This window comes from Aquimarina gracilis (genome assembly GCF_035285365.1).
Classification (GTDB): Bacteria; Bacteroidota; Bacteroidia; order Flavobacteriales; family Flavobacteriaceae; genus Aquimarina; species Aquimarina gracilis.
Window position 1 is genome coordinate 1 of the sequence record NZ_JAYKLX010000002.1, and the last position, 115,343, is coordinate 115,343.

Genomic DNA, 115,343 nt, shown 5'->3' on the forward strand with positions numbered 1-115,343 from the left:
AACATAAACCCCGTTTTGCGGGTGCAAACATACACACCTTTTTCTAATCCACAACACTTTTTCTAAACTATTTTTTATCCTTTTTACAAACCCCTGATTATACATTGGTTACAAATAAAAAAAGGATAGTGATTGAAATGACATCCTTATATCGCTTCAACATATGGCGATATAAGATATAATGAAAAGCACGGTCGGGACACTTTATTGCCCCGAATCCCCAATAAATCAAAGCAAACAACTTATATATGAGAATTAAAGCATTAAATATATACTATATTATTGTATGGATTTTATTATCGTATTATCTTTGCAGCTTTAATTTATAAAAAGATGATCAAGATTACGTTACCCGATGGGTCGGTTAGAGAATACAATAGTGGTATTACTGCTATGGATGTTGCCAAAGATATTAGTGAAGGTTTTGCGAGAAATGTGATTTCTGCAAAGTTTAACAATACAATTATCGAAACAGCTACCGAATTGACCACGGATGGTAATCTTGTTTTATATACATGGAGAGATGAAGAAGGTAAGACAGCTTTTAGACATTCTAGCTCTCACGTTTTAGCACAGGCTTTGGAACAGCTTTATCCGGGGGTTAAATTATCTATTGGACCGGCTATTGAAAATGGCTTCTATTATGATGTAGATCTTGGAGATCAAACCATTTCTGAAAAAGATTTCAAAAAAATCGAAGACAAAATGCTCGAAATTGCTAGAGGAAAACATGATTTCAAGATGAAACCTGTTTCAAAAGCAGATGCCTTAGCGAAATATAAAGAAGAAGGAAACGAATACAAAGTAGAGCTGATTGAAAATCTTGAGGACGGTACTATAACTTTCTGCGATCATGATACTTTTACTGATTTATGTCGCGGAGGACACATTCCTAATACCGGTATTATTAAAGCTGTAAAAATAATGAGTGTAGCCGGAGCTTATTGGCGCGGAGATGAAAATAACAAACAGCTTACTCGGGTTTATGGAACTTCTTTTCCAAAACAAAAAGAATTAAAAGAATATTTAGAGCTTCTTGAAGAAGCAAAAAAGCGGGACCATCGTAAATTAGGAAAAGAGCTTGGGCTTTTTACATTTTCGCAACGCGTGGGTCAAGGATTACCTTTATGGCTTCCAAAAGGAGCTGCATTACGTGAACGTTTGGAACAATTTCTTAAAAAAGCTCAGAAAAAAGCCGGTTATGAGATGGTTGTTTCTCCTCACATAGGACAAAAAGAGCTATATGTCACTTCGGGTCACTATGCAAAATATGGAGAAGACAGTTTTCAACCTATTAATACACCTGCAGAGGGTGAAGAATTTTTGTTAAAACCGATGAACTGTCCGCACCATTGTGAGATTTACAATAGTCAACCTTGGTCGTATAGAGATCTACCAATACGTTATGCTGAGTTTGGAACTGTTTATAGATATGAACAAAGCGGAGAATTACATGGACTGACTCGTGTAAGAGGATTTACACAAGATGACGCTCATATTTTTTGTACTCCTGATCAATTAGATGAAGAATTCAAAAAAGTAATTGATCTTGTTTTATATGTTTTTGGATCTTTAGGTTTTGAAAATTTTACGGCACAAGTATCACTGCGTGACCCTGAAAATCCTGATAAATATATTGGTGAAGATGAAAATTGGAAAAAAGCTGAGAGTGCCATTTTGAATGCCACCAAAGAAAAAGGACTGAATTATGTGGTAGAAACTGGAGAAGCTGCTTTTTATGGACCTAAGCTTGACTTCATGGTCAAAGATGCTTTGGGAAGAAGCTGGCAATTGGGAACGATACAAGTAGACTACAATCTACCTGAACGTTTTGATCTCACTTATAAAGGAAGTGATAATGAACTGCATCGTCCGGTAATGATACACAGAGCACCTTTTGGAAGTATGGAAAGATTTATTGCCATCTTATTAGAACATACCGGAGGAAACTTCCCACTATGGCTAATGCCAGAGCAAGCTATTGTACTCTCTATCAGTGAGAAATATGAAAAATACGCTGAAAAAGTTTTAAATTTGTTAGAAAATAACGAAATTCGCGCCCTTGCGGATCATAGAAACGAAACGATAGGTAAAAAGATAAGAGAAGCAGAAATGAATAAATTTCCTTATATTATCATCGTAGGGGAACAAGAAGAAAAAGACAATACTATTTCTGTTCGTAAACATGGTGGAGAAGATTTGGGAGCAATACCTATTGAAGAATTTTCAAAGATCATCAAGGAAGAAATTACTAAAACTCTTAAGCCGTTTAACGGATAACATAATATAGAAAATTAAGTTTAATTTAAATTTTTAAGTCATAGCAATAAGAAGAAGAAGGTCTCAAAAGCCAGCACGAATAATTAAAGAAGATGCTCACAGAATCAACCAAAAAATTAGAGTTGATGAAGTGCGTCTTGTAGGTGACAACGTTGAAGTAGGAGTTTATCCTACTCGAAAAGCGTTAGAAATTGCTGAAGAACAAGGATTAGACCTTGTTGAAATTTCACCTAAAGCAGTACCTCCTGTTTGTAAAGTAATGGATTATAAAAAATTCCTTTACGAACAGAAAAAAAGAGACAAAGCTTTAAAAGCAAAAGCTACTAAAGTTGTTATCAAAGAAATTAGATTCGGGCCCAACACCGATGAGCATGATTATGAATTTAAGAAAAAACATGCGATTAAATTCTTGAGCGAAGGAGCTAAATTGAAAGCTTATGTTTTCTTTAAAGGGCGTTCTATTATATACAAAGATCAAGGACAAATCTTACTTTTAAGATTGGCACAAGAATTAGAAGAATACGGTAAAGTAGAACAAATGCCAAAGCTTGAAGGAAAGAGAATGATTATGTTTATTGCTCCTAAAAAATAAAAACAAACTTTCTTTATACCAGAAAGTGTAACGATAATAAGTGAGATTATAAAAACAAGGATACAATGCCTAAAATGAAAACAAAATCCAGTGCCAAAAAGCGTTTTAAGCTTACCGGAACTGGTAAAATCAAAAGAAAGCACGCTTTTAAGAGTCACATTTTGACAAAAAAATCTAAAAAGCGTAAGCTGGCTTTGACGCACGCAACATTAGTGCACAAAAGCGATGAAAATAGTATCAAAGAACAATTACGCCTTAAGTAATCATTTTTTTTGATATAGGTTAAAATTATTATAAACCCAGGAGTTAGGCTTATAAAGAGTCAATTATCGACCGCCTACTACTAAAAAATTTAAAATTATGCCAAGATCAGTAAATTCTGTTGCAAAAAGAGCTAGAAGAAAAAAGGTTCTTAAGCAAGCAAAAGGTTACTTTGGACGTCGTAAAAACGTTTGGACAGTAGCAAAAAATGCGGTTGATAAAGCGATGCAATATTCGTATAGAGACCGTAGAAACAAGAAGAGAACTTTCCGTGCTTTATGGATCACTCGTATCAATGCAGGTGCTCGTTTACACGGTATGTCTTATTCTCAATTCATGGGAAAAGTTAAAGCTAATAATATCGAATTAAACCGTAAGGTTCTTGCAGATTTAGCTATGAACAACCCAGAAGCTTTTAAAGCTATTGTAGAAAAAGTAAAGTAATCTTTTAATAAAACAATACAATCTCACTTATATAAAAATCCCGCTTATAAAAGCGGGATTTTTTTTATTACAAATCATCAAAATTTACACTTTATCGATAAAAAGAGTTTTTAATCTATAAAAAACATGGAAAAATATTATTTTTTAGTTACCTTGTAAAAAACCCCCAAAATATGAGAAAACACTACACTTTACTTACTTTAGTTTTGTTATTAATAAGTCAAGTATCATTTGCTCAAGATCACAGTAACCATTCTGATAATACTTTGGGTGCCGACCAAGTTTTTGGTCTTTTAGAAATGCCTTTTCTAGCGATCGCCCTTATTTTTAGCTTTTTGACAGCCAAACGCCTCAAGGGTGGAAAATTTGGATCTGGCATGACCCTTCTAGCCTGGGGATTTGTTGTCATGGCGCTTGGTCACCTTCACATGCAAATTGCGCATATTTTTGATTATAATATTTTTAAAAAATTATTTGGGGATACATTGGGCAATTACGTATGGTTTGTTGCTTTAATTCTTACATGGGGCTTATCTGCATTAGGCTTTTACAAAATTTATAAAGCCAGTAAAATATAGCACTAGATAGATGATATTTCAATGGTTTAAAAGAATATTACATCTAAAAAAAGCCGCCGCCCCAGAGAATCACGGAAAACAAGAAATTGTTGACCTCATTGATTTTTTGTGGAAACAAATAAAAATGCCCTCTAATAACAACTCTTTGCAAACAAAAGTTAAAGCATTTAGAGAGTTGTCTGCAGCAAAAAAAATAGCTTCGCTACCTCAAATTTATCTATCTATAGAACAACACATTATAGAACAAGAAAAAGGAGATCGACAGGCTATAGCATCGATTAGACACACTATTTTCAATGAATTTGATTCCCTCTTAAAACATAAGAGTTTCAAATTAATTTTTGCCCCTTTAAAGGAACAAGAATTAACGTTGTGTAAAGTATTCCTTTCTGAAGTATTAGAAAAATCATCGGAGCTCGTTGGCAAGTTCAATGAACCCAGAATAATACAAATAAAAAAACACCTTGAGACAGACTATGATTTCCTAACCATAGACCTAATACGGGAAAGAAAAAAACTTCTAGAGTTTTCTAATGAAATTTTTCTAAAAATAAAGAATACTTTAGGTATAAATGCTATCACAAATATTTACCTGGTAATCTATAAAAAGCATTTTGAATCTTATCACTTATTAGATTCCTTTACAGCAATACTTAATGTAATTCCGGAAGAAATACTTGCCAAAGATCTTATAAACTTTCCTAGTAAGCAGCAAATGCTAAAAATGTTACAAAAGCAACTTTTAAGTCTAGAAGAGATCAATGAAAGATTGACCGAAGAAATTATAGAAAGAACAAAGGTTGAAGAAGAACTAAAATATAGCGAACATCTTAATACCACCATATTAGAAACAGCAATGGATGGTGTTATATTGGTCAATAGCCAAGGCATTGTCTTAAATTGGAATAAACAGGCAGAAAATATATTAGAACTAAAAAGAGAAGAAACCATAGGGAAGAGTATTTATTCTCTGGTTCCATATAAATTAAGACAGGAACTGCAACGAAGCTTTAACAACTATATTCAAACTGGAAGTGATGAATTAATTAATAAACGTGTAGAGACTTCGGTAAATAGAAAAAATGGAACAGTAGTCTATGTAGAACTCACCATTATTGCCATTGAGACTAAAGATGACTACCTATTCAATGCCTTCTTCAGAGATATTACTAATAAAAAAATAATTGATAACGAAATTAGGGAAGCAAAAGTATTAGCAGAAAAATCTGCTAAAGCGAAATCGGTATTCTTATCAAACATGAGTCATGAAATTAGAACCCCTCTTAACGTTATTCTTGGACTTACCGGTATTCTGCAAAAAAGTGATTTTACCAACCTACAAGTAGACAAAAAAAACCTTGATGGAATTCAGTTCTCTGCCGAGAATCTGCTAGTGCTCATTAATGACATTCTTGATTTTTCTAAAATCGAAGCTGGTAAACTTTCCTTACATAATACAGATTTTAACCTTCAAGAATTGATAATAAATATCTCTAGAGGTTTTAAAATCAAGGCCGACGAAAAAGGATTGGATTATAAAATGATTATCGATCCATTACTTCCCAAATTTATTATTGGAGACCAACTTAGATTAAATCAAATTCTAATCAACCTTCTTGGTAACGCTATAAAATTTACTCACAAGGGAGAAATTACAATTCATATAAAGCCCGAGAAACTGGAAGAACAACATATCACTATTAACTTCTCTGTTCAGGATACAGGAGTTGGCATTCCAAAAGATAAGCTAAATACTATTTTTGAAAGTTTCTACCAAGTCCATAAACCAGGGAAAAATAAGATTGAAGGAACGGGTCTTGGGCTTTCAATTTCTAAACAACTTATAGAATTACAGGGAGGAGAACTTAATGCACAAAGTGAACCAGGAAAGGGTTCTACCTTTGAGTTTTCTATTAAATATCACAAAAGCAACTTCATCTCTACAAACCTTATCAACGAAGGCAAAACGACATCCAAAAACACTCACAATCTTTCTGGGATGAAAGTACTTGTCGTAGAGGACAACAAAATGAATCAATTTTTTATTAAACAATTATTATCGAATTGGGAAATTGATACTGATGTTGCCGAAAATGGAAAAATCGCTCTTAAGAAAATAGAGAACTCAATGTATGATTTAATACTTATGGATATGCATATGCCAGTAATGGATGGACCAGAAACTGCAGCAATAATACGACAATCCAATAATCCTTACATAAGCCAAATACCAATAGTTGCATGTTCTGCAGATGTGTTTCCTGAATCAAAGAAAAAAGCGACCAAATCTGGAATGAACTTTTATCTTACAAAACCATTGAGTGAAAAGGCTTTAGAAGAAATTCTATTCAGTTTAAAACCAAATAACAATCAAAAGGATATAGATTTTAATAAAGTATCAGAAAATGTAAAAAATGCAATACCTCCTTCAAAAAGAATATGTGATTTGTCTTTTTTGAAGGAAACTTTTGATAATGATCGTGAAGTCATTAAAAGCGTTTTACAAATATTTACAGAAGACACCCCTATAGATTATGAAAAACTAAAACTATGTATAAAAAATCAAGAGTTTTTGACTACAAAAGAAACAGCTCATAAATTGAAATCCAGTTTTAAAACTATAGGTCTGAACAATGAAGCTTCGATTTTACAAGAAATTGAAAATGCTTCAAGAGATGAAATAGATTTTACACAAATTGAAAAACTATTTCAGAAATTAGAACAATCCTTTCCAAAAATCTTGATAGAAGTAGCCCAACATATTAGAGATCTAAATTCTTAAAATACCATAAAAAACAAATTATTTCCTCCCTTCGATTCTTATATTTGCTTTTATGCAAAATCAAATAAAAAGCTTACAAAATCCAAAAATCAAGTTCCTAAACCAGCTTAAAGATAAATCTCGCGTTCGTAAAAAAGAAAAATCCTTTGTTATAGAGGGGCAACGAGAGATTGGGCTGGCTATAAAAGGAGGATATAGCATTACTCAACTATATTATTGCCCGTCTATTATTTCTTTTGAACAAGTAACTGAACTTATTAAGCTTATTTCACAAGACATTGAGTATTTTGAAATTACTCAGGAGATTTATCAAAAATTGGCTTACAGAACAACAACAGAAGGCATAATAGCCATTGCTATTTCAAAGGATCTCAGTATTGAAAATTTCAACTTGGCTACAAAAAACCCATTAATTCTTGTAGCCGAAGCTCCTGAAAAACCTGGTAATATAGGTGCACTTTTGCGCACTGCAGATGCCGCCCAATTGGATGCAGTTTTTATAGCAAATCCCAAAACCGACATTTATAATCCTAATATTATTAGATCAAGTGTTGGATGTTTATTTACCAATAATGTCGCTATAGGGTCTTCTATAGATATTATTAAATTCCTGCAACTACATAAAATCAATATTTATGGAGCAGCTTTACAGGCTTCAGTAAATTATCATACTCAAAATTATAATAAACCCACTGCAATTGTCGTTGGCACCGAAGCAACAGGCTTAAGTAAAGATTTCCTTGACAACACTACTCAAAACATAAAAATCCCCATGAGTGGCGTTATAGACTCGATGAATGTTTCGGTAGCAGCAGGTATTTTAATTTTTGAAGCCAAACGCCAACGTAACTTTATTGGTTAAAAGATTGATTATTTGCACAATTTATAAATGAAAAATTATTACCTTACCGCTTCCCGCAAATCTAAGAACCTTAAAATACTACTAATCGCTATAAACTAATGACCCCAAATTCCCTATTTTATTTATTAATTGCTATTATAATTATTGTTTTTATAATAGACTCCCTATTAGACATTCTTAATGCAATGCATTATGATGATGCTATCCCAGAAGAATTATCCGATGTATATCCAGAAGAGGAATACCGAAAATCTATAGCCTATAAAAAGGCTAACTATAAATTTAAACTGGTTTCTTCAAGCATTTCATTATGTATTATGCTTCTGTTTTTCTTTTTTGATGGGTTTGCAGTGATCGATGGTGTGGCAAGGAGTTTTTCGGATAATTCAATTGTAGTTGGCTTACTATTTTTTGGAATTATAATGATCGGAAGCGATATTTTATCTACTCCTACTGCGTACTATAGAATTTTTGTAATCGAAGAAAAGTTTGGTTTCAACAAAATGTCAAAAAAGACATTTTTCATCGACAAAATAAAAAGTATTATCATGATGATTATTGTAGGTGGTGGACTTTTGGCTCTCATTCTTTGGTTTTATGAATTAACCGGAAAGTCTTTTTGGATATATGCACTTGGATTGGTTACAGTATTCACTGTAGCGATGAATATGTTTTATGCCAAATTGATTGTTCCTGTTTTTAATAAACAAACCCCACTAGAGCCTGGTGAACTAAGAGACACCATAGAAGCGTATTCAAAAAAAGTTGGATTTCAATTAAAAGATATTTTTGTCATCGATGGTTCTAAACGAAGTACTAAAGCCAACGCGTACTTTTCTGGCTTAGGTAGTGAAAAAAGAATCACACTATATGACACTTTAATAAAAGATCTTAATAATGAAGAAATTGTTGCTGTACTTGCTCATGAAGTAGGACATTATAAAAAAAGACACGTAATTGTAAATCTAATTTTATCTGTTGCCCTTACAGGGCTTACACTTTGGTTTTTATCTCTTTTTATAGCAAATCCTTTGTTATCGGCGGCGCTTAATGTTGAAATTCCTTCTTTTCATATTGGACTCATAACTTTTGGAATACTTTACAGTCCAATTTCTGAAATAACTGGATTGATTATGAATATTGTTTCGAGGACTTTCGAATATCAGGCAGATAACTATGCAAAGAACACTTATAACCGTGAAGCTTTGATAAGTAGTCTAAAAAAGCTATCTAAAAACAATTTCAGCAACCTAACACCACACCCTGCTATGGTTTTTATACACTACTCTCACCCTACTTTGCTACAAAGAATAAAAAACCTTAAGGAGTAAAATCCATCATACAAGTACTTGGTGGTTCCAATTCTTAATTGTACTTTTAATATTAATTGTATAAAATTATGTGGCTTATTGTCAGCTTTCATTAAGGGCATAATTTTTGACACAATATCTTTTAAACGGGGAACATAAATACACACAAATTATAAATAGGGCTTTCATAGAAAACTTTATGTTATGACAGAAGCTGCTATCGAAGAAGAAAATAAACAGATTGCAAAGCAATACAAAGAATTGCTTCGCATTAGTTATAGAAATCTTTCTAAAGAAGACAAAGCACTTATACGTCAGGCTTTTGATGTTGCTGTAGATGCTCACAAAGACCAACGACGTAAAAGTGGTGAAGCTTATATTTTTCATCCTATTGCTGTTGCCAAAATTGTTGCAAGTGAGATCGGACTAGATGCCACGTCTATTGCTGCAGCACTACTTCACGATGTAGTTGAAGATACAGAATATACCCTGGTAGATATTGAGCAAATGTTTGGAGAGACCGTAGCACGCATAGTCGATGGTCTTACAAAAATTTCTTCGCTAAAAAAGGATAAAGACATATCCTTACAAGCCGAAAATTTCAGAAAAATGTTACTCACGCTTAATGATGATGTACGTGTAATCATTATTAAGATAGCCGATCGTTTGCACAATATGCAAACCATGGATGCTATGCGTCCCGACAAGCAGGTAAAAATTGCTTCAGAGACTTTATACATCTATGCCCCACTGGCTCACAGAATCGGATTATATAATATTAAAACAGAACTTGAAGACCTTGGATTAAAATATACCGAACCAGAGGTATATAAGGATATTCTGGAAAAAATAAAAGAAAGTAAAGAAGAGCAAGATGCTTATATCAAAAGGTTTTCAGATAAAATAAGAGAAGGGCTAGACAAAGAAGGATTAAATTATGAAATAAAAGGAAGACCTAAATCTATATTTTCTATACGTCGCAAAATGGTAAAACAAAATGTATCATTTGACGAAGTATATGACAAATTTGCCATTAGAATTATCTACAAATCTGATTTTGAAAATGAAAAATTTATAGCCTGGAAAATATATACTGTTGTTACTGATTATTATCGCCCTAACCCAATAAGACTAAGAGATTGGATATCTCAACCCAAATCAACTGGTTATGAAGCATTACACATAACGGTTATTGGTCCGGATAGCAGATGGGTCGAGGTACAAATTCGCAGTGAACGAATGCATGAAATAGCCGAAAAAGGATATGCAGCGCATTATAAATATAAAAATACCGAAGAAAAGCAAGATCAGGGATTAGATGGTTGGTTAAACAGATTACAAGAAGCTCTTGAAAACTCTGAAGCCAATGCAGTTGATTTTGTTGAAGAGTTTAAGCTAAATCTTTATGCCAAAGAAATATTTGTTTTTACTCCGGAAGGAGATTTGAAATCGCTTCCGAAAGGTGCTACCGCTCTTGATTTTGGTTTTAGTGTTCATACCGAGATAGGTCTTAAAACACGCGGAACCAGGGTAAATGGCAAACTAGTTCCTTTGAGTCATGAGCTCAAAAGTGGTGACCAGGTAGAAATAATCACCTCTACCAAATCAAAACCTTCATCGAGTTGGTTGGATTATGCAACTACTGCCAGAGCACGATCAAGAATTAAATCGGCACTCAGAGATGAGAAAAAACAAATTGCAGAAGAAGGAAAAGTTATTCTAAAACGAAAACTACGCTCGCAAAAAATTACCATGAGCGAAAAAGTGGTTAACGAACTTGTTTTATACTTTAAATTAAAAACAAGTCTAGATCTTTTTTATCGTGTAGGTATTGGCACAATAGACAATCAAAAGATCAAAGAGTTTGCCACAACACGTAGCAATGTCTTTATGAATTTTATAAAAAATAGAATTCGTAGAGGTAATATCAAAGATGTAAATAAAGAAGAGATCACATCAAAATATGATCTGCTGGTTTTTGGTAAAGAATCAGAAAAACTTGAATACAAATTATCAAATTGTTGTAACCCAATACCAGGAGATGATGTTTTTGGTTTTATCACAGTAAATGAAGGAATCAAAGTTCACAAAAACGATTGCCCAAATGCTTTACAGTTACAAAGTAATTATGCCTACAGGATCATACCAGCAAAATGGATAGATTCAAGCCAAGAAGAATTTAAAGCGGTAATTAGACTTAATGGTATCGATAATATTGGAGTCGTAAATGAAGTAACGCAAATCATTTCCAACAATATGCACCTTGCTATCTATAATATGAATTTTGACACCAATGATGGCGTGTTTACAGGAAAAATTACAGTAGGTGTAAAAAATAAAAATACCCTAAAAACGGTAATGAAAAATCTTTCGAAAATAAGTGGTATAGATAAAGTAGTTAGAGAATAAAAAATAATGTAACTTTGCGTTTTTAAACGTATGAGTACTAAAGCAACTTCAGAAAACGATCAAACTATAGTCAAGAATGTGTTTACCAGTTTCTTAGAAGAAAATGGGCATAGAAAAACACCCGAACGATACGCTATACTTCAAGAAATTTATGAAAGTGATGAACATTTTGATATAGAATCACTCTATATCAAAATGAAAAATAAAAATTATCGTGTTAGCCGTGCCACTTTATATAATACTATTGAACTTCTATTAGAATGTAAATTGGTACGTAAACATCAGTTTGGGCAAAATCAAGCTCAATACGAAAAATCCTATTTTGATAGACAACATGACCACCTTATTCTTACTGATACAGGTGATGTGCTAGAGTTTTGTGACCCTAGAATTCAATCAATAAAAAAGACAATAGAAGAAATTTTTGATGTAGATATTACAAACCACTCGTTGTATTTCTACGGAACTAAAAAGAAATCAACTAATCAAGACAAATAATGGCTGTAAACTTATTACTTGGTCTTCAATGGGGGGACGAAGGTAAAGGAAAAATTGTAGACGTTCTTACAAAAGATTATAATATAATTGCTAGATTCCAAGGTGGACCAAATGCAGGACACACATTAGAATTTGACGGAATAAAGCATGTACTCCATACCATCCCTAGTGGTATTTTTCATGACAAAGCCATTAATCTGGTAGGAAATGGAGTAGTTATCGACCCTGTAATCTTCAAAAAAGAATTAGATAACCTCAATAAGTTTAATCTGGATTATAAATCAAAATTACTGATTTCTAGAAAAGCACACCTTATCTTACCAACTCATAGGATTCTAGATGCCGCTTCTGAGGCATCTAAAGGAAAAGCAAAGATCGGTTCTACTTTGAAAGGAATTGGTCCTACATACATGGACAAAACAGGTAGAAATGGTATTCGCGTTGGAGATCTTGAGCTTAGTGACTGGAAAGAACGCTATCGTGCCTTGGCAAATAAACATGAGGCTATGATCGATTTTTATGATGCCAAAATTGAGTATGACTTAAAGGAACTCGAAAATGAATTCTTTAAAGCTGTTGAAACTCTAAAAACCCTAACTTTTATTGATAGTGAAGAATATCTTCACCAAGCGCAAAAAGAAGGAAAGACTATTCTAGCTGAAGGAGCTCAAGGCTCACTGTTGGATATAGATTTTGGAACCTATCCATTTGTAACCTCATCAAACACAACTGCGGCGGGTGCTTGTACAGGGCTTGGCATTGCCCCTAATAAAATAAAAGATGTTTTTGGAATTTTTAAGGCGTATACCACAAGAGTTGGTAGTGGCCCTTTTCCAACTGAGCTATTTGATAAAGATGGAGAAACAATGGCAAAAGTTGGCCATGAATTTGGTGCTACCACTGGACGTCCAAGACGATGTGGCTGGCTTGACCTTGTCGCTCTAAAATATGCCGTACATGTAAATGGTGTAACAAAACTAATGATGATGAAAGGTGATGTTTTAAGTGGATTTGAAAAACTTAAAGTATGTACCGCCTACAAATACAAGGGAGAAACAATAACTCACTTACCCTATAATATTGAGCCAGAAAATGTGACCCCAATATATACAGAAATGAAAGGTTGGTCCGAGGATTTGACAAAAATGACTGATGCTTCAGAGCTTCCAAAAGAACTGAACGATTATATTGACTTTCTGGAAAAAGAGCTGGAAACACCAATTACGATCGTTTCAGTAGGTCCTGATAGGAAACAAACGATCCATAGATAAAACAAAATTCGATAACAAAAAAGCTACCTAAAACGGTAGCTTTTTTGTTTTATTGCTAATTCGATACTATAATACTACTATTTTCAGTAGATTTTGTTTCTATAATTCTTTCTAATTTTCTTATGATATTAGGTTTACGACCATGATAATCTTTAAACGATATCAATTGTCTAAAACCATAAATATCATCATCACCCTTTCCTCCTTCTCGATTGCTTGCAAAATATCCTATTTTATTTTCTTCATTAATAATAAAAGTAAAGTCATCCTCAGGGCTATTAATTGGTTCTCCCAAATTGTAAATTTCAGTTTCTCCACCTTCATCTGGCATGGCCACAAAAATATCAAGGCCTCCAAATCCTAAATGACCATCACTCGCAAAAAACAACTTCCCCTTGTCACTGACGTAAGGAAAAGTTTCTCTCCCATCGGTATTAATTTGATTTCCTAAATTTTGAGGAGTTCCAAAACTTCCATCCTTATAAATTCTCACAAAATATAAATCGGATTTACCTAAGCTTCCAGGCATATCACTTGCAAAATACAAATAACGGCCATCTGGTGACAATGTTGGATGAGCTACAGAATACTCATCACTACAAAAAGGCAATTCTTTAATATTTACCCATTTTTCTTCTTTATATTTTGCTTGGTAAATCTTCAATAAGACACTTCCTTCAGTATTGGTTTTAGACTTTTTATTAGAATAGTTGTTTCTAGTGAAGTATACCGTTTTTCCGTCTGCAGTAAAAACTGGAGAAGACTCATGAAACTTTGAATTAATTTTTCCTTTTAATTTCTTTATCCTCTGTTTATCTGCTTCTTTTGAAGCTGTATACAAATCCAGAAAAGGTTGATTACTAAAGGCATCAAAAGATTTGGAAACTCGATTTACGTCTCGTGAAGATGAAAACACCAATTTTTCCTGACAAAAACTAGGTGCATAATCAGAATATTTCGAATTGATATTTAAAATATTTAGAACAAAATTTTCTGACTTCTTTTCTTTTGATGTAAGAGAATCCAGCAATATACTGTACTCGCTGTTCACATTTAAAGTCCCAGAATAATTATTGTAATGATTTCCCTGCACACTCATGTTTTCTGCTTCGACATCTGCAAAAGCATAATCAATAAATGCTACATCTAATCTTTCTAACTGCTTTGATTGAGAAAATACTGTACCCCAAATAAAGAAAAAAAACAGTCCCCAAAGGTTTTTTTTCAAAAACATGTATTATTATTTTGATGATTGTGTTACAACTCTATATTTCTTTTAAATACATATAATATCCCCTTAATAGAGCCAATAGAAATGGATCTAAAACATATGTTTAAATAAAAAAGAAAAGAATTATCAATACCATCCCCATAGTATTGATTTAAGTTTTGTTGTTAACGTATTGCAATTTACTGATACTTAAAGACATAAAATGTTAAAAAATAAAAAAAATTATCACCACTATATTCATACCTAAGAAAAGATAGTTTATAAGACGTCTAGACTGTAATAAATAAGCCTTGCAACGTTAAATCTTTATCAGCGTATTTATTGTTAAAAGTCAGTAATTTTTATTTTAAGCACACCTCTACAATCATTAGATACAATTTTCGTTATTTTGCATACAAATTTTAGATGTCTTGAAGAATACACTTTTCAATATAATTTTAGTTATCTCTCTTCTCTTACCCCTGGTAAGCATGGCTCAAGAAGGAAAACAGATTAAAGTACAGTCTGATCGTACTATCAAAGATCAAAATAGATTTCCCGGGGCCACTATTCTCGCCAAAGTAGACAAGCAAGTGTATATGCAACACGAAGGTGTTGAAATTTGGTGTGACCAAGCCGTACATTATAGTGAAGACAAATTTGTAAAAGCGTTAGGAAATGTAATTATAAAACAGGGAGATACACTTACGATGACTAGTAAGTATGCAGAATATAATGGCAATACCAAATTTGCTTATGCTAGTGATGATGTATTTATGGAAACCCCTTCAAACACATTACGAACTGATACTTTGTTTTTTGACCGATTAAGACAGCAAGCCTACTACCGAAGCGGAGGAACTGTAAAAGACTCCTCAAATACATTAACAAGTAAAATTGGTCGTTATTTTATGGATAGAAAACAATATTCATTTAATACTGCTGTAAAAATTGTTAACCCAGAAAACACAGTAGATTCAGATCGACTAGACTATTATACAGAAAATGGCCATGCTTTTCTTTATGGTCCCTCTACTGTAAAAGGAAAAGAAAGCACGCTATATTGTGAAAGAGGGTTCTATGATACCAATGTCAAAACAGGTTATGCCATAAAAAATGCCAGAATAGACTATGACAATCGCACTGTTTTTGGAGATAGTATTTTTTATAATAGTGCTATTCAATTTGCATCGGCAACAAATAACATAAGGGTATTGGATACAGCAAATAATTCTGTAATAACCGGGCATTATGCAGAGGTCTTTAAAGACAAAGACTCTGTTTTTATTACCAAAAGAGCATTGGCCGCTACTCTACAGGAGAATGACTCGATATACATTCATAGTGATACACTTATGGTTACCGGAAAGCCTGAACATCGAATAATGCGTGGATTTTATGATGTAAGGATTTTTAAAAGTAATATGAGTGGTAAAAGTGATTCTATCAATGTAGATCAAACCACCGGATATACCAAAATGATTGGTAGACCTATTATCTGGTCGCAAAGAAATCAAATGACAGGGGATACCATAAAGATAATTTCTGACACAGAAACAGAAAAACTAGACTCACTTGTAGTCTATCAAAATGCTTTTCTTGCTCAAGAAGACACTTTGAAAGCGGGCTATAACCAAGTCAAAGGGCAAACCCTATATGGATTATTTAAAGATAATGAGATTTATCAGGTAGATATCGACAAAAACACAGAAACTATATTTTATCAACGCGAAAGTGAAGGAGAGCTAAAACTTATTGGAATAAACAAAGTGCTTTCTAGTTCGATTCGGCTTCTTTTAACTAATCAAGAAATAGATGATGTTTATTATTATCAAAATGTTGATGGCACTTTGTATAGGGAAATTGATTTACCCGAAAATGCCAGAGAATTATCAGGTTTCAATTGGAGAGGAGAAGAAAGAATAAACAGCAAAGCAGATCTCTTTAGAGGAGAAACCCCTCCTAAACTTATTAAAATTAAAGGAATCCCTCTACCAAAAGATGAAGCAGATTTCTTTGATGAAGAAACCTTAAAACGTATAGAAGACAACAAATCTGAAGGCTCTCGTATGCTAGAACAGGAGCTTAAAGATGCAGAACTCAAAGAGACTAATGAAGAACTTGATTCTATAGAAATCAAGAACACAATAAAAGAAGAGACAGATCCCAAAGATCAAAAGAATCAAAAAAAGACCTCTTCTATTGATCTCGATCTCACGCGTACCGCTCGACAAAGAGATAGTATAACGGTTACTACGCTTAAATATTCAAAAGAAAAAATAGACAGCACAAAAAGCTTGTCAGACAATTAACTGAAACATCAAGATAGTTTCTAAATATATCTATTAATCATTTTATAGTCTATACCGCAAATCTTGAAAAAGGATTTCTTTAAATATCAAGCACAAACAACTCCGCATCCATTGGCAATGGAAATTTCTCATGCTGAAGGTAGTTACATTTATGCGACTGATGGGAAAAGGCATCTTGATTTTGTAGCTGGGGTATCAGCTTGTAGTCTGGGGCATAGACATCCAAGAGTAGTAAATGCCATTAAAAAGCAGCTAGATCAATATATGCACGTCATGGTGTATGGAGAGTACATTCAACAACCTGCTGTAGAATTAACAAAACTTTTGGCTACTCATCTACCCCACCCTCTTGAAAAAACCTATTTAACAAATTCTGGCACCGAAGCTATTGAAGGCTCACTCAAATTAGCTAGAAGAATAACCGGAAGAAGCGAGATTATTGCAGCAAAATTGGCATATCATGGAAATACAATGGGTTCTATGAGTGTAATGGGGTTCGAAGAAAGAAAACAGGCTTTTAGGCCATTGATACCCGATATACATTTTGTATCCTTTAATGATGAAAATGATCTAGAAAAAATCACAGATAAAACAGCGGCAATAATTTTAGAAACTATACAAGGTGGTGCCGGATTTATTGAGCCAAAAAATGATTACCTGAAAAAAGTCCGAAAACGCTGCGATCAAGTAGGAGCGATATTGATTTTGGATGAAATTCAGCCCGGTTTTGGGAGAACTGGTAAATTATTTGGATTTCAAAATTATGATATTATTCCAGATATTATTGCCATGGGAAAAGGAATGGGTGGAGGCCTTCCTATTGGAGCTTTTACCGCATCTGCCAAAATGATGGATCAACTTCAGGATCATCCAAAATTAGGACATATAACCACCTTTGGTGGCAACCCTATAATAGCATCTGCCGCTTTGGCAACATTACAAGAACTTACCGAAAGTGACGTAATGGCAGCAACCCTAGAAAAAGAAAAATTATTAAGATCTCTCTTAATTCATCCATTAATTAAAGAAATAAGAGGTTTGGGTCTCATGCTAGCTATCATCACAGATTCTCCCGAAATTGCCAATCAAATCATTTTAAAATGTCAAGAAAAAGGGCTTATATTATTTTGGTTATTATTTGAGCCCAGAGCAGTAAGAATCACTCCTCCCCTTACTATAACCACCGAAGAAATTAAAGAAGGATGTGAAATTATTCTTGACACCTTGGACAAAATTCATTCCAACAAAACCATAACCTAACTAGGTTATTTAAGTAAAAAATCATATATTTAAGATATTATCCTTTCTTTTCACAAATCCAAAAACATAGTATCGCTTACACCAAAATCAAGACGCTATTCATTATTTATATAATGGTACATATTTTGTTAATTAGTTTGTTAAAAACAATTGATTCATGAAGTTCAAATGATTGATTTCATTTGTAATTTTAATACTGAGGAAATCAATAATGCAAAAATAAATGAAGTATTGGAGTATATATAGTTCTTTCTTGTTGGGGAAAACAGAAAGAGTGTCTGCATCACTTTTTGATTTATTGAGCATATTTAATCAACGTGTATGAAATTTAACCACGAAGAAGAAAATAATTTCTCAATTACTCGATACGAGTCTATGCTGAGATCTAATGATGTGAAATTTTTTGATTCAGATGAGTTTGAATCCATAATTCATCATTATTTGGAAAACGGTAAGATCGCAAAAGCGAAAAAAGCTATTTCTCTTGGACTTTCACAACACCCATCTTCTGTAAACCTTAAGCTATTACAAGTTGAAGTTTTAGTATTTGAAGATCGATTAGAAAAAGCAGATGATCTTTTGGCGCAATTACATGCGATAGAACCCGAAAATGAAGAAATCTATATCCAGAAAGCCAATATTCTTTCAAAACAGAATGATCACTTCAAAGCGATTGAGCTTTTAAGTATGGCCCTAGAATACACCAATGATGAGGCCGATGTATATTCCCTAATCGGAATGGAATATCTCTTTATGGATGATTTTGAAAATGCCAAAATCAACTTTATGCGCTGTCTCGAGACAGATGATCAAGATTACTCTGCTCTCTATAATATAATTTATTGTTTCGATTTCTTAGAGCAACATGAAGAGGCGATCGAATACCTTAACATGTTCCTGAATAAAAATCCATATTGCGAAGTTGCCTGGCATCAGGTAGGAAAACAATATTTTGATCTTAAAGAGTATGAAAAAGCATTAGCCGCTTTTGATTTTGCTATTATAAGTGATGAATATTTTATTGGAGCCTATCTTGAAAAAGGGAAAGTGCTGGAAAAATTAAAACGATACAATGAAGCAATCGAAAACTATAGAATCACATTAGAACTTGATGATCCTACTTCTTTTGCTTTACTTCGAATAGGAAAATGCTTTGAAAAATTAGGTAATGACGACCTTGCTATTCAGCACTATTCAAAAACCGTGCATGAAGATCCTTTATTGGATAAAGGTTGGATAGCTATCACCGATTTTTATATGCGCAAACGTAACTATCAAAAAGCTTTGTATTATACTAACAAGGCAATTAATATTGATGGTGAAAATGTGCTTTACTGGAAAAGATATGCCAAAATAAATAATAAACTTGCTTTTTTTGAAGAAGCAGAAAGGGGATATCGCAAAGCATTAGAACTAGGCAATTATGAGTTAGAGACATGGTTGAATCGTGCCGATATACTTCGATTTCTTGGCGAAACTGATGCAGCAATACAAAACCTTTATCAGGCTATCGAATTTTATCCTGAAAATGCCGAAGTACAATATCGACTAGCTGGTTTACATTACGAAAAGCAAGAATATGACAAAGGTGAACATCATATCAGAAAAGCGCTTGAATTGGATTATGAGTATCATATAGTACTTGAAGAACTATATGAAAAAGTGTTTAATTTAACCTTAGTTAAAGACATCATTTCGGAATACAAAGCATAACAAAAAAGACATTTTTTTTCTGTAATGTTTAATAACAAAAATGCATACATTTGTTTTGACTAAAAATTGTTAAAACAATTAAAGATGCGAAGAAGTCTTAAGGACTACCTACTTATTTCGTTGAAAGGACTTGCCATGGGAGCAGCAGATGTTGTTCCAGGAGTTTCTGGAGGAACCATAGCCTTTATATCGGGAATTTATGAAGAATTAATCGAAACCATCAATAAATTAGATTTAGGTTTCTTTTCAAAATGGAAAAAAGACGGTTTTTTAAGCTCATGGAAAGCATACAACCTACCATTTTTGTCCACACTCTTTTTGGGAATAGCCATAAGTATATTGTCTCTGGCAAAAGCCATAAAATGGTTACTTCATAATGAGCCACTACTATTATGGGCCTTCTTTTTTGGATTAGTATTAGCTAGTATATTTTATATAGGAAAGCAAATTACAGTCTGGAGACCTAAAGTATTTATAGGAGTTATCGTGGCAGCAGTACTTTCGTATTTTATAACTATTGCAGAACCTCTTGCTTCTCCTGATAGTAATTGGTACCTTTTGTTTTGTGGCTTTATTGCTATTATTGCGATGATACTTCCTGGTGTATCCGGTGCTTTTATCCTGCTAATTTTAGGAGCCTATCAAACATTTATTGATATTCTAAATCAGCTAAGAGAAGGACTAGTTAATATGAATTTTGAACTTCTATCACAAGCTTTTTTAAAAATATGTATTATTGGCATCGGAGCTATTACCGGGTTAAAACTATTTTCCAAGGCGCTAAACTGGATGTTTAAAAACCATAAAAACATGACTTTGGCTATTCTTACTGGGTTTATGATCGGGTCACTTAACAAATTATGGCCCTGGAAAGAAGTCATGTCCTGGAGAACAAATTCTGAAGGATTACAAGTTCCGTTCATCGAAAAAAGTATCTTACCTAATCATTTTGATGGAGATCCAAAGATTATTTGGGTACTACTTTTTATAACCGTAGGTTTTCTATTAATTCTACTCCTAGAAAGACTTGCAATAAAAAAAGCTAACTAACCTATGATGCAGCAAAGTACCCGAACGTTTACCGATAAGCTATTTTTGGTTATTAAGGGTCTTGCTATGGGTGCCGCAAATAAAGTACCTGGAGTTTCTGGAGGTGTAGTTGCATTTGTAGCGGGTTTTTATGAAGAATTCATATATTCTTTGCAGAAAGTAAATTTCAAAGCCTTTAAACTTTTTATTAACTTCAGATTCAAAAGTTTTTGGAGATATATCAACGGTAGGTTTCTTGGTCTACTCATTTTAGGAATGCTCATTAGCTATTTCAGCGTATCAAAAATCCTGGACTATCTCATTATTCATTATGAATTGTATGTATGGGCGGCATTTTTTGGAATGATCATAGGGTCTATATACTATATCGTCAAGGATTTTGACGACTGGAGCCGTAGAAATATATGTTTTATTATTATAAGCACCTTGGTAGGTATTAGTATAAGTCTTCTAGATCCAGCCAAAGAAAATGACCATCTATTATTTGTTTTTGTTTGTGGAATTATAGGTGTATCGGGCATGACATTACCGGGGTTATCGGGTTCTTTTATTTTAATACTAATGGGTAATTATGTTTTACTACTAGTAGACTCTGTCAACGCACTCTATGACACAATAGCTGATCTAATACGTTGGGATTTTTCTTTTACCGAAAATGCGCAAAGAATTCGACTACTACAAGTTCTTGTTGTTTTTAGTCTTGGATCTCTTACGGGCTTGGTAACTTTGTCACATTTTTTAGGCTATGTATTAAAACGGTACAAAACCGCAACATTTGCTTCAATTATTGGGTTTATAACAGGTTCTCTAGGCGTTGTTTGGCCCTGGAAACATAAAATATACAAAACCGATAGCCAAGGAAATACGCTTATCGATGCATTAGGAGATCCCATATTGGATAATTATGATCGTTATTTTCCCGATTTTACCCTGTTAGAGACTTATATTGGAATTTTATTTGTCTTGGTGGGTATTGGAATCGTTTTATGGCTAGAATGGTATGGCCAACAAACACTCAAATCTTCAAAATGAAAGACATCTACGGTTTACTAGGCAGAAACATCGGTTACTCTTTTTCTAAAGGTTATTTTACTGAAAAGTTTGAAAAAGAAAGCCTTAATTGTGAGTATAACAATTTTGACCTCATTGATATCTCAGAACTAAAAGAAATAATTGAAAATCCCAGTGTAAAAGGGTTAAATGTAACGATACCTTACAAAGAAGAGGTCGTTTCTTATCTGGATAAACTAGACCCTATAGCCAAAGAAATTGGAGCTGTTAATGTCATAAAATTTGAAAAAAACCAAAAACTTACAGGATACAATAGTGATTATTATGGCTTTACAGAATCCCTCACTCCTCTTCTTAATCCAAAGATTAAAAAAGCATTGATTTTAGGCACCGGCGGAGCTTCAAAAGCAATTGCATTTGCGCTAGATCGATTAGATATAAGTCACACTTTTGTTTCAAGAAATCCCGATTTCAATGAACTAAGCTATAAAGATCTTGATGAAGACATTATCAAATCGTACAAATTAATTGTGAATTGCACGCCTTTGGGAACACATCCTAATGTAGATGATTGTCCGGATATTCCTTACGAACATATTACCGAAAATCATGTATTATACGATTTGATTTATAATCCGGCTCAAACCTCTTTCATGAAAAAAGGTTTACAACAAGGTGCAAAAGCCTCTAACGGCCTGCAAATGTTAATTTTACAAGCCGAAAAATCCTGGGAAATCTGGAATAAGTAATGTTTATGCAGGTTTTGTCATAAAATTCCTACCTTATTACATATCTACAGACTCTTAAAACCCCTCAATAACTTTGAGGTTTTCTAATATGTTAGTATCTTAGTCATAGATTAAGCTCAGACAAACAAAAACGTTCACACAATGTCCACACGTGATAACCTGCCCAAGGCAGATGGAAATGAAGAAAATAAAATAGAAACGCTAGAAACAAATTCTGAAAATTCTATTCAACCAGATCAAGAATCTAATTCAGCAGATATAACCTCTGATCAGGAAGATATTACCCCATCTGAAACAGAAAATACAGTTTCAGAAACAAATGAAGGAGCTGAGCAAAAAAACACTTCAGAAGAATCCACTCCAATAGCATCCGAGGAAAACGAGGGTGAAACACCTCAAGAACAAGAAACTTCTAGCAAAGATTCAGAAGATGATGGTGTGCAAAATCAGATGGACGAAGCTGTAGCCGAACATAGTGAAGATGAGAGTACTCAAGAAAAGCATGATATTGAAAAAAAGGACTATCATGCAATGACCAAAGAAGAACTAATTAAAGAACTTCGTTATCTGGTCAAGAATGAAAAGGTACAGGCGATTAAAGAGCATGTTGAAGAAATAAGAAGTGAGTTTAATGAAAAATTTAATGAAGAAGTAGAACAAAAAAAGGAAGAGTTTTTGGCCGATGGAGGTGATATTATAGACTTCTATTACTCTACTCCTGTAAAAAAAGAATTCAATTCGGTTTATTTTGATTATAAAGAAAAACGTAACGCATACTATCAAAATCTTAAAAAGGATTTACAAGAAAACCTAAAAAGGAGATTAGATCTCATCGATGAGTTAAAGGGGTTATTAAATGTTGATGAAAATATAAACTCAACATATAATCATTTCAAAAGTATACAAGAAAGATGGCGTAATGCCGGTCCAATCCCAAGGGATAAATATAATACTGTATGGAATACATATCACCACCACACCGAGAATTTTTATGATTTCCTTCACTTAAACAGAGAATTTAGAGACCTAGATTTTAAACATAATCTAGAGCAAAAACTTAAGATTATTGAGCGGGCTACAGAACTTGCTCAGGAAACCGATGTTAACAGAGCCTTCAGAGAGTTGCAATTGCTACATAAAATGTGGAAAGAAGATTTGGGTCCGGTTGGTAAAGAATATAGAGAACCTATTTGGGAAAAATTTAGTGCACTCACTAAACAGATTCATGAAAATCGTCAAAAGTATTTCAAAGAACTCGATAAGGTTTATGAGGTAAATCTTGAGAAGAAAAGAGAAATTATTCAAAAGATTATTGAAGTAGGATCAGATCATCCAAATAATCACAGCGGATGGCAGCAAAAAATAAAAGAAATTGAAACCCTGCGCGAAGAATTCTTTAAAGCAGGTAAAGTTCCTTCTAATGTAAATGAACAAACCTGGAGTGAATTTAAAACTGCTGTTAGGGATTTTAATCGCAATAAAAATGCTTTCTATAAAGGATTGAAAAAAGAGCAATTTGAGAACCTGAATAAAAAGATGGAGCTAATCAAAATTGCTGAAGATAATAAGGATAGTGATGATTTTTCGGTGACTACGCCTTTAATGAAAAAAATCCAGGCAGATTGGAAAAAAATCGGTCACGTACCTCGTAAGGACAGTGATCGTATCTGGAAAAGATTTAAAGATGCCTGTAACTCTTATTTTGATCGTTTACATGCTGAAAGAAATGAAGCCAATAAAGAAGAATTAGTTTCTCTTGAGAAGAAACAGGCACATATAGAAGCGCTTAAAGATTTAGAATTATCGGGCGATCCCGAAGCTGATTTACAAACAATTAAAGAAAATATTTCTGTATGGAAGACTTTGGGTAGAGTTCCTTATAAAAAGAAAAACATAGAGTCTGAATACAATAAAATTCTTGATGAACTCTTTAAGCAACTTAATTTAAGTCGTAAAGAGACCGAACTCATCAAATACGAAAATAAACTAAGTACCTTATCTAATCAAACCGATGACAGAGCTCTTAAAAATGAGCAAAATTTCATTCGCAAGAAAATTGATGAAGTAAATGGTGAAATTCGTCAATTAGAAAATAATCTTCAGTTTTTCAAAAATGCCAAAGATGATAACCCTTTGGTAAAAGAGGTTCAAAAGAATATTCAAAAACATCGTGAAACATTAGAAGTTTGGAAAGCCAAGCTTGTTAAAATCAAACAACTTTAGAATATGCAATGTTCTCTTTGCGGTTCAGAAACTTATCTATTTTCTGAAGTAAAGGGAAGAAAATTCTTTAAATGTACAGAGTGTAGTGGCATTCTATTACATTCATCTCATTTTCTATCACCAGAACAGGAAAAAGAACGCTATTTACTACATCAAAATGACGTTAATGATTCTGGATATCAAAACTTTGTTTCTCCAATTGTTAAAGCTATTTTTAATCGATACGATTCTAGTCACATTGGCCTTGATTTTGGTTCAGGTAGTGGCCCTGTTATCACCTCTTTATTAACGAATAAGGAATATAACATTCGCACTTATGACCCTTACTTTGCTCCTAATAATAAAGCTTTAAACAGTCGATACGACTATGTTATTTGTTGTGAAGTTATGGAGCATTTTTACATCCCTTCAAAAGAATTTGAACTTCTATTCTCTCTCTTAAAACCCAATGGAACTTTATATTGCAAAACAAATCTGTATTATAACACCATTGATTTTGATTCCTGGTGGTATAAAAATGATCCTACACATGTATTCTTTTATTCTCCAGATTCCCTGCACTGGATTAAAAATAGGCTTGGTTTTGAATCTCTAACAATAGAAAAGGATTTAATTACTTTTCGCAAATAAAGCAGTAGTATTTTTAAACTCAATTTTAATAAAAAATAATATTTACAAAAATAAAAACCATAGAATTAATATAATTCTATGGTTTTTTGATCAGGATAATATTTCGATAACCTACTCCCAAAATGTACTACTCTGATCTTTAACCTTAATAGAACGGGAGAGACAATCGGCAGATATAAATAATCCAATTCTATTTATAGAGGTCTCTCTTCAAAAAGTATGATTTACCTATTGATTGGCATCGCCAAAACTGGTTTCGCTTCCATTTCCAAGAGGAGATCCAAACGCAGCCTCCTGGTCAGGCACATCCCAATAATCAAGATAGTTATAATCGAAAGTAGCATTTGTATTAAGGTTACCCAAATCATCTAAAACTACTAAACCTGTTCTTCCTCCTCCTTGACTAACAGGTTCTGTAACCCCCCATCTTCTAGCATCATAAAACCCTACTCCTCTTAATAGCAATCCTATCCTTCTTTCTCTTCGTAATTCCTCTAATGCCTGATCTTCTGTTAATCCAGTACCTGATATAGGGCTTAGGTTGGCATTTTGATGTTCTCTAACATTATCAATTATACTTAAACCTGTTTCTATTTGTCCTTTATAGATATTGGCTTCTGCTTTCATTAACTCATTTTCATCATAAGTCCCAGCATAATAAATATTAATTCTATTATTTTCTAAAGAAGCATATTCAGCATCTCTAAATCCCCATCTAGTTCCATATTGTATTCCTCTACCTCTATCATTAACAAAAGAATTTTCCAGTTCAAATACATTATCTAAAAAGCGTTGATCTCCGGGTTTAAAATCCTGAACCAAACGTTCACTAAGAAAGTGCCATCCAACAAGAAGTCTAAGAGGAACGTTTGTATTAACATTGAAATTAACCCCATCTTGTTTTACTACAAAAATAAAGTCCCCAGGTAACAATCCATTATCAGTAAGGGATTGTATTTCATCCCAATCGGTCATTGTCATCTCATCTATTTTTTTATTCACCAGAATGTTTCTAGCTTTCAAGGTATTAATATTACGAATCCACATTTCTTTTGTTAGAATAGCTGAAGGAGCATTTCCCCGAAAAGAAGATGCTGCAAACGCATCTGGGATTACAGATGACATAAAACCAGAAATATTTCCATCTATTTGATTAATTTGCTCTATTGCTGCGTCAAAATTAAGCGTTGCTTCTTCTATCATTCTTTCGCGTGGAACATAATCTGTATTAGTAACATCTGGGGTTGAAACAATTAAACCAGAAGTATACATAGAACCAATTCTTGAATACGCATACCCTTTCCAAAAGTATGCCCATGCTTTTAATGCTTTCTTTTTCAAATCTGGATTCGTTGATATTTCTACATCATCAACTAAGTTCAAAATGTGATTCGCCAGATTGTTACTTTTGTACATGGTCATCCATTCATGAGCAAATGCATTCCCATCTATTTGGGTTCTTACATTTCGAACTCTTAATGCTTCGGGTTGGGGTCCTTCTTGAGGAGGTGTTACCACCGTTCCATCATCCAATGTAATAGAAGTAGGCTGATTGGCCCAACGAAATGAAAAATTACCTGCAGATATATAAATGGCATCGGCCATGCTTTCATGAAATGCTTGAACACGCCAAGTAAAATCATAATCAATAAAAGGATCGTCATCTCCATCTACTCCATTAAGATAAACTCCTGTTGCCAAAGCGGTAAGTCCTGCTTCTGTATTTAATGCCTCAAAAGTGGGGTTGTTTGAATTTATAACCTCTAGTTGATCTTTATTACAACCAATGATAAAGAAGGTTATTATTATAAGTAAAATAAACTGTTTCATCTGTATGTACATTTGTATTTTATAATTCTTAAACTTATCTTGAAGTTAAATCTCATCACTTCAGTAAAGTTGATTTTTTTGTTATAACTAATTCTCCTAGAAACCTACATTAATCCCAAAAGAAAATGATCTGAAATTGGGAAAAGCAAACTGATCTAATCCTCGCTCTACAGGATTATTAAAATTGGAAGCTGCCTCTGGATCTAATCCTTTATAATCTGTCCAGGTGAGTAAATTATCACCCGTAACTGTTAATCTAAAACTAGAAACTTCTTTTATAAGGTGGCCAAAATCATAAGACAATCTAACATTTCGCAGTCTCAAAAAGGAGCCATCTTCTACAAACTCAGAATTTGGAGAATTTGTGGCATATAGATTCGCATAATACGCAGCCCAGGCACCGGTTTCTCCATTAATAGTAACAGGTACTGAAACATCCTCATGCAATAAATTTCTATATAGCCACTGTCTGGTTTGATTATAAATATCATTACCCTGTATCCAATCTAACTGAAAAGAAAAGTCGAGGTGTTCCATAATGTTAAATTCTTGGATAAATGATAGTGTGAAATCTGGAGTAGGATCTCCTATTAATTCTTGTTCATCTGTAAGAACTACCTGTTTAGAATCTCTATTTACTACATATCCATTAGGACCAATTTCGAAGTTGGTTAAGTCAGCATCCTGTATATATCGAGTTCCATCACTTCTTGTTTGTGTTAAACTAGATAATGGAGAAAAACCAAAGAATGCACCTACTGGAGCACCTTCTCTAAGAATATGATTATTACCTAATGGAATATCTAAGCCATTAGAAATATTAGTTATATCACTTTGAAAGGTTCCAAAATTGAAAGTTGAATTCCATTTAAAATCTCTTTTATTAACAACAGATACATTAAGTCCCGCTTGAAAACCTTCTGTTTCAATAGTAATAGCATTGGTTAATATACTTGCTGCCCCTTGAGAAGGAGGCACATCTAACTCTCTTATTATATCTTCTGAATCTCTAGTGTAATACGTAGCATTCAATTCAATTCTATTAAACCAATCCTTTTTACCTGGAGTAAACACAAGGTCACTACCAAATTCTAGTTCTTTGGAAACCTGTACGTTAAGATCTGGGTTTTGAAGAATACTTGGGATTGATAACGCCCTGGTATTCACAATCTGTCCTGAAAGAAGAATTGGAATTCTATCAAAAGGACCCGGTTGTATACCTGCTTCACCATATGCAGCACGTAGCTTAAATTGATTTAAGACATCACTCTCTAAAAATTCATCAACTCTTAAATAAATATCTCCTCTCGGAAAAACAAAAGCATCAGATCCTTGTCCAAATGCAGAAGACCAATCGACCCTTACACCCCCAGAAACACCAAAGTAGTTTCCAAAATCAAACTTTTGGTTAATTAGATATCCAAAAGTTCTAAAGGAACTTTCAAAAGCTGTAGAAACCTGTTGCCCAGTCTGATTCATGTTAATATCATCAGTAAAAGTAGGTAAATCTGTTCCTAAAACGGTCAGTCGATCAAAATCTTCTCTACGCCAGTCATAAGATATTTGTGTAGATGATGATATCGGAAAACTCCAACCAAAATCCTCTTCTGTATTAAACCTGACAAATGCAGATAATAAAGAGTTCTGTGTTGTACCAGTTTCTGGTCTTTCGGTTAATGACCCTGTAGAAGGTTGTATTACGTTTGTTAAGAAAAGAGATTGATTTACGATTAATTCTCTAAACTTATTCTCATAATGATCAATACCATATTTATAGTCGAGTTCTAAAAATTTAAAAGGTTTATAGTTAATATTTATATTTTGAATAATTCTAGACAGATCCGAATTGAAACGCCTATTTTCAAAACTGTAAAAAGGGTTTACTTCATTGCCTCCCGTAGGGTTACCCACAAAGTTACCTATAGCATCTCTAGCGGTATTATCTATATATTGAGGTACGTTTAACGCATTAGACAAAGCACTTCCAACATTATCGGCTCCAGTAATTCCCCCTGTTGTATTATCGCTACCTATAATAGTAGTATTTGAAGAAAAGGTTAACTTGTCTGTAATATTCATATTAACATTTGTCTTGAAATTGGTTCTCTTCAATCTCCCAAAAATTACCGATTCCTGGTTTAGGTGAGAAGCCGATGAAAAAAAGCGAACTTTTTCGCTTCCACCCGATACCGATACACCTGTTTCTAATGTAGCAGCAGTATCAAATACTTGATCCAACTGATCAAAGGTTTCTTCTGCAAATGGTTTATTGACCTGTACATCTGGAGTTATACTTCCAAGAGGAGTTGGCCAAACTCCAGTAGTAGGATTCGGAGTTAATCTTGTTCCGTCTCGGCCTGCTAAAAATCCATCACTTGTGGTTTCAAAATAATGGAAATTCGTTTTCCCAAAATTACCTTCTAGTGCATTACTAAAACCAACCCTGGAACGAAAGTTTACTTTGATGGCTCCTGCTTCTCCTTTTTTAGTAAAAATTTGAATAACTCCATTTGCTCCTTGTGCTCCGTATATGGTTCCTGCTGCAGCACCCTGTATAACCTCTATCCTTTCTACATCATTTAGATCTAGGTCGGCCAGCCTACTAGATTGATTAGTGCTGGATCCATTGTCAAGATTATCGGTGTTAATTTGAACACCATCAACCATTATCATAGGTTGTGAACTTGATAAAGAATTAATACCTCTTAAAAGGATATTTTGTTGTTGTCCTGGTTGACCAGATGTGGATTGAATACGTGCTCCCGGAACTTTTCCAATAAGTGCTTGCGAGATATCGGCAGCAGGAGCGGGTGTTAAATCATTGGCAGAGACCGTTTCAACAGCTATGGCTACTTTTCGTTTTGCAGTAGCAATACCTACTCCAGTAACTACTACTTCTTCCAATGTTTGAGTATCTTCTACTAATTGGATATCAATGTTAGTAGCTTCTGTTACTGTAATTAATCTGGTTTCAAATCCAATGTAACTGAAAGATATGGTTTCTCCTCTACTGGCCTCAATAGTATAATATCCGTCAAAATCTGTTTGTGTTCCTTTGTTAGTGTCTTTGATAGAGATATTGACCCCGGGTAATGGTATCCCCTCATTATCTGTTACTGTTCCAGAAATAGTTCTTTGTTGAGCAAATACCAAATTTGAAATAAAAAAGATAAATATCAACAATTGATGATGTTGTACTCTCATAGATTATGATTTTCAAAAGTTTTAAAAAATATGATTTGTATAATCACAAAAGGAAGGCAAGTATGTTCTGAAGTGGCTAACTCTAAACACCTTTAATAACATGAAGAAGATCTAAAGTGAATAACAAACTGCTTACCTACCTTTTTATGATTACACCATAAAGAAATGTATTATTAACCTACACGTAGTCAATCACTATCAAGATTTACTTTTACCGAAGAATATTAACTTTTTCCCGAAGAACAGGTACTCTAATGGCATATAACTATGCTACAAATAGCTTTATATATTCGGATGGGGTCATTTTATTATACTTCCTGAAAGACTTATAAAAAGTAACTTTATTATTAAAACCAACTTCATAGATGACATCGATAATATTTGCTTGTTTGTGCCCATCATATAATCTTAATATCTTTTTGGCTTCCTTAATTCGATATGAGTTTATAAGGTCAAAAAAATTAAGGTTGAAATGTTCGTTAATAACCTGAGAAGTATTATGCCTTGTTGTACCCAATAGCTCTGAAAGTTTTTGTAGTGTAATATCATTTTGTTTATATACTTTTTCGCTATCAAGTAAAAAAAGTAACCTTTCCTTTAGCTCCAATGATAGGCTTTCTGTTAAACCAGAATTTTTATATCTACTTAGTTTAACCTTCGGTTTTTGATGAGAAATATCAGGTTTTTCATTTTCTTCCATATCACTATGACCAAAAATACTAGGTTGAACAAGTGCTGTATAACTAACATATAGCACAAGCAAAACCATTGAAGCCACTTGTATATTGAATAAAAAACCTTTATCAATAGATTGTATAACCAGAATGGTAAAAATTGTATAAGTAATAACATATAAAGAACAAAAAGCAAAAATATTTCTTTGCCAGTATTGCTCGATTTTTGTGATCGTTTCCCTTTTATTCTTCATAGATTTAATATATATTCTATAAATCAGAATGCCATAAAAGTATAACGAAACTAGCTTAATAAGTGAAATAGGAATAGAGTATGGTACATTATCATTAAGAACCATAATTCTTAGTTTTTCTTCTTCAGATAACACATACATTGGTGATAATAAAACTATGAGCAATAATGTAGGCACAGCATGCAATATATCGCTCTTCTTAAAAGTATAATCAATCTTTATCCTTTTAAAATAAAAGTAAATCAATGGCCCATACAAAAATGAAAATGTAGTAGAAAAATATAATGTATGAGGTAAATAATAATGATAATTTGTAAGAAGCAAATATAAATGAAGTATGAAGAAAGAATGTAACATGACAAATGCGCTCATTAGTAAATTACCAATTCTATCAGAACGCTTCCTGAAATTTAGTACTACTGCAACAAAAATTCCCATAAAACCAATACATAAGCAAAATGTAGTCCAAAGATTTGTTTTTGCTTTATATCTATCTGCTATTTCTGTATAAAGCTTAACATTACTGATATCTTTAAAATAACTATGATCAATAAAAGACACGTCCAAACTGACCTGAATATATTTTTCTATGTAAACACTTGCAATTTCTGCATCGCCAATCTTAATATAACAATAGGCCAATTGTTTTAATATATTATCACTAGAATCTTCTTTAATTAAGGAAAGAATTTTTTCATATTTTTCAATTGCTTGCTCATGTTTTCCTCGACAATAATAGTCATCAGCTATACAAACAAGACTATCTATATTCTTATTTTGATAGTTGTTAATTTGACCTACCAAACTATAGACATTTAGGGAGATTAACAATAAAAAAAGAATATTCAATTTGTTTAATACAGTAGTATTTATTAGAGTTAGCGGCACAGTGTAAAACAATAATTCCAACTGCTAAGTTATATATGTTTTATCTTAAAAAATACCGAAAAAGTTTGTTCCGATCAAGTCTTACTGATTTATTAAGAAATAAAAAAAAGAATAAATAAAAATAGAGATAGCGAAACTATAGGTATAATTAAAAATTAGTATTTCCAAGGTTGTCAAATCCTAACCAAGAAGCTGTATTTGTAAATTACAACTTTAACAAAAACATTGCTTTTCATTAACAAAATACGCGCCTAATTACTTCAAAAATAACTTTGAAAATATTAAATCAATACTAGTTTTATTTGAAAACCAATTTGTATAGAATCTAAAATTAATATCCCTACCAAGCTATATTGATAATTAAACAATTCAGAAGCCATTGAGTCCTAATAACACTATTTACTAGTAAAAACAAACAATAGTCATTGAATTTATAAACACGAAAACGTTTTCGATCTTATTAACTAGAAAAGTCCTGTAAGAATTTACCTAAATTACTATATCATCAAAAAAAGTGCTAAAAAATTGATTAGTATCTAATTTGACAGCGTATTTATTTCACACAAACACAAGAAACACTAATGAAAAAATTATTACTCGGTCTATTTGCCATGGTCAACCTTGGCTCAGCCTTACTTTTTCCAACTTTAGGAAATAGTCAAACAGATTTTAGAGAAGAAACTATTTATTTTTTAATGACAACACGTTTCTTCGATGGAGATCCAAATAATAATGCACCTACAGAATGGTCTTCTTACAATCCAGATCCCAATATTAATCCTACAATCACAGATCCAAATGATGTTACTTGGAGAGGAGATTTTAAAGGGCTAATTCAAAAATTAGATTATATTAAGGATTTAGGGTTTACTGCCATTTGGATTACACCTATTGTTCATAATCGAAGTCCATTGGATTATCATGGGTATCATGCTTGGGATTTTACCAAAGTAGACCCAAGACTTGAGTCTCCGGGTGCAACTTTTCAAGATCTTATTAATGAAGTGCATACACGAGGTATGAAAATTGTACTTGACGTGGTTACTAACCATGCTGGTAGATTTGGAATAAAAGACGTAGCAGAAATAAAGTACAACACCGATCCAATGGCTTCATGGTACGCCGCAGACAACCCAAATTGGGAATATGACGGTTTAACTCCTAATCCAGAAGATGGTTTATTATGGAGTCGGGCAAATCTGGCAAAAATGCCTCCGCCTTATAACCAAAACTTGGCAGCCTTTAATTTTCCGAGTAAAGAAAATTATGTAGATACGTCGGATCCAGATTGGTATCATCACTCGGGAAATGGGTTTGCACAAGGTTTTGATGATATCGAAAATCTTCAGAATCGAGCTTTGGCAGGAGATACGCCAGATTTAAACACCGGAAGTCAAGTCGTAAGAGATTATTTGGTTAATGCCTACGCTACTTTTATTAATATGGGAGTAGATGCTTTTAGATGGGACACTGTGAAACATATGAGTAGAGAGGATATCATCTATTTCTACGATGCTTTCAAGGCTATCAACCCAGATTTATTCATTTTTGGAGAAGTTGCTCAGAAACGTCATGAACTACACCCAGTAGACGAGATTAACCCTCATTACTATACCTGGAGAGGTGCTGTTAACAACTCAGAACCATTAGATATGGCCGTTTTAGACTTTTTTGGTGAAGCTACTTTTCATGGTACTTTTGAAGAGGGGCAATCTTTTCCTACAGTAAAAGCAGCTGCACGCTATGATCACTTATATAGTGATCCTTCTACACTTGTCACATGGTTAGACAATCACGATTTTGGCCCAAATAATGACTGGAACCGACGGTATGGTGGTTCAGACGAAAATCTTGCTGCTTGTATGAACTTCATGTTTACCTGGAGAGGAATCCCAACGGTGTATTATGGTACCGAAATGAGATTTAAAGCTGGCGAATTTGCAGATATTCACGATGCATCTGGTATTGAAAGATCTATCAATGAAACAGGAAGAGCATATTATGGAGATGTTATTGATCAAGCTTCCAGCCATAAAATATATCGGCATATAAAGAAACTAAATGCTATCCGTAAAGCTGTTCCTGCCTTACAAAAGGGTGCTTGGAGTTGGAAAAACGCACCAGGAAATGCTGTTGCCTATCGAAGAACATATCAAAATAGTGAAGTTGCTGTTGGCTTAGCTAAAGATGGTGGTGCTGCCTTTTCAATTTCAGGGATGACGAATGGAGTTTATAGAGACGCTGTAACAGGACGAGAAGCCTTTGTAACTAATGGAACTTTAAACTTTGATGTAACCTCGGGTTCTGCAGGGATTTATGTGCTCAATGGTCCTGGGTTGCTAGGTGGATGTGGCGGTGGATTTTTTGAAAACTGCGTTAATGGCCCTACCAATCCTGTGGTGATAATTAATCCCAACATCAACCAATCCGAAAATCCAATACCAGTTTCTCTTGAAGGCATAGGAGGTGCAGGTGCCCCCTACGAAATCTTTTACACAACAAATGGCAGCGATCCTGACCAAAATTCAACAAGATATACCAGTTCATTCACCATAACAGAATCTACAATTATTAAAGCAATTGTATTCGACAGAGACAATGTAGCATCTGAAATTGTAACAAAAAATTATACTATAGGTCCAATCGATGGGCTACGAATTTATTTTAAAAAGCCTTCAGATTGGTCGCAGGTAAATGTTCATTATTGGGATGAATCTCCAGATGTGCTCCCTTCAAGTAATTGGCCTGGCCCTCAAATGACAAGAATTGATAACACAGATTGGTACCAATACATTTTTGAAGGAGTAGAAAGCACTAATTTACTGTTTAGTGATAACGGAAGTAATAAAACACCAGACCTCTCTCGAAATCGAAACGGTTGGTACGACAATGGAATATGGTATGACACCCAGCCAGGAAATACTAACAACACCCCTCCTCTTCTATCTATGTCTCCAGAAGGAGGTACATTTACTCAAGGCGAAAGTATTATAGTAAGTCTAACTGCAAGTGACGATAAACCTAATGGAGTTACTATTTATTATACCTTGAACGGAGATGAGCCTTCGTCTAACTCTAATGTATACGTTAATGAGTTAACGCTAAGCCAAGATACCACACTCAAGGCCATTGCTTATGACGAAGAAGGGTTAACCTCGGAGATAGTAAGCAATACTTTTACTTTTCAAGATACTTCAGATGAAGGGATGACCATATATTATAAAGGTCCTCTAAACAATCCAAGCCTTTATTTTTGGAATACCAGTCCAACTTCATTAAATACCAATTGGCCAGGTGAATTAATGCAAAATGCTGGAAATGGTTGGTACAAATACAAACTTACTAATGTTTCTTGTGCAAACTTAATTTTCAGCAATAACGGTAATAATCAAACTTCAGATCTAAATCGATGTGGAGATGGTTGGTATTACAACGGTGTTTGGTACGATTCCAACCCTGAAGAAACCCAACAATTGACTGTATACTTTAAGTCGGACTCTTTTTCTTCTCCGGAAGTATACTTTTGGAACGTTACTCCATCAGGGACTACTACTATATGGCCGGGAGAAACCATGATTGCCGATACTAATGGATGGTATCACTACACATTTGAGAACACCAATTGTGTTAACCTTATTTTTAATGATAATGGAGCTTCCCAAACCCCAGATTTAAATCGATGTGCAAATGGCTGGTATTATAATGGTGTTTGGTATAACAATCAACCAAATACAACTAGAAATTCGGCTCATAATTTGGATACTAAGATTGTCATCCACCCTAATCCAATAACCCAAAACTCTATAATAACTTGGCATACTCATAAAAAAGAAAGTAGTGTTATAATAGAGCTATCAAATTTGTATGGAAGCTCTGAAATCGTTTTCAATAGTACCACAAAAAAAGGACAGCATTCTTACAACCTTAATAAAAATAACATGTTAACGACTCCCGGTATTTATTTTTGTAAAGTGACTATTGATGGCCATTCAAAAATTAAAAAGATAGTAAAGCGTGAATAAAACCCTTAAGCCTATATAAATAATTTCAAAAAAATACTTAAAAAAACTGCCCCGCAAAGGGCAGTTTTTTTAAACAATCAATCTCTATGATACTAATTAGGAACTAGTTCTATTGTATATGTTATACCTGGCAATGCACAACATGACCCAGCAGTATATGCCAATTCTAAAGTTATGACACCAGTATCTGGATCTAAATTTGTTCCATCTCCTTGTTCAAAGTCTACCTGACCTGGAAAAGTTACCGATGGTGTAGCCACCGTTATTTCACCACACACATCAGTAAATTGAAGTCCCACAGGTGTACCAGCACCAAAAATACCGGCTGTACCATCGCTCAAAACATAAGTTCCTGCAGATGGTTGGGTAATAGTGACCGATTGCGGGCTTATAAAATTGCCGGCAATAGGCAAACTAGATGCTATTACAGTCGATGTATAATTACCTTCGAGCATGGTAGGGCAAGAAACTGGGTATGTGATAACTGATGCAAATAGAACAGTAGTCTGTATGTTACTTCCTGTATTACTTGTTCCGTCATCGTTAACGATATTAAGTACTGTACCATCTGGTCTAGTAAATCGTGCTGTAATGGTTAATACATCACCCAGTTTAATATCTGAACCGCTTGTTAGCTCTGTAAAAGCTCCTATAATGTCATCGGTAGTCAAAGTAAAATCCTGAGGAAGTGTCACGTCACTAAACAAAGTAGTACTATAAACAGGTCCAGCTGCTGTCGCATAAATGCCTACAATATCTGTAGATGCTGGTGTACCTTGAGCGATTTCTGCACTAAATTCAAGTGTTACAAGCTCGTTATTGTTTACTTTCACAAGATCAATGATGGTTTCTCCTGTAGCTGATTTTTGCATGTTAGGGACGACTCCATCTTCTAGAGGTATAAAAGCATCTCCCCCATCGTTTTCGCAAGAGACTGAGAACATTAATGTCGCAGTCAATAATATTATATATAGTTTTTTCATAATTTTAAAAATTAATTATCCCAGAATATTTTATAGGTTGTTGGATCTTTTTGGCTAGGGGGTGCGTTTTGATTAAGGTTTAATTCTCGCTGAGGCCAGAAGAAAGAAACTTGAAAATCATTATTCAACACCGTTAAATTATCAATAAGAGGAAAACCGTCTCCATTATCAAGTTGATACTCGGGAGATGGGCCATTAGGATCTGCCAGCACGGGATACCCTGTTCTTCTATAATCATTATACTGATCCATAGGATCACCGAACGTAGCCACCCATTTTTGAGTCATTATAATCTCAAGTTTTTTTTCATCACTTGCAGCATTAAACTCATTCATAACGTTATCCAAAAAGGTTGTTACAGCTGTAGAACCGGCTAATACAGGAACTGTTTGTGATGTTCCGGTTCCGGCTACTACTTGATCCACTTTTGCAAAACTTGCAGTCATTGCTTCTCTTAATTTTGCACCTGCATCTCCTGGCATAAGACCTTCATGCATTAACTCTGCCTGTATATATAGAAACTCATCATAGGTAAGAATTCGTTTTGGTGCTACGCCTGTACCACTATTAATAGTCCTTGCAAATCCGGCACCGTCATCATATCGCCCTCCACAAGGGAAAATACCCGGAAACGTAGCATCATTTTGTACAGCTCCATCCCTATCGGGTCCAATACTTCCGAAACGAATACTAAAGAACCCTGTTGCGGCGTCCCAATAGTCAGCATTTGGATCCCCGGTAACAGAATCTCCCTGATCCCTAGGAAATTGACCAGGCAACAATTGATTAACGAAATAATATGGAAGTCTGGGATCAGGATTGTTTGTATGAATATTAGGGTTTACGCCTATTAAGATTTCATAAAACCAGGGGCTGGCATATTTTGTAACTTGCGCACCTCCATAAGCATCCAAAAACAATCTATTTCGCTCGTCTGCTGGAGCTTGAGCGGCCGTGTGATTAAATTGGAAGTCATCTGCTATTGAAGACATAAAATTATCTTCTGCTAATAATGCATTCAACGCTGCTACATCAAATAAATCGGATAACCTAATTTGGTTAAACAACTTCAACTTTAGTGTATTTGCAAATTTTATCCATTGTGCATTTGACCCTCCATAGAATAAATCATCAGTAGAAGGAGCAATTCCCTGACCACTTTGAATTTTACTTTTTCCTTCATCAATAAGTTCTAAGACACTAGCATAAATTTCTCGCTGGTCATCGAACGAAGGACTCACATTACCTTGCTCTAGCAACGTTGCTTCAGTAAACGGAACGTCTCCCCATAAATCTACTGCAACAGACATTAAATATGCTTTGAGAATCTCGGCAATACCTACATATATCTCATCTCCACTTTCTCCGGCTTGAGACAGTAATGTTTCAATATCGGTAAGTCCTATATACACATTATTCCAGTCATTATTCATCAAAACATTATCTGCTTTGGCACCATATTGATCTTGTTCTTCCCTTGCAGTAAATTGGTGTGTATAGACTTGCAAAATGTCAGCGCTAAAGAATTGAAAATCTGCTACCTGACCTATATTTACTTGTATACCTGTTAATAATTGATTTATTGGTGCTACTGTAGGGTTATCGGTATCTGTATCTACATCCAAATAATCACTACAACTCAAAATTGACATAAACAAAGAGAGTATTACAAGAAATTTGGATGTATTCAATGTATTTCTAGTTATATTTTTCATACTTATTTTTTTAAAAAGATAAATTAAGTTTAAAGCCATATCGCTTTGATGTTGGAGCAGCAGAGACCTCAATACCTTGTACCCTAGAAGATCCAAAACTTGTAACTTCGGGATCGAAATTGGTGTATTTTGGAACATTTGGTGCGAAGTACCATAAGTTGTTTCCTAATACGCTTAGACTTATTTTCCCGAAAGGAGTATTATTCAAGAATTTGGAAGGAAAATCATATGTAAGACTAACTTCTCTTAATCTATATACTGTACCGTCATACACAAATCCCTCGTCTACTGTATTTATACCGAAAGTATTTCCTCCGGCAGGCGAAAAATACAATTCATTTGTATCGATCTGTGTTGTATTTGGAATTTGATTTCCATTAGCATCAAGAATTGGATTTCCCTGATTATCTCCATAAAAACCAGGAATTATAAATGTACGCTCTCTATCCTCTGTATCTCTTGTTACACCTCTACCTAGTAAAGCATTAATACTGGTTGATCGTATATCGCCTCCTTCTTTCCAGTCTATTTGTGTTCGCAGGGTTAGGTTTTTATAAGAAATTGTATTGATGAACCCCATTCTAAAATCTGGGTTTGGATCTCCTACTATACCATTTTCTAAATCTTGTACTATTCCTCCGCCGGATTGGTTTATTAAATAGTTTCCATTATCATCTCTGGCAAACCTGGATCCAAAAAACACTCCAAAAGGTTCTCCTACAATTGCATGAGCAATTTGATTAGGAACAAGCTGAATTCTTTCTAACCCATCAACCAATTCGGTAACTTCATTAACATTTCTAGTAAATGTTGTAAAAAGCTCCCACTTAAAGTTATCGGTTCTTATAGGGACCAAAGTCAATCCAATTTCAACTCCGGTATTTTCAATTTCACCTATATTGGTGTTAAATGTTGTGAAACCACTAGTAGAAGGCACACTAACCGGAGAAATAAGATCACTAGTCGTTTTCTTGTACCAACTGAAATCTACAATCGCTCTACGATTAAAAAACTCTAGATCTGCTCCTAATTCTATTTCATCTGTAAACTCTGGTGTGATTTCCTGATCTCCTAAAGCAGCACTATTATTAATTACCGGAATCCCATTAAATGGATTTCCTGAAATAAATGTTCTATTCAAAAACTCTGCAGGAGCATCATTACCTACCGATGCAAAACCTGCTCTAAGTTTTCCGAAATTCAAAATCTCACTATCAATCCCTAAAGCCTCAGTAAATACTAAAGACACACTAGCAGAAGGATAAAAATAGGACTGGTTATCTTTTGGTAGTGTAGAACTCCAATCGTTTCTTCCGGTGGCATTTAAAAAAAGATAATCTCTAAAAGACAAACTCAGGTCTGCAAATACTCCAACATTTCGGGATCGAGCAAAATTATCTAATACAGCGATCCCATCTATTGTTTTGGTAATATTGATCGTATTGGCAATCGTAAATATACCTGGTGATTTAAATACAGTACCTTGTAACGCACTGCGATCACTTGTATTTTGAAGTATATTGTTTCCTAATATTGCGGTTAATGTAAAATCCTTACTTAATTCATAATTAAAGTTAAATAATAATGTCGATTCTAAATCTTCGTTAAGAAAATCATCTGTAGTTATCGATCCGAGACCATTATTGGCTCTCGAACCAATATTCCGAATTTGTTTCCTGCTTAAGTTATATCTGTTAAGTCCTATTCTAAAGGAGGTAGAAATATTATCATTAAAATCAAATCCTAAGTTAATATTAGCAACAGTTCTATTGGTATCTGTTAGAATTTGATCGTTTTTCCAGGACCATAGAGGATGATCCCAACCATTATTTGGTGTCACCGAAGCACCTGTAACTGGATTTTCAAAAGGCAAAGACGTATCCCATGCCCTTCCTAACCAGAGAGTTCTTGCAAATGATGAGGCCGACCCTGCAAATTGATTTTCACCAAAAAAACCTCCTACTTGTCCAGTATCGGCATAACTTAAATTGGCACCAACTCTTAAACCATTGGGAAGCTCAAAATTACCTCCGGCTGCTACTGTAGTTCTATCATAAGTATTAAATGGGATATACCCTTCTTGTGCCAGGTCGGAAACCGTTACATTGAAGTTTCCGTTTTCACCTGCGTAAGAGAGATTAACCGAATTGTCGAAAACCGTTCCTGTTTTGAAAAGGTTCTTTACATTATCTGGTTGTGCTTCATAAGGTACCGTAGGTCCAATTTCTGGAAAAGCCGCAAGGATATTTGGCCACGTTGGTATAGTTTCTAAAGAATCAAATCTTGGCCCCCACGAACCATTTGCATTCAGGTAACTAAAATTAACACCATTACCATAGGTATTTTGATATTCGGGTAAATTTGCAATATTCTCAAAATAAGTTCCTGAAGATAATGATACAGATAATTTGTTATTTGTGGCACCCGCAGTAGAACCGGTTTTTGTAGTAATTACAATTACTCCTCCTGTTGCTCTTGATCCATATAATGCTGCCGCTGCGGTACTTTTCAACACATTAATCGAAGCTATATTATTTGGATCCAAAGATGAAAGACCCGATTCGTAACCTCCACCACCGGTCGTTTGACTTGATGTCGTTACTTGAGTATTATCATATGCTATACCATCAACAATAATAAGCGGTTGGCTCGCCCCTCCCAAGGTGGTAGCTCCCCGAATATTAATTTGATTTGAAGCCCCTGCAACCCCGGTTGAAAAATTCACGTTTACTCCAGGAACCTTACCCGTTAAAGAACGTATAAGATCAGGTTCTGAGTTTTCTAAAACCTCATCTGGTTGAATTGTGCTAACTGCATAACCCAATTTTTTTGCATTTCTCTTAATTCCGAAAGCAGTTACTACTACCTCTTCTAATTGTGCTGCATCCTGCTGAAAAGTTATATTTATTTGATTTGAATCTGCAACTACTACTTCTTGGGTTGCAAAACCTACATAACTAAAAACCAAAACCGATCCACGATTGGCTTCAATAGAATAGTTTCCATCAAAATCTGTTTGCGTACCATTGGTTGTACTTTTAACAATGATATTAACCCCTGGCAACGGTATTCCTGTGTCATCGGTAACCGTTCCAGAAATATTTTGTTGCTGTGCAAATGTTATGCTACAAAGCATAGAAAACACGAACATCAGCAATTTGTAAAAATGTTCTTTCATAGATAAAAAATTTCAAAAATTATACTTCATGTAGTTATTGTAACCATAAAAGGAAGGCAAGAATATCATGATGGCTAACTCAATCTTAAATTCACAAAACTTGAACAAAGTCTATGCGGAATCTATAACTACACCCGCCATTCCTTTTTATGATTACCTGATAAAGAAAAAAAGAGTTGATCACAGTATTGGCAACCCTGATAAAGGTTTACTCTCAACCGAAGAAGGTTTACGGGCTTACTTGTTTGGATAAATTTGCTTTGAAGCAGACGAATCAATGGAAGCATCTTTGACCGTATTAGTAAATTTTATCAAACAAGATGCAAACTAAACTGAAGTCTATTTAAAACTTTCCCAAATAGCATCATGAGATAAGTTATATTACCAATATGAGATATCGATGATATTGGTAATGATCAAAAATGTAAGAGAAAAAATGTATTAGGCTACCAAAGATTTTAGATATTCAGAAGGGGTAATCTGATTGTATTTCTTAAAGGACTTATTAAAAGTTACTTTATTATTAAAACCTACTTCGTAGGCTACATCAATAATATTAAGATACTGGTCTCCACTTTTTAAAAGTCTCATTGCTTCTTCAATCCTATACGTATTAATAAGCTCAAAAAAGTTAAGATCAAAATGCTCATTGATTATTTGAGAAGCGTTATGCCGCGTTGTATCCAATAATTCTGAGATTTTATGAAGGCTGATATCATTCTGTTTATAAATCTTATCATGATTTAATAAGTGTAGTAATTTTTCTTTTAATTCTAAAGACAGACTCTCTGTAAGACCTGATTTTTCATATTTACCAGATCCATCTTTATCTTTTACTAGCTTAAGTTTACCAAAGATACTTGGACGTGTAAATGCAGTATAGCCTACATATAATACCAGCAGAGCCATTGTAGTTATTTGCATATAAAACAAAAAACCACTCACTATCTGCTGTATTACAAGTACAGTAAACACGGCGTAAGAAAGTATGTATGTCGAGCAAAAAATAACTATATTTCTTTGCCATCTATAATGTACGGGAGAAAAATTTTTCTGTCTTACCGATTGTAAATAAATCTTAATTACTAATACCCCATAGACCAATAAAGAGGTAAGTTTTGAAAGAGTAATCAAAATAAAATATGGCCTTTCATTATGAACTCTTATTCTTAATTTTTCCTCCGCAGGTAAAAGATAAATTGGTAATAATATCGTTATAAGAAACAACGTTGGTAAAAGATGCCAAAAATCAATTTTTCTAAAACTGTATTGTAGGGTCACTCGCTTGAAGTAAAAGTAAATTAAAGGTCCATACACAAAAGAAAATGATATTGACATATACAGCGTATGTGGTAAATAGTAATCATAATTCATAAGATATATACCCATATGAATCATAAAAAAAGAGTGGATCAACACAAAAGCACTCATTAAGAGATTCGAAATTCTATCCGAACTCCTTCTAAAATTTAAGACTACCGAAACAAAAAATCCTATAAAACCAACATAAAAACAAAAAATCGACCAACCATCAACCTTTTTAAGGTACTTGTCTGCCAATTTTTTATAGGAATCTGAAGAGCCTATATTATCAAAATAACTATGTCCCACAAAACTAACATCTAGGCTACCCTTAATGTATTTATCAATATACTGGCAGGCTAAATCTGGTTTATCTAATTTTGCAAATGAAAAGGCAAGTTGTTTATATATATGTAAAGAATCTGAAGTATTATCTTTCAAAGCCAGATTGTATTCTTCGATTGCCAAATCAAATGCCCCTTGGTTGTAATACATTTTTGCCGAAGACAAAACATCATAGATATGGGTGTCTTTATCTATATCACCGATTTCTTTGTAAGAGCTAATTGCTTTAAAAGAAAAAAGAAAGAAAAAGACATAACATACTAATATAGCAATATTTTTTCGAGTTAGCCGCACAATTATCCTTTATAATAATTATCCACTCTAATTTACGATTTGTTTTTCAAAAAAGCAGGCTACTCATGGGTTTCCCGATAATATCTTACCCTAAAATCCAGCAAATATAAGGGTTAATAAAAGATTAATAAAATCATAAAATTACAGAAAAACCATATTTTTTTAATAGAAAAACACTATTTACTAGAATAGTTGACTTCAAAAACAATCAAAAAAGCGTAGAGAGAATTAAAACACAGTCAAAAATTAGTTAAAAGATAAACCTTAAACGTTTTAAAAACCCTACTTGGTAAGTTTTAATGCTTTACGAAAAACGTCAAGTAACTTCATGAAAAACAACTGTTATTTTGGAGTTAAATCTTATGTCTTTAAAACTTTTTAACTCTATTAATACGTATATTAAAAGGATAATTTTTCAACTCTTAAAACCTTATCTTATGAAAAAAAGAAGTCTTAAAACTTTAAAGTTAGAAAAAAACGTGATTTCCAATCTTTCTGCGATTACACTTAATCTCAAAGGTGGACTTGGCAATACTCTACGAGAGCAAGGATGTCCAGGTTATAGTCAAACATCTGTACGGCCTTGTGTATGTAAAATAACATGTGATGAACTTTAGATTGAATTTCTAGAGTAGAATGTATCAAGGTTTTTTAATGTTCCCGGTTAAGGTCATCTTAATTTTATGCATGAAGATGACCTTAATGTTTTAAAAATATTAGATTTTTTTTGCCTCTTCCCAAAAAACATCCATTTCGGCAAGTGTCATTTCTTTTAGTGTTTTATTCTTCTCTTTGGCTTTTTTTTCTAAATATTGAAAACGCTTAATAAACTTTTTATTCGTGCGTTCTAAGGCATCTTCGGGATTTACATTAAGAAAACGGGCATAATTAATCATAGAAAAAAGCACATCACCAAATTCGGCTTCTATTTTTTCTTGATCCTGTATTTTCACTTCTTCCTGAAGCTCTTCTAATTCTTCTTTAAGTTTTTCAAAAACTTGATGAGGTTCTTCCCAATCAAATCCAACACCAGCTACCTTATCCTGAATTCGGCTTGCTTTGACAAGTGCCGGTAGCGACTTGGGGACTCCTTCTAGCACGCTCTCTTTTCCTTCTTTAAGCTTCAGGTTTTCCCAATTACGTTTTACATCTTCCTCATTTGCTACTTTTACATCACCATATATGTGAGGGTGCCTGCTTATTAATTTTTCACATATTTCGTTGGCGACATCTGCGATATCATAATCCTTGGTTTCACTTCCAATTTTAGCATAAAACACAATATGCAACAATAGATCTCCAAGTTCTTTTTTAACTTCTTCCAGGTTATTATCTAAAATAGCATCTCCTAACTCATAAGTTTCCTCGATGGTAAGATGTCTCAAAGATTGTAGGGTTTGTTTTTTATCCCACGGACATTGTTCTCGTAACTCATCCATGATGGTTAACAATCTATCAAAAGCCTTGAGTTGATCTTTTCTTGAATTCATACTAAATTTATAAAAAAACTTGTTCCATTCTTTTCTTACAGGCTTTAAACTCTTCAATCATATGGGTTATGATCATAGCCGCTGGCTTAATATCGTGAATCAACCCCGATACTTGTCCGATTTCTAATTCTCCTTCTTCAAGATCTCCTTCAAACATACCTCTTTTTGCTCTTGCCCGACCCAGTAACATTTTTAACTCATCGACAGAAGGGCCCTTGGTATAAAGCTCCTTCACGTCATTATAAAATTTATTCTTTAACATCCTTACCGGCGCAAGCTCTTTAAGCGTTAAATGTGTATCTCCTTCTTTTGCATCTACAACCATTTGTTTAAAATCTATATGTGATGATGCTTCTTCACTAGCCACAAAACGGCTTCCCACCTGCACACCATCTGCTCCAAGGGACATAACGGCATACATTGCCGCACCTGTAGCGATACCACCCGCCGCAATTAATGGAATAGTAATTTTTTCTTTAACCATAGGGATTAAAGCGAGGGTAGTAGTTTCGTCTCTTCCATTATGACCCCCAGCCTCAAAACCTTCGGCTACTACAGCATTCACTCCAGCTTCTTGAGCTTTTAACGCAAATTTTAGACTGCTCACCACATGAACTACTGTAATTCCATGATCTTTTAGATACTGGGTATACATCTTGGGGTTTCCTGCAGAAGTAAATACAATCTTGACTCCTTCTTCAATAATAATCTGAATAATTTCATCAAGATTCGGGTATAACATTGGAATATTTACCCCAAAGGGTTTATCTGTTGCCTTTTTACATTTTTGAATATGCTCTCTTAGTATATCTGGATACATAGATCCAGAGCCTATAAGTCCTAATCCACCTGCGTTGCTTACTGCACTTGCCAATCTCCAGCCACTAGCCCATATCATTCCACCTTGGATTATAGGATATTGGACACCAAATAGTTCTTTTATTTTATTCATTAATTGAGAAAAATCGTTAAGAAGTATATAATTATTATTTTGAAGAACAAGTTACGAAATTACACCAGACCCCACTAATTCATCATCAAGATACCAAGCCACAAATTGACCTTCGGTAATAGCGCTTTGATTATTTTCAAAAACCACATACATTCCAGTATCCACCATATACAAAGTAGCTTTTTCTAAAGGTTGTCGATATCTAATTCTCGCCAACACCTCGAGTTCTTGATCAACTTGTAGTTTAAGATCTTCGCGTACCCAGTGCAATTCATCATTGGCAATAAATAATGCTTTTCTATACAATCCAGGATGGTTTTTTCCTTGACCGGTATAAATAGTATTGGTTTCTACATCGGTCTCTATCACAAAAAGTGGTTCTACCGTGCCTCCTACCGCTAATCCTTTTCGTTGTCCTTTGGTAAAATAATGAGCTCCCTGGTGTTGTCCAACTACTTTTCCTTCACTTGCATCATATTGATATTTGGTCGACAAAAAATCCAGCTCTTCCTTTTTAGAAGCGAATTCAGGTATATTGCGTGAATATTTTTCTTCTGAAGAGGGAATCTCTATAATATTACCTTGTTTGGGCTGTAGCTTTTGCTGAAGAAATTCTGGTAGGCGTACTTTTCCTATGAAGCATAATCCTTGAGAATCTTTCTTATCGGCAGTAACCAGATTTTGTTCTGAAGCTATTTTTCTTACTTCTGGCTTTAAAAGCTCACCAACAGGAAATAATGTTTTTGCCAACTGGTCCTGGGATAATTGACATAAGAAGTATGACTGATCTTTATTTGGGTCTTTACCAGCTAATAATCGATGTATTTCTTTTCCATCTTTTACTATGGTTTCTTTTCGACAATAATGACCAGTAGCCACATAATCTGCTCCAAGCGATAGGGCTATCTTTAAAAAGACATCAAACTTGATTTCTCGATTACATAATACATCTGGATTAGGCGTACGTCCTTTTTCATACTCATTAAACATATAATCTACGATGCGTTCCTTATATTGCTCACTAAGATCAACTGTTTGAAAAGGAATCCCAAGTTTTTCTGCTACCAAAAGTGCGTCATTACTATCATCAAGCCATGGGCATTCATCTGAGATAGTCACAGAATCATCATGCCAATTTTTCATAAACAAGCCTATAACCTCATACCCTTGTTTTTTAAGTAAGTATGCGGCTACACTAGAATCCACTCCGCCCGATAGGCCTACTATAACTCTTTTCATTAAAACTATTCTGAGTTTGAATTTTATGCAAAAATAAGAATAAAAAAAAGCAACGCTCAAGCATTGCTATAGGGTTTTACTTATATATCTATTTAATAAATCAATTATCCTTATCCCCTATTTTGTAAAGGATATGATTTTTGTTCTATAAGTCTTCCATTCTCATAATACTTCCAGATACCATCTTTACGATCTCTTTTATAATTTCCTTCAATAATTAAATTACCATCGGTATCGTAGTATTTGGTCAAACCATGCAATTGATCATTGTCATATTTGAATTCTTTCAGTACAGTACCTTTTTCAGAATACATAACTCTTTCGCCTTGCCTTTTCCCATCAACAAAAGAAGTTTTTTCGGTTAACTGTCCATTTTCAAAATATGTAAGTTGTTGTCCGTTTAATTTTCCTAATTTATACTCTTCGGTCATCATGACTTTGTTCGATCCATTATGATAGTAGGTCCACATACCAATTCGGTCCTTCTTAAACATTAGCCCTTCGCTAATGACTTTTCCTTTCTTGGTATAATACTTTATTTGCACGGTATCATTATCCTTGGAGAATGTCTTAATAGCAGTAGGAGAATCCCCACTACTAGGTTTGTAGAACTTAAACTCACCTACTTCTTTTCCATGATCAAAGGTTCCTTCATATCTAATTTGATCGCTATTCTCATATCGTTTGCGCCATTTCCCATGCCGTTTTCCATCAGCGTCAAACTGATTATACTCCTGAGCCGCAAGTGAGAAACTTGTAACGATCAAAACACAAAATAAAAATGTACTTCGCATAATTATAATATTTGGGACTATTACTTCAACGAAAGTGATTTCCAAAAAGTATACCAATATTTTCAAAACAAAATAACAAAACTAATTTAAAACAAAAAAGCCCTGAAGAAAAGGACTTTTTTTGATACTATGTGCTATTAAGAAAAATTACTTCTTATTTGCTTTTTGTTGTTGTTCTGCCTGCTCCATTAATTCTTTCATCTTCTTCTGGAACTTACCCTGTTTCTTAGGTTTCTTTTTATTTTCCTGAATTTTTGCATGTATTTTATCTTCATCGATGATTACATTTTTAATTACTAACATAATTCCTATAGTAATTAAGTTCGAAATGAAGTAATACAATGATAATCCACTTGCGTAGTTATTAAAGAAAAATAACATCATTAAGGGAGACAAGTACATGATAAATTTCATATTAGGCATTCCTGGTTGCGGCGTCTGCATTGTTTGCCCAGTAGTCATCATCATATAAATAAATATAGCTATAGATGCTAAGATTGGAAACAAACTAATATGATCTCCATAAAATGGTATTTCGAAAGGAAGTTGCGCTATCGTATCATAACTAGACAAATCATCTGCCCATAAGAAACTTTTCTGGCGTAACTGAAACGCACTAGGAAAAAAGTTGAATAATGCATAGAAGACCGGAATTTGCATAAGTGCCGGTAAACATCCACTCATTGGATTTACTCCCGCCTTGCCATACAATGCCATCGTTTCCTGTTGTTTCTTCATGGCATTATCTTTATATTTTTCATTAATTTCTGTAATCTCTGGGCGTAATACCTTCATTTTGGCTTGTGACAAATATGATTTGTAGGTAACCGGAGATAAAATGATACGCACAATTATGGTCATCACAACAATTGCAATACCATAAGGAAGAAAACTACTCAAGAAAGCAAAAAACGGGATGAATAGATATTTATTGATTACCCCAAAGATTCCCCATCCTAGTGGTACAATTTCATCAAGATTACGATCATATTTATTCAGAATCCTATAATCTGTTGGGCCATAATACCAATCCATTGCATAGTTCAATTCTCCTCCTTGAAGCTCTAATGGCATAGTCGCAGAAAATTCTTTGGTAACCGCTATATCCTTATCATCCAGATCGCTAGAATTGGCAATATTTTTGGATGTAAAAGCCGCTGTTTTAAACGGAGTATCCGTTAATAATACAGATGTAAAGAAATGTTGTTTGAAAGCAATCCAACTTACATCTTCCTCTTCGTCATCGGTAAAGTCTTGTTGTCCCAGGTAATCATCCTTATCTCCATCATATTCATAAGATAATTCAGTGTAGCGATTTTCATAAGTAGCACTTTTTGCATGTCGCATCCCTTGAAGTTTCCAATCCAAGTTTATAGATTGGCTACTATTAATGACTTGCTGTAAACCTTGTGATCTAATTGTAAAACCTAACATATAATCGTTAGGTTTTAACTCATATCTGTATTCCAAAAACTGTGAATCTGAAACCTTAAGTTTCATAGACAACACTGTATTTTCACCATTTTTGGTTACCGCAGGTTCAAAAAACAAATCCTTTGTATTTAGAATTCTATTATCGGTTGTTCCAAAATTTATATTTAATGAAGCGTTTTTACCATCTTTGATAAGGTATACTGGAACAGAATCATACGTTTTAAAGTTTCTCAATAGCGCTTCAGAGATATATCCTCCTCTATTATTTATTTTGAGGCTTAATACCTCATTTTCAATCTTTGTAAAACTATCTTTTGCAGAAGGTAAGCTTGCTGAGTATGCAAAAGCACCCAGTTGAGATTTGGCTCCGGCTAATGCGACTGAATCCTGTGGATTAGCAATAATAGCTTCATTTTTGGTTACAAAATCTGTTGTATCTGCTTCATTGCCATTTTTTTGAGCTTCAACTTGTTCTTGTTCGGCTTTTTTCTGGGCCTCAATTTCTTCAGGGGTAGGTTGGTTTTTATAAAACATAAACGCAACAATCCCAAAAATAAGAGCGAATCCAATTATCGAATTAAGGTCAAATTTCTTTTCTTCCATTTATCTAAGTGTAAAAAGCCTTTGTCTGATTAATCAGTAAGGCTTTTGAAATTATTTATTACTTTTTCTGTTTTCAATTATCTAGCCAATTAGGATCCTTGTGACACTTTGGCACTTTTGTTACTTTTTAAATATGTTACTGCTGCCTTTATGAAAGCAATAAACAAAGGATGTGGGTTGGCAACGGTACTCTTATATTCTGGATGGTATTGCACACCGACAAACCAAGGATGATCAGGAATTTCAATTATCTCCACAAGTCCAGTTTTAGGGTTTATCCCCGTCGTCTTGAGTCCCGCATTCTCTAATTGGTATTTATAATTATTATTGTACTCATATCTGTGACGATGACGTTCTGAGATAAGCGTTTGCTGATAAGCTTCAAATACTTTACTATCTTCGATCAATTCGCAGTCCCAGGCTCCTAATCGCATTGTCCCACCCATATCGGTAATGCTTTTTTGTTCTTCCATCAAATTAATAACCGGATGTGGGGTATTTTCATTTACCTCTACAGAACAAGCATCTTTTAACCCAAGTACATTACGAGAATATTCGATAACTGCCATTTGCATTCCTAAGCAGATTCCGAAAAACGGTATTTTATTCTCTCTTGCAAACTGAACGGCCTTAATTTTACCCTCGATACCTCGCTCTCCAAATCCAGGAGCTACCAAAACCCCATCCAAATGAGCAATTTTCTTTGCTATGGTCTCCTCATCAATATATTCTGAATGAATACTAACGACATTAACCTTTACCTCATTTTCTGCCCCTGCATGTATAAAAGCTTCAAGAATTGATTTATATGAATCCTGTAACTCTACATATTTCCCAATAAGTCCTACGGTGACTTCATTTTTCGGGTTTTTATGTCGCTTTAAAAACTTATTCCAATTTTCTAAATTGGGCACATTATCATCTCTTAACACTAATTGTTTCAGTACAACAGCATCAAGACCTTCTTCTAACATGAGATTAGGAACATCATAAATTGTTGATGCATCTATTGATTGTATTACAGCCTCTGGCTTTACGTTACAGAAAAGCGCTAATTTTCTTCGCAAATCGTCAGACAATTCATGTTCTGTTCTACATACCAAAACATCTGCCTTAATACCACTCTCCATCAATGTTTTTACACTATGTTGCGTGGGTTTTGTTTTTAGTTCTCCAGCAGCAGAAAGGTATGGAATAAGTGTGAGATGAATTACTATCGCATTGGTATCACCTAGTTCCCATTTTAACTGACGAACAGCTTCAATATATGGCAAAGACTCTATATCACCTACGGTTCCTCCTATTTCTGTAATAACAATATCATAATCCCCACTTTTGCCTAGTATCTGGATTCTTTCTTTAATTTCATTGGTAATATGAGGAACAACCTGAACTGTCTTTCCTAAAAATTCTCCACGGCGTTCTTTTTCAATAACACTTTGATAAATCCTACCGGTAGTAACATTATTTGCTTGCGATGTTGGGGTATTTAAAAATCGTTCATAATGGCCTAGGTCAAGGTCAGTTTCGGCACCATCATCGGTCACATAGCACTCCCCATGTTCATAAGGATTAAGTGTTCCCGGATCTACATTAATATATGGATCCAGTTTTTGAATCGTAACCCTGTATCCCCTTGCTTGTAATAATTTTGCTAAAGAAGCTGCAATGATCCCTTTTCCTAACGAAGAAGAAACGCCTCCGGTTACAAAAACATATTTGGTATTGGCCATGTAAACTTAACTATTAGGTGTTGTTTTAAAATTCTGCGCAAAAATACAAAGAAGTCCTGAAATGATGACCTGAAAATCAAGCAATATTCATATAACTTATTCATATTCCTTCAACAGTATAAAATTCTGAAAATCAATATATAAATTTAGGTAAAAAATAAAATCCCGTCTAAAAGACAGGATTTTATTACTTTAAAATGTATGTATTATTCTTCTTCTTGAGAGGCATTTGTTTCTTCTGGTTCAGAAAAATCGGTCATGCCTTTGGATTGAAGAATATTATACCATTGTATCACTTTTTTCATATCACTAGCATATACTCTGTCTTCATCATAATCAGGAAGAACTTCACTAAAATATGCTTCTAATTTATCCTTGGACTCTTTATGACTAATAGCTTTTTCTCCATTTTCTTTTTCCTGGATTTTTCTAAAAATCTCTCTCAGAGGTACTTCTTCAGTAAATGTATAAATAGCAATTTCGCTAAGAACACTTACATTATGACGTATGCTTACAGACAGTTTTTTTCCATCTAATAAAGATTCTGCCAAAAAACCGTTTCTAGTTTGAGTTTTTAACTCATATAAACCCGGTTTGCCCGAGATTGCTAATATTTTATCTAAGCCCATATAGTATCTTTTCAAGGTTGGCAAATATCTGTAGTTCGTTTTAAAAAATCAAACATTTACCAACTTAAATCTTATAAAATTATTCTTCTTTACCTTGCTTTTTTGGCCATTGGAAAACGCATACGATAATCTGCATTAACTTTTCCTTTTGAAATATTGGCCAGCTTTCCTTTTATTAAACGTTTTTTAAGGCTTGATAGTTTATCTGTAAACAAAATCCCTTCGATGTGATCATATTCGTGTTGGATAACTCTAGCTGCCAACCCACTATAAGTTTCAGTATGTTCAACAAAATTTTCATCGTAGTAGTTGATTTTTACTGTTTCATTGCGAAACACATCTTCTCTAATATCCGGAATACTAAGACATCCTTCGGTAAAGGCCCACTCATCTCCTGTTTCTTCGAGAATAGTAGCATTTATAAAAACTTTTTTAAAGCCTTTTAGTTGTTCCCTTTCTTCTTTAGACAACTCTTCATCCTCTGCAAATGGCTCTGTATCTACCAAAAAAATACGGATCGCAAGTCCAATTTGTGGAGCCGCCAGACCAACTCCATGAGCTGCATACATAGTTTCGAACATGTTTTCCAATAGTTCTTCGAGCTTTGGATATTCTTCACTAATTTCCTTTGCCTTTTTCTTTAATACTGGGTCTCCGTATGCTACAATAGGTAGTATCATATTTTTATTTCTTTTTATTTAACGATTATATAAATAATCTTGAAGTATAATCGTTGCACTAATTTGATCTACAAGGGCTTTATCTCTACGTTTCTTTTTCGAAATTCCACTAGCAATCATGGTATCAAAAGCTATTTTGGAAGTAAAACGCTCATCTATCCGTTTTACTGGGATATCAGGAAACTCCCTATTAAGCTTTTCCAAAAATGGTTTTATCAATTTCTCACTTTCTGAGGCTTCCCCATGCAATCTTTTGGGCTCTCCCACCACAAAAAGCTCTACTTCTTCCTGAGATATATACTCTTTTAACCAAGATAGCAATTCTTGAGTACCTACGGTAGTCAAACCTGATGCTATAATCTGAGACTCATCGGTAACAGCAATACCACATCGTTTCCCTCCATAATCTATTGCCAAAATTCTTGCCATCCTTATTTTTGTGCAAAAATATGATATTATAACAAATAAACATCCTATTTATTAATGGTTTCCTAAAATAAGGTTAATCCATCCTTATTTAAAAGGAAGCTATTATATTTACCAAAATTTTTTAATTCGATGAACCAACTAAAAGAAACCATTGAAAAAGCCTGGGAAAACCGAGAGCTTTTAAAAGAATCATCAACACAAGACGCTATTCGAGAAGTTGTTAATTTATTAGATGCCGGTAAATTGCGCGTTGCCGAACCTATTGAAGGAGGATGGCAAGTAAACGAATGGGTAAAAAAGGGCGTTGTACTTTATTTTCCTATTCAAAAAATGGAAACACTCGAAGCAGGAATTTTCGAATATCATGACAAGATACCTTTAAAAAGAGGTTATGAAGCCAAGGGAATTCGTGTTGTCCCCAATGCAGTTGCACGCCATGGAGCTTATATCTCTCCGGGTACTATTTTAATGCCAAGTTACGTTAATATAGGTGCTCATGTAGATGAAGGAACTATGGTAGACACTTGGGCAACTGTAGGTAGTTGTGCTCAAATAGGAAAAAATGTACACCTAAGCGGAGGTGTAGGTATAGGTGGTGTTTTAGAACCACTACAAGCTGCTCCTGTCATCATAGAGGACAATGCTTTTATAGGGTCTCGATGCATTGTTGTTGAAGGTGTTCGAGTAGAAAAAGAAGCGGTTCTTGGTGCCAATGTGGTATTAACAGCTTCTACAAAAATAATTGATGTTACTGGAAATACTCCTGTTGAAAGAAAAGGTGTTGTACCTGCTGGATCTGTAGTAATCCCAGGAAGTTATACCAAAAAATTTGCAGCAGGAGATTTTAATGTACCTTGCGCATTAATCATTGGTAAGCGTAAAGAAAGTACCGATAAAAAAACTTCACTTAATGATGCGCTTCGTGAATACGATGTAGCCGTTTAATTTGGTGAAAAGATATGATTTGAGCTTGTCTAAAAAAAAGACAAGCTCAATTATTTTAATTGATAGTAAATGAAGATTTTAGTCATTCAACAAAAAATGATTGGTGATGTACTTACCAGCACAATAATTTGCGAAACTTTGCGTAAAGAATATCCTGATTCAACTATCGATTATTTAATTAATTCTAATACAAGGCCGGTTGTTTTAGAAAGCCCATATTTTGATAGGGTTATTGAATTTAAGGATGGTTATCGAGATAGCAAAAGAGCATTCTATCAATTTCTAAAAAAAATCAGAAAGACGAAATATGACCTTGTTATTGATACCTATGGTAAATTAGAAAGTAATCTTATTACATTATTTTCTGGTGCAAAGGAAAGAATCTCTTTCTATAAATGGTATACGCAATTCATCTACACCAAAACTATACGACGGCATAATGATCCTATTACAAATGCCAGTACCGCTATAGAAAACAGGTTACGATTAGTATTACCAGAAAATCGAATCGTTTCTGAAATTGTAAAACCAAAAATATTTCTTTCTGAAGAGGAAAAAGAAAAGGCTAAAGAATTTTTAGAATCCAATGAAATTAACCCTAAAAAGCCTTTGGTGATGATCAGTGTAGTAGGTAGTGAATCCAGAAAAACACTCCCCTTCGAATATATGGCCAAGGTTATTGATGAGATTGTATCTACAATTGGGGCCAATGTACTGTTCAATTATATTCCTAATCAGGAAAAAGATGCTCGTACGATCTACAATTTAACCAATTATAAAACCCAGCAACATATACATTTTGATGTTTTTGCAAAAAGTCTACGTGGATTCATAGCTATTTTATCCCATTGTGATGCTTTGGTAGGCAATGAAGGAGGAGCAGTTAATATGGCCAAAGCGCTAAATGTTTCTACATTTACCATTTTCTCTCCGTGGATTATCAAAAAGGACTGGAATATGTTTGAAGATGGAGAAGAGCATATGTCGGTTCACCTTGCAGATTATGAACCTTCACTTTTTAAGGATAAAACTATCAAAGAACTTAAAAAAGAATCACTAGCGCTATACCCTAACCTAAGACCAGAACTATTCGTTGATCAATTGCGAGAATTTTTACATAAAAACTTGTAATTTGCGTTCCTAATTTTTTTATCATAGAAAAAAACACAACACATAGAGAAAAGGTAACAGCAATAATACCCTGCTATAACGAAGAGCACAACATGAAAGAGGTATTAGAATCGGTTTCTTTTGCTGATGAGATTATGGTAGTTGATTCGTATAGTACAGATCGTTCTGTAGAAATCGCAAAAAAATATACCGATTTTATTATTCAAAGAGAATTTGATTACCCTTCTACTCAAAAAAACTGGGCTATTCCTCAAGCTAATAATGAGTGGATACTATTAGTTGACGCAGATGAAAGAGTTACTCCCGAACTTAAAAGTGAAGTACTAGAAGTTTTAAAAGCTCCTGACAAGGACAATCATGTTGCTTATTGGATCAAACGTATGAATCACTTTATGGGAGAGAGAATACATTATAGTGGTTGGCGCAATGACAAAGTTATTCGTTTGTTTCATCGCGACAAATGCAAATATGATAATAGACACGTTCATGAAGAGATTGTTACCGAAGGTAAAGTAGGCATGCTACATAGTAAATTTTACCATAACACCTATACTACTTTTGATGCTTATATATCGAAATTAAATAAGTATGCTTCTTGGCAGGCTGAGGATTATGACAAAAAAACAGGAAAACTTACCCCGTACCATTTTATAATTAAACCTTTTTGGGGATTTTTTAAACATTATGTAATACAAAGTGGCTTTAGAGATGGAGTCCCAGGATTAGTGATTGGATATGTGCAGTGTTATGCCGTTTTTATGAGGTATATAAAACTATGGCTACTTCGCAGAAACAGAAAATAAACTACTTGACATCTCTGTATTTTTTTCTCCAGAAAAAGATTTTCTTTTTTAAGGCTATTTTACCATGATATTTTTTCTGAAATGCTTCAGTAAGCCCCCACATTCTTTCAAAAATCATGGCTTCTTCCTTACCTGTTAATTTTGCGTATTCATTAGACATGATGGCTACCATTTCTTTTTTAGGTGTAAGTCTTGCAAAATTTTGAATTCTGGTTTCAAAATCAAGATTTTCAAATTTCATTCTATTAAGATCTACTAGATAAAAATCATAACCAGAATCATTTTTAACAATTAGAGTATTTCCTGGAGAATGATCCAGAAACAATACTCCTTTTTCATGTAAATCGAAAGTAAACCTGGTAAAAGCCCTTAAAATATTCTCATGATCAGGATAATCAGGCTCATGAACCAACTCGCGATACGTTAAATCATAATCTAATAATTCACTTACATAATAACTTCTTTTAAACAAAAAAGGGGTTATGTATAAATCATAAGCAATCGGAAATGGTGTTTTAATTCCTAATTCTAGTAATTTATTTGCATAGCTATAGGACCTCTCTGCTTTTGATTTTCTAAAAAATCGATACGCAATTTGATTAATAAGATTAGGAACCTTAAATGATTTTATAGTATACTTTCTATTTTTAATTTCAACAATCTTGATTACATTACGTTCTGCAGCACCAAGAATTTCAGAGTAATTATTAAAATTTGAAATAGCCTCTTTTACTTCTGACTCTAGAGAAATGAATGAAGAATGGATTATAAATCGATTTTGCATTTTAGAAAAATATCGGTAAAGGTAGGTATTTTAGGGCTTTTTAATATCGGATCTTTAGTTTAAAAATAAATCATCTATTTTCTTTGAACAGCTCTCCCAGGTATAAGGCAATACTGTCTCTCTTACATCCGCCTTAATCAAAAAAGCTTTTTCTATGAGCGCTACTACTTCTTTATAATTTGCGGTTGTATCAAACAAAAATCCATTTTCCCCATGCGTAATAATATCCGGACAAAAACCTGTTTTTGATGCTACCGGCACACAGTTAGACATCATTGCTTCTAGCACTGGTACCGGGCCACCCTCTAGCAATGAAGGAGAAACAAAGACATCAATTTTTTCGTATAAATCTGGATATGACTCATAAGGAACGTTGTCATAGTATGTAAAATTTGACAACTTTGAAAGCTCATTAAATTGATTATAATCTTGCCAATTACGTCCTATTAAATAAAAGCTTCTATTGGGCATATTTTTAACCAGATCAAAAATTAAATCTGGATTCTTTCTTGGGCCAAAGTTTGAGCAGAACCCTACTCCACCTTGTCCCCTATTATGGGTATAAAAAAAGCTGGATGAAGTAGCGATGTGCATAACCTTAAGTATCTCAGGTCTTACGCCAATCTCTATTAAATAGGTTTTAATTGCCGAGTTAAGACAAATCACATAATCTGCTTTGTTAAGACACCAAACTACATGAGTTTTTGAGTATTTTTTGGACCAGCTTGGGTGCGTAAACATTACTACATTCTTCTTATTCAAAATATTTGGAGTACTACGTATACAGCGACAAAAATAATTTTGATAAATGTAATAATATCCATCTGCTTCGGGAAGATTACGCAATTTATTATGATAGTATGGTTTGGCATTTAATGCAGAATATCTTGACAATCGCCTAACCTTTGCTCCAAAAATCCAGTCTTTATCTTTTTCTCTAGCTACATAAACGACCTTATCAACCTTTTCGTTATTGCTTTTTTTGTAAAATTTAGATCTAAATATAGCTATAAGATACTTCCATTTGTGGAATACAAAAAAATACAACTTTTCCTGAAAACGATTGTTAGGCATATTGCTCTTATTAATTTTGAATAATACTATTTTTCGACTTCCAATTATAAATAGTAGGGGTCATCTTCTGCAAATATATTCAAATAATAAAGTACCCTTGCATATCAAACATACACGTTCCTAAAAAACCGAATGAAAGTATAATGATTTGTGTAATCTATTTTCAACTTGTACTTTTGGTTTTTTAAGGATAAAATCGACCATAATAGAAACTCCTGTAATACCTGCAAACCAAAAAACTCTTAAAAAGGAGGCGCTGCTTATTCTATCCTCAAAATAACAATAAACCATTGCAAAACAACGACATGCACATCTTACACTTATCAGCTGTTACCAACTGGGGAGGAGGCGAAAATCATATCGAGAACCTTTGTTATGAATTAAAAGAATCAAATCCCGATATAAAAAACACCATATTATGTGCCCGGAATACGCCTTTTCATAAAAGATTAGAAAAATCTAGCCTAAACTACACTACCGCACCATTGAAGATCAAAATAGACCCGCGGTATTTTTTTAAGATCGGTGCTTTTTGCAAAAAAGAAAAAGTAGACCTTATTCATATTCATGAACCAAGTGCATTAATGTCGGCAATTCTAGCAGATAAGTTTTACAACTTACCTCCATTTGTTTTTAGCAAAAAGACATCATTCCCAATAAAGCAAAGAAAAAAGACACTTTATAAGTACAACTACCCAAAAATTCAAAAATATTTATGTGTATCTGATGAAAGTAGAAAAGTTGCTGAAAAAGGAATTAGAAATCATGATAAATTGATAACTATTTATCACGGCACAAACTTAAAAACAAAAGGTACCGATACTCCTTTTAAATTAAGAAATACGTACAATATCCCTTCCGATAAAAAAATCATTGGTCATATTGGTAATCATATCAAAGCCAAACATCTTGAGACCTTTATCGAGGTAGCAAATATTATTATTCACAAAGAAAAACGAACAGACTTTTTCTTTATACAAATAGGAACGTTTAGCGAACGAACCGAAGCGTTATTAGATCGTGTAAAAGAATTAAACCTTGAAGATCATATAAAGTTTCTTGGGTACACACCAAATGCTTCAAATTTTCTACCTCAATTCGATTTTAGTATGATTACTTCGCAAAGCGAAGGGATCCCGCAGGTTATTTACGAATCTATGTATCACAAGGTTCCTGTGATTAGCACCAATGTTGGAGGAATACCAGAAGCCATAGAACACAATGTAAATGGACTATTATCGCCAAAACATAATCCTGCGGCATTAGCCGATCATGTCAAATCTTTGGCTAGTGACGAACAATTGCAAAAAACTTTTATCGAAATAAGCTACGAAAAGCTTCTCCAAAATTTCACAACAGAAACTATGGCACAAAAAACATTAGACATTTACAAAACAATCCTCAACCATGCCTGATCAAAATATAGAAATCCAAAAAGCTATTTCAGTACTTAAAAAAGGAGGTGTTATCTTATACCCCACAGACACTGTTTGGGGTATTGGATGTGATGCTACCAATGCTGAAGCAATTGATAAAATATTTGCTTTAAAAAAGCGTGAAGAAAGTAAATCGATGATATGCCTGGTAAGTGATTTCAAAATGTTACAGCAATATGTAGAAGAAGTACCCGAGGTTGCATATGACATTTTAAAATACGCCGCAAAACCAACAACTATAATCTATGATCGACCTTTGCGGGTGGCAGAAAATATAATTGCAGAAGACAACACTTTGGCAATACGAGTAGCTCGAGATCCTTTTTGTGGAAAACTCATTCGCAAGTTTAAAAGACCTATTGTTTCTACATCGGCTAACATTAGTGGGATGCCAACCCCAAAAAACTTTAAAGAAATATCTACAGCTATTTTGGAAGGCGTAGACTATGTTGTAAATTTGCCCCTACAAAAAAAAGGTGCAAAACCTTCTTCGATTATTAAGATCGGAAATGACAGCACCGTAAAAATTATCAGGAAGTAAATTGATACATGTCGGAAGCTAAAAATCACAAAGAAGCCTTACAACATCCTATTTTTGACATCATTAGCAAAGCCTCTTCTAATCTAGATCTAGAAAGCTATGTAATTGGTGGGTTTGTAAGAGATCATATATTACAAAGAGGAACAGCCAAAGATATCGATATCGTTACGATTGGAAGTGGAATCAATCTTGCCAAAGAAGTATCAAAGCTTTTACCCAACAATCCTAAAGTTCAAGTTTTCAAAACATATGGCACGGCGATGTTAAAAACAGAAGATATCGAGGTAGAATTTGTTGGTGCACGAAAAGAATCTTATTCTGAAAATAGTCGTAACCCCGTTGTCGAAGATGGAACACTCGAAGATGATCAAAACAGACGTGATTTTACAATAAATGCACTAGCGCTTAGCCTATCAAATAAGAGTTTTGGGAATCTATTGGATCCCTTTGAAGGTATTGAAGATCTAAAAGGAAAACTTATTCGAACTCCCTTAGATCCAGATATTACTTATTCTGATGACCCTTTGCGAATGATGAGAGCCATTCGTTTTGCTACGCAACTTGGCTTTAAGATCGAAAAAGAATCATTACTTGCCATAACAAGAAATAAAGATCGAATTAAAATTATCACCAAAGAGCGTATCGTCGATGAGCTAAATAAGATTTTATTAAGTGAACGACCCTCGATTGGTTTTAAATTACTAGAAAAAACAGGATTATTAGATTATATATTACCTGAACTAATTGCGCTTAAAGGTATCGATGAAATCGAAGGGCAACGCCATAAAGATAATTTTTATCACACTCTGGAAGTAGTGGATAATATTTCAGAAAACACAGATGATCTATGGTTACGCTGGGCAGCACTTTTGCATGATATTGGTAAGGCTCCAACCAAAAAATTTAGTAAAAAAATAGGTTGGACTTTTCATGGACATGAGTTTGTAGGGTCAAAAATGGTTTTTAAACTTTTTAAACGTTTAAAAATGCCTTTGAATGAAAAAATGAAATTCGTTCAGAAAATGGTTTTAATGAGTTCACGTCCCATCGTAATTGCAACTGATGTTACAGATTCTGCAGTTCGCAGATTGATCTTTGACGCAGGAGAATATATTGAAGAATTAATGACGCTTTGTGAGGCAGATATTACAACAAAAAACCCAAAACGATTTAAGAAATATCATAATAATTTCAAGATCGTAAGGCAAAAAATGGTCGAAGTAGAAGAACGAGATCATATACGCAATTTCCAACCACCAGTGACAGGAGAAGAAATTATGCAAACCTTCAACATAAAACCTTCACGAGAAATCGGAATTATTAAAGAAGCTATAAAAGAAGCTATTCTTGAAGGTGAAATCCCGAACGAATATGAAGCAGCTTTTAACTTTATGCTTAAGAAGGGAAAAGAATTAGGCTTAATGGTCGATGGGTAAAATATCCATTTGTATTATTAAAAAAATAAAATGAGATATGAATAAAGATAATAATAAAGTAATTTACTGGCTACTTACGGGATGTGTCTTAATCTTTATAATGGTAGTAGTAGGAGGTATTACCAGACTTACACATTCTGGGTTATCTATGTCCAACTATAAACTTATTTCGGGTACTATACCCCCGATGAATGAAACCGAATGGAACGAAGCTTTTGAACTCTACAAACAATACCCAGAATATCAAAAAATCAACTATAATTTCACTCTCGAAGATTTCAAAGATATTTATTTCTGGGAATGGTTACATCGGGTCATTGGTAGATTTATTGGCGTAGTATTTATAATTCCATTTTTATACTTTTTAATTAGGAAACAACTTACCAGACCAACTATAAAAAAATCACTAATTCTTATGTTTTTAGGCGGTTTTCAGGGTTTTCTGGGTTGGTTTATGGTAAAAAGCGGACTTGTAGATCGACCAGATGTTAGTCATTACAGACTAGCCATGCACTTGACAGCTGCATTTATCACTTTTGCATACACACTTTGGGTAGCACTTGATCTTATCTATCCAAATAAGAAAGAAGTAGATTTAAAGTTCAGAAATTTGATAAGACTGGGGCTTGCTTTACTTTTATTACAAATTATTTACGGTGCTTTTGTAGCCGGATTGGACGCAGGGCTACTACATAACCATTGGCCATTAATGAATGATGGTGCATTAATACATGAATCTGTTTATATCGAACAGTCTCCCATAATTAAAAACTTCATCGAAGGAAAGAGTGGAGTACAATTTGTACATCGATATCTTGCATACATTGTTGTTGGTATCATAATATTTATCTGGTTTCGAAGTAAAAAAATTAAAAAAAACAAGACGCAAACCAATCTTATAAATGCGTTACTTGCCACTGTTTGTATTCAATTTTTATTAGGTGTTTTTACTTTATTGTATAGAGTGCCAATTACGCTAGGTATTTTACATCAGGTGGTTGCTTTTTTCTTATTAGGCACAATGACTTTTTCATTACACCGTTTTAGTAAATAACAATGCATTTATAGTATCTTTGCAATCCAAAATAATTAAGAATGATTTATCGCTTTAGAGTAATATTAGATACTGAGGAAGATGTATTCAGAGATATTGAAATTGAACAAGATGCTACACTTGAACAATTTCATAATGTAATTACCCAATCTTTTGGTTTTGATGGTACCGAAATGGCTTCATTTTATATTAGTGATGATCAGTGGAACCAGGGAGAGGAAATATCTTTGTTTGATATGAGTGATGGCAATAGCCCGGTTCGGTTAATGAATGAAACCTCTTTGGAAGATGTAGTTCACGAAGCCTCACCTAAACTTATTTACATCTATGATTTCTTAAGCATGTGGACTTTTTTGGTAGAATTGGCCGAAATTGCAGAATATCAAAGCAGTATGGAATATCCAAATATAATGTTTATCCATGGTCAAATACCTGACCATGCACCAGATAAAGAGTTTAAAACAGATGAATCTCATGAATTTGGCGATGAGTCTGAAGAAGGTTTTATGAATCTTGATGAATATGACGACCTGGGATTTGATGAAAATTGGAATTAAATAGAGTTACAAAGTTTCACAGGCACAAAGTTGCAAAGCCGTTATGAGTACATTTCGAAATTTAAAAATTTGGCAAAAAGCTATGATACTCGTAACAAAAATATATACCGAAACTAAAAACTTTCCGCATGAAGAAGTTTATGGTTTAACATCTCAAATGAGAAGAGCTTCAATATCCATTCCAAGTAATATTGCTGAAGGTTATGGACGAGAAGGAAAAAATGATTACGTAAAATTTCTTAATATTGCGATGAGTTCCCTTTTTGAATTACAAACACAAATAGAAATTGGAAAAAATTTGAATTTTATATCTGAAAATAATTTCAATTCTATTTATGAAGATACAAGAGAATTAGAACGTATGCTCTCTAGTTTCATCAGAACAGTTAAAACCTCAAAACCAAATATTTAATTTAGTCGCTTTGTAACTATGATACTTTGCAACTTAGATACTTATAAAAAATGATCAACTTATACAGCACCCAAATTGAATCGCTTTCGGTTCATAAAATCGGAAACAAAAATAAAGGAGAAAGTATATTTCTATCAGATGCTCCTTATGCAATAAACGATGAATTAACTGCTATACTAAAGGAATACTTTTTCAAACCTTTTAGAGAAAAGGAGGAAAATTACTTCCAGTTCGCCAATGAAGTGGATGTAGAATTTAATCCGCTGTATAAAATTGTAAGTGGGATTTTTGATAACCCCTCTTCGGTTCATGAGAAATCTAAGCGCATAGCATCTCTACTTTATGAACAATCGCAGCATCCCCATATCAAAAGTGGTGAAGTATATGTTACTTATCTGGATAACGTAACTATTGACAATGAAAAAGTTGATGCCCTTGGAATTTTTAAATCAGAATTAAAACATGATTTTCTTCAATTTGAAGAAAAAGAATCAAATATAGAGTTGTTAATTCAACAAGGGGTAAACCTAAACAAATTAGACAAAGGGTGTTTAATCTTCAATCATAAAAAAGAAGACGGTTATAAAATCTTATCTGTTGATTCTAACCGCTATGACACTAAATATTGGCTAGAGCATTTCTTAGGTGTTGAAGCATTTGCAGATGAAAATTTCTATACAAAGAAATACATGAAATTCTGCCAGGATTTTGCCAAAGAAGTGGTTTTGCCCGCAGAAGATAAAAAAGAAGAAGTGATGTTTATGAATCGTGCCGTAAATCACTTTGCCAAAAATGACGAATTCGAAGAAACAGCCTTTCTTAATGATGTCATTGACAATCCCGATTTAATACCAGAATTTAAGCATTACAAGGTCGAAAAAGCACCAAAATATCAAATAGAAGATCTTACCTCTTTCCCTATTGCTAATAACGCAGTAACTGCGGCTCGAAAAAAGATGAAAAATGTAATTAATCTGGATACCAATGTACAGATTAAGATGGATTTTATAAATCCGGAGTCCGCAGAAAAATTCGTTGAGAAGGGCTGGGACGAAGAAAAACAAATGTATTACTACCTTGTCTATTTCAACAAAGAGCAAAAAACATAATTAGTGGATTTTGTTCTGGTAGGCATAGTCGCTTTATTAGGATCGGGGTTAACTTTTTTCTCTGGTTTTGGTTTGGGCACTTTATTGATGCCTGTATTTGCACTTTTCTTCCCTATAGACATTGCTATTGCATTGACAGCTATAGTTCATTTACTCAATAACCTATTTAAGTTGAGTCTTATCGGCAAAAAAGCGAATATCAAAACCGTATTACGATTTGGTATCCCAGCAATTATTTTTGCATTTCTGGGAGCCTATATTTTGGGAGCTCTTACAGAGGTTGAAACTTTATTCACCTATCAAATTGGAAACAGATCCTATGACATTACAATAGTTAAAATTTGTATTGCCTTGTTACTGATTTTCTTTTCATTATTTGATCTTATTCCAAAACTCAAGCGATTAGAAATTGACACAAAATATCTACCATTGGGAGGTGCTCTAAGTGGTTTTTTTGGAGGATTATCTGGCCATCAAGGAGCTTTGCGAACTGCTTTTTTGATCCGTGCAAAATTAAATAAAGAGGCTTTTATCGCTACAGGTGTAGTTATTGCATGTTTTATAGATGTTTCCCGAATATCTATATACGCCAAAGATATTTGGCAATTGGGAGACAAGCTTAATTACCCTTTGCTGATAACTGCCAGTGCGATGGCATTTATTGGTGCATATATTGGCAACGCTTTCTTAAAAAAAATCACTATTAATACAATACAAATTGTTGTTGGAGTCTTATTAATTCTTTTTTCAATATTATTGGGAATTGGAATATTATGAAAGGTAACGGCTTTTCTATTTATCCAACAAGTTTTTCATGTTTACATTTTCATAATTACGGCGCACAAAATCCAAAGCTGTTTTTAATACTTCACCCATAGATTGACTACGACGAAATTTAAGGTCGAGTGTAAAATTATAAAGATGTTCTCTAAGTTCCTTCAAATTTTCTTCGGTAGAAATCTGATCGTTACACATGCATTCCACCAAAGTTTCATATCGAGACCGGGATGTTAAAATTCGTTTGGCAAGAATAGAACGTTCTTCTTTTTTATATTGCTCTATCGAATTTGGCTGAAGTTTGCTCATTACAACATCAACCATTGAGTAATTCTCTTTAAAAAATTGTGGTTGGTACACCTTTAACTTCCCTTCAAAACACTGTTGATCAAAATCGATTGCTCTTATTTTATATTCAACGTGATCAAAATCATGAATCGGAATAATCACATAGTTATAAGAACGCATATCTCCTAATAGACGCATCTGACATCGTTCATTAAACTTCACAAACTCCTTTGCGATTTGAGCCTTGGCTTGATCGCTAAGATCAGGTAAAAAGTCCTTTATGAATACATCTCCAGGTATCCCAGCAATATGCTCTTCTATCAATGTGTTTTTATACACCAGAAAATTAATTCTATTAGGAGAAAACATATGTTCCAACTCTAGCCCATATATACGTGAAGCATCCGCTTTTTTAACATATATATAAGTGTAATTGTCATTAAGAATATTTCTAATCTTTATCCTGAAAGGTTTCGAATTTCCAAACGTACAATAATCAATCGCATCAATGTTTAAGAACTCAATAGCATCTTCGTTACCATCTGAGTGTAGTATAGTATATACTTTTTTAAGACTGGATTCGATCTCCGGTCTTTCATGTTCTTCATAATACACTCTAATCCACAATGTATCTTCGTCATTACTATCGTAAACTACAATAGAGCCAGAAAACCTAAGTAAATCATCATAAAACACCGGAATTTTTATTTTACGATTGCATTCCTTTAAATACGAATCCAACTCATCATTAATTGGATAGGTAGGTTTTTTCTTTGACATCAACTTTTCATCCATAACATGCTTCTATAGTGTAGCAAGTTACAAATTTCAAACTCCAAAACCATCCATAATGAGCAAACGCCATGAATAGCTTTTGTAACAAAAATGATTAATCGTCGTCTAGTTTTATATAACCGCCAAAATTATTTCAATTGGAAAATATTCTAACACTTACTAGTCTTACCAAGAAGTTTGGGCCTATTACCGCCGTTAAAGACCTTTCTTTTTCTATAAAAAAAGGAAATGTTTATGGTATTTTGGGACCTAATGGAAGTGGGAAATCAACCACACTTGGGATTGTGCTTAATGTAGTAAACAAAACTTCTGGAGAGTTTACCTGGTTCGATGGTAATACTTCTACACATGAAGCACTTAAAAAGGTAGGAGCCATAATAGAACGTCCTAATTTCTATCCATACATGACTGCAGCTCAAAACCTGAAATTAGTATGTCAAATAAAAGGTGTACCAGCAAATAAGATAGAAGAAAAATTAGACGTGGTAGGTTTACTGGAGCGTAAAGATAGTAAATTTAGGACCTTCTCATTGGGAATGAAACAACGATTGGCAATTGCATCTGCATTGCTTAATGACCCGGAAATATTAATCTTGGATGAACCAACAAACGGTCTTGATCCGCAAGGAATTCATCAGATAAGGCAAATTATTAAAAAAATTGCTTCTCAAGGGACTACCATTTTATTAGCTTCTCACTTACTAGATGAAGTAGAAAAGGTATGTACCCATGTAGTGATTATAAGAAAAGGAATGAAACTATATTCGGGCCCTGTTGATGAAATGAATGCCAGTCATGGTTTTTTTGAATTAAAAAGTAATCAAAATGGAGCTTTAAAAGAGTGGTTATCCAAAAATGAAACATTTGGTAATGTAAAAGAAGAAGGTGAGAAAGTTATCGCTTTTTTAACCAAAGAATTAGATGAAGAAAGTCTTAACAGGCAATTATTTGACGAAGGAATTGTTCTTACGCACCTTGTAAAACGAAAAGAAAGCCTTGAAGAACAATTCTTACAATTAACCAACAAACAAAACTAAAGCCATGTTACGACTACTCAATATAGAATTTCAAAAACTACGATATAACAAAGCTGCAAAAATAATTACTATAACGTACTTTGTTCTTATTACTTTCATAGCACTAATCGCTTCTATAGAATTTAATTTTGCAGGGGTAAAATTTCGAATCGCAGATCAAGGGATTTTCAATTTCCCATATATCTGGCATTTCAACACCTTTATTGGGGCTTTAGCCAAACTATTTTTGGCTATTGTCATTGTATCCATGATGGCCAATGAATACAGTCATCGCACCTTAAAACAAAACCTAATAGACGGTCTAAGCAAAAAAGAATTTATTGGTTCAAAATTCTTAACAGTCATTGTTTTTTCATTAATCTCTACACTATTCCTGTTTGTGGTATCTATGATTTTGGGTTTAAGTTTTTCAGACTATAATGAGGTAGCCATAATCTTTTCTGATCTAGAATACATAGTCGCCTACTTTGTCAAACTTCTTGGGTTCTTTGCTTTTTGTATGTTTCTAGGGATTTTTGTAAAACGATCAGCTTTTGCCTTAGGCTTTCTATTCATTTGGTGGATTATTGAAAATATCATCTATGCGATATTAAAATTTAAAGTTTTTAAAGGAACAGATATTGCCGATAATATTGTTCAGTTCTTCCCTCTGGAATCAATGGACAATCTGATCACAGAACCCTTTAGCAGACTTAATTTTATTCAATCAGCTGCAAATCAGTTGGGAGAATCGTTTCAAAAAGATTATGCAGTACATTGGTATGAAATCATCATTGTATTGATTTGGACAATGTTGTTCATCTATTTTTCATATGCTTTATTAAAAAAGAGAGATCTCTAGCATTTTAGCAGAAAAGAAAACTCCTAAATAACACCACGAAACTAGTTGTTTATTATTGGTATATTCGTACCAAATATGGGGTTGTACATGAAAAGAATACTTTTAATTTCCATTGTATTACATTCTTTCCTGTTCGATAGTTATGCGCAAAATGAACCAACAGATTGTTCTAATGCTATTATCGTATGCGGAAATACAAACCTGGAATTAAATTCAAACGGAGTAGGAATTAACGATTTTGCTTTACCGGGCAATAATGCTCCCAGTTGTAATTTCTTTGAAAGTCAAAGTTTATGGATCAAAGTGAATATTGTACAATCGGGAACATTGGTATTTACGATTACCCCAGAGTCTGCTAGTCCAAGTGAAGATTATGACTTTGCAATTTATGGACCTAATGTTGACTGTAGTAATCTTGGTAGCTCAATACGATGTTCATCTACCAATCCTCCTGCGGCCAATGTTGGAACATTAACGGGATTACGTGATTCAGAAACTGATGTTAGCGAAGGCCCTGGAGCGCTGGGAAATGGATTCGTAAGACCAATTGATGTGCTTGCAGGAGAAGAGTACTTTATCTTGATTGATAACTTTTCTCAAAATGGAGGTTTTGATCTTGAATTTACAGGAACCGCAACTTTTCCTGATGCTCCGGTCAACGATGCGGTGGTGAACTCTACAGATCTGGACCTTGCAAAATGTGATGACACGGGTGATTTTAATGATGGCCTTACTACTTTTAATCTTGATGCCAATACCCCATTAGTTCAGGGGCCTCAAACAAATGTAATTATTACATATCACGCTTCTGAAGAAGATGCCAATATTGGAAATAATCCTTTGACCAGTCCCCATGCTAACACTCGAAGAGTAGAAAGAATTTATGTTCGCGTAGAAAACCTAATTTCGGGATGTTTTGTAGTCAGTTCTTTCTTAACCACTGTTTTTGAAGGACCTCAAATAACGACTCCTTCTAACTTTGTAATATGTGATAACAATGATGACGGAGATGATGCAAACGGACTCGCATCATTTATTCTGAATACCAAAGACAATGAGATACTTAATGGGTTGGATCCTTCAAATCATACAATTACATATCATATATCGGAAACAGATGCGAATAATGGTGCGTCATCAATTGACAAAAACTTAGCATTCAACAATACCACTAATCCACAAACAATATTTGCAAGAATCGAAGATCAAAATTCTCCCTTTTGTGTAAGTACTACTAGTTTTGATTTGCAAGTAAACCTATTGCCAGAGGCCAACACCTCTTCTCTTTCTCAATGTGATGCATATTTAGATACCAATGATGGAATAACGCTATTTAATCTTAATGAAGCTATTGATCAAATAACAGGAAATACGCCTAATCGATCTATTCAATTTTTTGAAGATCTCTCCTCTGCAAATTCAGGAACTGGAGTAATAACAAATACAAATAACTATCAAAATACGATTCCTAACCAACAATTGTATGTTAGAGTTATCGATGATAATACTTCTTGTTTTAATATCACTACTTTGGATCTTGACGTTAGCACCACCTCAGCAAATGATGCAATTCTAAGATTATGTGATGATGATGGAACTGAAGATGGTTTTTCTGAATTTGACTTAACCCTAGCCAATAATCAAATTCTTTCGGGTATAGGAAGTTCAAATTTATCTGTTGCTTATTTTCAAAATATCGAAGATGCCTTAAGTGAATCTAATCCCATTTCTGCTTTCACAAACAATACAGCATACACGCAAGGACAAGATATTATCTTTGCCAGAGTCGAAAATAGCGCAAATCAATGTTTTGGTATCAATCAGGTTGAGTTATTTCTAAACAGATTACCAGATATACAACAAGAAGAAGAATATTTTTTATGTCAAAATGAACCTGCGATCACAATTGATTCTGGACTACCAACCGGAACTGACCCTAGTCTTTTCAGTTATTTTTGGTCAACCGGTGATCAAACAGAAACAATTAGTATTACTCAGGCAGGTAGCTATATGGTAACAGTTACGAACATTCAAACCAATTGTAGTAGAGACAGAATTGTAGAAGTAATTGCTTCTAGTTCTGCTACTATTCAGTCTATTGTGGTAAATGATGCTCAAGAAAATAACACGGTAACGATTAACGCAGATGGTTTGGGGGATTATGAATACGCCATTGAAATAGACGGTACTGTAAGTGCGTATCAAGACAACCCAACTTTTATGAATATTCCTCCTGGGTTTCATATAGTTTTTGTTAGGGATAAAAACGGTTGTTTACCTATCTCAACACAAAATATTTCGGTAGTTGGTTTTCCCAAATATTTTACGCCTAATGGGGATGGGTTTCATGAAACATGGAATGTAGAAGGAATTTCAATTCAAATATTATCTAACTCCTTAATTTATATTTTTGACCGTTTTGGCAAGTTGATAAAACAACTTAGACCAGGCATTAATGGTTGGGACGGAACATTTAATGGCAGACCAATGCCATCGAGTGAATATTGGTATCGAGTAGAACTAGAAGACGGCAGAACACTTACCGGAAGTTTCTCCCTAATTCGATAAAATTATTGGTAGTATTCTGTATCTTTATTCTTAAAAAGATGTGGATACATGAAGTTCGTACTTGAATCAGAATTTAAACCTACAGGAGATCAACCAGAAGCAATAAAGCAACTTGCAGAAGGTATAGAATCAAACGAAAAATACCAAACACTTTTGGGAGTTACAGGATCTGGAAAAACATTTACAGCCGCAAATGTAATCGAACAGGTACAGCGACCAACTTTGGTTCTCGCGCATAACAAAACACTGGCCGCACAGCTGTACTCGGAATTTAAACAGTTTTTTCCAGATAACGCCATTGAATATTTTGTTTCCTACTACGATTATTATCAACCCGAAGCATATATTCCAACATCGGGAACCTACATTGAAAAAGACTTGTCGATCAATGATGAAATTGAAAAGCTACGGCTTAGTGCTACTTCTTCACTACTCTCGGGAAGAAGAGATGTTCTTGTGGTTGCCTCTGTATCGTGTTTATATGGTATTGGTAACCCGGCAGAATTTCAAAAAAATGTAATCTCAATTCAGGAGGGGCAATTCGTTTCGAGAACTGCTCTTTTACATCGTCTAGTACAAAGCTTATATTCGAGGACAGAAGGAGAATTTAAGCATGGAAACTTCAGAATTAAAGGGGATACAGTGGATATTTTTCCTAGTTATGCCGATGACGCTTTTAGAGTACATTTTTTTGGTGATGAAATTGAAGAAATTGAAGCTTTCGATGTACAAACCAATGAAATTATTGAAAAGTATGATCGATTAAATATTTATCCCGCAAATATGTTTGTAACCTCGCCAGAAGTTTTAAATAATGCAATTGATCAAATTGCCCTGGATCTAGGTAAGCAAGTTGAATATTTTAAAGAAATTGGAAAGCCTTTGGAAGCTAAAAGACTTGAAGAACGTACTAATTTTGATCTAGAAATGATTAAGGAGCTAGGTTATTGCTCTGGAATTGAGAATTATTCCAGATATCTTGATGGCAGAGAACCTGGCACACGACCTTTCTGTTTATTAGATTATTTTCCAGATGATTATCTAATGATTGTAGATGAAAGTCATGTTACCATACCGCAAACTCATGCCATGTATGGGGGAGATCGTTCAAGAAAAGAAAATCTGGTCGAATATGGTTTTAGATTACCTGCAGCCCTGGATAATCGCCCTTTAAAGTTTGAAGAACTTGAAGCTCTCCAAAATCAAGTAATATACATAAGTGCAACACCAGCAGATTATGAATTACAAAAAAGCGAAGGAACATATGTTGAACAAATCATAAGACCTACAGGATTACTGGATCCAGAGATTGAGGTGCGGCCAAGTTTAAATCAAATTGATGATCTTATTGAAGAAATCCAAAAGAGAATCGAAGTAGACGAACGTATTTTGGTGACCACATTAACCAAAAGAATGGCAGAAGAACTTGCTAAATACCTTACTAGAATCGAAGTACGTTGTCGATATATTCATAGTGACGTAGATACTTTGGAGCGTGTAGAAATTATGCAAGATCTTCGTAAAGGTATTTTTGATGTATTAATTGGAGTCAACCTTTTAAGAGAAGGGCTGGACTTACCAGAAGTATCTCTTGTCGCTATTTTGGACGCAGATAAAGAAGGGTTCTTAAGGAATCAGCGCTCATTGGTGCAAACCGTGGGTAGAGCTGCGCGAAATATAAACGGAAAAGCAATTATGTATGCCGATAAAATTACAGATAGCATGCAAAAAACTATAGATGCAACTGAATATAGAAGAGAAAAACAGATCGCGTATAATACTAAACACGGAATCACCCCAAAAGCGATCAAAAAGTCACTTGATAGTGCCTTGGCCGGTAAAAAAGTAGAACCGTATCAATTTGAAGCTGCTCCATCATTACAAGCCGCAGAAGAAGAAACTGCATATTACACCAAAGAACAATTGGAAACACGCATTCGTAATGTGCGAAAAGAAATGGAAAAAGCAGCAAAAGAACTTGATTTTATAACCGCGGCAAGACTACGCGATGAAATCAAGATGTTACAAAGTAAAGTCCAGGACCAAAAAGTATAGAACCTCTTAGTACCAAAAATTGAATGTAATGAGAATACTAAAACTTATTATCACAGGTATGCTTATTCAACTATGTGTACAATCTACCTTTTCTCAAGTACAATTGAAGAGTAAGAAAGGAGAACCCATGACACTACCCGACCAAGGGCTTTCCATGAATGATATTGAAAAAATCATACTTCGCCCGACCGTGACAGGAAGTGCTTTTGGGCCTATGTCAAAAGTTGTGGTCTATTTATTATTAAAGGACGGTACTATATATAGCAGACCCAATGTAAGTCCGCATGATTTTGACGTAAAAACGTCAAGGTCTTCAAATCCAAAAAGATGGGGAACCTGGTCAAAAAAAAACAACAAACTAGCAATAGAATTTAAAACACCTCAGGAATGGGTTAATTTTTATGAAACATACACTACCAATAAAAAAGAGACGGTAGCGGGTATTTATAAATGTGTAGGTGCGTTTTATGGATCAAAAGTACATGATTTCAACACTTTAATCTTACAAAAAAATGGTCGATTTACTTGGCGATATTTTTTCAGAAGTAATAAAAAGTACATCCCCCACAAAAAAGACAAAGAGATTTCTGGTAACTACAGCATATCCAATTATACCATACAATTCACTTATGATAATGGCCAAAAAGAACGCTTGCTCTTTGCTATACATAAAAAGAATACTGGTGTGATTGTGGGAGACAAAAGTTTTTTCAAGTTTAACCACCCACTTTTAAAAATGAATTAGGTATAGAGACCTGGGGTATTAATAAAAATAAAATATCATGAGCACAAATTCAATCAACAAGTTCATAGAGTACATTCCGAAAGCCGAGCTGCACTTACATATAGAAGGAACATTTGAACCTGAATTGATGTTTGATATTGCCAAAAGAAACCAGAAAAAAATAAAGTATAATTCTGTTGATGATTTAAAGAATGCGTACAACTTCAACAATCTTCAGGAATTTTTAGACATTTACTATGCTGGCGCCAATGTTCTGATTAAAGAACAAGATTTTTATGATCTTACCTGGGCCTATCTCAATAAAGTCAATCAACAAAATGTGATACATGTAGAGATATTTTTTGACCCTCAAACTCATACCGATAGAGGAATTTCTTTTGACACTGTGATTAAAGGGATTTATAGCGCTTTAGAAGATGGAAAAAAACAATTTGGGATCACTTTTAAGTTAATCATGTCGTTTTTAAGGCATCTCGATGAGGACTCTGCTTTTAAAACTCTCGAAGAAGCATTGCCATACAAAAACTGGATAAGTGCTGTAGGACTAGATTCCTCTGAAATTGGTAATCCCCCATCAAAATTTGAACGTGTTTTTACAAAAGCAAGAGAAGAAGGTTTTATTACGGTTGCTCATGCCGGAGAAGAAGGTCCTTCAGAATATATCTGGGAAGCCATTAATTTATTAAAAGTCAAACGCATTGATCATGGTAATCGCTGTCTGGATGATGAGACATTGGTAAAAAAGCTAGCGCAGTTAAAAATCCCCCTCACCTTATGCCCCTTATCAAATCTAGAGCTTAAAGTAGTAAAAGATCTAAAGGACCACCCTATAGTAGAAATGATGCACAAAGATCTTTTGGTAACCGTTAATTCTGATGATCCAGCTTACTTTGGGGGGTATATGAATGAGAACTACCAAAGTATCACGGATGCACTTGATCTTTCTAAAAAAGAAATTACCGAATTGGTAAAAAACAGCTTTAAAGCAAGTTGGTTACCTGAAGAAGAAAAGGAAAAAAGAATCGCCGAAATAGAAGACTATTATCAAAAACATCAATAGAAAGAAATATATGCCACATTTTATTTTAGACTGCTCAGAACATATCATCGAGATAAAATCACCTGTAGAAATTATACAAGCTGTGTATAAGGCTGCAGAGTCTACTGAACTATTTGCAGAAGGAGACATAAAAGTACGTATTAACCCCTTTAAATACTATACCATAGGAAATACTCAAGATGATTTTATCCATGTATTCGGAAACATCATGGAAGGTAGAAATGAGGATCAAAAAGCCAACTTATCAAGAGAAATTGTAAGCACTCTCAAATCGATGTTTCCAGAAGTTCCTATTTTATCCATGAATATACGTGAATTCGAAAAATCCACTTATATAAAAAAATCTATGGTATAAGGCTTTAAGGCATACTTTTTGTTGTTTCACCAAGCACAAAACACTTAATTTTGAAACTAAAAGGACTTTACATACCTCTTTTATTATTATTAATTGTTCTAACCAGCTTAAGTGCTCAGAATCAAGTTAAAATTCATGAAGGAGTTGAAATAGGAGGGATTAAACAATGGATCGGAGCAAAATCAAATGATGACTCAAAACCTTTGCTTTTATTTTTACATGGTGGCCCCGGTTTTTCCTCAAGAACATATGCCAAAAGCTTTATTAAACACCTAAAAAAGGATTTCATAGTAGCTCAATGGGATCAACGCAATACGGGGATCACAGCCGCCTGGAATTTGCAAAAAGACACAATTACTCTAGAACAAATGCATAATGACACCAAAGAGGTTGTGAATTATTTATTGAAGAGATTCAAAAAAGAAAAATTGTATCTGGTTGGGTTTTCCTGGGGAGGTTTTTTAGGACTAAACTTCTCAAATAAATATCCTGAATTGTTACATGCATACATATCGGTTAGTTCCATTATTTACGGTAATAAGAGTGAAGAATTAATATTAAAAGCTTTACAAGAAAAAGTCAAAGGTTCAAATAATGAAAGAGCATTAGAGGAGATTTCAAAAATAAATCTCCCAATTCGTTCGTGGGAAGAGTTATATTATCAAAGGAAATGGGCAGCTTACTTTTTCAATGGTGTAAAATCCAATCGAAAATATCCCAAGTCTTTATTCAAAGAATGGTCCATAAAATGGATGAAAATATTTCAAGAAGCATCAATGGTCAACTATGCCAAAGAAGCTCCAAGAATTCATTGCCCTATTTACTTTTTTATAAGCAAAAATGATTTCATTACAAACCATATGGTAACCAAAAACTATTATAAAAACCTAGAAGCTGATCAAAAGCAAATTATTTATTTTGATCAATCTTTTCATGAAATACCTACTGAGGAACCTAAAAAGTTTAGTTCAGAATTGATTAAAATCTCACATCATATTTCAAAAAGTTAAATCTTGTAACATTTCTAATTCACCTTATACTTATTATATAAGAACAAGAAAAATTGGAAACAATGAGAAAGAGAAAAAAACAAAAAAGAATTTTAGGGTTTAGTATTGCTACATTTCTTTTGATTCTTGCTTTGTTAGCAATTTTTGAAAAATTGCATGTAGGCGTTCATACGGTATAAAAATAAATTCGCTTATTTTTTCAAAATATCTTTTACAATCTTAAGATGATGCCTAGTATGGATTTCAATGAAACGCTTGGCTTGTCTCTTATTTAATCGATTGAAAACCGGGTGTTTGAAATTTGATTTTTCATCTAAGCCTTCCAAAGCTATTAACTTATCTCTTGCAGACGATAGCTGTGATACAATATCATCGGTTCTAATAGTATCTGGCGGTATTACAGACTTTGGAGATTGAGCCCTACCTCTTGGTATAAATCCTAAGGTAAAAGAAAACAAACGCGCTGCATTAAAGTTTTTCTTATAAGTCCCAGGATTTGAAGCCTGTAAAGTATCACAAATTGCATTGATCACCTTCAAACTATGATCCAAATGCCAAGCTACGGCTACTTTGGAGACTTCTGTATTAAGGCTATCTCTATACACCAAATACTTTTCTATGGTATTTAATTCACTTTTCATGTAATCATCCTTTGATGGTTGCTCTCCTACTTTTACAAATCCAATAAAAATAAGAGATAAAATAAGAACTATTGCAATTGTTTTTTTCATAATCATATAATTTACTAACACGCCATTTTTTTATTCTTCTATAGTAAACAATTCCCAAAAGGACAATTACAAGAACTATATAAATAAGTTTTTTCATCAAATTATACAGTTTTTAAGTTCACTACTACTTCTTTTCCCTCCAGGAAAAGAAGTAAACTTGAACTTAAACAAACCTAAAATCAAATTAAAACTGAAATTTATATCCAAAATCGGGAAAGAAACCGATTTGATCAACTTCATCTACCTGATTAGTGAGTCGATTATAACGGCGTACAAAAATGTTTCCATTATTAGTAACATTTTGAAGATCTACATAAAATTGATGAGAACGTTTTTTGGAACGACTATTAATCTTATATCCAAGTTTTACATCCCATCTAAAATAATCATCGGTTTGATCACTAAAAGCAAGATCCTCTCTTAACACTTCAAAACCAGCTTGTTGAGAAGCTTCCAGGTTAACCGGGGTAAAATATCTTCCTCCAGACAGGGTTACTCTTGTATCCAGAGATAGTACATCTTTTCCTCCTCTTCCTATTTTAAATTCTTTCCCTGCCAAAAGATTAACTACATATCCATTATTAAAAGGTGTATTACGCTCGATCCCATCACTACCCTCATACTTACTCTCAAATACAGAAGTAGTGAGCAACCCATAATAACCATCACTAAAGAATTTTTCTAAGGTCAATTCTACTCCTTGATTAAACCCAGTCCCCTCATTTACCAGAGAGACACGATCGTTTTGAAATCCAAAATCTGCACCTTCTGTTAGCGAAGAATAACTCGAAGGAAAAGATTCTACTGCAGCATTGTCAATATCCTGATAGTATACTTCTAACTTCCCTCGCCAACCTTTGCTAATTCTCACATCATATCCTAATACATAATGACTACTTCTTACAAAATCCAGGCCCAGGTTAGTCTGTTCCAATTCTCCGTTTACCTCTTCATTCAAAAATAAAAGTGGTAAAGAAACGGGTTGATGATGTAAACCATATCCTAAATTAAAACGATGATTCTGTCCTGCTTTATAAGAAAGACCTGCTCTGGGTTCTAGAACAAATTGCTCGTTTAGTGTACTATACTGTCCATGTACCCCCGCATTTAAAGTTAATCTTCCTGTTAATCTAAGTTGTCCTTGGGCGTATGGCTGAATTATGCTTAAATTTTCATCGATATCGGTAAATGTAAACAAATCGGGATCACCATCTCCATCATTATCAGGTTGTTCCAAACGGTCTCTTTCTAAAGATTCTACTTGAAAATTTTCGATTAAAACCCCTGTTCTTATCGTAGCTTTATTACTTAATTTACTATTGAATAATGTCGAGAATGTAAGGCGTGATTCTGTATTGTCTGCTTCTGTATACCTAATAATTCTTTCCTCGGGTGTATCCTTATCGATAAAACGATCCGCAATAAACTCATTTAATGAATATGATCCTGCAGCAATGGTTCTTAAAAAAGAGTTTTTACCAATGTTTATTTGATGTTTCAATCCAACCACTCCAAAACCAGAATCTACAAAGGTATTTTCATCCTCGGCAGCAAAGAGATCATCTTCATCGATATCATCTCCAAGAAATTCGATATCCGAAAAACCGATAATACCAAACAAGGAAAAATTTCCAAGTTTGCTTTTTCCAAAATCTACATTAAAAGAGATGTCACTATAATTTGGTGCAGCCGAAGTACCTCCCGCTCCGACTCCCAAAATACCCACCAAAGAATATCGGCCCGCTATTAAAAATGAACCTTTATTATTTCCCAAAGGCCCTTCGGCCATAGCTTCTACTCCGGTAAAAATACCCACTTGTCCAGTAAATTCATTGTCATCCAGATTTCCTTTTCTGAAGCCAAGATCAAACACCCCTCCTATGGCATTTCCATATTCTGAAGGGAAAGCCGAAGTTATAAAATCCGAGTTTTTTAACAAATTAGGGTTTAACGCTGAAACCGGCCCACCTGTAGTCCCTAAAGTTGAATAATGATTCGGACTTGGAATTGGAACTCCTTCTAATCTCCATAATAATCCGACAGGTGAATTACCACGTACCACAATATCATTTCGACTATCATCTGGTGCCGAAACTCCTGCAAAGTTGGCTGCCAATCTCCCAACATCGCTTCTACCTCCGGAAAACCTGGTCACCTCTTCTACTCCAAATTGACGAGCCGATACAGTAGCTAGTTTGTTTATCGCCTTTGCTTTTGCATTGTCATTTGTTATTATCACTTCGTCCAACTGATCAAAAGCTTCAATAAGAGACAAGTTGATCACCGCATCTTTTCCAGACGTCACCACTACATTAGGTAATGTAATTGATTCGAATCCAATGTAACTTACTCGAATTGCTTGCCGACCGACAGGAACATTTTCTAATATAAAATAACCATCAATATCAGTTACTACTCCGTTGGTTACTTCAGAATTAAGTAATTCAATTGTAGCCCCGACCAAAGGGGTTTCTGACTGCTTATCTACAATTGTTCCTTTAATCATACCCGTTTGGGCATTGACCATATACCCTATTAAAATAAAAGTGATGAAAACAATCTTTTTCATAATATTTCTGATTTTTTGAAGATTTAACTCAAAAATGCATGCTTATTTAAAAGGCTGAAAATCAAACAGCCTGAATTGATATTTTTACTGCTGAATTGGTAAAAGTTTAGATTAAACTACCTCATGCACGGGGCAAAATTGTTTTTCCGGATCAAGGTTGATTTCATACAATTCAACCTATAATTTGACAATTCAATCCAATGTTGATTCTACATTGCCATGTAGTTATGTATCTTTATATGTACTATTTTTCATTATAGCTATATGATTTCAAAAGGATCCATAAAAGTATTTGCTGTTCGATTTCTTATCGTTAATATGGTTTATTTTCTAGTTAAACTAACCATCGTTCATGATGAGGATGAGACTATGTTTGATGTTACTGGTATTTTTTATTATTTCAGTGCTTTTTTTCTTTTGATGCTCGCCTGGGAGGTTAATGATTGGTTGATACGACGTGAAATAAACTCAGACATTGGTAAGACATTGGATATGTCGAATGGTCTAAAAATTTTAGGGATTAACCTTGTCATTGTTCTTCCTGTAGCGGCCTTATTATATTATTTGGCAATTTTTGAGTTTGATCAACTATGTAAAATCGACGTAGATGATCCGTGGCTTAGATTTAGGATCGACTTTTTTCGAGCTACGGTTTTGGGGTTTGCTGCAATACTTTTTAATATGTTCTATTTTGCTCTAAAGCAAAAAAAAGAGCTAGAGAATAATATGAATAAACTTAAGAAAGAGGCCATGACATCAAAGTATCGTTCTTTAAAAAATCAGATAAGTCCTCATTTTTTATTTAATAGCTTAAACACCTTAACTTCACTAATGTATGAGGATAGAGATCTGGCTTCTGATTTTGTATCAAGACTAGCCTCCTGCTATAGGTATATTCTTGATAATCGTGAAGAAGATCTTGTAAATTTGGAAAAAGAATTAAGCTTTTTAGATTCATTCATTTTTATGATGAATGTAAGGCATGAAGGAGCTTTGCGCATCACTACACATATCTCTATTGATCCAAAAGAATTCTTGATTCCGACTCTTACACTGCAAATGCTAGTAGAAAATGCGCTCAAGCACAACTATTTTTCAAAAGAAAAACCTTTAGAAATAAGCATCATTTCTATTGGCAAGGAAAGTATTATTATACAGAATAACTTACATGTTCGAACACAAAAAGAAGAGTCAACAAAACTTGGGATTAAAAACATCAAGAAGAGATACACATTTTATACCAACCAAAAAGTGCTTATTGAAACAGAGAACGGGTATTTTAAAGTTACAATCCCATTGCTTCCCAAGACTATCAATGAAGTGGCCATTATAAAAGTTTCATAAAAATGAAAGCTGTAATAATCGAAGACGAAAATATTGCCTCTAGACGCTTAGCTAACCTTATAAATGAGATAGCTCCCGAAATTGAGATTACAAGTCAACTTACTTCGGTAGAAAGCAGTATGGATTGGTTCGAAAACAATCCATTGCCAGATTTAATCTTCTTGGATATTCAGCTTAATGATGGATATGGGTTTGATATTCTCGATACATTAAATGATCATCCCCCAATCATATTTACTACAGCCTACAATGAATATGCTATACGAGGATTTAAGTACAATGGTCTGGATTACCTACTAAAACCAATTGATAAAAAGGATTTACAAAATGCACTGGCAAAGTATAGAAAAAACCATATTAGTTCAGATTCAAAGTTAAATGATGACAGATTTGAGCGTATTAAAAATTTGTTTTCAAAAGAATACAAGAAACGATTTATGGTAAAAATAGGTAATCAATTTAATTCTTTTGACGTAGAGGATATTGCTTATTTTAAATCTCATGAAGGTTTGATTTTTTTATATACTCACAAAGGACAACAATACCCTATCGAATATTCCATAGACCAACTGGAAAACATTTTGGATCCCGTTCAATTCTTCAGGATCAATAGAAAATTTATGGTATCTGTAAAGGCGGTGGTCGAAATACATAGCTATTTTAACAGTAGGCTATTATTAAAATTAAAACCTCGGGAAGAGGAGCAAATAATAGTATCGCGTGAACGAACCTCCAATTTTAAAAGATGGCTGGACTTATAGAAAACTTTCAAACATAATAAACTTCACATGAAAAAGAAAAAAGTACTACTTACCGGAGTTACTGGATTTCTGGGTTCCCATACTGCAATCCAACTACTCAATAAAGGATATGAAGTTACAGGCACTCTTAGGGATATGAAACGTGCCGATGAAATCGGAGAAGTTATCGCTAAAAGCACCTCTAATATAGCCAACCTTAATTTTGCAAAAGCAGATTTGATGGATCAAAAAGTATGGCATGACCTTACAAAAGAAAAGGATTATGTACTACATATTGCTTCTCCTTTTCCCAGGGAATTACCAAAACATGAAGATGAATTAATTGTTCCTGCCATGAACGGCACACTAAATATTTTGAAAGCTTCTGCCAAAGCTAATGTGAAAAGAGTGGTCCTTACTTCTTCTTCTGGAGCAATTGTATATGGTAGAGAGAAATCGAAAAGAAATGGTGTTTACAATGAAAATGATTGGACCGATGTTTCCAATAAAAAAGATTCAACACCTTATTTCAGAAGTAAAACAATTGCCGAACAAGCAGCATGGGAGTTTATAAGAAATAACGGAAATGGTTTAGAATTGACTACTATCTGTCCTGGGGCAATTTTGGGTCCGGTACTTGAAAAAGATTTTGGCACTTCGGCGAATATTGTGATCAAAACTATGGATGGTAGTTCTCCTGCCCTGCCCAATCTGGGTTTTGATATGGTCGATGTTCGTTCTGTCGCCGATTTACATATCAAAGCCATGGAATCTACAGAAGCCGCAGGAGAGCGATTTATAGGATCTGCCGGTTTTTTAACATTCAAAGAAGTAGCTGCAATTTTGCGGGAAAAGTATCCTGACAAAAAGATTCCTAAAACTTCGCTACCTAATTTTGCGGTTCGCTTATTTTCTAACATTGACAAAACATTAAAACCTATTTTAATCGACTTGGGAGTAGAAAGAAAAGTAGACAACTCTAAAGCAAAAAAGATACTTAATTGGCAACCTATACCTAACCAAGAAGCTGTGTTGGCTTGTGCTCAAAGTGTAGTAAATCTCGGACTTGTATAAATTATTGGCTATCATTTTAACAAAAAAATGCCCTTAGCAAAGGGCATTTTATAATCATTGTAATGGTTCTTACTCTTTTTTATTCGAATCCTCCCGATCGTTTTTCGATTTCAAGCGTTTGGCATCTTTAAGGCTTTTGTGTATCATCCATTCTAACTGGCCGTTCACACTACGGAATTCATCATCTGCCCATTTTTCGATTAACTTAAAAGTCTCGGGGTCAATTCTTAGTACAAATGATTTCTTTTTGCTCATAAATTAAGAATGTAATGTACCCGTATTTATTACAGGAGTAGCTTCTTTATCTCCACATAAAACTACCATCAAGTTACTTACCATAGATGCTTTTTTGTCTTCATCAAAGTCTATAATATCATCTTCAGATAATTTCAGTAAAGCATCTTCAACCATACCTACAGCCCCTTCAACAATTTTCTTACGGGCCGCTACAATAGCAACTGCTTGTTGTCTTTTCAACATAGAGCTTGCAATTTCAGGAGCATAGGCCAAATACCCTATTCTAGCTTCCATCACCTCAATTCCGGCAATAGCCAAACGCTCCGTTATCTCATCTTCCAGAGCTTCATTTACTTCGTCCATACCTGAACGTAAAGTTATCTGTTCTTGCTCATCATCAAAATTATCGTAAGAATAAGATCCTGCAAGTTTTCTAACAGCTGCATCTGTTTGTACCCTAACGAATTCTTCATAATGATCAACATCAAAAGCTGCTTTATAGGTATCATTTACCTTCCAAACCAAAATGACGTTAATCAATATTGGGTTACCTATTTTATCATTCACTTTTACACGTTCACTATCAAAATTTCGAGCTCTTAATGAAATTCTTTGCCTTGTATAAAAAGGGTTTGCCCAGAAAAAGCCATTATCTTTTACCGTTCCCTTATATGCTCCAAAAAGAACCAAAACTTTAGAACTATTTGGGTTCACTATAAAGAACCCTTTAATAAGCAAAATTATAACTGCCATTAAAATTAAAAATAATGGATTTTTTATGGTTACTAAACCGACTATCATAGAAGCAATGACAACCAACAATAAACCTAATACCACATAACCGTTACTTGCTTTAATATTTTTTTCGTTTTTCATAATAATATCATTTTGATATCACAATAATACAAAAAAAAGTTAACAATTCAAAAACCCAATAAGAATGACAAAAAAAGGCGCCTATACAGACGCCTTCATCACATTAATTAACTAAATAAAATCTCAAATCAAATTATGAAATCTCAATCAACCTTTTGGGCTGCACCTTTGCTTCTTCTTTTTTAGGTATTGATACCAATAGTACTCCATTTTCATAAGAAGCTTTAATTTCTGCACCATTTACTGTATCTGGTAAGGTAAAGGATCTTTTGAATGATCTGTAACTAAATTCTTTTCTAGAATATTTACCATCATTTTCTTTGGTTTCTTTTTCCGATTTTACTTCTGAAGAGATTGTGAGTACATCATGATCTAGTTCTATATTAAAATCCTCTTTGGTAAGTCCCGGAGCTGCAAGCTCTAACTCAAAACTATTATCAGTTTCTTTAACGTTTACTGCCGGCGTATTAATACCGATTTTGCTAGTATTAACTGTACCTCCAAACCAATCTGAAGTGAAAAAATCGTCAAAAAGAAAAGGTAATCTGTCTGCTCTTTTAATTAAACTCATTGTATTATGTTTTTTAAGGTTATTCAAAAAATTAATTTCAATGAGTATATAGCAATTTAGATTCCACTACACAAAAAGCGTCAAAAAGTCAGTTTAGCCCATCGAAATAATGACTTTTTGTCTTATTATCTTGTTTATCCCTGCCAGAAAAACAAAAAAGCCTTAAAAGTAAATTACAACATTGTTTACAATTTACTTTTAAGACCTTTCACATTCAAAGTCTAGTTTTACTCTTCTCTAGAACACATCAAACAGGTTACCTATGGATAGCATTACTGCATGCAGCAGGTAGATTTTGAACAAATTGCTTTAAAGCTTTTAAGTCAACAAACAATATTCCGTAAAAAAATTTCATTCACATACTTTTTTAGAGTTACAAAACATATTCAAACGTATACAATATAGCAACCCAATAAACAATACCTTAAAAATCAATTAGTTAAAATCAACAAACGGTAGCGCTTTTCGATGAAACACATTAAAAAACCTTAAAACCGGAGAAATATTTACCTAAAAACCTTTAATCCCTTAAAAAGAAAACATTACAACACAATTTTAAAATTAAATACTTTTATATTTACAGTATGCCTATTACTTTTAAGTAACAAAGCCTACCTTTGTCTCATGGGATTAACAAACAATGATATTTTCAAAAAACTTCGTGTAGCACACAAATTACGTGATGATGATATTGTAAAAATTTGTGCTCTGGTAGACTTCAAAGTTACCAAAAGTGAATTAGGTGCTTTTTTTAGAAATGAAAACCACCCTAAATACATGGAATGCGGAGATCAAATACTACGCAATTTTTTAAATGGACTCATTATTCATCTACGCGGTCCTATGCCCGTAAAAAAAGACAACAAGAAACCTAATTCAGGCTCAAAATAGAACATGGACTTCAAAATAAATGCTTATTTTGGCAGAAACTAATCAACAATCTATCAATTAAGTATTTATGCTGACTTCTATCGAAAAACAACAATTCAGAGAAGAACTTTTTAGACACCTAGATGGAATTGCTGTAGCCCCTATTGCCTTTTCTTTGTTTAAAAATGGCATTACTGAATACTTACTTACTAAAGAAAATTCTACGATAACTGAAGTCACAGCTAAATTCAAAGCAAATGAAGGGTATTTAAATGTTGCGTTACGCATCTTAAGTTCACAAGGATGGCTGGATTATAAGATCACTGAGGAAGAGATTTATATTAGTACAAATGACCGTTCAAAGATTGCTTTTGACCATCTGTATTTATATGAAGATGCAGTAAACCTTTTAGAATATTCAGGTAAATTTCATCCTCGAAAATTCGAATTAGAACCTTTTCATAAACTAGAAAAACTATTTCAGAAATACGAAAAGAGATTTAATCTAGAAGAATCGTCCAATACTAAAGTTACCGAAATTCAAAATCAGATTTTGAAACACATTGAAGGAATCCTGGTTGGCCCTACTACAGTTCATCTTGGAATGGGTGGAATGTTTCACAAATATTTTATGGAAGCTTCTTTTAGCGCCGATGAGTATCATAAATTCCCTAAAAGCTTTGATACCATTCTTACATTTTTGTGTTATTTGAAATGGTTCAGCAAATCAAACAATAACTACACGTTCACCAACAAAGGCCTTTTTTTTGCTAAAAGAGCCAGTGCTTATGGAGTTACTGTATCATACATCCCTATGTTCAGGCAAATAAATGAATTGTTATTTGGCAATCCTAACATTTTATGGAGCCCTGCAAATGAAAATGAAAGTCATGTAGATCGCGAAATGAATGTTTGGGGAAGCGGAGGTGCCCATGCATCATATTTTAAAAAAATTGATGAGATTATCATTAGCCTATTCAATAAACCATTGGAAGAACAACCAAAAGGAATTTTGGATATGGGATGCGGCAACGGAGCCTTTTTGATCCATCTTTTTGAAGTAATCGAATCCAAAACATTAAGAGGGAAACACCTCGATGATCACCCTCTTTTTCTAGTAGGTGCAGATTATAATAAGGCAGCCTTAAAAGTTACGCGGGCCAACTTGATACAAGCCGATATTTGGGCAAAGGTGATATGGGGAGATATAAGTGACCCCGACCTATTACAGAAAGACCTGAAAGAGAACTATAACATAGATTTAAAAGATCTTTTATCGGTAAGGACATTTTTGGACCATAATAGAATTTGGAGTGACCCTACTTCTTCATTAAACAAGCCTAGTCAATCTACAGGAGCATTTGCGTACAGAGGAAAAAGACTAAACAATAATGATGTAGAACGTAATTTGAAAGATCATTTCAAAAAATGGGCATCTTACATCAAAAAATTTGGACTGATCGTTATCGAATTACATACGATACCGCCCGAATTAACCGCCAAAAATATTGGAAAAACGGCAGCTACCGCTTATGATGCAACCCATGGATTTTCAGACCAATACATCCTCGAAATTGAATCTTTTTTAAAAATAACAAAAGAAGTAGGATTACTGAGTGATAAAAAACATTTTTCAAAGTTCCCAGATTCAGAATTGGCAACAGTAAGTATCAATTACTTAATTGGAAAATCTTAACTTCGGGTAAATTTTGTAATTACATCTTCATGTTTGGGGTATTGGTTTATTAATGCTTTTCTATCTGCCAATTCAAAATCTTCAAAATCAAAACCTGGAGACACGGTACAACCAACTAATGAATAATCATCAATTTCTTTAACGCTAGAAGCAAACCAGCACCCGGCAGGTACCACCAGCTGTGGTAATTCCCCTTGATCAAGATGCATTCCGACCGCATACCTATGATACTCTCCTTTTTGATCAATTACATGAACATACAATGAAGACCCTTGATAATAATGCCAAATTTCATCCTGTTTTATTCTATGAAATGCAGAAAAGTTTTCTGAGGTAAGCAGGAAATAAATTGCGGTGCAATAATTACGATCTCCACTAAAATTACCTACCAAAGCCGATTTATTGACCACTCCTTCACTTCTATAAGTTTCTTTGTAGTACCCCCCTTCAGGATGTGGATCCATACGCAAAGCCTTAACTATTTCATTAATTTTTGAATTCATAATTTGTTATTTTAGTATATAAAAAAAGCGATCTCAAAAAAGACCGCTTTCTTTTATCATAAACTAATACTATTATTTAAGCCAAAACAGCTTGTACTTTATCTGCTGCTTCTTGAAATAACACAGCACTTTGCACATCTAGACCACTGTTATCGATCAATTCTTTTGCGATATCTGCATTCGTTCCTTGTAAACGCACAATAATTGGAACATTAATTGCATCTCCCATGTTTTTATACGCATCGACTACACCTTGAGCTACTCGATCACAACGAACGATTCCTCCAAAAATGTTAATCAGGATTGCTTTCACATTAGGATCTTTAAGAATAATTCTAAATGCAGTTTCAACACGTTTTGCATCTGCGGTACCTCCTACATCAAGAAAGTTGGCAGGCTCTCCACCAGCTTGTTTGATCAAATCCATAGTCGCCATAGCCAGACCTGCTCCATTCACCATACACCCCACATTACCATCAAGATCGACATAGTTAAGACCAACTTCTTTAGCCTCTACTTCGATTGGGTTCTCTTCACGGATATCACGCATATCAACATAATTCTTATGACGATACAATGCGTTATCATCTAAGGTAACCTTGGCATCTACCGCCATTATTTTCTCATCACTTGTTTTCAATACAGGATTGATCTCGAATAAAGAAGCATCAGACTTTACATAAGCAGTGTATAATGCCATTACAAACTTTACCATTTCTTTGAATGCCGCACCACTTAACCCAAGGTTAAATGCTACTCTACGAGCCTGAAAAGGCAAAATTCCAACAGCAGGATCAATTTCTTCAGTAAAAATTAAATGTGGAGTTTCTTCAGCAACCGTTTCAATATCCATACCTCCTTCAGTAGAATACATAATCATGTTACGACCTGTAGTACGATTTAGTAAAACGGACATATAAAATTCATCTGGTTCACTATCTCCTGGATAATACACATCCTCTGCCACAAGTACCTGGTGAACTTTTTTACCCTCTGCAGATGTTTGAGGAGTAATCAAATTCATCCCTATGATTTGTTCTGCGATTGATTCAACTTCTTGAAGATTTTTTGCCAGCTTAACTCCTCCACCTTTTCCTCTTCCACCTGCGTGTACTTGCGCCTTTATCACATGCCAACTTGTTCCAGTCTCGGCAGTAAGTTGTTTTGCTGCTGCTACAGCTTCATTTGCATTTTGAGCTACAATACCTCGCTGTATACGCACTCCAAAGCTGCTTAATATCTCTTTACCCTGATATTCGTGTAAGTTCATACTGTATTTTTTTTACCTTTTTTTAGGAGTCCCAAAAATAGGAAAAGTGAAGTAACTGTGCCAATCTTTTCTGGTAAAAAACTTTAGGGTGTTTTTACGTACAAAACGATCTAACTTATTCTAGCAAACTTGGGTTCAAAATTACAATTGAAAGTCTTCAAAATCCAACGGGTCAAAATTTTTAAAATGTCCATTCATCTGAATAACTTCTTTTGCCCTGTTCATTTCCTTTACTACAGGAATAGTAATTTTAAGATGCCCTATAAGATAATTGAGACGCTCCAACTCGCTTCGTAAGGTAAGAAGGTGGTATTCTTGATGTAAAGCCAATCCTATTTTATGGGCTACTTGATAACTAATAAATGGAATATCAAATACCGGAGGGTTTTCAATGGTAAGTTCTACATACAGAATAGCAATATTTTTAAGTAATTCTTCCTGAAGTTCCTGGGCGCTTCCATCATTATCTTCAAGAAACTCTATCTCGCCACCAGCATAAAGTTTACCTGGCATTTGCTCATAAAAGTTTTTAACCCTAAAAATTCTTGTCCCCAAACAAATAACATCACTTTCTCCCTCTGGATATTTTCTTGAAATTTTTTGCAATTTTACTTCGGTCCCGTAATCGAGTTTGTTATTTATATATGTAGGTATCCCAAATGGGATATTTTCTTTTTCACAATCATCAATTAATTGCTGATACCTTTTTTCAAAAATATGCAATGGTAATTTCTCTCCTGGATAAACAACGGTTTGTAATGGAAAAAGAGGAAGCATGGTTTTTTATTAAAAATACTAATTAACTATCTTCTTCTAACTTAAACACACGTTAAAAATCTCAAAATCTATCGTTGTAGTAGATTTTTTCCTTTTATCATATTAATATCTATAATTTTATTGATAATTTCGTAAGCTTAAATTTGTGACACGATGGAAAATGAAAATTTATTAGCAGTAGCAAGAGAGTTTGGGAGTCCAGTTTATGTATACGACTCTTCAAAAATTATTTCACAGTACAACCGCCTTTTTGACGCCTTTAAAAAAGTCAAACGGGTAAAACTTAACTATGCGGTGAAAGCACTATCTAATCTTGCCATTTTGAAGCTAATGAATTCATTAGGCGCAGGATTAGACACTGTCTCTATTCAGGAGGTGAAATTAGGGTTATTGGCAGGCGTAAAGCCTGAGAACATTATTTTTACTCCCAATGGTGTATCACTTGAAGAGATTGAGACCGTTTCTGCAATGGGCGTACAGATAAATATTGACAACCTTTCTATTTTGGAACAGTTTGGAACCAAGAATCCTAATGTTCCGGTTTGCATACGAATCAATCCACATGTTATGGCCGGAGGGAACAGCAAAATATCTGTTGGTCATATCGACAGTAAATTTGGTATTTCTATTCATCAAATTCCGCATATTTTAAGAATTGTTGAAAATACTGGAATGAATATCAATGGCATTCACATGCACACAGGTAGTGATATTTTGGATGTTGAAGTATTTTTGTATGCCAGTGAAATCTTGTTTGAAACTGCCAAGAATTTCAAAAATCTTGACTTTATTGATTTTGGAAGTGGGTTTAAAGTACCCTATAAAGAAGGAGATATTGAAACAAACATTGAGGAATTTGGAGAAAAACTTACCAAACGTTTTAATGCTTTTTGTAAAGAATATGGAAAAGAATTAACCTTAGGGTTCGAACCTGGTAAATTTCTGGTAAGTGAAGCGGGATATTTCCTGGCCAAAGTAAATGTGGTAAAACAAACCACTTCTACAGTTTTTGCAGGAATTGATAGTGGTCTCAATCATTTGATCAGACCCATGTTTTATGGTTCTCATCATGATATTATCAATGTTACCAACCCCGAAGGAAGAGAGCGTTTTTACTCGGTAGTTGGATACATTTGTGAAACAGATACATTTGCCACCAATAGAAGAATTGCAGAAATTACCGAAGGTGATATCATAGCTTTTAAAAACGCAGGTGCTTATTGTTATTCTATGTCAAGCAATTACAATTCACGTTACCGTCCGGCGGAAGTATTGTGGCACAATGGTGAAGCACATTTGATTCGTAAACGTGAAGAATTTGATGATCTAACAAGAAATCAGGTAAATATTGATATTTTTTCCAAGGTTACCGAGTCGGTCTCTTAATAGAGAAGAGAAGACATACAAACCAAAATAGCCAGGTCATGATGGGCCTGGCTATTTTGGTTTGTACTCACTCTCTTATTCCGGGTTGAAGAATTTTAAAGTTTTCTTTACTTTTTGCCTCATCCACCATTCTTTTTACATCGGCAAGCAACTTTTTTGCATTATACACAATCCCATCTTTTATGGTATATCTCACTCCTCCCGCCCGAATTACTTTATTATCTTCGGTAAGCCGAATAGCACCTGTACCATATAATACTTTTAAGTTTTTTAAAGGATTTTCATCAACAATTACAAAATCAGCAAATTTCCCAACCTCAATAGACCCAATTTTATTAGAAACCCCAAGGGCTTCAGCCCCATTCAACGTGGCAGATCTTATGACTTCCAAAGGATGAAAACCAGCTTCTCTTAGCAATTCTAATTCTCGTACATAGGCAAAACCATATAATTGAAAAATAAATCCTGAATCTGATCCCACCGTAACACGCCCTCCTCTATTCTTATATTCATTAACAAATGTCATCCACAAAAGGTAATTTTCACGCCAAGCCACTTCTTGTTCTGTACCCCAATCGTGCCAATAAGAGCCATGCGAAATTTTACTTGGTTGATAAAAACGCCATAATGAAGGTAGCGTATAATCTTCATGCCATTCTGCTCTCCGTGCCCGCTGCAAATCCCTGCTAGCCTCATAAATATTAAATGTAGGATCCAATGTGAAGTCAAGCTCCAAAAGTTCGTTCATCACCTTATTCCAGTGATCAGAATACGGCTTTGCTGCTTGTTTCCACAATCTTCCGGCCTCTTCAAATCGATTTTGTTCATTTTGATAATTATAATCCAAAGGGTAATGTTGCACCGTTCGATCTTCAAAAAGAGCCTCTGGAAGTCCATACCAGTGCTCCATTGAAGTAAGTCCTGCCCTTGCCGAATTCAAAACATTCCAACGTGCAACGTCGATTTGTGCGTGATGACAAGCAGAACGCAACCCGAGCTTTTTATTTTCATCGAGAGCCGCCTTCATAATCTCTGGAGCCGCTCCAAAAAACTTAACACCGTCTGCCCCTTTTTTTGCATTTTCTCTTACCCAATTGCGCGCCATTTCTGGACTGCTAATAGGCACTTTAGAACCTTGACCAAAACCTGTATATGCAAAAATACGAGGGGCAATAATTTCATTTTTTTCACTAGAACGTTTCAGTTTCATGGTCCAATCTACACCTCGCCCACTTGGCTCTCTTACAGTAGTGATCCCATGCGCCATCCATAGTTTAAAAACATAATCGGCTTCGGCCCCTTGCGCTACTCCACCTATATGACCATGCATATCCACAAAACCAGGTAGTATATATTTTCCTTTGGCATTAATTTCTTTACCACCAGGTTTCAATTTTGGGCGTTTATTAGCATCTATAGGAACTCCCGGGTACCCAACTACCACAATGCTTTTAATAACATTATTTTCTACAACAATATCTACCGGACCTCTTGGTGGCGAACCATTACCATTGATTAAGGTTGCCCCTCTAATAATAAGTTGAGAAAAAGGCCCTTCACTTACATCTTGAGAAAACAAAGAAAAACAGATAAAGAAAACTAATGCATACAAAAAGTAATTCTGAATATTCATTATTAGCGAGATAGATTAATATGCGATTATAGATAAAGACTAAACTTACAGAATTCACCACAAAATAAAGAAACTACTAAGAATATTTTAACTGAATTCACTTTTATTCTCCATTCCAAAAAACTATATAGATAGCTCAAAAGCAATATGTTAACTAATTTTAAGACAGTTTTTTCTTATTTTTAAAACACACCTAATCAAATCGTTTTAATCATGGAAAAGTTACAATGGAGCTCGTTCACCAAAAAAATTTATATTCATGCTCCTATCAAAAAAATATATGATTTGTGGGCAACTACTGAAGGAATAACTTCATGGTTCTTAAAAAGTGCAGAATATAAGAGTGCAGAAGGCCTAATCAGAAAATCTGACGAATACATTCAGAAAGGAGATACATATATTTGGTGTTGGCATAACTGGGATGGAAAGGAAGAAGGAAAGGTCCTAGAAGCAAATGGGAAGGATTATTTGGAAATTACTTTTGAAACTTCTAAAGTTTCGGTTCAATTGAAACAAAAGAATAACGTAACTATCGTCATTCTTACACAATACGAAATTCCTGTAAATGAAGAAAGTAAATTAAGAGTGCATTTTGGCTGCAGTAACGGGTGGACTTTTTGGTTAACGAACCTTAAAGCTTTTCTAGAACATGGTATTTTGCTTAATGAAACAGAAATTAATCTACAAGAAAACGAGCTAGCCGGTTACGAATTTGTAAATATGTAATTAATCAGAATGTTTTTATGTTTCTAATCAAATATTCTAATCCGTTAAGTTTAAGTTCGTATATAGTTTGTAATTGTTTTCCCAGAAGTCCTTTTGGAAAACCTTTGGTATGATACCAAACAATGTAGTATTCGGGAAGATCTATAAGATACCTATCTTTATATTTACCATAGGGCATCTTTGTATGTGCTAATTTTAATAAGAATTCTTTAGATGGTTGGAGATTCATTTATACAGCGTGTACTATTTTTCATAATCTCTATAATACCACATTAGAGTTTCTATTTTTTTCTCCCACTTCTTTTGGTTAGCTGCATTTTTAGAATGATCAGTTTCTTCATCGTACCTTTCCTGCATATTGATTCTCATTCTTTCTACCAATTTATACATCTTATTAAGGTCTCTTCTGATATTTTCGCCTGCCCTGTATTCTTTTAAGCGTTTACGCATTATACGAGCATGCAATTCTGAAATGTCAAAATGTAATTGTTCATGAGAGAGTAGTGCTTTGGACATTTGACCTCGTTTAACCCAAGACAAGGAAGGATAGCAAAAGCTGTCAACTTGATAATTTAATTCGATTTCTCCTTTATCCTTACCATAAGACCATTGATATGTAATCCCTGTATTCACTGCCGCGTCAAAATGACTATTAGTCTCTGGTTTGCCTCTAAAATCGGACCAATCTAATTCGCTTCTTTCGGCATATGAGAATTTTCCGACATAACCATTATTATTGGCAACAAATAAAAATAAAATAATAGTAAAGTTTTTAATCATAATTGTAACAATTATGCCCAACCAAAAGTTATTTCTCTCCCTATTTCACAGTGCCGGGGGTACAATATGGGGCTAATATTGTTGACACCTCCTAAAATAGATTTTCCTTTTTCAATTCTAAATATACATAATATTAGAATCCAATGTAAATTATTTTTCCTGTGTATTCCTTACAATTACATGTAATCAATTATAATGCCAAGAAAAATTTATTCCTACAAAAGTTTTCATAGAAAAAAGTTAATCTTAACATCTTCAAATATATAGAAAAATCTCTTTTTATTCTAATCGAATTTGAGTTTTTCTTCAACAAAAAAACAAATTTATTTGATAATACTTGTATAGTTTTCTTCTATTTATTATTGAATATCAATAAGTTAATCTATCAAAGTCAACTTAAGATCATTATCAAATTTTATGATATAGGTAGCATCATTGCAGTATCCGCCTAACATTTTTTTGGTATAATTGAATTTATTTTCCACATATTGTGTGGTACCTTCAAAGGAAACCGCATGATACATATCGTCTGCCGATCCTAGCCTCATTAAGATATCATAAGCAATATCAAACCCTCTAACAGCCCAGTTATTAGGATCAGAACCGTAGATAGCTTTATACTTTTTTGTAAAAGGTGTAACGTGTTTATTTCCTTCTTCATCTTCTTCATCAAATTCTTTATAAAAAGAAGGGTAATGAAGATGAAGTTTGGACAAATGCTCATTTTTAACACTATCATCATCAAAAGCACTATTTTTATCAGAGGTAAACAACGTTATTTTATGACTCTCTGCTTTAGCATTTAGCAAAGGAATTACATTACTTAACATTGCCACATCGTTCGACTCAAGAAAAACCCAATTAGGCTTGTTTTCTACCAAAACCTTACCAAGGTGAACTTCGTACAAATAATTCCCTTCTTCTATTTTGGCCACCTTGGCCTCAGGGAATTTAGCCTTTAGCTTTTCTTTAATTTCTTCATATTTTTTGCCTTGTTGGACTATGATAATTATGTTTTTATCGGTCGAATCCTTCTCTACATAAGAGATGATTCTTTCCTGAAGCATTTCATTGGTAGGACGCGTTTGAAAGAAATTATCATAAAGATTTGATTCTTTTCTAGAAGCAGGAGAAAAAATAGGAGTCTCATACTTACGTAGTTCTGCAGCCACGGTTTCTAAATTATTCTGATAGAGCGGGCCAATGACGGCATCTGTTCCTTCAAAATCATGATCCTTTAATATTTTTCTGATATGTTGGGTATTGTTATTTTTCTTTGTATCAAACACATTAAGCTCTGTGGTTATTCCTTTAGTTTTTGCAGAATCAACCGCTATCAAAATACCACTGTAAAGATCTAAAGCTATTCTTAAACTTTGTTTCTTTTTAAGATGTTCTTCCGTTTCCTGAATAACTTCAAAATTTAAAGTATCCAAACTAAAAGGAAGCATCACAGCTACTTTCTTAGGTTTAAAGTTATACAATTTACTTCCTAAATCAAGATATTTTCCTATTTGCGGAATTGTAGCCGCCATTGTATCTTTTGGTATCGTAATTACCATCCCTGCTTTTAATCCTTCTCGTAAATACGGATTCATATTAAACAAAGAATCTGAAGAAATTCCGGTACGTTTTAGTATTCCAAAAATAGTTTCTTTTGGCTTCACCTCATATAACTCAAACCCTGGTTGTATAGAATCTTTTAGAGATACAAAAATTGTGGTTGGCACCGTTATTTCCATACCGATTGGAAAATCAGGATCCATAGTTGGGTTAAGTTGTTCCAACTGAGTGATTGTGATTCCGTGTCGTCTTGCTATACCATATCGTGTATCTTTAGGTTTTACGATGTACCTGGTAGTGGTAGTAAGTCTACTGTTTGGGCTTATACTATCAATTTCTGTAGGTTTTGCTACTGCCGTGGTTTCTTGAGCAAATACAGGAATTCTAATCTTATCTTTCTTTTTTATTTGTTCAGAATATAATCTCTTGTTCTGTTTTTTTATATCCTCAACTGTAATATTATATTTTTTTGCAATTCCATATAATGTTTCTTTGCGCTTTACTTTGTGAGTGATAAAACGGATTATTTTTTGTTCTTCGGGAATTATTTTAAGGCTATCAAGAACAGCATCTTTACCCTCTTCACTTCCCAAATCCAGTGCAGTTTGTTCTTTCTTCTCAATTTTACCAACTCTAAGAATTTGCCCTAAGTTAATACCATTAACTGCTTCGGGGTTTAATATAAAAATAGCTTCTTGAGTTGTATTATATTTCTGTGAAAGGCTAAAGACAGTATCTCCTTTTTCTACAACATGAGTTTTATATTCCTCGTCATTAACCACAGGGATGGCAAGAATTTGCCCCTCTTGGATTCCATCTTTGGCAGTGGGATTAATTTTATAAATTGCCTCGGGAGTTGTATTATAGCGCTTTGCTATTCTATATACATTTTCCCCTTTGACAACCGTATGACTTTTATACTGCTGTGCCATGGCAGAATTACCAATAACCAACAGTATAAAGAACAATAAAAACTTTTTCATTTAATTCTATTTTTTTAATTCCCCAACTCCAAACTTACAATATAATCATGATTCTATTCCCATTCTATGGTAGCTGGAGGCTTTGAGCTAATATCATATACTACTCTATTAACGCCTTTTACCCTGTTTATTATTGTGTTAGAAGTTTTTTGTAAAAATTCGTATGGTAAATTCACCCAATCTGCCGTCATACCATCTGTACTTTCTACAGCACGCAACGCCACACAATTTTCATAGGTTCTTTCGTCTCCCATTACTCCTACACTTTGTACGGGTAACAAAATAGCTCCTGCCTGCCAAACTTTATCATACAATCCATTTTCTTTCAAACCATTTATAAAAATAGCATCTACTTCTTGCAAAATACGAACTTTATCGCTTGTAATATCTCCCAAAATACGAATAGCAAGTCCAGGGCCCGGAAACGGATGTCTACCCAATAACTCTTTATCCATACCCATAGATGCTCCTACTCGTCTTACCTCGTCTTTAAATAACATCTTGAGAGGCTCTACTATTTTTAGTTTCATATAATCTGGCAACCCGCCAACATTATGATGACTTTTGATGGTAGCACTTGGACCTCCCGAAACAGAAACGCTTTCTATAACATCTGGATATATTGTTCCCTGCGCCAACCATTTTACATCCTCTATAGCATGTGCTTCATCATCAAAAACCTCAATAAACACTCGTCCAATTGCTTTACGCTTTTTCTCTGGATCGCTTTCTCCTGCTAGAGCTTCCAAAAAACGTGCCGAAGCATCTACTCCTTTTACATTTAACCCCATCCCCTCATAACGCTGTAATACGGTCGAAAACTCGTTTTTACGAAGTAACCCATTGTTTACAAAAATACAATGCAAGTTTTTACCAATGGCTTTATGGAGTAGCATAGCAGCAACTGAAGAATCTACACCTCCAGAAAGCCCTAATACTACTTTATCATTTCCTAGCTGTTCTTTTAGATTATTTACCGTCTCATCAACAAACGAATCTGGAGTCCAATCCTGTGCAACGCCGGCTATGTCTACCAAAAAATTCTTTAAAAGTTGTGTGCCATCTTTTGAATGATACACTTCCGGATGAAACTGAATAGCATACGTTTTTTCACCATTGATCTTAAATGCCGCATTCTTCACATCATGTGTACTTGCCAAAAGTTCACCATTTGTTGGTAATTCTTTTATAGTGTCACTATGACTCATCCAAACTTGTGAACCTTCAAAAATGTTTTGAAACAATTCATCAGTATTGATATAGGATAAATTTGCACGGCCGTATTCTCGAGTATTGGATGCCGCAACTTCTCCACCGCCAAAATGGGCAAGATATTGTGCCCCATAACAAATTCCCAATAATGGTTTTTTTCCCTGTATTTCAGAGAGATCTGGATGTGCTACATCTTCTCCTCGAACCGATATCGGGCTACCCGATAATATAACAGCCCCATAATCACTAATATCTTTTGGAGGTTTGTTGTATGGATGTATTTCTGAATATATATTAAGCTCTCTTACACGACGCCCAATAAGTTGCGTAACCTGTGACCCGAAGTCTAAAATAAGTACCTTGTTGTTTTGCATAGGCAAAAATAAAATTAAATTCAGAACCCCGAAATCCTAAATTGATAATTTTTACAAAGCGTATTATTTTTATCAACTATTAAATCTATTACGTGATATTATAAGAAAACCAAATCACTAAAAAACTTTGGTCAACAAATATAAAAACTTCATTTTGCTAACAACAAAAAAACACAACCCTCTAGTTAACAATGCTATAAAATAATTATTCGTACATTTAATAGCTTATTCACCAACCAATTATATGGGCTCTTTTCTAAAATTACTCCTCCTTTTGGGATGTCTTTGTTGTTATTCAACATTTGCCCAAAGCAAAAAAAAGATAGATAGCTTGCAAAAAATTATCAATGAAACCGATATTGATACAATCAAAGCTATAAACTATTTATGGATTGCCGAATATAGTATGTATAACAATCCAAAACTCACCTTGGATGTTATCAATAAAGCCGAATTACTATACAAAAAGAGCAATTACTCCAAACAAATGGGAAAAGTATACGGCCAAAAAGCAAACTATTACTATAGACAAGGAAAGATAGACTCGGCCAGACATTACTTGCAAACATCTGCGGTTTTTTTTCTAGAACAAAAAGATACATTAAGAGCTGCAAACATCAGGCATAATATCGGAATTTTAGATCATTATCAAGGAAATATGGAAAGTGCCATAGAAATTATGGAAAGTAATATTCCGGTTTTTATACAACTTAATGATTCCTTACGATTAGGTAACACCTATCATATAATTGGCAATATTTTTAAATCAAAAGGGTACTACAACATCTCCCTAAAAAATTCACTTAAAGCCTTAAAAATACATCAAAAAGTAAAAGATAATTTTAGAACAGCAGAAGATCTTCTACAAATAGGAACCACATACCAAGCACTTGAAGAACATGAAAAGGCAATCGAAATTTTCAAAGAAAGTTACGATTTGTACGAGAAAGAAGAAAACATACAAAACATAGCCCATATCTTAAATTATATAGGGTCTTCTAATGTAGCATTGAAAAAATACAATGAGGCAGAGAAAAACTTCAAAGAAGCTCAAAAGCTTTCTATTGAACAAGAGTATAAGGCCAATGTTGCCAGAACTTACGTGAACTTTGGGAATCTAGAATATGAAAAAGAAAATTATAATGTTGCTATCGATTTCCTGACAAAAGGGTATGATTTATGGCAATCTATCTCTTCACCCTATAATGAAGCTGATGTTCTTTTTGACATTGGAAAAGCGACTTTGGCCAATAAAGAATATAGTAAATCGGTTCAGTTCTTTAATAAAAGTATTGAATTAGGAGACTCTATTAACGACCCAAGAGTTTTAACCAAAGCTCATCTGTATAAATCTACTGCCCTTGAAAAGTTAAGGAAATACAAAGAATCTCTGGAAAGTTTTAAAAAGAATAAAACGTTCAGTGATACTATTTTTACTACAGAAAATCGTCGTGCCACAAAGGAACTACAGATTGTCTATGAAACTGAGAAAAAAGAGCAAGAAATTGCGCTTCAAAAAAGCGAAATAGAATTATTAGAACAAAAGGCCAAAACCAATAATTTACAACGCATTCTGTTAGGAGCTGGTTTATTTCTCTCTTTAATCATCTTTGGTCTTGGTGTATACGGACTTCGACAAAAAATAAAACGTAATAAACTTGAGAAAGAAAAGCTAGATAGTGAGCTAGCTTTCAAACGGAAAGAGCTTACTACACATGCGCTGCACCTTGCCAAAAAAAATGAAGTATTAGAAGGGTTAAAACAAAAAGCAGAAGAACTAAAAACTTCTCAAAATGACACCAACGGTTATCAGCAACTAATCCGCACTATCAATTTTGATCTACAAGACGACAATAACTGGGAAAATTTTGCCAGATATTTTGAAGAGGTTCATAAAGATTTTAATAGCAACGTTAAAAAGAAGTATCCTGAAGTTACTTCAAATGAACTGCGGTTAATGGCGCTTTTAAAAATGAATTTATCTTCAAAAGAGATGGCAAACATTCTTAACATTTCACAAGAAGGAATCAAAAAAGCCAGGTATCGCCTGCGGAAAAAACTGCAAATCACTACCGACGCTTCTTTACAAGATACCGTATTAAACCTGTAAAAACAGGGGTTTATACTTGCACTTTCTTTTTATCATCTATTTAATTTTGAGGTGTCCACTGTTTGTCCACCACCTAATTTTCTTTACGACAAATCAACACTTTAGGTTTGTAATGTCATTAAGTTGACTCGTACCGTTTTGTGGTGTTCTGTCCGAATTAGGGGCTGCAGACTTTAGCGGACAGATCACACAAAATAACGATAATTAATAAACCACAAAACATTTTAATTATGGAAACGCTTAAAAGAAATTTGGGAAAAATGTTACCATTACTTTTCATCATAATGGTAATAGCTTGCAGTAAAGATGATGGAGATGACGTACAACCAACAGTAACAGAAGTGGAAGAACTTCCTGGTATTGACTTGGAAGAATTCGAGATTGATAAAGGTGAAATAGGTGTTAGTATTAATGCCCGAAGTATTGCAAGAAAAGGATACAAGCCTACTACAGCAGATGTAATAGTGACCGCAACCACTGGGGATTACAGTCAAAAAGTTCCTTTCGACGAATTTAACAACATTGCCAATCTGTCCTTCAAAAATGAAAATCTTTCTGAAGAAGCACAAGCCGAGCTTAAAGATGGTGTCGCAATAACCATAAAGGTCCTGGACGAAAACGAAAATGAACTAGTTACCAAGGTAATTTCAAAAATATCCTTTACTTCGAGCCCTTCAGAGGAATTGATTTCTGCGGATGATCTTGAAGATCGATATGCCAAAGTAAGTATTCGGGAAGATGTAAAACACTATATGCAAATAGTAACAGGTGATAATGATGAAGTTTATGGAGCACCAAACTCCATACTTTTTCCGAATACTGTGCTATTAAACACTCCTATTGTAGTTAGCCAGTTGGCTGATTTAGATTACAATTCAGAAAATACAGAGACATTCACTACCTATAGGTTTGAAGAAATTCCGAATGAAGAAGGTGTATTTACAATCTCTGTACATAACGGAACTGATATACACTATTTATATATTGTTCCCGCAAATTCAGAGCTTCGAATTCAAAGTAAAGCTAACCTGATTAGAAACGGGGGGAACAATACAGGAAACCCACCTAATTATAGGTTCAGGATAGAAAAAGCAGAGGCCGGCTTATATACAATAACGCCAACATTTACGGGGAATCCACTAGCACTAATTGGTGATCGTTTAAATGCTGGAAATAGTAATTCTGGCCCCGCTTATTTTAGAATTTTATCCTTTGATATTGATTGGGACATACAGCCCATAGAATCCAAATTTATGCATCCCATCCTTCCGGCTTCGACCACATCTGAGGCTTATAACAGTACATTAAGAAACTGTAGTAGCGGTTCACTCGAACAAACGGTAGGGAGATCAGAATCTTTGGAAACCAAAGAAATATTAGGTTGGGAAGAATCGATGTCGGTAAGTACGAGCCAAGAGTATTCTGTTTCTGTTACCATTGAAGCTGAAGTTTCTACCAAATTTTTTGGAGCAGGGGGATCTGTAAAAAGCTCGGTTACCGGAAGTTATGGTTTTAGCAAAACTCGCACCCAAACCAGCACCCGATCTGGGGGGTATGAAGAAACAAGAACAACGGAAATCTCAACCGAACGCACCCAAGGAGTTCCCCCAGGAACTGCAATTACGGTTGCCGACGTTTATCAAACTTATGAAAATGTTAGGATTCCGTACGTACAAAGATTCAGAATAAAAGGAAATTATCAAGAAGACGGCAAAGCACTTACTGGAGAAGAAATAACAACGCAATTCGCTTTCAACAGCTTTACAGGAGTAATCACCGATGTGCAAAGTGACTATATTGAGGTTACCGTTCGAGGTACAAATGTGATTAATAGACTTATAGAAACAGAAACTATCTCAAAAGATATTGAAGGAGCCTGTAGTAACTAATATCTCACATTTTCTTGTAAAAAAACATCTCGATTAATTCGGGGTGTTTTTTTTGATTGTACCTCCCAAATTGATTAACTTTATAAGACAAACGCCAACCAAAAAAGCCATGACCGAAATTATCTTCTCTACTATCGTAAACGATCTTAAAAAAGCTACAGAAACGCGAGAACATCCGTTTCGATATTTCACTTTTGCCACTTCAAGTATCAATGGCACACCAAGATTAAGAACACTCGTGCTACGAGAGCTGGATGAAGAGTTAAATCTAACCGTATATACCGATAAAAGATCTAAAAAAATCACGCATATCAATGAACACAATACGGTAAGTCTTCTTTTTCTCGATTCAGAAAGGTTAATACAACTCTCTATAAGAGCCAAAGCCAAGATTATAACAGATGACAACACTATAAAAAATATTTGGGATCAAGTACCTCAAAAATCACGAAAAGAGTATACTACAAAATTAGCTCCAGGTGAAGAGATTAAAAACCCCGAGCAGATAGATTTCCTTGAAGAAAAACACTTTCTTACCGCTATCAAGTTGATTCCTGATAAAATAGAATACTTGCGTTTAAACCGACCCAATCATATTCGGGTACTATTCAAAAAAGAAAATAATGATTGGAAAGGCACATATTTGGTTCCTTGAGTTATAAAAAACACCTATCAAAATATTTGTATATTCGTTCACGTATTTCCTACCTGCCTTTAATAATTCCTGTTTAAAATTCTAATCAAAGAATACACAATTAAATAAAAGAACGAATGAAAAAGAAAATTTTCAATACAGAAAAAATCATTGGATTTTCTGCGATGTTTATCAGTTTACTTACCCTTATCATTTTTTTATATCAAACAAGAGTAATTAGTAAACAAGCCAGATTATCGGTAACCCCAAGAATATCTTTTAATTCGAGCGTTGCTACTGCAGATTCTACCATTGTATTTAGTATAGGAATTAAAAATAATGGACTTGGTCCTGCCATCATCGATTCTTCAGCTATTTTTGCTAATAACAAATATTATCCTTTAGATTTTAAATCTTATACAGAAAAGAACTATCCCAAGGTTGACAGCCTTGCTTCTCATACAAGTTCATATTTTTTAACCAAAGGAGCTACTTTATTACCAAATAACGAAATCGTATTGACTGAAGCAGGAATACCTAAACGAGATATACCGGCGTTTTATAAGTTGTATAACCTAAAAGAGGGAGACACCGATTTTCCTTTTGACATTATTATATACTATTCTTCTATATATGAAGAAAAATGGAAAGTATCGCTTAAGGCCATGGGAAATCCAATTGAATTATAAGATTACTTCGGCTATTATAACCTGATCAGGGAGTTAAAACCAAAAACTCACCTTTCAAAGGATCAAGATGCTTGAGCAGAGTAGGAACAAGGTTCTCACCATACTCAAGATACATTTCAGAAAAATTAGTGTTACGTTCTTGTAAGCTTTGATTAGGAAATAACTCGTTTTGCAATGTTGTTAATCGTTTTACATGATCACTTAATTTGCGACGTTGCGCTTTTAGCAAACGTTTTTCGAGCACATCCAAACCTTTGAGTTGCTTTACTTCTTGTGCTTTTACTGCATTACCAAAAGTAACATCGGTCTGTTCTGCCAATTCGTACATGGCTTTAAACTGCTCTTGCAAATGCTTTCGTTGTGGATCAAAATTGATATCGATATTAGAAATACGACGTACTTTTCGGTTGATTAATTCATGTTGTTTTAAAAACAACTCGGTATCTGAAACATTTAATTTTTTGAGTTTTTCTGCTTGTTTTGGCGTTTGAACCAATACTGAATTACGCAGTAACAACATAGGAAATGGCACCTCAACAGCCTCAAAATAATCTTGCAGCTCAAACCAATAAGCCAGTTCTCCTCCTCCTCCAATATAACATAGGTTAGGTAAGATCACTTCTTGATACAAAGGTCGCATCATCACGTTGGGACTAAATCTTTCGGGCTCGTCATAAAGATGTTTTATGATCTCACTCTTGCTCCAAGAGATATCGGTCTCGTTCACAAAATACTTCCCATCTTGTTCTATGATTCTTTCCCGAATACCTTTGGCCAAATAAAAAAGGTTGATTTCTCTTGGGTTCACTTGCACCTTATATCCTAATTCATCAAGTTTATTGGCTTTTGGCAATATACTAGTATAGGAAACCTGTTCCAAAAGTTCTTTCTCTACATAAGGAACAAATAGGCGCTTTAGCTCTTGGTCATCTCCGTCAACAATGACCAAACCATATTCACCAAAGAGCGTATTAGCCAAATAACGCGTTGCTTCAGATAATGTATCGTGTTTCAAATAGGCTTCTTCAAAAAGTATTTTTAATTGTTCGGCATTTTGTCCTGCTCCTATTTCAGAAGAAAAAATCTCAAAAACTTTATCCAGGCCCTTGGTATCAAAACCACCAACCGCTCCGCCATCTTCGCGATTCCATTGTATCTTCTTTCCAAACAGATTAAAATAATTAATCTCGTCAAAATCATGGTCTTCTGTAGCCATCCAATACACCGGAACAAAATCATATGTAGGATGTTTCTCTTTTAAAACCTTGGTAAGGTTAATAGTCGAAACAATTTTATATAAAAAATAAAGAGGTCCTGTAAATAAATTTAATTGATGCCCGGTAGTTACAGTAAAAGTAGTATCTTTTTGTAAGAGCTTAATATTTTCCTTGGTTGCTTCTGTACAGCCAATACCCTGATATTGATTTTGCAGTGCCTCTACCAATACTTGTCTATTATCTGAAGAAAAGGATTGTTGTTTTTCCTCAATTTGACCATCAAAATTTTCTAGCTTGGGGAAACGATTATAAAATGCTTGTAACTCAGGTTTTTGATCTAAATAATCGCATATTAAGGAAGAAAAGTAATTCGTATCTCTAAACGGAATACAGTCGCTAGGCATAAATTATTCTTTTTTTAAAGGGTTAAACCCGGATTATACATTAAAAAATCTATTACAGCTTGAAACTACTTCAAATCCTGAGCTTCGCAGCATTTTCAAATTTAACCAGAGCGATGCTATGCAAAAACTTGTAAAAATGTCAGGCTTTATTGCACTTTCAACCTTCATCACGAAGTTTTAATGCATAATCCGGGTTAAATATACATTAGATTGTTATTGTAAATCCTAAATTTTAGTTAATACCAATTATAACCTAAATTTAACTCGGTATTTTTCGATTTCTAAAATTTTAATCAATCAATGAAAAAATTACTCATTACACTCTTTGTCGTTACGACAGCACTAACTTACTCACAAAACAAATTACTATCACCTGCAGAATTTCTTGGATATGAAATAGGAGAGCAATTTACCCGTCATGCCGATGTAGTAAATTATTTCAGCCATGTTGCCAATACCTCAAGTATGGTTACGTATCACAATTACGGAAAAACAAACGAACGAAGACCACTTACCTACGCTATTGTTTCGTCTGAAGAAAACTTAAAAAATATTGAAACCATACGGCAAGACCACCTTAAAAACACTGGGATTGTAGCAGGAACTTCTAGTCCTGAAACGGCCATTGTTTGGTTAAGTTATAATGTACATGGTAATGAAGCCTCTAGCACAGAAGCCGCTATGCAAACCATTTATGAATTGATCACCAAAAAAACAGACTGGTTAAAAAACACTGTTGTGATCATAGATCCATGTATCAATCCCGATGGTCGCGATCGTTATGCCAACTGGTACAATCAGGTAAAAGCGACACCTTATAATATTGATCAAAATGCCACCGAACATAATGAACCCTGGCCCGGTGGAAGACCCAATCACTATCTTTTTGATTTAAATCGCGACTGGGCCTGGGCCACGCAGGTAGAATCTGCTCAAAGATTAAAGATTTATAACCAATGGATGCCTCATATTCATGTTGATTTTCATGAACAAGGCATTAACGAACCATACTATTTTGCTCCGGCGGCAGAACCATTTCATGAAATTATCACGCCGTGGCAACGTGATTTCCAGACACAAATTGGTAAAAACCACGCAAAGTATTTTGATGCCGAAGGTTGGTTATTTTTTACGCGAGAGCGTTTTGATCTTTTATATCCAAGTTACGGTGACACCTACCCTACTTTTATGGGCGCTATTGGGATGACGTATGAGCAAGCCGGACATGGTCGAGCAGGATTAGGTATCCAGACCGATGAAGGGTATGTACTCACCTTAAAAGATCGTGCATTGCACCATACCACCACAGGATTATCTACGGTAGAAATCTCTTCAAAAAATGCTGCAAAACTGAATACAGAGTTCAAAAAATTCTTTGATAATTCTGGTTTAAAATACAAAAGTTATGTCCTAAAAGGAGAAGCCGATAAAATCAATGCTTTAACCAACCTACTGGATAAACACGAAATAAAATATGGCTTCACCAATGCATCAAAAGTGTCTGGATTTAATTTTAGAGATAATAAATCAGGCAGTATCAATGCCAATGGGGCGCTTGTCGTAAGTACCAACCAACCCAAAGGTAAAATGGTAAAGGTGCTTTTTGAGCCCGATGCAAAATTAAGCAATCCACTCACCTACGATATTACAGCCTGGAGCATCCCACATGCTTATGGTTTGGAAGCGATTGCTTCTACTTCTTTGATTCCGGCCAATGGAAATCAAAAATCAAACACTATTGCCAATACTTCAAGTCCGTCGGGAGCTGGATATATTGCCAAATGGAACAGTTTGGATGATGCCGCTTTTATGGCCGATCTTTTACGAAACAATATTAGAGTACGTTTTAGCGAAAAAGACTTTTCGAATAATGGGGACAACTTTAAAAAAGGAAGTTTAATCATTACCAAAAGTGACAATCGAAGAATAAAAGACTACGATAAAAAGGTTATTGAGATTGCCAATAAACACAAGCGTAAATTGTATCCGGCACCTACTAGTTTTGCCTCTAGTGGTGTAGATTTTGGATCACCCGATGTAAAATTAATCAATAATCAACGTATTGTTGTGCTTAAAGGAAACTACGTGTCTTCCTTGAGTTATGGAGAAATTTGGCACTTTTTTGAGCAACAGCTTAAATTTCCGATTACATCGATAGATACAGACTATTTTAACAATGTCGATTTTAGCAAATATGATGTACTTATTATGCCGAATGGATATTACAATGGAATGATCAATGAAAGTACCTTAAAAAGATTGAAAGAATGGGTACAAAAAGGCGGGAAAGTAATTGCGCTGGCAAGAGCAGTGGGTGTTTTTGCCGATAAAGAAGGGTTTGATCTAAAAAAGAATAAGGCCGATGATAAGAAAAAAGATTCTATCGGAAATCGTATCCCCTATGACAAAAGAGAGCGTGAAAGTGTAAAAGATTTTATCACCGGAAGTATTTTTAAAACAAAAATAGATCCCACACACCCAATGGCTTTTGGGTATGATGACACCTACTTTACTTTAAAATTAGGGAGCAGTTCTTATAAGTTGCTCGAAAACGGATATAACATCGCCTATATGGAAAGCCCAGAAAATGTATCCGGATTTTCGGGAGCAGATGCTTTAAAAGGTTTAAACAACTCCCTTGTATTTGGAGAAACCAGAATGGGTAGCGGATGCATTATCTATATGGTAGACAACCCAATGTTTAGATCATTTTGGGAAAACGGTAAGCTTTTCTTTGTAAATGCTGTATTTTTTGCAAATAATAATAAATTTAGATTATAAATATAATAGCACTCCAAAAGGTAATTTGAAGCCATTTCTTCAAGTTAACTTTGTTAAAAATAACTCATCAATTAAACAAAACTCATACAGATGAATACTCAACAAATTTCAAAAACCATAAAGACAATGGCGCTTTGTTCGGTCATTGTTTTGACTAGTTGTAATCAAAAGAAAGAAACTGTGGATACCACCAAAGAAACAGAAAAAACGGATAATGTTTTAATGGCAGAATGGACCGGTCCTTATGGAGGGACGCCTGCTTTTGATAAAATGAATCTTGAAGATCTGAAACCAGCCCTTGAAAAAGGAATGGAAATGAATCTTAAAGAAATCGACGATATTGCTAATAATCCAGAAGCCCCTACGTTTGAAAACACCATCGTAGCTATGGAAAGATCTGGCGAAGAGCTAGGCAGGGTCTTTACGTATTACGGAATTCTAAGCAGCAATATGTCTTCACCTGAATTTAGAGAAATTCAAAAAGAGATGGCGCCTAAGTTATCTGAATTTCAATCTAAAATCTCTCAAAACACAAAACTTTTTCAGCGTATCAAAACAGTATACGACCATGCACAAAAAGAACCTCTTGAGGCCGACCAACAACGTGTAGTACAATTGACCTATGAAGGTTTTGCGATGAATGGGGCCGAATTGGATGATGAAAAAAAGAAACGTTATGCTGCGATTAACAAAGAATTATCAGAACTATACCCTAATTTTTCTAACAACATCCTTGCCGATGAAGAAGGATATGTAACCTACCTCACTAAAGATCAATTGAGCGGTTTATCTGACCCTTTAGTTAAGGCGTATGCAAAAGCTGCTACCGATCGTGGGCAAGATGGAAAATATGCAGTTACAAATACACGTTCTTCTATGGACCCTTTCTTAACGTATTCTAACGAAAGAGAACTGCGTAAAAAAGTTTGGGAAAATTATTATTCTCGCGGAGACAATGGAGATGACAAAGACAATAATGCAAACATTGCCAAAATCTTAAAGCTTAGAAAAGAGCGTGTGGGATTATTGGGGCATGATAATTTTGCAGATTGGAGACTACAAAACCGTATGGCAAAAACTCCAGAGAACGCTATGAAACTTATGAATGCGGTTTGGCCAGCGGCTATTGGTCGTGTAAAAGAAGAAGTTGCCGATATGCAGGCGGTGGCAAATGCTAGTGGAGACAAAATCACCATCGAACCTTGGGATTATCGCTACTATGCCGAAAAAGTGAGAAAAAAGAAATACGACCTGGACTCAGACGAAGTAAAACAATACCTACAATTAGATAAGTTAAGAGAAGCTATGTTCTTTGTAGCTGGCGAATTGTTTAACTACACTTTTACTCCGGTTGAAGAAGGAAAAGTCCCTGTTTTTCATGAGGATGTTAAAGTTTGGGAAGTAACCGATAAAACCTCGGGAGACCATATTGGGTTGTGGTACCTTGATCCCTTTGCAAGAACCGGAAAGCGTTCTGGAGCATGGGCCACTACCTATAGAAGTCATACTACTTTTGATGGTAAAGAAACCGTACTGGCATCCAATAACTCGAACTTTGTAAAACCTGCTCCGGGTGAGCCAGTATTAGTGTCTTGGGACGATGCTACGACATTTTTCCATGAATTTGGTCATGCCCTGCATTTCTTTGCTTCCGAAGTGAGATATCCTACATTAAATGGCGGTGTACGTGATTATACCGAGTTTCAGTCTCAATTATTAGAGCGTTGGTTATCTACAGATCAAGTGATCGATAACTACCTGAAACATTACAAAACAGGTGAGCCTATGCCAAAAGCATTGGTAGAAAAAATCAAAAAAGCAGCTACCTTTAATCAAGGATTTGCAACCACCGAATACCTTGCCTCTGCATTGATGGATATGAAGTTCCATTTGGCAGATCCAACTGATATTGATGTGGATAAATTTGAAAGAGAAACCTTGAAAGAGCTTAACATGCCCAAGGAACTGGTAATGCGCCACCGCACACCACATTTTGGACATGTATTCTCTGGTGAAGGCTATGCAACAGCATACTACGGATACATGTGGGCCGACGTATTAACATCTGATGCCGCCGAAGCTTTTGCAGAAGCTCCTGGAGGATTCTATGATAAGGAAGTTGCTGCCAAATTGGTAAAATATCTTTTTGCACCTCGTAATGCCATGGATCCGGCTGAAGCCTATAGAAAATTTAGAGGACGTGATGCCAACATTGAAGCATTAATGAGGGACCGCGGATTTCCGGTAACCAAATCATAATAACAACTTTTTAAAAGAGTATATCCACTATCTTATTTAAGGTATGTATGTACTCTTTTTTTATCATCATATACGCATACAATGAAAACATTAAAAATAATACTCTTCGCATTCTTGCTATCGGGAGTCATCATTTCTTGTAAACAAGAAGCCGATGCAGACAAAAACGTAGCAGAAACCAAAGAATTTAAAGTAGATTTTGAAAAATTCACATTGGATAACGGCTTGCAAGTCGTATTTCACGTAGACCGATCGGACCCTGTAGTGGCTGTGGCCTTAACCGCACATGTAGGTTCTGCAAGAGAAAAAGAAGGAAGAACAGGATTTGCCCATTTGTTTGAGCATTTACTGTTTCTCGAATCTGAAAACCTGGGTAAAGGCGGACTCGATAAAATGAGTGCCCGTATTGGAGGCTCTGGTGCCAATGGATCCACTAGCCGCGATCGTACCAATTATTATCAAACGGTACCCAAAGACGCTTTAGAAAAAATGATCTGGGCCGAAGCCGATAAACTTGGATACTTTATCAATACGGTTACCGAACCTGTGCTGGCCAAAGAAAAACAAGTCGTTAAAAACGAAAAACGCCAGAGTATCGACAATCGACCTTATGGACATGTAAATTATGTTATTGGTAAAAATTTATATCCAAAAGGTCATCCCTACAATTGGCAGGTAATCGGTTCGCTTGAAGATTTACAAAATGCTACCCTTCAAGATGTAAAAGATTTCTTCAACCGTTGGTATGTTCCTAATAATGTCACCTTGACAATTGCAGGAGATTTTGATACCGCGCAAGCCAAAAAATGGGTACACAAGTATTTTGATGAAATCAAACGCGGAGAAGACATTCCAAAATTAGAAAAACAACCCGTTACCCTTTCTGAAACCAAGAAGTTGTATTATGAAGATAACTTTGCACGTCTTCCGCAGGTGACCATGACCTGGCCAACGGTACCGATGTATCATCCAGATTCGTATGCGTTGGATGTGTTATCGACCTATCTTTCTGAAGGAAAAAAAGCGCCTTTCAACAAGGTACTGGTAGATGATAAGCAACTGGCTCCCCAGGTAGTTATGTACAATTACGGATCAGAATTGGCAGGGCAATATCACCTGAGTGTTCGTGGATTCGAAAAAACAGACCTCAACACTATTGATGAAGCCATTGCCGAGGCTTTTACCAAGTTTGAAACTGAAGGAATTTCTCAAAAAGACCTGGATCGCATCAAGGCCGGACAAGAAACTAACTTCTACCAGGGTCTGTCGAGTGTATTAGGCAAAGGATTTCAATTGGCACAATATGAGATTTTTGCCAATGATCCTGGTTTTATTAACCAAGACGTAAAAAACATTCTTGCGGTTACTGTTGAAGATGTAAATCGTGTGTACAATCAATACATCAAAGGAAAACACTATGTGGCGACAAGTTTTGTACCTATTGGGCAAACCGATTTGATCTTAAAAGAATCTACCCTGGCCGAAGTAGTTGAAGAAAAAATTGTTGAAGGTGCCGAAGAAAGTTTTGACGCCAGTATCGCAGCCAAGTATGAAAAAACCCCTTCGAGTTTTGACCGATCGGTAGAGCCGCCCTACGGAGAAACACCACAGGTAAACATGCCATCGGTTTGGAAAGAAAAACTCATCTCTGGTATTGAAGTCTTTGGTATACAAAACGACGAGATCCCATTGGTGCAATTTAGAATGCACATACGATGTGGTTTATTATTAGAAAAAGCCGATAAAGTTGGTGTTTCTAATATGTTGGCCGAATTGATGACCAAAGGTACCCAAGACAAAACCACCGAAGAGCTGGAAGACGCTATCGAGAGCCTTGGTGCAGAGATCAATATCTTTGCCGGCGATGAAAACATTTCCATAACCGGAAGCACCCTTGCCAAAAACTACGACAAAACCATGGCACTGGTTGAAGAAATGATCTTGCGACCCCGATGGGACGAAAAAGAATTTGATTTGATCAAACAAAGTGTGATTAGCCAAATACAACAGCAAAAAGCCAATCCAAGAAGCATCGCCAGTAACGAATATGCCAAGCTTGTGTATGGTGAGGACCATATCTTATCACATAACAACCTGGGGACCGAGGCATCGGTCGGATCGATTACCATCGATGACCTTAGGCAGTTTTATGAAGCCAACTTCTCGCCTACCATTACCAAAGTACATGTAGTAGGTGATATTGATCGGGTAGCAGTTACCTCTTCGTTGGCGAATCTGGATAAAAACTGGCCGCAAAAAGAGGTGAAATTCCCGGTATTGGCTACTCCAGAAGCACCCAAGGAATCCAAAGTCTATTTTTATGATGTGCCCGATGCCAAGCAATCACAAATACGATTTGGGTATCGAGCCCTGGCAGCGACCGATAAAGACTATTATCCTGCACGTATCATGAACTATCGATTGGGAGGCGGTGGATTTGCCTCGCAATTCACACAACAATTGCGCGAAGGCAAAGGATATACCTACGGTATAGGCTCTAGTTTTAGGGGCAGTACCATCCCTGGACCGTTTACCATTTCTAGCGGGGTGCGCTCTAATGTAACCTATGAGTCGGCAGACTTGGTTAAAGAGATTTTGACCAACTATGGTAAAAACTATAACCAGGAAGATTTGGATATCACCAAAAGCTCCTTAATAAAGAGTAACGCCAGGGCGTTTGAGACGTTTAACTCAAAACTTAATATGCTGATTAACATTAGTGAGTTTAACTATCCAGACGATTATGTTACCCAACGCGAAGCGATTGTAAATAATATGACGGTAGACGAGGTAAAACGACTCTCGAACACCTACCTGGATCCCAACAAAATGATCTACCTGGTGGTGGGTGATGCCAAAACACAGCTTAAAAAACTGGAACAATTAGGTTTTGGTACGCCGGTGTTGTTAAATGATGATAAAGAGCCGGTTAAGAATTAAATAAGTCGTTAAAAACGAGCCCTTCGACTCCGCTCAGGGCACCAAAAAAAGGGACAAACCATCATGGTTTGTCCCTTTTTTTTGCTTTTAAACCTGATAGACGGATTTACAATCCGTGCAAACAACAACATGTTTTCAAGCTCGGATTACAAATCCGAGCCATCGTTCCTGTAGTTAATCAATTCTCAAAAAAAACTCGTATCACTCCACTAGCACTAGCCTGCTACCAGTGCCCACAATGCCCGCTGGCACAAGTCTGTGACTAGTGCTCATCTTTATTGAAGTTTTGTATTTTTGCCGCCAATTAAACACTTAGCATGACCGATTACCAAAAAAATCGTCTTGAAGTATATACTCGAAAGATTGAAGATATTCAAAACCATTCGGGATTTTTTAAAAAGAATCTCTTAAAAGTTATAATATTCGGTATTCTGTTCTCTTTGTATGTACCAACTTATACAGGAGGACACAAACTTCGCTTTGGCAGATCCCAATCTATTATGGATCGTCTGGGAGGAGATTATTTTACCGCTGTTATCTGGTCATTATGTGTGTATGCCTCTTTTTGTATTATAGGACACATTGTATTTGCCATCCAAGACAAATATCGAATCAAAAGGTTTCAAAGATTAATAAAAGCTATCGAAGACGATATTGCTAAAAATCAAGATATCGCCTGATATCGCTACCGCTAGTCTTTGACTAGTGGCACACAAGATTGAGATGATAAAAAACACTAAAGATTTGTAGCTCATAGCTGTCTTAACATTTTGTTGTCTTAGCTTTGCGCGGCACACTAGTTACAAACTAGCGGCAGCAAGGGTGTATTTTGAAAATTCTCTATTCTTGAAACTTTTTAATTGTAGCATGATTAATACATTGTTCATAGGTTATATGTAACTTAAATTATTTAGAATGATTCTACACCCGGGAAAAACGCCCCGGAAAACCCGGGAACATTTTCCTGCCTCGGAAAAACGTGCCGGGTTTTCCGGCAACATATTCCTCGCTTGGAAAGTTGTGCCGGAATTTCCGGCGACACATTCTGATCAGATAATAAGCTGTCGGAATTTCAAGCTTGTTTTTCCTTAAAAATTATCCAATGATAGGTGCTACGAGTTTCATTTTTCGTTACTGGGAAGAAAAAAGTGTTTTTTTTTAATCCCCGATCGCTCAGATTTGCAATCCGTGCAAACGGCAACATGTTTCCAAGCTCGGATTACAAATCCGAGCCATCGTTCTTACTTATAAACGGTATGTATAAAATCAAGTAAAATTGTTATGATGAGTATAAAATATCTTAATGGTTAATCATGTCTTAAAACCGTAAATTCTTTTTTGTAATGTAGTACATTTAATACATTATCAACTTTTAAAACCATAATCATGAAAAAGAAGAGTTTAAGAAATTTGAAATGGAACAAAAGTATCATCTCAAATTTAGAAGTTAAACATATCGTAGGCGGCGGGGCTTCAGGTGGAGTAATTGGATGTAATACACGAGATAACGGCTGTAACACTACTGTTACAATTACAGGTGGCGACCCGTATAAGGAATGTGAGTAACTATTTCTT

90 protein-coding genes are annotated in these 115,343 nt (G+C 34.5%); 56 read left to right on the forward strand and 34 right to left on the reverse strand.

Annotation, left to right across the window (positions count from 1 at the left end):
- The first annotated feature begins 333 nt into the window (after positions 1–333).
- The 11 genes from thrS (at position 334) to U6A24_RS02970 (ending at position 13,287) form a co-directional block, all read left to right on the forward strand.
- Positions 334–2,280, forward strand: coding sequence for a threonine--tRNA ligase (thrS, locus tag U6A24_RS02920; RefSeq protein ID WP_324178447.1), 1,947 nt, complete (start codon positions 334–336; stop codon positions 2,278–2,280).
- An 82-nt stretch (positions 2,281–2,362) separates the two neighbouring features.
- Positions 2,363–2,872: a translation initiation factor IF-3 gene (gene infC / locus U6A24_RS02925; protein ID WP_324179006.1), complete on the forward strand. Its 510-nt coding sequence runs from the start codon at positions 2,363–2,365 to the stop codon at positions 2,870–2,872.
- 65 nt (positions 2,873–2,937) lie between these two features.
- Positions 2,938–3,135 (forward strand): 50S ribosomal protein L35, encoded by a 198-nt coding sequence (gene rpmI, locus U6A24_RS02930; RefSeq protein ID WP_024771193.1) that lies wholly within the window; start codon positions 2,938–2,940, stop codon positions 3,133–3,135.
- Between the two features lie 97 nt (positions 3,136–3,232).
- Positions 3,233–3,577, forward strand: coding sequence for a 50S ribosomal protein L20 (gene rplT / locus U6A24_RS02935; protein ID WP_073320319.1), 345 nt, complete (start codon positions 3,233–3,235; stop codon positions 3,575–3,577).
- A 173-nt stretch (positions 3,578–3,750) separates the two neighbouring features.
- Positions 3,751–4,155: a hypothetical protein gene (locus U6A24_RS02940; protein WP_324178448.1), complete on the forward strand. Its 405-nt coding sequence runs from the start codon at positions 3,751–3,753 to the stop codon at positions 4,153–4,155.
- A gap of 10 nt (positions 4,156–4,165) precedes the next feature.
- On the forward strand, positions 4,166–6,937 hold the full coding sequence (locus tag U6A24_RS02945) for a hybrid sensor histidine kinase/response regulator (protein ID WP_324178449.1): 2,772 nt from the start codon (positions 4,166–4,168) through the stop codon (positions 6,935–6,937).
- 52 nt (positions 6,938–6,989) lie between these two features.
- A complete protein-coding gene (locus tag U6A24_RS02950) occupies positions 6,990–7,799 on the forward strand; it encodes a TrmH family RNA methyltransferase (RefSeq protein ID WP_324178450.1) in 810 nt (269 codons plus the stop codon).
- A 98-nt stretch (positions 7,800–7,897) separates the two neighbouring features.
- Complete coding sequence (locus U6A24_RS02955; protein ID WP_324178451.1) at positions 7,898–9,130, forward strand: M48 family metallopeptidase; 1,233 nt, start codon at positions 7,898–7,900, stop codon at positions 9,128–9,130.
- A gap of 183 nt (positions 9,131–9,313) precedes the next feature.
- Positions 9,314–11,518, forward strand: a complete 2,205-nt coding sequence (locus U6A24_RS02960) for a RelA/SpoT family protein (RefSeq protein ID WP_324178452.1) — start codon at positions 9,314–9,316, stop codon at positions 11,516–11,518.
- 30 nt (positions 11,519–11,548) lie between these two features.
- Entirely contained in the window at positions 11,549–12,016 is a 468-nt protein-coding gene (locus U6A24_RS02965; protein WP_324178453.1) for a Fur family transcriptional regulator, read from the forward strand.
- The gene (locus U6A24_RS02970) at positions 12,016–13,287 is read left to right on the forward strand and encodes an adenylosuccinate synthase (protein WP_324178454.1); all 1,272 of its coding nucleotides are present in this window, start codon (positions 12,016–12,018) and stop codon (positions 13,285–13,287) included. The genes U6A24_RS02965 and U6A24_RS02970 overlap by 1 nt, the downstream gene beginning before the upstream one ends.
- A 55-nt stretch (positions 13,288–13,342) precedes the next feature.
- Here U6A24_RS02970 and U6A24_RS02975 read toward each other — a convergent pair whose 3' ends face one another.
- Positions 13,343–14,521 carry a TolB family protein gene (locus tag U6A24_RS02975; protein WP_324178455.1) on the reverse strand — a complete coding sequence of 393 codons (1,179 nt, stop codon included), beginning with the start codon at positions 14,519–14,521 and terminating at the stop codon, positions 13,343–13,345.
- A 467-nt stretch (positions 14,522–14,988) separates the two neighbouring features.
- Between U6A24_RS02975 and U6A24_RS02980 the strand changes: the two genes are divergently transcribed.
- The 8 genes from U6A24_RS02980 (at position 14,989) to U6A24_RS03015 (ending at position 25,445) form a co-directional block, all read left to right on the forward strand.
- Entirely contained in the window at positions 14,989–16,809 is a 1,821-nt protein-coding gene (locus U6A24_RS02980; protein WP_407654007.1) for an OstA-like protein, read from the forward strand.
- A gap of 63 nt (positions 16,810–16,872) precedes the next feature.
- Positions 16,873–18,069, forward strand: coding sequence for an aspartate aminotransferase family protein (locus U6A24_RS02985; RefSeq protein WP_324178457.1), 1,197 nt, complete (start codon positions 16,873–16,875; stop codon positions 18,067–18,069).
- Positions 18,070–18,390: 321 nt separating this feature from the next.
- The gene (locus U6A24_RS02990) at positions 18,391–19,782 is read left to right on the forward strand and encodes a tetratricopeptide repeat protein (protein ID WP_324178458.1); all 1,392 of its coding nucleotides are present in this window, start codon (positions 18,391–18,393) and stop codon (positions 19,780–19,782) included.
- 84 nt (positions 19,783–19,866) lie between these two features.
- Positions 19,867–20,832, forward strand: a complete 966-nt coding sequence (locus U6A24_RS02995; protein ID WP_324178459.1) for a DUF368 domain-containing protein — start codon at positions 19,867–19,869, stop codon at positions 20,830–20,832.
- Positions 20,833–20,838: 6 nt separating this feature from the next.
- The gene (locus U6A24_RS03000; protein ID WP_324179007.1) at positions 20,839–21,864 is read left to right on the forward strand and encodes a DUF368 domain-containing protein; all 1,026 of its coding nucleotides are present in this window, start codon (positions 20,839–20,841) and stop codon (positions 21,862–21,864) included.
- On the forward strand, positions 21,861–22,592 hold the full coding sequence (locus tag U6A24_RS03005; RefSeq protein WP_324178460.1) for a shikimate dehydrogenase family protein: 732 nt from the start codon (positions 21,861–21,863) through the stop codon (positions 22,590–22,592). The genes U6A24_RS03000 and U6A24_RS03005 overlap by 4 nt, the downstream gene beginning before the upstream one ends.
- Positions 22,593–22,733: 141 nt before the next feature.
- Positions 22,734–24,815, forward strand: coding sequence for a DUF349 domain-containing protein (locus U6A24_RS03010; protein WP_324178461.1), 2,082 nt, complete (start codon positions 22,734–22,736; stop codon positions 24,813–24,815).
- Positions 24,816–24,818: 3 nt separating this feature from the next.
- Positions 24,819–25,445 (forward strand): class I SAM-dependent methyltransferase, encoded by a 627-nt coding sequence (locus U6A24_RS03015; protein ID WP_324178462.1) that lies wholly within the window; start codon positions 24,819–24,821, stop codon positions 25,443–25,445.
- A 228-nt stretch (positions 25,446–25,673) separates the two neighbouring features.
- Here the strand turns inward: U6A24_RS03015 and U6A24_RS03020 are convergent, their stop codons facing one another.
- The 3 genes from U6A24_RS03020 to U6A24_RS03030 all read right to left on the reverse strand — a co-directional run bounded on the left by U6A24_RS03020 (position 25,674) and on the right by U6A24_RS03030 (position 32,256).
- On the reverse strand, positions 25,674–27,275 hold the full coding sequence (locus tag U6A24_RS03020; RefSeq protein ID WP_324178463.1) for a RagB/SusD family nutrient uptake outer membrane protein: 1,602 nt from the start codon (positions 27,273–27,275) through the stop codon (positions 25,674–25,676).
- Between the two features lie 96 nt (positions 27,276–27,371).
- Positions 27,372–30,479 carry a SusC/RagA family TonB-linked outer membrane protein gene (locus U6A24_RS03025; RefSeq protein WP_324178464.1) on the reverse strand — a complete coding sequence of 1,036 codons (3,108 nt, stop codon included), beginning with the start codon at positions 30,477–30,479 and terminating at the stop codon, positions 27,372–27,374.
- Between the two features lie 265 nt (positions 30,480–30,744).
- Complete coding sequence (locus tag U6A24_RS03030) at positions 30,745–32,256, reverse strand: AraC family transcriptional regulator (protein WP_324178465.1); 1,512 nt, start codon at positions 32,254–32,256, stop codon at positions 30,745–30,747.
- Between the two features lie 620 nt (positions 32,257–32,876).
- Between U6A24_RS03030 and U6A24_RS03035 the strand changes: the two genes are divergently transcribed.
- Positions 32,877–36,317, forward strand: coding sequence for a starch-binding protein (locus tag U6A24_RS03035; protein WP_324178466.1), 3,441 nt, complete (start codon positions 32,877–32,879; stop codon positions 36,315–36,317).
- A 92-nt stretch (positions 36,318–36,409) separates the two neighbouring features.
- Here the strand turns inward: U6A24_RS03035 and U6A24_RS03040 are convergent, their stop codons facing one another.
- From U6A24_RS03040 to U6A24_RS03050, 3 genes are read right to left on the reverse strand one after another with little or no spacing between them, the layout of a single operon-like run.
- Positions 36,410–37,300 (reverse strand): hypothetical protein, encoded by an 891-nt coding sequence (locus U6A24_RS03040; protein WP_324178467.1) that lies wholly within the window; start codon positions 37,298–37,300, stop codon positions 36,410–36,412.
- Positions 37,301–37,311: 11 nt separating this feature from the next.
- Complete coding sequence (locus tag U6A24_RS03045) at positions 37,312–39,015, reverse strand: SusD/RagB family nutrient-binding outer membrane lipoprotein (RefSeq protein WP_324178468.1); 1,704 nt, start codon at positions 39,013–39,015, stop codon at positions 37,312–37,314.
- A 10-nt stretch (positions 39,016–39,025) separates the two neighbouring features.
- Positions 39,026–42,193, reverse strand: a complete 3,168-nt coding sequence (locus U6A24_RS03050) for a SusC/RagA family TonB-linked outer membrane protein (RefSeq protein ID WP_324178469.1) — start codon at positions 42,191–42,193, stop codon at positions 39,026–39,028.
- A 100-nt stretch (positions 42,194–42,293) separates the two neighbouring features.
- On the opposite strand from U6A24_RS03050, the gene U6A24_RS03055 reads away from it, so the two are divergent.
- A complete protein-coding gene (locus U6A24_RS03055) occupies positions 42,294–42,446 on the forward strand; it encodes a hypothetical protein (protein ID WP_324178470.1) in 153 nt (50 codons plus the stop codon).
- A gap of 188 nt (positions 42,447–42,634) precedes the next feature.
- Here the strand turns inward: U6A24_RS03055 and U6A24_RS03060 are convergent, their stop codons facing one another.
- The 10 genes from U6A24_RS03060 to ruvX form a co-directional block, all read right to left on the reverse strand.
- Positions 42,635–44,134 carry a helix-turn-helix transcriptional regulator gene (locus tag U6A24_RS03060; RefSeq protein WP_324178471.1) on the reverse strand — a complete coding sequence of 500 codons (1,500 nt, stop codon included), beginning with the start codon at positions 44,132–44,134 and terminating at the stop codon, positions 42,635–42,637.
- Between the two features lie 716 nt (positions 44,135–44,850).
- Positions 44,851–45,624: a nucleoside triphosphate pyrophosphohydrolase gene (mazG, locus tag U6A24_RS03065; RefSeq protein ID WP_324178472.1), complete on the reverse strand. Its 774-nt coding sequence runs from the start codon at positions 45,622–45,624 to the stop codon at positions 44,851–44,853.
- 7 nt (positions 45,625–45,631) lie between these two features.
- A complete protein-coding gene (locus U6A24_RS03070) occupies positions 45,632–46,576 on the reverse strand; it encodes an NAD(P)H-dependent flavin oxidoreductase (protein ID WP_324178473.1) in 945 nt (314 codons plus the stop codon).
- A 51-nt stretch (positions 46,577–46,627) separates the two neighbouring features.
- Entirely contained in the window at positions 46,628–47,815 is a 1,188-nt protein-coding gene (mnmA, locus tag U6A24_RS03075; protein ID WP_407654002.1) for a tRNA 2-thiouridine(34) synthase MnmA, read from the reverse strand.
- 110 nt (positions 47,816–47,925) lie between these two features.
- On the reverse strand, positions 47,926–48,609 hold the full coding sequence (locus tag U6A24_RS03080; protein ID WP_324178474.1) for a toxin-antitoxin system YwqK family antitoxin: 684 nt from the start codon (positions 48,607–48,609) through the stop codon (positions 47,926–47,928).
- Between the two features lie 147 nt (positions 48,610–48,756).
- Positions 48,757–50,646, reverse strand: coding sequence for a membrane protein insertase YidC (gene yidC, locus U6A24_RS03085; protein WP_324178475.1), 1,890 nt, complete (start codon positions 50,644–50,646; stop codon positions 48,757–48,759).
- An 89-nt stretch (positions 50,647–50,735) separates the two neighbouring features.
- The gene (locus tag U6A24_RS03090; protein ID WP_324178476.1) at positions 50,736–52,379 is read right to left on the reverse strand and encodes a CTP synthase; all 1,644 of its coding nucleotides are present in this window, start codon (positions 52,377–52,379) and stop codon (positions 50,736–50,738) included.
- Positions 52,380–52,585: 206 nt separating this feature from the next.
- Positions 52,586–53,008 (reverse strand): DUF5606 family protein, encoded by a 423-nt coding sequence (locus U6A24_RS03095; RefSeq protein ID WP_324178477.1) that lies wholly within the window; start codon positions 53,006–53,008, stop codon positions 52,586–52,588.
- An 89-nt stretch (positions 53,009–53,097) separates the two neighbouring features.
- On the reverse strand, positions 53,098–53,688 hold the full coding sequence (gene def / locus U6A24_RS03100) for a peptide deformylase (RefSeq protein ID WP_324178478.1): 591 nt from the start codon (positions 53,686–53,688) through the stop codon (positions 53,098–53,100).
- A gap of 18 nt (positions 53,689–53,706) precedes the next feature.
- A complete protein-coding gene (gene ruvX, locus U6A24_RS03105; protein ID WP_324178479.1) occupies positions 53,707–54,117 on the reverse strand; it encodes a Holliday junction resolvase RuvX in 411 nt (136 codons plus the stop codon).
- A gap of 129 nt (positions 54,118–54,246) precedes the next feature.
- Here ruvX and U6A24_RS03110 point away from each other — a divergent pair, with 129 nt between their 5' ends.
- The 3 genes from U6A24_RS03110 (at position 54,247) to U6A24_RS03120 (ending at position 56,996) form a co-directional block, all read left to right on the forward strand.
- Entirely contained in the window at positions 54,247–55,062 is an 816-nt protein-coding gene (locus tag U6A24_RS03110) for a 2,3,4,5-tetrahydropyridine-2,6-dicarboxylate N-succinyltransferase (RefSeq protein WP_324178480.1), read from the forward strand.
- A gap of 69 nt (positions 55,063–55,131) precedes the next feature.
- The gene (locus U6A24_RS03115) at positions 55,132–56,193 is read left to right on the forward strand and encodes a glycosyltransferase family 9 protein (protein WP_324178481.1); all 1,062 of its coding nucleotides are present in this window, start codon (positions 55,132–55,134) and stop codon (positions 56,191–56,193) included.
- A 23-nt stretch (positions 56,194–56,216) separates the two neighbouring features.
- The gene (locus tag U6A24_RS03120) at positions 56,217–56,996 is read left to right on the forward strand and encodes a glycosyltransferase family 2 protein (protein ID WP_324179009.1); all 780 of its coding nucleotides are present in this window, start codon (positions 56,217–56,219) and stop codon (positions 56,994–56,996) included.
- A gap of 1 nt (position 56,997) precedes the next feature.
- On the opposite strand, the gene U6A24_RS03125 is transcribed toward U6A24_RS03120, so the two are convergent.
- Both U6A24_RS03125 and U6A24_RS03130 read right to left on the reverse strand, forming a co-directional pair.
- A complete protein-coding gene (locus U6A24_RS03125) occupies positions 56,998–57,780 on the reverse strand; it encodes a Kdo domain containing protein (RefSeq protein ID WP_324178482.1) in 783 nt (260 codons plus the stop codon).
- Between the two features lie 54 nt (positions 57,781–57,834).
- Positions 57,835–58,854, reverse strand: a complete 1,020-nt coding sequence (locus tag U6A24_RS03130; protein ID WP_324178483.1) for a glycosyltransferase family 4 protein — start codon at positions 58,852–58,854, stop codon at positions 57,835–57,837.
- 305 nt (positions 58,855–59,159) lie between these two features.
- Here U6A24_RS03130 and U6A24_RS03135 point away from each other — a divergent pair, with 305 nt between their 5' ends.
- Genes U6A24_RS03135 through U6A24_RS03170 form a run of 8 tightly spaced genes read left to right on the forward strand, consistent with a single transcriptional unit; the run spans position 59,160 to position 66,176 of the window.
- Positions 59,160–60,269 (forward strand): glycosyltransferase family 4 protein, encoded by a 1,110-nt coding sequence (locus U6A24_RS03135; RefSeq protein ID WP_324178484.1) that lies wholly within the window; start codon positions 59,160–59,162, stop codon positions 60,267–60,269.
- The gene (locus tag U6A24_RS03140) at positions 60,262–60,831 is read left to right on the forward strand and encodes an L-threonylcarbamoyladenylate synthase (RefSeq protein WP_324178485.1); all 570 of its coding nucleotides are present in this window, start codon (positions 60,262–60,264) and stop codon (positions 60,829–60,831) included. Before U6A24_RS03135 ends, U6A24_RS03140 begins: the two co-directional genes overlap by 8 nt.
- Positions 60,832–60,839: 8 nt before the next feature.
- Positions 60,840–62,267, forward strand: a complete 1,428-nt coding sequence (locus U6A24_RS03145; protein ID WP_324178486.1) for a CCA tRNA nucleotidyltransferase — start codon at positions 60,840–60,842, stop codon at positions 62,265–62,267.
- 37 nt (positions 62,268–62,304) lie between these two features.
- A complete protein-coding gene (locus U6A24_RS03150; RefSeq protein ID WP_324178487.1) occupies positions 62,305–63,321 on the forward strand; it encodes a COX15/CtaA family protein in 1,017 nt (338 codons plus the stop codon).
- Positions 63,322–63,362: 41 nt separating this feature from the next.
- A complete protein-coding gene (locus tag U6A24_RS03155) occupies positions 63,363–63,878 on the forward strand; it encodes an IS1096 element passenger TnpR family protein (RefSeq protein WP_324178488.1) in 516 nt (171 codons plus the stop codon).
- 43 nt (positions 63,879–63,921) lie between these two features.
- A complete protein-coding gene (locus U6A24_RS03160) occupies positions 63,922–64,290 on the forward strand; it encodes a four helix bundle protein (protein WP_324178489.1) in 369 nt (122 codons plus the stop codon).
- A gap of 50 nt (positions 64,291–64,340) precedes the next feature.
- A complete protein-coding gene (locus tag U6A24_RS03165) occupies positions 64,341–65,399 on the forward strand; it encodes a nucleoid-associated protein (protein WP_324178490.1) in 1,059 nt (352 codons plus the stop codon).
- A 3-nt stretch (positions 65,400–65,402) separates the two neighbouring features.
- Positions 65,403–66,176, forward strand: a complete 774-nt coding sequence (locus U6A24_RS03170; protein WP_324178491.1) for a sulfite exporter TauE/SafE family protein — start codon at positions 65,403–65,405, stop codon at positions 66,174–66,176.
- A gap of 15 nt (positions 66,177–66,191) precedes the next feature.
- On the opposite strand, the gene U6A24_RS03175 is transcribed toward U6A24_RS03170, so the two are convergent.
- Positions 66,192–67,259 (reverse strand): hypothetical protein, encoded by a 1,068-nt coding sequence (locus tag U6A24_RS03175; protein ID WP_324178492.1) that lies wholly within the window; start codon positions 67,257–67,259, stop codon positions 66,192–66,194.
- A 137-nt stretch (positions 67,260–67,396) separates the two neighbouring features.
- Here U6A24_RS03175 and U6A24_RS03180 point away from each other — a divergent pair, with 137 nt between their 5' ends.
- The 8 genes from U6A24_RS03180 (at position 67,397) to U6A24_RS03215 (ending at position 76,930) form a co-directional block, all read left to right on the forward strand.
- A complete protein-coding gene (locus U6A24_RS03180; RefSeq protein WP_324178493.1) occupies positions 67,397–68,296 on the forward strand; it encodes an ABC transporter ATP-binding protein in 900 nt (299 codons plus the stop codon).
- A gap of 4 nt (positions 68,297–68,300) precedes the next feature.
- Complete coding sequence (locus U6A24_RS03185) at positions 68,301–69,137, forward strand: ABC transporter permease (protein WP_324178494.1); 837 nt, start codon at positions 68,301–68,303, stop codon at positions 69,135–69,137.
- Between the two features lie 87 nt (positions 69,138–69,224).
- Positions 69,225–71,705: a T9SS type B sorting domain-containing protein gene (locus U6A24_RS03190; protein WP_324178495.1), complete on the forward strand. Its 2,481-nt coding sequence runs from the start codon at positions 69,225–69,227 to the stop codon at positions 71,703–71,705.
- Positions 71,706–71,753: 48 nt separating this feature from the next.
- Complete coding sequence (gene uvrB / locus U6A24_RS03195) at positions 71,754–73,760, forward strand: excinuclease ABC subunit UvrB (RefSeq protein ID WP_324178496.1); 2,007 nt, start codon at positions 71,754–71,756, stop codon at positions 73,758–73,760.
- Between the two features lie 28 nt (positions 73,761–73,788).
- Positions 73,789–74,505 (forward strand): hypothetical protein, encoded by a 717-nt coding sequence (locus U6A24_RS03200; protein WP_324178497.1) that lies wholly within the window; start codon positions 73,789–73,791, stop codon positions 74,503–74,505.
- A gap of 37 nt (positions 74,506–74,542) precedes the next feature.
- On the forward strand, positions 74,543–75,565 hold the full coding sequence (locus U6A24_RS03205; protein ID WP_324178498.1) for an adenosine deaminase: 1,023 nt from the start codon (positions 74,543–74,545) through the stop codon (positions 75,563–75,565).
- Between the two features lie 10 nt (positions 75,566–75,575).
- Positions 75,576–75,920: a 5-carboxymethyl-2-hydroxymuconate Delta-isomerase gene (locus U6A24_RS03210; RefSeq protein ID WP_324178499.1), complete on the forward strand. Its 345-nt coding sequence runs from the start codon at positions 75,576–75,578 to the stop codon at positions 75,918–75,920.
- A 50-nt stretch (positions 75,921–75,970) separates the two neighbouring features.
- Positions 75,971–76,930, forward strand: coding sequence for an alpha/beta hydrolase (locus U6A24_RS03215; protein WP_324178500.1), 960 nt, complete (start codon positions 75,971–75,973; stop codon positions 76,928–76,930).
- A 191-nt stretch (positions 76,931–77,121) separates the two neighbouring features.
- On the opposite strand, the gene U6A24_RS03220 is transcribed toward U6A24_RS03215, so the two are convergent.
- Both U6A24_RS03220 and U6A24_RS03225 read right to left on the reverse strand, forming a co-directional pair.
- Entirely contained in the window at positions 77,122–77,661 is a 540-nt protein-coding gene (locus U6A24_RS03220) for a DUF1569 domain-containing protein (RefSeq protein ID WP_324178501.1), read from the reverse strand.
- 184 nt (positions 77,662–77,845) lie between these two features.
- Complete coding sequence (locus U6A24_RS03225; RefSeq protein ID WP_324178502.1) at positions 77,846–80,230, reverse strand: TonB-dependent receptor; 2,385 nt, start codon at positions 80,228–80,230, stop codon at positions 77,846–77,848.
- Between the two features lie 264 nt (positions 80,231–80,494).
- Between U6A24_RS03225 and U6A24_RS03230 the strand changes: the two genes are divergently transcribed.
- From U6A24_RS03230 to U6A24_RS03240, 3 genes are read left to right on the forward strand one after another with little or no spacing between them, the layout of a single operon-like run.
- On the forward strand, positions 80,495–81,574 hold the full coding sequence (locus U6A24_RS03230; protein ID WP_324178503.1) for a sensor histidine kinase: 1,080 nt from the start codon (positions 80,495–80,497) through the stop codon (positions 81,572–81,574).
- A gap of 2 nt (positions 81,575–81,576) precedes the next feature.
- A complete protein-coding gene (locus U6A24_RS03235; RefSeq protein ID WP_324178504.1) occupies positions 81,577–82,335 on the forward strand; it encodes a LytR/AlgR family response regulator transcription factor in 759 nt (252 codons plus the stop codon).
- 27 nt (positions 82,336–82,362) lie between these two features.
- On the forward strand, positions 82,363–83,388 hold the full coding sequence (locus U6A24_RS03240) for an SDR family oxidoreductase (RefSeq protein ID WP_324178505.1): 1,026 nt from the start codon (positions 82,363–82,365) through the stop codon (positions 83,386–83,388).
- A 69-nt stretch (positions 83,389–83,457) separates the two neighbouring features.
- Here the strand turns inward: U6A24_RS03240 and U6A24_RS03245 are convergent, their stop codons facing one another.
- From U6A24_RS03245 to U6A24_RS03255, 3 genes are all read right to left on the reverse strand, one after another.
- Entirely contained in the window at positions 83,458–83,643 is a 186-nt protein-coding gene (locus U6A24_RS03245) for an Arc family DNA binding domain-containing protein (protein WP_324178506.1), read from the reverse strand.
- Positions 83,644–83,646: 3 nt separating this feature from the next.
- Positions 83,647–84,501, reverse strand: a complete 855-nt coding sequence (locus U6A24_RS03250; RefSeq protein WP_324178507.1) for an SPFH domain-containing protein — start codon at positions 84,499–84,501, stop codon at positions 83,647–83,649.
- 133 nt (positions 84,502–84,634) lie between these two features.
- Complete coding sequence (locus tag U6A24_RS03255; RefSeq protein WP_324178508.1) at positions 84,635–85,072, reverse strand: Hsp20/alpha crystallin family protein; 438 nt, start codon at positions 85,070–85,072, stop codon at positions 84,635–84,637.
- 624 nt (positions 85,073–85,696) lie between these two features.
- Between U6A24_RS03255 and U6A24_RS03260 the strand changes: the two genes are divergently transcribed.
- A complete protein-coding gene (locus U6A24_RS03260) occupies positions 85,697–85,963 on the forward strand; it encodes a DUF1456 family protein (protein WP_324178509.1) in 267 nt (88 codons plus the stop codon).
- Positions 85,964–86,030: 67 nt separating this feature from the next.
- Positions 86,031–87,638: a class I SAM-dependent methyltransferase gene (locus U6A24_RS03265; RefSeq protein WP_324178510.1), complete on the forward strand. Its 1,608-nt coding sequence runs from the start codon at positions 86,031–86,033 to the stop codon at positions 87,636–87,638.
- Here U6A24_RS03265 and U6A24_RS03270 read toward each other — a convergent pair.
- The 3 genes from U6A24_RS03270 to U6A24_RS03280 all read right to left on the reverse strand — a co-directional run bounded on the left by U6A24_RS03270 (position 87,635) and on the right by U6A24_RS03280 (position 90,188).
- The gene (locus U6A24_RS03270; RefSeq protein ID WP_324178511.1) at positions 87,635–88,141 is read right to left on the reverse strand and encodes a cupin domain-containing protein; all 507 of its coding nucleotides are present in this window, start codon (positions 88,139–88,141) and stop codon (positions 87,635–87,637) included. The genes U6A24_RS03265 and U6A24_RS03270 overlap by 4 nt on opposite strands.
- Before the next feature lie 76 nt (positions 88,142–88,217).
- Positions 88,218–89,411, reverse strand: a complete 1,194-nt coding sequence (gene sucC / locus U6A24_RS03275) for an ADP-forming succinate--CoA ligase subunit beta (RefSeq protein ID WP_324178512.1) — start codon at positions 89,409–89,411, stop codon at positions 88,218–88,220.
- Between the two features lie 141 nt (positions 89,412–89,552).
- Entirely contained in the window at positions 89,553–90,188 is a 636-nt protein-coding gene (locus tag U6A24_RS03280) for an LON peptidase substrate-binding domain-containing protein (protein WP_324178513.1), read from the reverse strand.
- Positions 90,189–90,341: 153 nt separating this feature from the next.
- On the opposite strand from U6A24_RS03280, the gene lysA reads away from it, so the two are divergent.
- Positions 90,342–91,574: a diaminopimelate decarboxylase gene (gene lysA / locus U6A24_RS03285; RefSeq protein ID WP_324178514.1), complete on the forward strand. Its 1,233-nt coding sequence runs from the start codon at positions 90,342–90,344 to the stop codon at positions 91,572–91,574.
- A gap of 67 nt (positions 91,575–91,641) precedes the next feature.
- Here the strand turns inward: lysA and U6A24_RS03290 are convergent, their stop codons facing one another.
- A complete protein-coding gene (locus U6A24_RS03290) occupies positions 91,642–93,207 on the reverse strand; it encodes an amidohydrolase family protein (protein ID WP_324178515.1) in 1,566 nt (521 codons plus the stop codon).
- 213 nt (positions 93,208–93,420) lie between these two features.
- Between U6A24_RS03290 and U6A24_RS03295 the strand changes: the two genes are divergently transcribed.
- Positions 93,421–93,933, forward strand: coding sequence for an SRPBCC family protein (locus tag U6A24_RS03295; protein ID WP_324178516.1), 513 nt, complete (start codon positions 93,421–93,423; stop codon positions 93,931–93,933).
- 4 nt (positions 93,934–93,937) lie between these two features.
- On the opposite strand, the gene U6A24_RS03300 is transcribed toward U6A24_RS03295, so the two are convergent.
- The 4 genes from U6A24_RS03300 to guaA form a co-directional block, all read right to left on the reverse strand.
- Complete coding sequence (locus U6A24_RS03300; protein WP_324178517.1) at positions 93,938–94,162, reverse strand: DUF3820 family protein; 225 nt, start codon at positions 94,160–94,162, stop codon at positions 93,938–93,940.
- A gap of 14 nt (positions 94,163–94,176) precedes the next feature.
- Positions 94,177–94,713 (reverse strand): DUF922 domain-containing protein, encoded by a 537-nt coding sequence (locus U6A24_RS03305; protein ID WP_324178518.1) that lies wholly within the window; start codon positions 94,711–94,713, stop codon positions 94,177–94,179.
- A gap of 377 nt (positions 94,714–95,090) precedes the next feature.
- A complete protein-coding gene (locus U6A24_RS03310; RefSeq protein WP_324178519.1) occupies positions 95,091–97,259 on the reverse strand; it encodes an amino acid ABC transporter substrate-binding protein in 2,169 nt (722 codons plus the stop codon).
- Between the two features lie 53 nt (positions 97,260–97,312).
- On the reverse strand, positions 97,313–98,845 hold the full coding sequence (guaA, locus tag U6A24_RS03315) for a glutamine-hydrolyzing GMP synthase (RefSeq protein ID WP_324178520.1): 1,533 nt from the start codon (positions 98,843–98,845) through the stop codon (positions 97,313–97,315).
- Positions 98,846–99,176: 331 nt separating this feature from the next.
- Between guaA and U6A24_RS03320 the strand changes: the two genes are divergently transcribed.
- From U6A24_RS03320 to U6A24_RS03335, 4 genes are all read left to right on the forward strand, one after another.
- Positions 99,177–100,955 (forward strand): tetratricopeptide repeat protein, encoded by a 1,779-nt coding sequence (locus U6A24_RS03320; RefSeq protein ID WP_324178521.1) that lies wholly within the window; start codon positions 99,177–99,179, stop codon positions 100,953–100,955.
- Positions 100,956–101,185: 230 nt separating this feature from the next.
- Entirely contained in the window at positions 101,186–102,844 is a 1,659-nt protein-coding gene (locus tag U6A24_RS03325) for a hypothetical protein (protein WP_324178522.1), read from the forward strand.
- A gap of 109 nt (positions 102,845–102,953) precedes the next feature.
- Positions 102,954–103,499 (forward strand): pyridoxamine 5'-phosphate oxidase family protein, encoded by a 546-nt coding sequence (locus U6A24_RS03330; protein WP_324178523.1) that lies wholly within the window; start codon positions 102,954–102,956, stop codon positions 103,497–103,499.
- Positions 103,500–103,615: 116 nt separating this feature from the next.
- A complete protein-coding gene (locus U6A24_RS03335) occupies positions 103,616–104,167 on the forward strand; it encodes a hypothetical protein (RefSeq protein WP_324178524.1) in 552 nt (183 codons plus the stop codon).
- A gap of 25 nt (positions 104,168–104,192) precedes the next feature.
- Here U6A24_RS03335 and bshC read toward each other — a convergent pair whose 3' ends face one another.
- The gene (gene bshC, locus U6A24_RS03340; protein ID WP_324178525.1) at positions 104,193–105,788 is read right to left on the reverse strand and encodes a bacillithiol biosynthesis cysteine-adding enzyme BshC; all 1,596 of its coding nucleotides are present in this window, start codon (positions 105,786–105,788) and stop codon (positions 104,193–104,195) included.
- Positions 105,789–106,088: 300 nt separating this feature from the next.
- Between bshC and U6A24_RS03345 the strand changes: the two genes are divergently transcribed.
- The 5 genes from U6A24_RS03345 to U6A24_RS03365 all read left to right on the forward strand — a co-directional run bounded on the left by U6A24_RS03345 (position 106,089) and on the right by U6A24_RS03365 (position 115,334).
- Positions 106,089–108,569 carry a M14 family metallopeptidase gene (locus U6A24_RS03345; RefSeq protein ID WP_324178526.1) on the forward strand — a complete coding sequence of 827 codons (2,481 nt, stop codon included), beginning with the start codon at positions 106,089–106,091 and terminating at the stop codon, positions 108,567–108,569.
- A gap of 90 nt (positions 108,570–108,659) precedes the next feature.
- The gene (locus tag U6A24_RS03350; protein WP_324178527.1) at positions 108,660–110,828 is read left to right on the forward strand and encodes a M3 family metallopeptidase; all 2,169 of its coding nucleotides are present in this window, start codon (positions 108,660–108,662) and stop codon (positions 110,826–110,828) included.
- A gap of 81 nt (positions 110,829–110,909) precedes the next feature.
- Positions 110,910–113,768, forward strand: a complete 2,859-nt coding sequence (locus U6A24_RS03355; protein WP_324178528.1) for a M16 family metallopeptidase — start codon at positions 110,910–110,912, stop codon at positions 113,766–113,768.
- A 317-nt stretch (positions 113,769–114,085) separates the two neighbouring features.
- A complete protein-coding gene (locus U6A24_RS03360; RefSeq protein ID WP_324178529.1) occupies positions 114,086–114,448 on the forward strand; it encodes a hypothetical protein in 363 nt (120 codons plus the stop codon).
- Positions 114,449–115,154: 706 nt separating this feature from the next.
- Complete coding sequence (locus U6A24_RS03365; RefSeq protein ID WP_324178530.1) at positions 115,155–115,334, forward strand: hypothetical protein; 180 nt, start codon at positions 115,155–115,157, stop codon at positions 115,332–115,334.
- Positions 115,335–115,343: the final 9 nt, after the last annotated feature.

Bases quoted from the DNA above. Each gene is read 5' to 3' on its own strand.
- thrS (WP_324178447.1), top strand. From the start codon at position 334: ATGATCAAGATTACGTTACCCGATGGGTCGGTTAGAGAATACAATAGT.
- rpmI (WP_024771193.1), top strand. From the start codon at position 2,938: ATGCCTAAAATGAAAACAAAATCCAGTGCCAAAAAGCGTTTTAAGCTT.
- rplT (WP_073320319.1), top strand. From the start codon at position 3,233: ATGCCAAGATCAGTAAATTCTGTTGCAAAAAGAGCTAGAAGAAAAAAG.
- U6A24_RS02940 (WP_324178448.1), top strand. From the start codon at position 3,751: ATGAGAAAACACTACACTTTACTTACTTTAGTTTTGTTATTAATAAGT.
- U6A24_RS02945 (WP_324178449.1), top strand. From the start codon at position 4,166: ATGATATTTCAATGGTTTAAAAGAATATTACATCTAAAAAAAGCCGCC.
- U6A24_RS02950 (WP_324178450.1), top strand. From the start codon at position 6,990: ATGCAAAATCAAATAAAAAGCTTACAAAATCCAAAAATCAAGTTCCTA.
- U6A24_RS02955 (WP_324178451.1), top strand. From the start codon at position 7,898: ATGACCCCAAATTCCCTATTTTATTTATTAATTGCTATTATAATTATT.
- U6A24_RS02960 (WP_324178452.1), top strand. From the start codon at position 9,314: ATGACAGAAGCTGCTATCGAAGAAGAAAATAAACAGATTGCAAAGCAA.
- U6A24_RS02965 (WP_324178453.1), top strand. From the start codon at position 11,549: ATGAGTACTAAAGCAACTTCAGAAAACGATCAAACTATAGTCAAGAAT.
- U6A24_RS02970 (WP_324178454.1), top strand. From the start codon at position 12,016: ATGGCTGTAAACTTATTACTTGGTCTTCAATGGGGGGACGAAGGTAAA.
- U6A24_RS02975 (WP_324178455.1), bottom strand. From the start codon at position 14,521: ATGTTTTTGAAAAAAAACCTTTGGGGACTGTTTTTTTTCTTTATTTGG.
- U6A24_RS02980 (WP_407654007.1), top strand. From the start codon at position 14,989: ATGGCTCAAGAAGGAAAACAGATTAAAGTACAGTCTGATCGTACTATC.
- U6A24_RS02990 (WP_324178458.1), top strand. From the start codon at position 18,391: ATGAAATTTAACCACGAAGAAGAAAATAATTTCTCAATTACTCGATAC.
- U6A24_RS02995 (WP_324178459.1), top strand. From the start codon at position 19,867: ATGCGAAGAAGTCTTAAGGACTACCTACTTATTTCGTTGAAAGGACTT.
- U6A24_RS03000 (WP_324179007.1), top strand. From the start codon at position 20,839: ATGCAGCAAAGTACCCGAACGTTTACCGATAAGCTATTTTTGGTTATT.
- U6A24_RS03005 (WP_324178460.1), top strand. From the start codon at position 21,861: ATGAAAGACATCTACGGTTTACTAGGCAGAAACATCGGTTACTCTTTT.
- U6A24_RS03010 (WP_324178461.1), top strand. From the start codon at position 22,734: ATGTCCACACGTGATAACCTGCCCAAGGCAGATGGAAATGAAGAAAAT.
- U6A24_RS03015 (WP_324178462.1), top strand. From the start codon at position 24,819: ATGCAATGTTCTCTTTGCGGTTCAGAAACTTATCTATTTTCTGAAGTA.
- U6A24_RS03020 (WP_324178463.1), bottom strand. From the start codon at position 27,275: ATGAAACAGTTTATTTTACTTATAATAATAACCTTCTTTATCATTGGT.
- U6A24_RS03025 (WP_324178464.1), bottom strand. From the start codon at position 30,479: ATGAGAGTACAACATCATCAATTGTTGATATTTATCTTTTTTATTTCA.
- U6A24_RS03035 (WP_324178466.1), top strand. From the start codon at position 32,877: ATGAAAAAATTATTACTCGGTCTATTTGCCATGGTCAACCTTGGCTCA.
- U6A24_RS03040 (WP_324178467.1), bottom strand. From the start codon at position 37,300: ATGAAAAAACTATATATAATATTATTGACTGCGACATTAATGTTCTCA.
- U6A24_RS03045 (WP_324178468.1), bottom strand. From the start codon at position 39,015: ATGAAAAATATAACTAGAAATACATTGAATACATCCAAATTTCTTGTA.
- U6A24_RS03050 (WP_324178469.1), bottom strand. From the start codon at position 42,193: ATGAAAGAACATTTTTACAAATTGCTGATGTTCGTGTTTTCTATGCTT.
- mazG (WP_324178472.1), bottom strand. From the start codon at position 45,624: ATGAATTCAAGAAAAGATCAACTCAAGGCTTTTGATAGATTGTTAACC.
- U6A24_RS03070 (WP_324178473.1), bottom strand. From the start codon at position 46,576: ATGAATAAAATAAAAGAACTATTTGGTGTCCAATATCCTATAATCCAA.
- mnmA (WP_407654002.1), bottom strand. From the start codon at position 47,815: ATGAAAAGAGTTATAGTAGGCCTATCGGGCGGAGTGGATTCTAGTGTA.
- U6A24_RS03080 (WP_324178474.1), bottom strand. From the start codon at position 48,609: ATGCGAAGTACATTTTTATTTTGTGTTTTGATCGTTACAAGTTTCTCA.
- yidC (WP_324178475.1), bottom strand. From the start codon at position 50,646: ATGGAAGAAAAGAAATTTGACCTTAATTCGATAATTGGATTCGCTCTT.
- U6A24_RS03090 (WP_324178476.1), bottom strand. From the start codon at position 52,379: ATGGCCAATACCAAATATGTTTTTGTAACCGGAGGCGTTTCTTCTTCG.
- U6A24_RS03095 (WP_324178477.1), bottom strand. From the start codon at position 53,008: ATGGGCTTAGATAAAATATTAGCAATCTCGGGCAAACCGGGTTTATAT.
- def (WP_324178478.1), bottom strand. From the start codon at position 53,688: ATGATACTACCTATTGTAGCATACGGAGACCCAGTATTAAAGAAAAAG.
- ruvX (WP_324178479.1), bottom strand. From the start codon at position 54,117: ATGGCAAGAATTTTGGCAATAGATTATGGAGGGAAACGATGTGGTATT.
- U6A24_RS03110 (WP_324178480.1), top strand. From the start codon at position 54,247: ATGAACCAACTAAAAGAAACCATTGAAAAAGCCTGGGAAAACCGAGAG.
- U6A24_RS03115 (WP_324178481.1), top strand. From the start codon at position 55,132: ATGAAGATTTTAGTCATTCAACAAAAAATGATTGGTGATGTACTTACC.
- U6A24_RS03125 (WP_324178482.1), bottom strand. From the start codon at position 57,780: ATGCAAAATCGATTTATAATCCATTCTTCATTCATTTCTCTAGAGTCA.
- U6A24_RS03130 (WP_324178483.1), bottom strand. From the start codon at position 58,854: ATGCCTAACAATCGTTTTCAGGAAAAGTTGTATTTTTTTGTATTCCAC.
- U6A24_RS03135 (WP_324178484.1), top strand. From the start codon at position 59,160: ATGCACATCTTACACTTATCAGCTGTTACCAACTGGGGAGGAGGCGAA.
- U6A24_RS03140 (WP_324178485.1), top strand. From the start codon at position 60,262: ATGCCTGATCAAAATATAGAAATCCAAAAAGCTATTTCAGTACTTAAA.
- U6A24_RS03145 (WP_324178486.1), top strand. From the start codon at position 60,840: ATGTCGGAAGCTAAAAATCACAAAGAAGCCTTACAACATCCTATTTTT.
- U6A24_RS03150 (WP_324178487.1), top strand. From the start codon at position 62,305: ATGAATAAAGATAATAATAAAGTAATTTACTGGCTACTTACGGGATGT.
- U6A24_RS03155 (WP_324178488.1), top strand. From the start codon at position 63,363: ATGATTTATCGCTTTAGAGTAATATTAGATACTGAGGAAGATGTATTC.
- U6A24_RS03160 (WP_324178489.1), top strand. From the start codon at position 63,922: ATGAGTACATTTCGAAATTTAAAAATTTGGCAAAAAGCTATGATACTC.
- U6A24_RS03165 (WP_324178490.1), top strand. From the start codon at position 64,341: ATGATCAACTTATACAGCACCCAAATTGAATCGCTTTCGGTTCATAAA.
- U6A24_RS03175 (WP_324178492.1), bottom strand. From the start codon at position 67,259: ATGGATGAAAAGTTGATGTCAAAGAAAAAACCTACCTATCCAATTAAT.
- U6A24_RS03185 (WP_324178494.1), top strand. From the start codon at position 68,301: ATGTTACGACTACTCAATATAGAATTTCAAAAACTACGATATAACAAA.
- U6A24_RS03190 (WP_324178495.1), top strand. From the start codon at position 69,225: ATGAAAAGAATACTTTTAATTTCCATTGTATTACATTCTTTCCTGTTC.
- uvrB (WP_324178496.1), top strand. From the start codon at position 71,754: ATGAAGTTCGTACTTGAATCAGAATTTAAACCTACAGGAGATCAACCA.
- U6A24_RS03200 (WP_324178497.1), top strand. From the start codon at position 73,789: ATGAGAATACTAAAACTTATTATCACAGGTATGCTTATTCAACTATGT.
- U6A24_RS03205 (WP_324178498.1), top strand. From the start codon at position 74,543: ATGAGCACAAATTCAATCAACAAGTTCATAGAGTACATTCCGAAAGCC.
- U6A24_RS03210 (WP_324178499.1), top strand. From the start codon at position 75,576: ATGCCACATTTTATTTTAGACTGCTCAGAACATATCATCGAGATAAAA.
- U6A24_RS03220 (WP_324178501.1), bottom strand. From the start codon at position 77,661: ATGAAAAAAACAATTGCAATAGTTCTTATTTTATCTCTTATTTTTATT.
- U6A24_RS03225 (WP_324178502.1), bottom strand. From the start codon at position 80,230: ATGAAAAAGATTGTTTTCATCACTTTTATTTTAATAGGGTATATGGTC.
- U6A24_RS03230 (WP_324178503.1), top strand. From the start codon at position 80,495: ATGATTTCAAAAGGATCCATAAAAGTATTTGCTGTTCGATTTCTTATC.
- U6A24_RS03235 (WP_324178504.1), top strand. From the start codon at position 81,577: ATGAAAGCTGTAATAATCGAAGACGAAAATATTGCCTCTAGACGCTTA.
- U6A24_RS03240 (WP_324178505.1), top strand. From the start codon at position 82,363: ATGAAAAAGAAAAAAGTACTACTTACCGGAGTTACTGGATTTCTGGGT.
- U6A24_RS03245 (WP_324178506.1), bottom strand. From the start codon at position 83,643: ATGAGCAAAAAGAAATCATTTGTACTAAGAATTGACCCCGAGACTTTT.
- U6A24_RS03250 (WP_324178507.1), bottom strand. From the start codon at position 84,501: ATGAAAAACGAAAAAAATATTAAAGCAAGTAACGGTTATGTGGTATTA.
- U6A24_RS03255 (WP_324178508.1), bottom strand. From the start codon at position 85,072: ATGAGTTTAATTAAAAGAGCAGACAGATTACCTTTTCTTTTTGACGAT.
- U6A24_RS03260 (WP_324178509.1), top strand. From the start codon at position 85,697: ATGGGATTAACAAACAATGATATTTTCAAAAAACTTCGTGTAGCACAC.
- U6A24_RS03265 (WP_324178510.1), top strand. From the start codon at position 86,031: ATGCTGACTTCTATCGAAAAACAACAATTCAGAGAAGAACTTTTTAGA.
- U6A24_RS03270 (WP_324178511.1), bottom strand. From the start codon at position 88,141: ATGAATTCAAAAATTAATGAAATAGTTAAGGCTTTGCGTATGGATCCA.
- sucC (WP_324178512.1), bottom strand. From the start codon at position 89,411: ATGAACTTACACGAATATCAGGGTAAAGAGATATTAAGCAGCTTTGGA.
- U6A24_RS03280 (WP_324178513.1), bottom strand. From the start codon at position 90,188: ATGCTTCCTCTTTTTCCATTACAAACCGTTGTTTATCCAGGAGAGAAA.
- lysA (WP_324178514.1), top strand. From the start codon at position 90,342: ATGGAAAATGAAAATTTATTAGCAGTAGCAAGAGAGTTTGGGAGTCCA.
- U6A24_RS03290 (WP_324178515.1), bottom strand. From the start codon at position 93,207: ATGAATATTCAGAATTACTTTTTGTATGCATTAGTTTTCTTTATCTGT.
- U6A24_RS03295 (WP_324178516.1), top strand. From the start codon at position 93,421: ATGGAAAAGTTACAATGGAGCTCGTTCACCAAAAAAATTTATATTCAT.
- U6A24_RS03300 (WP_324178517.1), bottom strand. From the start codon at position 94,162: ATGAATCTCCAACCATCTAAAGAATTCTTATTAAAATTAGCACATACA.
- U6A24_RS03305 (WP_324178518.1), bottom strand. From the start codon at position 94,713: ATGATTAAAAACTTTACTATTATTTTATTTTTATTTGTTGCCAATAAT.
- U6A24_RS03310 (WP_324178519.1), bottom strand. From the start codon at position 97,259: ATGAAAAAGTTTTTATTGTTCTTTATACTGTTGGTTATTGGTAATTCT.
- guaA (WP_324178520.1), bottom strand. From the start codon at position 98,845: ATGCAAAACAACAAGGTACTTATTTTAGACTTCGGGTCACAGGTTACG.
- U6A24_RS03325 (WP_324178522.1), top strand. From the start codon at position 101,186: ATGGAAACGCTTAAAAGAAATTTGGGAAAAATGTTACCATTACTTTTC.
- U6A24_RS03330 (WP_324178523.1), top strand. From the start codon at position 102,954: ATGACCGAAATTATCTTCTCTACTATCGTAAACGATCTTAAAAAAGCT.
- U6A24_RS03335 (WP_324178524.1), top strand. From the start codon at position 103,616: ATGAAAAAGAAAATTTTCAATACAGAAAAAATCATTGGATTTTCTGCG.
- bshC (WP_324178525.1), bottom strand. From the start codon at position 105,788: ATGCCTAGCGACTGTATTCCGTTTAGAGATACGAATTACTTTTCTTCC.
- U6A24_RS03345 (WP_324178526.1), top strand. From the start codon at position 106,089: ATGAAAAAATTACTCATTACACTCTTTGTCGTTACGACAGCACTAACT.
- U6A24_RS03350 (WP_324178527.1), top strand. From the start codon at position 108,660: ATGAATACTCAACAAATTTCAAAAACCATAAAGACAATGGCGCTTTGT.
- U6A24_RS03355 (WP_324178528.1), top strand. From the start codon at position 110,910: ATGAAAACATTAAAAATAATACTCTTCGCATTCTTGCTATCGGGAGTC.
- U6A24_RS03360 (WP_324178529.1), top strand. From the start codon at position 114,086: ATGACCGATTACCAAAAAAATCGTCTTGAAGTATATACTCGAAAGATT.
- U6A24_RS03365 (WP_324178530.1), top strand. From the start codon at position 115,155: ATGAAAAAGAAGAGTTTAAGAAATTTGAAATGGAACAAAAGTATCATC.